Source organism: Pseudochelatococcus lubricantis (assembly GCF_042432495.1).
In the GTDB taxonomy this organism is placed as follows: Bacteria; Pseudomonadota; Alphaproteobacteria; order Rhizobiales; family Beijerinckiaceae; genus Pseudochelatococcus; species Pseudochelatococcus lubricantis.
The window spans coordinates 100,678-184,299 of sequence record NZ_JBHLXC010000015.1 but is presented as its reverse complement, the minus strand read 5'-3'; the positions used below and the strand labels follow the sequence as shown (position 1 = coordinate 184,299).

At 63.3% G+C, this 83,622-nt stretch carries 75 protein-coding genes, 3 pseudogenes, 1 CRISPR repeat array and 1 riboswitch (1 of these 80 only partly in view); of the genes and pseudogenes, 38 read left to right on the top strand and 40 right to left on the bottom strand.

Going from position 1 to position 83,622, the window contains the following annotated elements; genetic code table 11:
* Positions 1–67 precede the first annotated feature (67 nt).
* Positions 68–630: a CRISPR direct-repeat array (repeat unit 32 nt; unit sequence GTCGCTCCTCGCGTGGGAGCGTGGATAGAAAC).
* Between the two features lie 104 nt (positions 631–734).
* Together ACFFJ7_RS18850 and ACFFJ7_RS18845 are read right to left on the bottom strand one after the other, a co-directional pair.
* The gene (locus ACFFJ7_RS18850) at positions 735–1,991 is read right to left on the bottom strand and encodes an alpha/beta hydrolase (protein ID WP_377594409.1); all 1,257 of its coding nucleotides are present in this window, start codon (positions 1,989–1,991) and stop codon (positions 735–737) included.
* Between the two features lie 44 nt (positions 1,992–2,035).
* A complete protein-coding gene (locus ACFFJ7_RS18845) occupies positions 2,036–3,697 on the bottom strand; it encodes an alpha/beta hydrolase (protein WP_377594407.1) in 1,662 nt (553 codons plus the stop codon).
* 401 nt (positions 3,698–4,098) lie between these two features.
* Between ACFFJ7_RS18845 and ACFFJ7_RS18840 the strand changes: the two genes are divergently transcribed.
* Positions 4,099–4,638, top strand: coding sequence for a hypothetical protein (locus tag ACFFJ7_RS18840; RefSeq protein ID WP_166950087.1), 540 nt, complete (start codon positions 4,099–4,101; stop codon positions 4,636–4,638).
* 317 nt (positions 4,639–4,955) lie between these two features.
* Here ACFFJ7_RS18840 and ACFFJ7_RS18835 read toward each other — a convergent pair whose 3' ends face one another.
* The 6 genes from ACFFJ7_RS18835 to ACFFJ7_RS18810 all read right to left on the bottom strand — a co-directional run bounded on the left by ACFFJ7_RS18835 (position 4,956) and on the right by ACFFJ7_RS18810 (position 12,311).
* Entirely contained in the window at positions 4,956–5,669 is a 714-nt protein-coding gene (locus ACFFJ7_RS18835; RefSeq protein ID WP_166950089.1) for an MgtC/SapB family protein, read from the bottom strand.
* Positions 5,670–5,857: 188 nt separating this feature from the next.
* Entirely contained in the window at positions 5,858–7,303 is a 1,446-nt protein-coding gene (locus tag ACFFJ7_RS18830) for a Na+/H+ antiporter NhaC family protein (protein ID WP_377594404.1), read from the bottom strand.
* 117 nt (positions 7,304–7,420) lie between these two features.
* Positions 7,421–8,656, bottom strand: a complete 1,236-nt coding sequence (locus ACFFJ7_RS18825) for an arginine deiminase (RefSeq protein WP_166950092.1) — start codon at positions 8,654–8,656, stop codon at positions 7,421–7,423.
* 26 nt (positions 8,657–8,682) lie between these two features.
* Positions 8,683–10,116, bottom strand: a complete 1,434-nt coding sequence (locus ACFFJ7_RS18820; RefSeq protein WP_166950094.1) for a basic amino acid/polyamine antiporter — start codon at positions 10,114–10,116, stop codon at positions 8,683–8,685.
* A 382-nt stretch (positions 10,117–10,498) separates the two neighbouring features.
* On the bottom strand, positions 10,499–11,560 hold the full coding sequence (locus tag ACFFJ7_RS18815; RefSeq protein ID WP_377594401.1) for a helix-turn-helix domain-containing protein: 1,062 nt from the start codon (positions 11,558–11,560) through the stop codon (positions 10,499–10,501).
* A gap of 88 nt (positions 11,561–11,648) precedes the next feature.
* Positions 11,649–12,311: a Crp/Fnr family transcriptional regulator gene (locus ACFFJ7_RS18810; RefSeq protein ID WP_343042517.1), complete on the bottom strand. Its 663-nt coding sequence runs from the start codon at positions 12,309–12,311 to the stop codon at positions 11,649–11,651.
* A gap of 339 nt (positions 12,312–12,650) precedes the next feature.
* Here ACFFJ7_RS18810 and ACFFJ7_RS18805 point away from each other — a divergent pair, with 339 nt between their 5' ends.
* The 7 genes from ACFFJ7_RS18805 to ACFFJ7_RS18775 all read left to right on the top strand — a co-directional run bounded on the left by ACFFJ7_RS18805 (position 12,651) and on the right by ACFFJ7_RS18775 (position 21,079).
* Positions 12,651–14,183, top strand: a complete 1,533-nt coding sequence (locus ACFFJ7_RS18805) for an arylsulfatase (protein ID WP_377594426.1) — start codon at positions 12,651–12,653, stop codon at positions 14,181–14,183.
* Between the two features lie 87 nt (positions 14,184–14,270).
* A complete protein-coding gene (locus ACFFJ7_RS18800; protein WP_377594399.1) occupies positions 14,271–15,296 on the top strand; it encodes an HAD family hydrolase in 1,026 nt (341 codons plus the stop codon).
* A 58-nt stretch (positions 15,297–15,354) separates the two neighbouring features.
* Positions 15,355–16,374 (top strand): SphA family protein, encoded by a 1,020-nt coding sequence (locus ACFFJ7_RS18795; RefSeq protein WP_377594397.1) that lies wholly within the window; start codon positions 15,355–15,357, stop codon positions 16,372–16,374.
* Positions 16,375–16,460: 86 nt separating this feature from the next.
* Positions 16,461–17,384, top strand: a complete 924-nt coding sequence (locus tag ACFFJ7_RS18790; protein WP_377594423.1) for a formylglycine-generating enzyme family protein — start codon at positions 16,461–16,463, stop codon at positions 17,382–17,384.
* 275 nt (positions 17,385–17,659) lie between these two features.
* Complete coding sequence (locus ACFFJ7_RS18785; RefSeq protein WP_377594395.1) at positions 17,660–18,259, top strand: histidine phosphatase family protein; 600 nt, start codon at positions 17,660–17,662, stop codon at positions 18,257–18,259.
* Between the two features lie 145 nt (positions 18,260–18,404).
* On the top strand, positions 18,405–20,417 hold the full coding sequence (locus ACFFJ7_RS18780) for a BTAD domain-containing putative transcriptional regulator (protein ID WP_377594420.1): 2,013 nt from the start codon (positions 18,405–18,407) through the stop codon (positions 20,415–20,417).
* A 164-nt stretch (positions 20,418–20,581) separates the two neighbouring features.
* Complete coding sequence (locus ACFFJ7_RS18775; protein WP_166950111.1) at positions 20,582–21,079, top strand: cupin domain-containing protein; 498 nt, start codon at positions 20,582–20,584, stop codon at positions 21,077–21,079.
* 249 nt (positions 21,080–21,328) lie between these two features.
* Here ACFFJ7_RS18775 and ACFFJ7_RS18770 read toward each other — a convergent pair whose 3' ends face one another.
* From ACFFJ7_RS18770 to ACFFJ7_RS18705, 14 genes are all read right to left on the bottom strand, one after another.
* Complete coding sequence (locus ACFFJ7_RS18770; protein WP_166950113.1) at positions 21,329–21,667, bottom strand: P-II family nitrogen regulator; 339 nt, start codon at positions 21,665–21,667, stop codon at positions 21,329–21,331.
* 195 nt (positions 21,668–21,862) lie between these two features.
* The gene (locus ACFFJ7_RS18765; protein ID WP_377594417.1) at positions 21,863–23,170 is read right to left on the bottom strand and encodes an ammonium transporter; all 1,308 of its coding nucleotides are present in this window, start codon (positions 23,168–23,170) and stop codon (positions 21,863–21,865) included.
* Between the two features lie 274 nt (positions 23,171–23,444).
* Entirely contained in the window at positions 23,445–24,485 is a 1,041-nt protein-coding gene (locus tag ACFFJ7_RS18760) for a heme-dependent oxidative N-demethylase family protein (RefSeq protein ID WP_377594393.1), read from the bottom strand.
* 22 nt (positions 24,486–24,507) lie between these two features.
* Positions 24,508–25,473, bottom strand: a complete 966-nt coding sequence (locus tag ACFFJ7_RS18755) for a PDR/VanB family oxidoreductase (protein WP_377594391.1) — start codon at positions 25,471–25,473, stop codon at positions 24,508–24,510.
* Positions 25,470–26,078 (bottom strand): dimethylamine monooxygenase subunit DmmA family protein, encoded by a 609-nt coding sequence (locus ACFFJ7_RS18750; protein WP_377594390.1) that lies wholly within the window; start codon positions 26,076–26,078, stop codon positions 25,470–25,472. Before ACFFJ7_RS18750 ends, ACFFJ7_RS18755 begins: the two co-directional genes overlap by 4 nt.
* Positions 26,079–26,089: 11 nt before the next feature.
* Complete coding sequence (locus ACFFJ7_RS18745; protein WP_377594388.1) at positions 26,090–27,223, bottom strand: aminomethyl transferase family protein; 1,134 nt, start codon at positions 27,221–27,223, stop codon at positions 26,090–26,092.
* A gap of 99 nt (positions 27,224–27,322) precedes the next feature.
* Positions 27,323–28,222, bottom strand: a complete 900-nt coding sequence (gene folD, locus ACFFJ7_RS18740; protein ID WP_377594387.1) for a bifunctional methylenetetrahydrofolate dehydrogenase/methenyltetrahydrofolate cyclohydrolase FolD — start codon at positions 28,220–28,222, stop codon at positions 27,323–27,325.
* A 3-nt stretch (positions 28,223–28,225) separates the two neighbouring features.
* Positions 28,226–29,110: a formyltetrahydrofolate deformylase gene (purU, locus tag ACFFJ7_RS18735; RefSeq protein WP_166950126.1), complete on the bottom strand. Its 885-nt coding sequence runs from the start codon at positions 29,108–29,110 to the stop codon at positions 28,226–28,228.
* A gap of 168 nt (positions 29,111–29,278) precedes the next feature.
* Positions 29,279–30,643, bottom strand: coding sequence for a type III glutamate--ammonia ligase (gene glnT / locus ACFFJ7_RS18730; protein ID WP_377594384.1), 1,365 nt, complete (start codon positions 30,641–30,643; stop codon positions 29,279–29,281).
* A 62-nt stretch (positions 30,644–30,705) separates the two neighbouring features.
* Complete coding sequence (locus ACFFJ7_RS18725; protein WP_166950130.1) at positions 30,706–32,034, bottom strand: FMN-binding glutamate synthase family protein; 1,329 nt, start codon at positions 32,032–32,034, stop codon at positions 30,706–30,708.
* A 113-nt stretch (positions 32,035–32,147) separates the two neighbouring features.
* Positions 32,148–32,834 carry a GltB/FmdC/FwdC-like GXGXG domain-containing protein gene (locus ACFFJ7_RS18720; protein WP_166950133.1) on the bottom strand — a complete coding sequence of 229 codons (687 nt, stop codon included), beginning with the start codon at positions 32,832–32,834 and terminating at the stop codon, positions 32,148–32,150.
* A gap of 56 nt (positions 32,835–32,890) precedes the next feature.
* A complete protein-coding gene (locus tag ACFFJ7_RS18715) occupies positions 32,891–33,793 on the bottom strand; it encodes a class II glutamine amidotransferase (protein WP_377594381.1) in 903 nt (300 codons plus the stop codon).
* Between the two features lie 96 nt (positions 33,794–33,889).
* A complete protein-coding gene (locus tag ACFFJ7_RS18710) occupies positions 33,890–34,465 on the bottom strand; it encodes a helix-turn-helix domain-containing protein (RefSeq protein ID WP_246225162.1) in 576 nt (191 codons plus the stop codon).
* A 194-nt stretch (positions 34,466–34,659) separates the two neighbouring features.
* Positions 34,660–35,619, bottom strand: coding sequence for a GlxA family transcriptional regulator (locus tag ACFFJ7_RS18705; RefSeq protein WP_377594380.1), 960 nt, complete (start codon positions 35,617–35,619; stop codon positions 34,660–34,662).
* Positions 35,620–35,706: 87 nt separating this feature from the next.
* On the opposite strand from ACFFJ7_RS18705, the gene ACFFJ7_RS18700 reads away from it, so the two are divergent.
* From ACFFJ7_RS18700 to soxG, 4 genes are read left to right on the top strand one after another with little or no spacing between them, the layout of a single operon-like run.
* Positions 35,707–36,957, top strand: a complete 1,251-nt coding sequence (locus tag ACFFJ7_RS18700; RefSeq protein ID WP_377594379.1) for a sarcosine oxidase subunit beta family protein — start codon at positions 35,707–35,709, stop codon at positions 36,955–36,957.
* A 42-nt stretch (positions 36,958–36,999) separates the two neighbouring features.
* Complete coding sequence (locus tag ACFFJ7_RS18695) at positions 37,000–37,272, top strand: sarcosine oxidase subunit delta (protein WP_377594378.1); 273 nt, start codon at positions 37,000–37,002, stop codon at positions 37,270–37,272.
* Positions 37,269–40,229, top strand: a complete 2,961-nt coding sequence (locus ACFFJ7_RS18690; protein WP_377594376.1) for a sarcosine oxidase subunit alpha family protein — start codon at positions 37,269–37,271, stop codon at positions 40,227–40,229. Before ACFFJ7_RS18695 ends, ACFFJ7_RS18690 begins: the two co-directional genes overlap by 4 nt.
* A complete protein-coding gene (gene soxG, locus ACFFJ7_RS18685) occupies positions 40,222–40,791 on the top strand; it encodes a sarcosine oxidase subunit gamma family protein (RefSeq protein WP_377594375.1) in 570 nt (189 codons plus the stop codon). Before ACFFJ7_RS18690 ends, soxG begins: the two co-directional genes overlap by 8 nt.
* 73 nt (positions 40,792–40,864) lie before the next feature.
* On the opposite strand, the gene ACFFJ7_RS18680 is transcribed toward soxG, so the two are convergent.
* Positions 40,865–41,746, bottom strand: a complete 882-nt coding sequence (locus ACFFJ7_RS18680) for an SDR family oxidoreductase (protein WP_377594373.1) — start codon at positions 41,744–41,746, stop codon at positions 40,865–40,867.
* Positions 41,747–41,872: 126 nt separating this feature from the next.
* On the opposite strand from ACFFJ7_RS18680, the gene ACFFJ7_RS18675 reads away from it, so the two are divergent.
* The 6 genes from ACFFJ7_RS18675 to ACFFJ7_RS18650 all read left to right on the top strand — a co-directional run bounded on the left by ACFFJ7_RS18675 (position 41,873) and on the right by ACFFJ7_RS18650 (position 48,868).
* Positions 41,873–42,328: a winged helix-turn-helix transcriptional regulator gene (locus tag ACFFJ7_RS18675; protein ID WP_377594372.1), complete on the top strand. Its 456-nt coding sequence runs from the start codon at positions 41,873–41,875 to the stop codon at positions 42,326–42,328.
* Positions 42,329–42,549: 221 nt separating this feature from the next.
* Complete coding sequence (locus ACFFJ7_RS18670; RefSeq protein ID WP_377594371.1) at positions 42,550–43,113, top strand: TetR/AcrR family transcriptional regulator; 564 nt, start codon at positions 42,550–42,552, stop codon at positions 43,111–43,113.
* A gap of 498 nt (positions 43,114–43,611) precedes the next feature.
* Positions 43,612–43,797: a hypothetical protein gene (locus tag ACFFJ7_RS18665; RefSeq protein ID WP_377594370.1), complete on the top strand. Its 186-nt coding sequence runs from the start codon at positions 43,612–43,614 to the stop codon at positions 43,795–43,797.
* Positions 43,798–43,814: 17 nt separating this feature from the next.
* Positions 43,815–45,002, top strand: a complete 1,188-nt coding sequence (locus tag ACFFJ7_RS18660; protein WP_377594369.1) for an efflux RND transporter periplasmic adaptor subunit — start codon at positions 43,815–43,817, stop codon at positions 45,000–45,002.
* A complete protein-coding gene (locus ACFFJ7_RS18655) occupies positions 45,002–48,157 on the top strand; it encodes a multidrug efflux RND transporter permease subunit (protein ID WP_377594367.1) in 3,156 nt (1,051 codons plus the stop codon). The genes ACFFJ7_RS18660 and ACFFJ7_RS18655 overlap by 1 nt, the downstream gene beginning before the upstream one ends.
* A 153-nt stretch (positions 48,158–48,310) precedes the next feature.
* Positions 48,311–48,868 carry a TetR/AcrR family transcriptional regulator gene (locus ACFFJ7_RS18650; RefSeq protein ID WP_377594366.1) on the top strand — a complete coding sequence of 186 codons (558 nt, stop codon included), beginning with the start codon at positions 48,311–48,313 and terminating at the stop codon, positions 48,866–48,868.
* A 438-nt stretch (positions 48,869–49,306) separates the two neighbouring features.
* Here ACFFJ7_RS18650 and ACFFJ7_RS18645 read toward each other — a convergent pair whose 3' ends face one another.
* Positions 49,307–50,416, bottom strand: a complete 1,110-nt coding sequence (locus ACFFJ7_RS18645; protein ID WP_377594364.1) for a YncE family protein — start codon at positions 50,414–50,416, stop codon at positions 49,307–49,309.
* Positions 50,417–51,142: 726 nt separating this feature from the next.
* Here ACFFJ7_RS18645 and ACFFJ7_RS18640 point away from each other — a divergent pair.
* A complete protein-coding gene (locus tag ACFFJ7_RS18640) occupies positions 51,143–51,709 on the top strand; it encodes a TetR/AcrR family transcriptional regulator (protein ID WP_377594363.1) in 567 nt (188 codons plus the stop codon).
* A 240-nt stretch (positions 51,710–51,949) separates the two neighbouring features.
* Positions 51,950–53,230 (top strand): MFS transporter, encoded by a 1,281-nt coding sequence (locus ACFFJ7_RS18635; protein ID WP_377594362.1) that lies wholly within the window; start codon positions 51,950–51,952, stop codon positions 53,228–53,230.
* A gap of 12 nt (positions 53,231–53,242) precedes the next feature.
* Here ACFFJ7_RS18635 and ACFFJ7_RS18630 read toward each other — a convergent pair.
* A pseudogene (locus ACFFJ7_RS18630) lies at positions 53,243–53,425 on the bottom strand (IS3 family transposase); the annotation flags it as partial.
* 112 nt (positions 53,426–53,537) lie between these two features.
* On the opposite strand from ACFFJ7_RS18630, the gene ACFFJ7_RS18625 reads away from it, so the two are divergent.
* The gene (locus ACFFJ7_RS18625; RefSeq protein ID WP_377594361.1) at positions 53,538–54,557 is read left to right on the top strand and encodes an alpha/beta hydrolase family protein; all 1,020 of its coding nucleotides are present in this window, start codon (positions 53,538–53,540) and stop codon (positions 54,555–54,557) included.
* On the opposite strand, the gene ACFFJ7_RS18620 is transcribed toward ACFFJ7_RS18625, so the two are convergent.
* From ACFFJ7_RS18620 to ACFFJ7_RS18610, 3 genes are all read right to left on the bottom strand, one after another.
* Positions 54,520–55,596, bottom strand: coding sequence for a helix-turn-helix domain-containing protein (locus tag ACFFJ7_RS18620; protein ID WP_377594360.1), 1,077 nt, complete (start codon positions 55,594–55,596; stop codon positions 54,520–54,522). The genes ACFFJ7_RS18625 and ACFFJ7_RS18620 overlap by 38 nt on opposite strands.
* A 144-nt stretch (positions 55,597–55,740) precedes the next feature.
* A complete protein-coding gene (locus tag ACFFJ7_RS18615) occupies positions 55,741–56,760 on the bottom strand; it encodes a nucleotidyltransferase family protein (protein ID WP_377594359.1) in 1,020 nt (339 codons plus the stop codon).
* A 415-nt stretch (positions 56,761–57,175) separates the two neighbouring features.
* Positions 57,176–57,901, bottom strand: coding sequence for an SDR family oxidoreductase (locus ACFFJ7_RS18610; RefSeq protein WP_377594358.1), 726 nt, complete (start codon positions 57,899–57,901; stop codon positions 57,176–57,178).
* A 148-nt stretch (positions 57,902–58,049) separates the two neighbouring features.
* Between ACFFJ7_RS18610 and ACFFJ7_RS18605 the strand changes: the two genes are divergently transcribed.
* Positions 58,050–58,946 (top strand): AraC family transcriptional regulator, encoded by an 897-nt coding sequence (locus tag ACFFJ7_RS18605; protein WP_377594357.1) that lies wholly within the window; start codon positions 58,050–58,052, stop codon positions 58,944–58,946.
* A gap of 176 nt (positions 58,947–59,122) precedes the next feature.
* Here the strand turns inward: ACFFJ7_RS18605 and ACFFJ7_RS18600 are convergent, their stop codons facing one another.
* The 4 genes from ACFFJ7_RS18600 to ACFFJ7_RS18585 form a co-directional block, all read right to left on the bottom strand.
* Entirely contained in the window at positions 59,123–59,722 is a 600-nt protein-coding gene (locus tag ACFFJ7_RS18600; RefSeq protein ID WP_377594356.1) for a hypothetical protein, read from the bottom strand.
* Between the two features lie 252 nt (positions 59,723–59,974).
* On the bottom strand, positions 59,975–60,358 hold the full coding sequence (locus ACFFJ7_RS18595) for a hypothetical protein (RefSeq protein ID WP_377594355.1): 384 nt from the start codon (positions 60,356–60,358) through the stop codon (positions 59,975–59,977).
* A gap of 152 nt (positions 60,359–60,510) precedes the next feature.
* Positions 60,511–62,079 (bottom strand): amidohydrolase, encoded by a 1,569-nt coding sequence (locus tag ACFFJ7_RS18590; RefSeq protein ID WP_377594354.1) that lies wholly within the window; start codon positions 62,077–62,079, stop codon positions 60,511–60,513.
* Positions 62,080–62,224: 145 nt separating this feature from the next.
* Positions 62,225–62,461, bottom strand: a complete 237-nt coding sequence (locus ACFFJ7_RS18585) for a DUF1127 domain-containing protein (protein ID WP_166956513.1) — start codon at positions 62,459–62,461, stop codon at positions 62,225–62,227.
* Positions 62,462–62,558: 97 nt separating this feature from the next.
* Between ACFFJ7_RS18585 and ACFFJ7_RS18580 the strand changes: the two genes are divergently transcribed.
* On the top strand, positions 62,559–63,437 hold the full coding sequence (locus ACFFJ7_RS18580) for a LysR family transcriptional regulator (protein ID WP_166956510.1): 879 nt from the start codon (positions 62,559–62,561) through the stop codon (positions 63,435–63,437).
* Positions 63,438–63,698: 261 nt separating this feature from the next.
* Positions 63,699–64,853: an AAA family ATPase gene (locus tag ACFFJ7_RS18575; RefSeq protein WP_377594351.1), complete on the top strand. Its 1,155-nt coding sequence runs from the start codon at positions 63,699–63,701 to the stop codon at positions 64,851–64,853.
* Between the two features lie 89 nt (positions 64,854–64,942).
* On the opposite strand, the pseudogene ACFFJ7_RS18570 reads toward ACFFJ7_RS18575, so the two are convergent.
* The 4 genes and pseudogenes from ACFFJ7_RS18570 to ACFFJ7_RS18555 form a co-directional block, all read right to left on the bottom strand.
* A pseudogene (locus ACFFJ7_RS18570) lies at positions 64,943–65,044 on the bottom strand (flavin reductase family protein); the annotation flags it as partial.
* A 186-nt stretch (positions 65,045–65,230) separates the two neighbouring features.
* On the bottom strand, positions 65,231–66,259 hold the full coding sequence (locus tag ACFFJ7_RS18565) for a methionine synthase (RefSeq protein ID WP_377594350.1): 1,029 nt from the start codon (positions 66,257–66,259) through the stop codon (positions 65,231–65,233).
* Between the two features lie 27 nt (positions 66,260–66,286).
* Entirely contained in the window at positions 66,287–67,270 is a 984-nt protein-coding gene (locus tag ACFFJ7_RS18560) for a DUF1852 domain-containing protein (RefSeq protein ID WP_377594413.1), read from the bottom strand.
* A gap of 254 nt (positions 67,271–67,524) precedes the next feature.
* Positions 67,525–67,740, bottom strand: a riboswitch (cobalamin riboswitch).
* A gap of 531 nt (positions 67,741–68,271) precedes the next feature.
* The gene (locus ACFFJ7_RS18555; protein WP_377594349.1) at positions 68,272–69,231 is read right to left on the bottom strand and encodes a LysR family transcriptional regulator; all 960 of its coding nucleotides are present in this window, start codon (positions 69,229–69,231) and stop codon (positions 68,272–68,274) included.
* A 102-nt stretch (positions 69,232–69,333) separates the two neighbouring features.
* Here ACFFJ7_RS18555 and ACFFJ7_RS18550 point away from each other — a divergent pair, with 102 nt between their 5' ends.
* The 4 genes from ACFFJ7_RS18550 (at position 69,334) to ACFFJ7_RS18535 (ending at position 72,148) form a co-directional block, all read left to right on the top strand.
* The gene (locus tag ACFFJ7_RS18550) at positions 69,334–70,308 is read left to right on the top strand and encodes an MBL fold metallo-hydrolase (protein ID WP_377594348.1); all 975 of its coding nucleotides are present in this window, start codon (positions 69,334–69,336) and stop codon (positions 70,306–70,308) included.
* Between the two features lie 158 nt (positions 70,309–70,466).
* Positions 70,467–70,781 carry an ankyrin repeat domain-containing protein gene (locus ACFFJ7_RS18545; protein ID WP_377594347.1) on the top strand — a complete coding sequence of 105 codons (315 nt, stop codon included), beginning with the start codon at positions 70,467–70,469 and terminating at the stop codon, positions 70,779–70,781.
* A gap of 351 nt (positions 70,782–71,132) precedes the next feature.
* Positions 71,133–71,537: a hypothetical protein gene (locus ACFFJ7_RS18540; protein WP_377594345.1), complete on the top strand. Its 405-nt coding sequence runs from the start codon at positions 71,133–71,135 to the stop codon at positions 71,535–71,537.
* Between the two features lie 356 nt (positions 71,538–71,893).
* Positions 71,894–72,148: a type II toxin-antitoxin system Phd/YefM family antitoxin gene (locus ACFFJ7_RS18535; protein WP_166955640.1), complete on the top strand. Its 255-nt coding sequence runs from the start codon at positions 71,894–71,896 to the stop codon at positions 72,146–72,148.
* A gap of 416 nt (positions 72,149–72,564) precedes the next feature.
* Here ACFFJ7_RS18535 and ACFFJ7_RS18530 read toward each other — a convergent pair whose 3' ends face one another.
* On the bottom strand, positions 72,565–73,176 hold the full coding sequence (locus tag ACFFJ7_RS18530) for a TetR/AcrR family transcriptional regulator (protein ID WP_208394332.1): 612 nt from the start codon (positions 73,174–73,176) through the stop codon (positions 72,565–72,567).
* 82 nt (positions 73,177–73,258) lie between these two features.
* On the opposite strand from ACFFJ7_RS18530, the gene ACFFJ7_RS18525 reads away from it, so the two are divergent.
* The 6 genes and pseudogenes from ACFFJ7_RS18525 (at position 73,259) to ACFFJ7_RS18500 (ending at position 77,985) form a co-directional block, all read left to right on the top strand.
* Positions 73,259–73,729: a cupin domain-containing protein gene (locus tag ACFFJ7_RS18525; RefSeq protein WP_377594343.1), complete on the top strand. Its 471-nt coding sequence runs from the start codon at positions 73,259–73,261 to the stop codon at positions 73,727–73,729.
* An 86-nt stretch (positions 73,730–73,815) separates the two neighbouring features.
* Positions 73,816–73,977, top strand: coding sequence for a hypothetical protein (locus tag ACFFJ7_RS18520; protein WP_166955644.1), 162 nt, complete (start codon positions 73,816–73,818; stop codon positions 73,975–73,977).
* Positions 73,978–74,012: 35 nt separating this feature from the next.
* Positions 74,013–74,679: pseudogene (locus tag ACFFJ7_RS18515) on the top strand (zinc-binding dehydrogenase); the annotation flags it as partial.
* A gap of 499 nt (positions 74,680–75,178) precedes the next feature.
* Entirely contained in the window at positions 75,179–75,805 is a 627-nt protein-coding gene (locus ACFFJ7_RS18510) for an ankyrin repeat domain-containing protein (protein WP_377594412.1), read from the top strand.
* A 221-nt stretch (positions 75,806–76,026) separates the two neighbouring features.
* Complete coding sequence (locus ACFFJ7_RS18505; RefSeq protein ID WP_377594342.1) at positions 76,027–76,683, top strand: response regulator; 657 nt, start codon at positions 76,027–76,029, stop codon at positions 76,681–76,683.
* Between the two features lie 3 nt (positions 76,684–76,686).
* Entirely contained in the window at positions 76,687–77,985 is a 1,299-nt protein-coding gene (locus tag ACFFJ7_RS18500) for an ATP-binding protein (RefSeq protein ID WP_166955652.1), read from the top strand.
* Between the two features lie 139 nt (positions 77,986–78,124).
* Here ACFFJ7_RS18500 and ACFFJ7_RS18495 read toward each other — a convergent pair whose 3' ends face one another.
* From ACFFJ7_RS18495 to ACFFJ7_RS18485, 3 genes are read right to left on the bottom strand one after another with little or no spacing between them, the layout of a single operon-like run.
* Entirely contained in the window at positions 78,125–79,495 is a 1,371-nt protein-coding gene (locus ACFFJ7_RS18495) for a sensor histidine kinase (RefSeq protein WP_377594341.1), read from the bottom strand.
* Between the two features lie 9 nt (positions 79,496–79,504).
* A complete protein-coding gene (locus tag ACFFJ7_RS18490; protein ID WP_377594340.1) occupies positions 79,505–80,161 on the bottom strand; it encodes a response regulator transcription factor in 657 nt (218 codons plus the stop codon).
* Between the two features lie 2 nt (positions 80,162–80,163).
* The gene (locus ACFFJ7_RS18485; protein WP_166955658.1) at positions 80,164–80,454 is read right to left on the bottom strand and encodes a PepSY domain-containing protein; all 291 of its coding nucleotides are present in this window, start codon (positions 80,452–80,454) and stop codon (positions 80,164–80,166) included.
* 122 nt (positions 80,455–80,576) lie between these two features.
* Between ACFFJ7_RS18485 and ACFFJ7_RS18480 the strand changes: the two genes are divergently transcribed.
* The 4 genes from ACFFJ7_RS18480 to ACFFJ7_RS18465 form a co-directional block, all read left to right on the top strand.
* Positions 80,577–80,924 carry a PepSY domain-containing protein gene (locus tag ACFFJ7_RS18480; RefSeq protein ID WP_166955660.1) on the top strand — a complete coding sequence of 116 codons (348 nt, stop codon included), beginning with the start codon at positions 80,577–80,579 and terminating at the stop codon, positions 80,922–80,924.
* A 357-nt stretch (positions 80,925–81,281) separates the two neighbouring features.
* Positions 81,282–81,545, top strand: coding sequence for a hypothetical protein (locus ACFFJ7_RS18475; RefSeq protein ID WP_166955662.1), 264 nt, complete (start codon positions 81,282–81,284; stop codon positions 81,543–81,545).
* A 10-nt stretch (positions 81,546–81,555) separates the two neighbouring features.
* Positions 81,556–82,365, top strand: coding sequence for a COG4705 family protein (locus ACFFJ7_RS18470; protein ID WP_343042622.1), 810 nt, complete (start codon positions 81,556–81,558; stop codon positions 82,363–82,365).
* Between the two features lie 288 nt (positions 82,366–82,653).
* A protein-coding gene (locus ACFFJ7_RS18465) for an HAD-IC family P-type ATPase (protein ID WP_377594338.1) crosses the window boundary here: on the top strand, positions 82,654–83,622 show its beginning. 2,454 nt of this gene lie beyond the right edge of the window; the window shows 969 of its 3,423 coding nt (coding positions 1–969); it begins with the start codon at positions 82,654–82,656; the stop codon falls past the right edge of the window.

Below are 83,622 nucleotides of genomic sequence, written 5' to 3'. Positions count from 1 at the left end.
CACTATCGATGGTGGACACTATCCCGCACTCTCAGCACGCGGCAGTGCGGTCAGCCCGGACGCTTACGTCGCTCCTCGCGTGGGAGCGTGGATAGAAACCGGCGTGAGGATCGTGATTGCCCGGCACGTTGCGGTCGCTCCTCGCGTGGGAGCGTGGATAGAAACCCGAGTATCGCAACGCTCTCTAGGAAGCCAAGCGCGTCGCTCCTCGCGTGGGAGCGTGGATAGAAACAGCAGCTTCGGCGCGCACCTCGGCAATCAACGCTCGTCGCTCCTCGCGTGGGAGCGTGGATAGAAACGCAATCTTCGTATTCGACCCAGGCCTCCGCCTCCGTCGCTCCTCGCGTGGGAGCGTGGATAGAAACACCGGCACCACAGCCACCGTGCCATCCATCAGGGTCGCTCCTCGCGTGGGAGCGTGGATAGAAACCCGTCCATCCCGAGCACGCCGGCTGCGGTTGGTGGTCGCTCCTCGCGTGCGAGCGTGGATAGAAACGGCGGCGATCCGGGATATGCCCGCCTCACCGGCAGGTCGCTCCTCGCGTGGGAGCGTGGATAGAAACATCAGGAACGCCTCGGCGCTCATGAGCGAGGCGTAGTCGCTCCTCGCGTGGGAGCGTGGATAGAAACCTCGTGACGATCGCGGCCTTCGTCGCGCGGCTCGTCGCTCCTCGCGTGGGAGTCTTATCGCACCGCATCGGAAACCTCGTAACGTATCCCGGTGCCGGGAGCGATCATCTCGCGGGATCGGCGGTCCCGATTGCGTTCTTGCGGATAATCTGCCCGAACAGCTCCGCCTGTTCCCTGGATGCCGTGTCGGCATCGGCGACGACGGCGGAAAACTGCAGGAAGCTGTGGCCAAGCGAGGGGTAGTTCGTGTACCTGACAGGCACACCCTCCGCCTCCAGCCGTCCGGCGAAAGCGCGGCCTGAATCGCGCAGGATATCGAAGCCCGCGGTGGAGATGATCGTCGGCGGCATGCCCCTGAGGCTTTGCGCCCGCAGCGGGTCCATGAGGTCATCCACCCTGAGATCGCCCGTTCTTTTTTGGTCCAGATAAATGGGGAACACGCGCGGCAGGATGAAGTCGATGAAGGTGCTATCGAGCCCGTAGCCCTTTCCGAACAGCTTGAAGGACCTGTCCTCGACGGGCATGCCGGTGCCGGGATAAAAGAGCAGCATGGCTGCCGGCCCCGGCCTGCCGGCGATCAACTGTCGCTGGGCGATGTTGATGGCGATGTGCCCGCCGGCGCTGTCGCCGCCGACACCGATGCGGGCCGGATCGCCGCCCAGGGAGGGCGCGTTGGCTCTCACCCACAAGAACGCATCCTCGCCGTCATCGCTTGCCGCGGGATACGGATGCTCGGGCGCAAGCCGGTAGCCGACCGATACGACGATGACCTTCGCCTGACTGGCGATGAGCCGGCAGACCCGATCAGTTGCCGCGATGCTGGAGAATATCCATCCCCCGCCGTGATGGAAGACAAGCAACGGAAGCGGATCATCCGCCTCGACTTCAGGATGATAGATGCGGATCGGGGTCGGACCGCCGCGACCGGCGATCTCGCGGTCCGCCACGAGGCGCATCGGTTCCGTCGCCTTCGTATACAACAGCCATACACGGTCGATCTTGTTGCGCACCCAGGCACGGCCCAGCGAGGTTGCATAGACCGCCTGCATGGCGGGCATAGCCAGTCCGGATACGGGGCGCGTCTGCTCCATCATGTACTGGAGCTTGGGATCGAGTCTCTGCCCGTCCACGATTTCCTGCTGGCCCCGGAGCCGGGCGGCGAACCAGTGATCGGGCTTCGAATAGAGGGCGAGTTGTTCAGCCTCCTTGCGTGTGGGCCGGAACGGCTCGGCCGGGACGATATCGTACCTGAACCATGCAAGTGCGGCGGCAACCGCGAGCGCCGACAGGCCCGCGACAGACAGCAGAGCGACCCAGACGAGGCCCGGAAGCAAACCCGCGATGCCTTCAATAGCACTCATGACGACACTCTCCGGCTACACGTACTGGGCAAAACGGGTTGCGATCATCGATGGGACGGCGTTGCCACCGCCAGATGCTTCTTGAGACGATCGATCCCATCGGGGGACCAGCCCCTGTCGCCGATGAGGGCGATCCATGCGTCGAGATAATGCGCCGGCGCATAGAGGTGGCCGAAGCCGACGGGCGTCGTCGGGGTCAACGCCATGTCGAGTGCCAGCTGCAGCATGGTGATGACCGGATACCACCTCAACTCGGGCGAGACATCGGGCCCGCGTGGCGCGTCCATCCAGGCCGGACGGCGATACAAATCGTGATAGTCGAAAAAGGTGATCGGGTCGCTCGCGTATTGCAGATAGACTATCCGGATCGGTCCCCAGTCCCTCCCGGTGCCCGGCGCCGCTCCCTTCTGGTTCATGAAACGCACGAACGACCCGTCGCGGAACACGGGTAGCCATGAGGCGGAGCCCGCGTTGCGGTCATCCGTGATCCGGCGCCATACCTGGCTCTCGAATGGTGGGCCGCTCCAGAGCGCGCCATTAATGGGATCGCCGATCATCTCGAAGAGTGCGGCTGACCGTTCCGAGTTCATCGCGCCAAGGCTGAGACCCTGCAGGTAGAGAAGCGGGCGGCTGTCGCGGGGCAGGGTGCGCCAGTGTTCATAAACGGCGGCGAACAGGGCACGCGCGCTGTCGAGGCCGTATTCAGGCTGGATCAGAAGAGACAGGGGACTGTGAAGATAGGAATACTGCATGGCGATGCTGGCAACGTCGCCGTGCAGCAGATATTCGAGGCTGTCGATAGCGGCCGAGTCCACCGAGCCGGCGCCGGTCGGTGTGATCACGACCAGCACGGAGCGGTCGAAGGCGCCCACCCGTTTCATTTCGGCCAGCGCGATCTGGGCGCGCTCCCTCGGGGTCTCCGCCGCACGCAAGCCCACATAGACACGAATTGGATCCTGCGCATCCCCGCCCGCCAGAGCGCTGATGTCGGCGGCCCGCGGCCCTGATCCGATATAGTTCCGGCCTGTCCGCCCGAGCGCGTCCCACCGCAGCAGGGATTCGGCGCTGCCTGTGCGCAGGGGCGACGATGGCGGCGGAATCGTCGGCTCGATGAAAGCGTCGAGTTGCTCGAACGACCTGTCAAGTCCATTGAGCACGCCCCTCAGGAGCACATTATTGCCCAGGGACCATACCAGAAGCGCAGCGAAGGCCATGCTGATGACATTCGATACGCGGCGCGGCACGACACGCTCGACACGCGCCGACACGAACCGGAATATCAGCTGGAACAGGCGTGCCAGCATCAGCAGGAACAGAAACGTGACGATGGCGATGGCGCTTACAAGGAAGGGATGACCAGTCGTCAGCGGGGGAAGTTCCATCAGTTCGCGGATGGAGTTCTGCCAGTCCGCGGTACGCCCCAGAAAAACGAGGGCCACGGCGATGCAGCCAGCAATCACGAGCGCGGTGCAAACCGACGCTGCCCGCCCCCGCAGTTCGGGCAACTCCATGTATCGCCGGAGCCAGCTCAGGAACGCGCCTATGCCGTAACCCACCGCGAAGCCGCTGCCCGAGAGCACGCCCTGCGTGGCAAAGGTGCGCGGGATAAGCGATGGCGTCAGCGCCATGGCGAAGAACAGGGTTCCCAGAACGAGGCCGGGAACGGACAATGAGTGCCAGAGCCTGACAAAGGGGGAGGGTTTCATGCCGCCTTCTCTCGCGCGAGACCGAAGCACCGTGCGTAGCACGATCCTTCATGGTGGAATCTCATTATCTGTCTTCCTGCAACGCCGGCGCGAAAAACCGGACTCGCAACGCAATGGCACGATTGTCATCGCCAGTGCGAGCTGGAAGAGATTCCATTGGGGCCGGCGTGAACCTCACCGCCTCTCGCCGGGGTACTGCCGCCGGGACGCGAGCCGGCTCCGCTGAAACTGCGTCAGCTTGTTAATACTATATAATGGCTTGCTGTGAATATTTATTTTATGTAGTTATTCCAATGATAGCCAATATATAGGCTGACATACGTGGATGCCGAGTTGAGGTTGAGATTACCGAAAAATGCAATCTAACATATCTCAAATCAACGACAGCGCGATTTAAAATCATGTCTGATGCCGCAAACGCAGGTCTCATCGAGATTCGCATCGACAAGGTGTCGCAACTCTTCGACACGAAGGACCTTCACCCGTTCCATCAATGGTCCCTCGCGGACGAGGCCGACGCCTACATCACCGGGCATGCCCAGGAACTGCCGCCGCGGAAACCGCTGACGATCGTCATTCACCTGCCGGAAGCGGAATACCCGCATGCGCTTGGTCTCGGCAACGCCATAGCCTCCTATTACACGAAGCGCGCCGATGCCGGGACGCGGGAACTGCGCACCTTGTTCCGGAACGGGCGCGTGGCACTCCTGACCGGGATTGCGGTGTTCATCCTCTGCTTTTCGCTGGCGCAACTCCCCACTGGATGGCTTGGCGGCGGCTACGTGTCGCAATACTTCAGGGAAGGGCTGGTCATTGTCGGCTGGGTCGCTAACTGGCGGCCGATGGAAATTTTCCTCTATGACTGGTGGCCTATCGTGAGCAAGCGAAGGCTCTATCGGCGGCTCGCACGCGCGCAGGTGGTGCTGAAGCGCCAATCATGACGCTTCGTTTTCGTCCTGCCTGCCGTTATGGCTGCTTCTTCGCGAACAGCGCTGTTGCGCCGTCGAAGGATCGGCCGACCGGTCGCACTTGCGCCCTGCTCAGGCGCTGCGCGGGCTTGACCACGGGCTATAGCATTTCGACATTTCATTGAAACGCCGAAATGCTATAAGTTTTTGATATTACGCGCTTTCTTCACGCAAACCGGTACCCGCTTTGCTTGAAAACACTTTAGAGCGCATTCCGATCAGAATTCGCTCAAAATAAGGAACCTGGAATCTGTCCTGTTTCAACGTAAACAGGACAGATTCCAGTGATGTTACTCCTGCGGCGCGGCTGACGTCCATCGCGTGGAGAAGATGAGGGGAGAGAGGCTGAGATCGCCCACCAGCTGCTCCACCAGGCTGTCGACCTGTTGCGGGCTGTAGACCGTGGCCTCGACCTCGACATCGCCCGTATTCGGCAAGACATGGCTTTCCAGGCTCTGAAGCCGCAGCTTGTGCACGCTCATCGCCTGCAACAGTTTGGTGCGGACGACAGCCTCGTCTTGCGCCTCGCATTTCAGTTCGATGATGTAATAGCGCTCCGTCAGTTCTTCTTCCGGAGAGAAGTAGTCGATAATTCCGCGCAGCCGCGGCAGCCCGACATTGATCAGGAGAATGAAGACTGTCACCTCGAACGCCTCAAGGACGAAGCCATAACCGGCCAGCGTGCCTACCGCCCCGGTCGCCCACAGCGTCGCCGCGCTGCTGAGCCCGCGGACGCTGAGTCCGTCGCGCATGATGAGACCCGCCCCGAGGAAGCCGATGCCCGTCACCACCTGGCCACCCATGCGAACCTCGATCCTGCCTTCACCCTCGATCAGGATGGCGAGCGACGTGAATGCGGCAGCTCCCAACGACACGAGCGCGTGCGTCGTCAGGCCGGAATGTCTCTGCCGCCATTGCCGCTCGATCCCTACTAAACTGCCGAGGAACAGCGCCACCAGCAGATCGGGGGCGATCGAGAGTGCGTTGTAGTAGTTGCCGGCCATCGGAGCCCTCATTCCGGGAAGTTTATCGAGATGCTTAGGCCGAAAGGCCCTAACGTTCGATGACGCGACATATAAATGTATACATGCGGACCGCTGGCAGGTGAGCTTGGCTCAATGTGCGTTTTTCAAGTATCATTAAATAATGACATCGTCCGCACCGTCGCGGCATGTCGGCCGCCCTTTACGGGTCAGGCAGCTTCCCCCGTCCGTTGCGCGATTGAAAACCTGGCGACAAGGATGGCGAGCAGCGGGCTGGCAATGCCGAACACCGCATAGGGAGCATAGCTCAGCGTCGCGACACCCAGCGTCGCCGCCATGTAGGCGCCGCAACTGTTCCACGGCACCAGCGCGGACGTCGGGGTCGCGGCCGCTCCGACCGCGCGCGACAGCAACACCGGCGCGAGGCCCCGGCGCTCGAATTCCGGGCGGAACATGCGCGCGGGCAGCACGATCGACAGATATTGGTCGGCGGTGATGATGTTGCTGGCCAACACGGCAGCAACCATGGCGGCGACGAGGCTGCCGAGCGAGCTGGCAAGCGAGACGATCGGCGTCACGATCCGATCGAGCACCCCCGTCTTTTCGACGACACCGCCGAAGGCGAAGGCGACCACGACGAGCCAGATGGTTGGCAGCATGCTCTCCATGCCGCCGCGACTGGCGAGCGTATCGATGGCCGCATCGCCGGAGCTGGAGACGTAGCCGCTGGCGAGCGCCAGCCACACGCCCTTGACCAGTGCAAGCCAGCCGGGAATCTCGGGACCGGCTGCGGCGAAAGCAAGCACCCGGTCGGGCGACATGACGACAGCCAGAACGCCGCCGGCCAGCGCCCCGGCGAAAATCGTCGTGAACGGCGGCAGCTTCAGCAGAGCGAGCACGATGATCAGCGCGAGCGGCAGGAACATGTACCAGCCCGTCGGGGTCACAGCCTCGATCGCTGCCAGCTTGCCCGAGATGTCGGCCGTTCCCGGCGTGCCGAGCAGCCAGAAGATGATGAGCGACAGGCCAAGTGCCCCGAACGATGTCGGCAGCGTGTGCCGCATGTGCTCGTAGAGCCCGGCGCCGGCAGAAGCCGCGGCGAGATTGACCGAATCCGACAGCGGCGACGTCGTGTCGCCGAAATAGGCGCCGGAGATGATCGCCGCCGCCGTGATCGCCGGATCGAGCCCCATGTTGGCGGAAATGCCCATCAGCCCGACACCGATCGTCCCGACCACCGTCCACGAACTGCCTATCGAGAACGAGATGAGTGCGGCAAGCGCCGTCGCGGTGACATAGAAAGAGCCGGGGTCGAGCAGCTTCAATCCGTAATAGACCATCGCGAGCAGCGTGCCGCTCAGGGCCCATGCCCCGATCAGCGCGCCGACCGCGAACAGGATGAAGATGGCGCCGATGCCGCTGGCGACGCTGGCCGTCGCCGCTTCGGTCATCGCTTCCAAGCGATGGCCGCGCCCGACCGCCATCAGCGCGGCGACGAGCGCGGCGAGCGTCAGCGCAACCTGGTTCGGCCCCTCCACACCCGCATCGCCGAACAGGAAGAAGGAGAGGCCGACAAGCACGACCAGCGCGGCTACGGGGACCAGCGCTTCGAACAGAGTTGGAGATCGCGGCACGGCGGATATATTTTCGTCCATATCAATCGCCCGCTCTGAAAGCACAGGTCCCGCAATCAGGGAGGTTCATAAGCAATGGCTCCCGACGCGCTTTCCAGTTCAGCGAAACCGGAAAGCGCTCCGAAGAGCCCTGTCCGCTCAGTAATCGACGGGATCGCGGATAATCGGGCAGGTCATGCAATGGCCGCCGCCACGACCACGGCCAAGCTCGGAACCATCGATGGTGATGACCTCAATCCCCGCGCGGCGCAGCAGCGTGTTGGTGTAGGTGTTGCGGTCGTAGGCGAACACGACCCCCGGGGAGGCGCAGACGAGGTTTGCGCCCGAGTCCCACTGGGTGCGCTCGCGCATGTAGTCGTTGCCGCCGGTCTCGACGACACGCAGTTCCTTGAGGCCCAGCGCCTCGCGCACGGTCTCGATGAGCCCCTTGTCGCGGGAAAGCTCAAGCCCGCCGTTGCCATCCGGACGGTAGGAGAAGCACTGGATGCTGTTCACGATGTCGGGGTAGATCAGCACGCAGTCACGGTCGGCGAAGGTGAACACCGTGTCGAGATGCATGGCCGCGCGCAGCTTCGGCATCGCGGCGATGATGACGCGCTCCGCCGCGCCTTGCTCGAAGAGCGCCTGTGCCGCCTGGCTGATCGCCTGACGCGAGGTGCGCTCGCTCATGCCGATCAGCACGTTGCCCTTGCCGATCGGCATCACGTCGCCGCCTTCAAGCGTGGCGAGGCCCCAGTCCCTGGTCGGGTCGCCCCACCAGACCTTCACCTTGCCGGCGAAGTCGGGATGGAACTTGTAGATCGCCGTCGTGAGGATGGTTTCCTCATGCCGCGCAGGCCAGAAGAGCGGGTTCAACGTCACGCCGCCATAGATCCAGCAGGTGGTGTCGCGGGTGTAGATCGTGTTCGGCAGCGGCGGCAACAGGTATTCGTTCACGCCGGCCGCGTCGCGGATCAGTGCCAGCGTGGCGCCGCCGATCGTGTCGGGAAACTCGTAGGTCGAGAGGCCGCCGATCAGCGTCTCCGCGAGCTGGCGATCCGGCAGTCCCTCAAGATAGGAGCGTACCTCGTCCACGAAACCGAGGCCGATCTGGTTGGGCACGACCTGATTGTCGAGGATCCACTGCTTGGCTTCCGGAATCGCGAGGATCTCGGTCAGCAGGTTGTGCTTTTCCACTACCTCGATACCGCGATCCCGCATCTTGGTGATGAAATCGAAATGGTCTCGCTTGGCGACATCGACCCACAACACGTCGTCGAACAGCAAGGCGTCGCAATTGCTGGGGGTCAGTCGCTGGTGAGCGCGGCCGGGCGCGCAGACCAGAACCTTGCGCAGCTGGCCAACCTCGGAATGAACGCCGAAATTCGTTTCCATAGCTAAGCTCCGATTTCTTATTCTGTTCAGGGAGATATGGTGCCGGTGAGAAGGCCGTAGGCGCCCACGAGGCCCGCGGTGACCGTGACGCCGAAGATGACGAGTTCCACAGGGGTGAACAGCGACACGTTCTGCTCGCGCCGCGCCCAGACATAGAGGATGGTGCTGGGCACGAAGAGCACGGCCACGAGCAGCACGTATTTCAGGCCAGCGGCCACGAACATGAACAGCGTATAGATGACGGCGATCCAGGCGAATATCTGGTCGCGTCCGCGCTCTCGCGGCGTGGCCTCGTAGCCGTCTCCGCGCCGGGCGACCAGCACGCCGTATCCCGCCACCAGCAGATAGGGCAGCAGCGCCGTCACGCTCGTCATGTTGAGCATGAAATTGAACGCATCGCTGGACCAATAGGTCGAGATCACGAACAGCGAGACGACGATGTTCGTCAACCACAGCGCATTGGCGGGCACGCGGTTGGGGTTCTGCGCCGCGAAGAGCCTGGGCATGTCCTTGGACTTCGCGGCTGCGAACAGGACTTCGGCGCAGATCAGCGACCAGGCGAGGTAGGCGCCGAGCACCGAGATCAGCACGCCGACCGAGACGAAGATCGCGCCCCATCGCCCGACGATGACCTCAAGAGCACCGGCGAGCGACGGATTCGCCACGCCCGCGAGCGTTGCGCGCGGCATTGCGCCAAAGGGCAGCAGCGTGACGGCCACCATGAGGCCCAGGACAGCGGCAAAGCCGAGAATCGTCGCGGTTCCGACGTCGGCGCGGGTCTTGGCGAAGCGCGAGTAGACGCTCGCGCCCTCGATGCCGAGGAAGACGAAGATCGTGATCAGCATCGTGTCGCGCACCTGCAACAGCAGCGACTTCTCGGGCATGCCGACACCACCGAAGAAATTCTCGGAGAACTGGGCGTAGTTGAACGCGAAGATCATCAAGAGGATCGCGACGATGATCGGCACGATCTTCGCTATCGTCACGACGGTGTTGACGAAGGCCGCCTGTTCGACGCCCCGCAAGATCATGAAGTGGAATGTCCATATGCCGGCAAGCGACACGAGGATCGCGATCGGGCTGCTGCCGTCGCCGAAGATGTAGGGAAAGAAGTTTCCGAGCGTGGAGCCGATCAAGACCCAGTAGAAGACGTTGCCGAAGCAACTGCCGAGCCAGTAACCGAAGGCCGACAAAAAGCCCGCATAATCGCCGAAACCGGACTTGGCATAGGCGAAGACACCCGAGTCGATGTCCGGCCGCTTTTCAGCGAGAAACTGGAAAACACGAGCCAGCATGTACATGCCCGTTCCGGCGACGATCCAGGCGATGATCGCGCCGAAAGGCCCCGTCGCAACGCCGAAACGACCGGGCAGGTTAAAGATGCCGGCCCCGACCATCGAACCGACAACCATGGCTGTCAGCGCCGGTAACGACATTTTCCCTGTTGTTTTGGACGCCATTCCTACCCCCGAATATTGTTGTATCTTTTCGTATTATCTGCACCTTAGCCAGAAAACGGCCAAGCGTCTCATTAATTCGCGCCACGCCTTTCGGCTTGTCCCATCTTCGACGGACGGGAGCCCCTGTCCCGCCCCGTCGAACCAGTCGCGCCTGACCGCTACGCCTGATCGGGGCCAAATGCACACGCCGATCGCACCCCATGTTTCAATCTCCGGTTCTGCGCCGCGTAAGCAACTGTAATGCGGCATCCGTAGCCGGTTTAAGGACGATTCCCGCCTGCGGAACAGGTGCTCGGGTGGCTGGTGCAAAGCTGCCGAACGCTGTGCAAAGCCTCATACGGAACAAGAGGGGCGATCTGCCGAAATGAGGCCCGGCCGCCTGCTATCCGCGGGGCTCCCTGGTCCGGCCCAGCAGCGCGGAGATGTCGTTCTCGGAGCCTGTGACTTCCGGGTGCGAGGGCTGCACCATACGGATGCCCATGCGTGTCGCCGTGCGCACGTCTCCGGGCGAGCAGTTGAACTGCCGTCGAAATGCGCGGTTGAATGCGGATGTATTGTGGAAGCCGCGCTTTTCCGCCAGCTCGGCTATCGGGATATGGTTGAGACCCGGGTCCGTCAGATCGGCATATATTTTGTTCAGCCGGAGTGTCTGGATGTATTTCGCGACGCCGCCGCTTTCCTCGAAGATGCCGTAGAGGACTGACCGCGACACTCCGGAAAGTTGAGACAGCCGTTCAGGGGTCAGGCGCGCCGACCACAGATTCGAGCGAATGATCTGGCGCACCTGATCGCGCAGGAGCGCTGGATCGAACTCACGCAGAACGTCGCCGGGCGCCGCTTCCACCTGAAGGCAGGCGACGATCATCCCGTGAAGCGCGCGCGCAAAACGGTCGCGATCCCGTTCGTCGGCATGAGGGAGGCGATTGGCCAGCGAAATCAGGAAGTCGGCCAGCAGGTCGGCTGCGCCTGCACGAACGGGACCGCTGCCGTAACGCGAGAAGTATTGCCACAGCTCCGGAATTTCGCCGCGGGGGATGACGACGCTGACCCAGCCCGCGGGTGACCAGTGGTCGACAAACGCTTCCGCGAGGGTATCGAAAACGAGGGTGCCGTCGGAAGCAACATAGTGCTGTTCATCCGTTCGCGACGCCATCTGCCCGTTTCGCGTCACACGAAGCATCCAGTCGTCGAGATCATCCCTTGCAATATGACCACGATGCCTGACGATATTCACCTCACTGGATTTGCCGTCCATGACGATCATGTTGCCGAGGGTCCAGTGTTCCACCCGCAGAGAGCAGAACCGGCGCTTCTCCGGAGCAACAAAGACGTCGGCGGCGCTCGCATAGAAGTCGAACAGGGCGTCATAACGGTCGTCGGGCTCCAGTTCGTCCAGCTCGAAGCAGTATGATGACAGGGGCAGCGGCTCATCAGGAGCATTCATGGGTTCGCTCGCGTTGGCTTTCGGTCAGGGTAGTTTGTCCATTAGAATATGCCCTGTTTACGTTGAAACAGGATAGATTCCAGCGCTCTCAGCCGCCGTCGCCCTGCGCTGCGAAACGGCGCAACCGTTCCGCGTCGATGATGGTGATGGAACGGTACGTGTTGCTGATCCAGCCCGCGGCGGCGAAACGTTGCAGGGCGGCGTTCACCTGTTTGCGCGAGGCGTTGGCCATCGCGCCGATTTCCGCCTGCGTCAGCGGAACGGGAACCTCGCCGATCCAGGTCGCGCGCTGCAGCACCGCCGCGATGCGGCGCGCCGCCTCGGGGATCTGCAAATCATGAATGACACGCACGAGGACGTCCACGCCCATCATGACGCTTTGCGCGACATACCGGACGACTTCGGCGTCCTGCGCCGCCATCCGGTCGAGGGTGTCGAGGGGGACATGCATCATGGATGTTTCGACGAGCGCGCGCAGTTCGAGCCGTCGCGGCTGACGGGTGAGGAAGCAGCCCTCTCCGGTCCACGCGCCGATGGCACCCAGATGGATCAGCTGCGGTGTGTGATCGGAGGGGGCGATGTTGACGGTCACCGTGCCCGAAACCAGACCGTAGATGCCGCCGAGCGCATCGCCGAGCCTGTAGATGACATGGCCCGGCGCGAAATGTTGCAGCACGCCCTGACTCAGGATCGCGGCCCTGAATTTTTCAGGCTGCATCGAAAGCCAGCCACGTGTGGAGAGAATACTCACGGCCTGTTCTCTTGATACATGCGTCATGAGGCGATTTTCCGGCTGGTCCGCCCGAGAAGGCGGACGGTGAGAGGGACATGGTCGTGCCATTGCGGCGAGGCGATACGGCTGAGTATTGCTTTTCCCGCCCACATGCGAACAATGGCGATAATAAGGCATAATAATTTTCCGGTTTGTCCGTTTCCGGACAGAGTCAAAAGGGCGAAGATGCAATTATGCCATCCGGTTCCGGCCAGTCTCGTGGGCCCGGAGCGATAGTCCAGCCTTATCGCCGTTTGCGACATATGTACGCGAAGGAGGAAATCCGTGAAGCTGACCCACTTGCTGGCGACGGCAGCCATGATCAGCGTCGGCGCCGGGGGCGTTGCGCAAGCGCAGCAGCCGCAACAGGCGCCTCGGCCGAACATCCTCGTCATTTTTGGCGACGATATTGGTCAATCAAACCTCAGCACCTACACTTTCGGCCTCGTCGGCTATCGCACACCCAACATCGACCGGCTGGCCGCCGAAGGGCTGAAGTTCACGGATTACTATGCCGAGCAGAGCTGCACGGCGGGGCGCTCCACCTTCATCACCGGCCAGACGACGCTGCGCACGGGACTGTCCAAGGTCGGCGTGCCCGGGGCCCCGGTGGGCTTGCAGGCGAAGGATATCACCATCGCCCAGGCGTTGAAGCCGCTGGGCTACGCCACCGGCCAGTTCGGCAAGAACCACCTCGGCGACAAAGACGAATTCCTGCCGACGAACCACGGCTTCGACGAGTTCTACGGCAATCTCTACCACCTGAACGCGGAGGAGGAGCCCGAGCAGCGCACCTATCCGCGCGATGAACGCTTCCGCGACCTGTTCAGGCCGCGCGGCGTCATCCGGGCGACGGCCGGCGGCAAGATCGAGGATACCGGCCCGCTGACGAAGAAGCGCATGGAGACCATCGACGACGAGACCACGAGCGCCGCCGCCGACTTCATCGAGCGGCAGGTCGCCGCCGGCAAGCCGTTCTTCACCTGGATGAATACGACGCGCATGCACTTCCGCACCCATGTGCGCGATGACCGGCGCAGCGAGCCCGGCCTGACCGCGCGCACGGAGTACGCCGACGGCATGGTCGAGCACGATGGGCACGTCGGCCAACTGCTGAAGAAGCTCGACGATCTCGGTGTCGCCGACAACACCATCGTCATCTATACGACGGACAACGGCCCGCACCTGAATTCGTGGCCGGATGCCGCGACCACGCCCTTCCGCAGCGAGAAGAACACCAACTGGGAAGGCGCCTTCCGCGTGCCCGCCATCGTCCGCTGGCCCGGCAAGATCGAGCCGGGATCAGTATCGAACGAGATATTCTCCGGTCTCGACTGGTTCCCGACGCTGTTGGCTGCCGCCGGAGACGCCGAGGTGAAGGACCGCCTGAGCGAGGGCTGGGATGTGGATGGCCGGACGTACAAGGTGCATCTGGACGGCTACAACCAGCTTCCCTACCTCACCGGCGAGCAGGAACGCGGCGCCCGCAAGGAGTTCCTGTACTTCAACGACGACGGCGAGTTCGTCGGCATGCGCTACGAGAACTGGAAGATCGTGCTCGCCGAACAGCGCGCCACCGGAACGCTGCAGGTGTGGAGCGAACCTTTCACGCACCTGCGTATTCCCAAGCTGTTCGATCTTCGCGCCGACCCCTTCGAGCGGGCGGATATCACCTCCAACACCTATTGGGATTGGGTGTTGTCGCAGGTCTATGTCCTGAACATCGCCCAGATCGCCGCGCAGCAGTATTTCGCGACGTTCAAGGATTTCCCGCCGAGCCAGCGGGCGGCCTCGTTCAATGTCGACCAGATCGTCGAGCAGATGAACCGTCAGATCGAGACGGCCAACTGATCGTCTCCGTCGCGGCGGGCGGCGCTTCTGCGCCCCCGCCGTGTCATATGCCCTGTTCGTGTCCGCAGCTTTTATGAGGGAGGCGTCATGCCGGACCGGTTTGCTTTTCCTTCCCGCCGCCTGTTGTTGTCCGGTCTTGCCAGGACGGCGCTCTTGCTCGGCATCGCCACCGCCCCGCAAGTCGCTGCGGCCGGGACCGATCCGCTTCCATCGTGGAATGCCGGTGCGGTCAAAAGCGCCATCGTATCTTTCGTCGAACGTGTCGCGGAGGAGGGAAGCCCGCACTTCGTCGCTCCTGAGGATCGGATTGCGACGTTCGACAACGACGGCACCCTGTGGTCCGAGCAGCCGTTCTACTTCCAGCTCGCATTCGCGCTCGACCGCATACGGGAGCAGGCAAAGGCCGATCCGGCGCTGGCGGAAAAAGAACCTTACAAAAGCGTGCTTTCCGGCGATCCGGAAAACCTCGCCGCGCTCGGCGAAAAAGGGCTGGCGCAGATCCTGGGGCTCACCCACGCCGGCCTGACTGTCGAGGCGTTCGATGCGCAGGTGCGCGCGTGGCTGGCCAGCGCGCGGCATCCGCGCTTCGACCGCCCATATACCGATCTCGTGTTTCAGCCGATGCTCGAACTGCTGGCCTATCTGCGCGCCAACGGCTTCAAGACCTATGTCGTATCCGGCGGCGGCATCGACTTCATGCGCCCGTGGATGCTGGACGTCTACGGTATTCCACCGGAGCAGATCATCGGGTCGAGCGGCAAGACGGCATTCAGGATAGACGGCGACAAGCCCGTGATCGAGAAGCTGCCGGAGGTCGAGTTCGTGGACGACGGTCCCGGCAAGCCTGTCGGCATCAACCGCTTCATCGGCCGCCGGCCGATCTTCGCAGCTGGCAACTCCGACGGCGACCTGCAGATGCTGCAATGGGCGACGCTGGGGGAGGGGGAACGCCTTGCCCTGATCGTCCATCATACCGATGCGGAAAGGGAGTGGGCCTACGATCGTGCATCGCACGTCGGCAGGCTCGACAAGGCGCTGGACGAGGCGGGGAAGCGCGACTGGCAGGTCGTGGACATGAAGAACGACTGGAAGACTGTCTTTTCATTCGAGTAATCGGCCTGATTTCAGGCATCAATCTGCTACGATCCCGTAACAACCGCGAGATATACGCATGGGCGAGGATGACGTGCCGCACGACCGATATCGCAGAATCAAGGTGAGGCTGTCGCGTATTGCCGTGCCGTGCGTCGGTGCGGCCGCCCTGTTCGCCGTTTGCGGCCCGGCCCCCGTTCGCGCGGCGGAAAACGGGGTGGGCATGTATCTGCTCGGCAGCCGGGGGCCGATGGCGGGTTTCCTGCCTCCTCCGGGCTTCTATGTCCAGAACGATTTCTATTTCTATGACGGCGACCTGAGTGCCGGCAAATCGTTTCCCGCTGGCGGGCGCGTGGTGTCCGACGTCAAGGCCCAGGCCCGCACCAACCTGCTGAGCGGTACCTGGGTCCTGCCCCATGAAGTGCTTGGCGGAAACGTCGCGATCGGCGCCATCCTGCCTTTCGGGCGGACCGGCGTGACGGCCGGGCTTGATGTCGATGCGCCCCGTCTGGGCATCGACGCCTATCGCTCGCTGCGGGATAAGGCGACCGTGTTCGGCGACCCGGTGGCGACGGCCTCGCTCGGCTGGCATGCCGGCAAGTTCCACTGGAACATCGCCGGCATGCTGAACGTGCCCGTGGGCGATTACCGCGACGGGCAACTGGCCAACCTCGCCTTTCATCGCTGGGCTGGCGACATTTCGGCTGCGGTGACGTGGCTCGATCCCGAAAAGGGGCTCGATCTTTCGGTCGCGGCGGGGTTCACTTTCAATGGCGAAAACCCCAAGACCGACTATCGCACCGGCACCGAATTCCATATCGAGTGGGCCGTCACCCAGTTTCTGAGCAAGGATTTTTCCATCGGCGTCGTCGGCTATCACTACGAGCAGTTGACAGGTGATGGTGGGCGCGGCGCGCGGCTTGGTTCCTACAAGGGGCGGGTGACGGCGGTGGGCGGCTCGGTCGGCTACAACTTCACGGTTGGCGAAGTTCCGGTCTCAACGCGCCTCAAGGTGTTCCGCGAGTTCAACACCAGGAACCGCATGGAGGGCACCGCCGGCATCGTCACGGTGGCGCTGCCGCTGGCGACCGGGCAATAAGGGACGAGGAGCCGTCGGGCATGAGAAAGCCTCTCGCGAAGCCGCGCAATCGCAACGCGCCAGCCGATCCGGCTCTGCTCGGCGAGATGGCCTGGATCGCTGGCGGCACCTTCCGCATGGGGTCTGACGATCATTACGCGGAGGAGAAGCCCACGCACCGGGTCACCGTCGAGGGATTTTTCATCGACGTGACGCCGGTCACCAATCGCCAGTTCCGCGCTTTCGTCGAGGCGACAGGCCATGTCACCTTCGCCGAGAAAGCTCCGGACCCAAAAGATTATCCCGGCGCGCTGCCCGAAATGCTGAAGGCGGGCTCGCTGGTGTTCAGCCCGCCCGATCATCCGGTCGATCTGCGCGACTGGAGCCAGTGGTGGCAGTTCCGTTTCCGCGCCAACTGGCGCCGGCCGTATGGGCCGGGCAGTTCCATCAAGGGGTTGGACGATCATCCGGTTGTGCACGTCGCCTATCATGACGCTGTCGCCTATGCCGCGTGGGCGGGTAAGGAACTCGCGACCGAGGCCGAATGGGAGTACGCCGCGCGCGGTGGGCTCGATGACGCCGAGTTCGCATGGGGCGCTGAACTCTGTCCCGGCGGCCGGCAGATGGCCAATACATGGCAGGGACAGTTCCCGTTCGAGAACCTCGCGCTCGACGGCTACGAACGCACCTCGCCGGTGAAGACGTTTCCGCCAAACGGTTACGGGCTCCACGATATGATCGGCAATGTCTGGGAATGGACGGCGGATTTCTGGTCGACGCACCATCCGGAGGACGCGCCGAAAGCCTGCTGCATACCCGTCAATCCGCGCGGCGGGCCGGAAGAAGCGAGCTACGATCCCGCCCAGCCGCAAATCCTCATTCCTCGCAAAGTGCTGAAGGGCGGTTCGCATCTATGTGCGCCCAATTATTGCCGCCGTTACCGGCCTGCCGCCCGCCATGCCGAACCCGTTGACACGTCTACGAGCCATGTCGGCTTTCGCTGTGTGCGCCGCGTGCCGCTGACGGATTGAGCCCATCCGGGACGGGTCCTCGCCGGCGGCTTTTGCCTTGAGTGCCGGACCATGGTTTCGGCGCGGTCGTCTCCCCATGCGCATCACGTCGCCTGCGGCATGGCGCTGTCGTTGAGCAGGAAATCCAAGCATTCCCGTTGCTCAGCTTCCCGCAGCGGCCTCTATGGGCGAGGTATGGAATAGCGTTGCGAAGGGGGGTGTTTCAGGATAAAGCGGCCCTCGGCCGACTGCCTTGGAATGTCTCGGCAGCCGGTATCGTTCGTCGGTGGTCAGCCATGTCTCGAATTGCCCGGTACCTTACCCATCCGCAGGTCTTGATCGATCCCGCCAGGGAGGTTCCCCGCTGGTCCCTGAGCGACGTTGGACGTGCCCGTGTCTCGGCTCTGGCATCGCGCCCGGGCTTGCTTTCGGAAACGAGGCGCGTGATCAGCAGCGATGAAACCAAGGCGCTGGAAACAGCCTGCCCCCTGGCTCGGGCTTTGGGAGTCGAGGTGGAGGTGCGCCCCCGGATGCACGAGAACGATCGTAGCGCAACCGGCTTCCTGCCGCCTCACGAGTTCGAGAAAGTGGCAGACGAGTTCTTTGCGAACCCGTCCCGAAGTGTTCGTGGATGGGAAGCCGCCGAAGACGCGCAAAAGCGGATTGTTGATGAGGTCGATACCTGCCTGAGGGGCGGCACGGACGGCGATGTGCTGTTCGTCGGGCATGGCGGCGTCGGCACGCTTCTGTTCTGTGCCTTGTCGGGTAACAGAATAGATCGTCGTTTCGATCAGGGGCCGGGAGGTGGCGGCTGCTGGTTTGCGTTCGGTATCGAACACCGCAAGCCGACACACGGCTGGCAGCCTATGGAAATGCTGACATCCGCTTTCGCATGATCGCCCGCTCTTCCGCCCGCATCCGGGTCTGCAGTCGCGGTGTTCGCAGTGAGACTCAACCGTGAGCCTTCCACCGCACGACCGGGTTCTCGCGGAGGGCCGCTCGTCGGTATGGTGAGCGGGGAGGAAACCCGGGGTGGGAACCATGCAAAACGCCCGTGACGACAGCGGATCGACGATGCCGGTGTTGCTGCTTTTGGGAAACGCGCGCATTCGTACGGCCGCGGATGAGGGCGTGCCGCTGACCGAAAAGCTTGCGCTACTCGCGGGCTATCTGGCGACATCGACGACGCGCGGTCGCCGGCGCGGGCAGATAGCCGAGCAGCTCTGGCCGGACCGGGGCGAGGAACAGGCGCGCGGCAGCCTGCGCAACGCCTTGTCCCGGCTGCGGGCGATCGGTATCGGTGTCTCGACGGATGGCGACGTCGTGGCGCTTGCGCACCTGCCCACCGATATCGCCCAACTCGCCGAGGCGGCGCTTGCGCCGGTGGATGTCGACACGGCTATGGCCCTGTCGTCGCCCTTCCTCGACGGGATAGAAGCACCGGGGTCGGAGATACACGACTGGCTGGTTTTTGAACGGGCGCGCCACCGCACGCTGGCGCAGCGTGCGCTTGCGCTCGCCAGCCAGGCCGCGTCGGAGCGAGGAGAAAAGGCTGAGGCGCTGGCGGCCGCATCGCTGCTGCTCACCCTCGACCCCTGCCGCGAGCGCAGTCACCGGCTCCTCATGCGGCTCCATGCCGCCGCCGGCGACCGCGCGGCGGCGCTCACCCAGTTTCGCGCATGTTGCGAGATCCTGAAGGTGGAGCTGGGCGTCACGCCCTCGGAGGGGACGCTGGCGCTGGCGAGGGAGCTGTCGGGTGACGGAAGCATCCCGTCATCGTCTGCCCCGCGCGGCGGGAGCGCCGCGCCGGTGCCGGCGGCGCGGCCTTCGGGAGCGGCAAGGCCCGCGTGGGAGTTTCGGCTGTCCGTCGCCGTCCTGCCTTTCGTCCATGACGAGGGCGATCCGGATCAGCGCTTTCTCGCTGAAGGCATCGCCGACGACATCACCACGGAACTGACCCGCCACCGCGACTTTCTGGTGATCGCGCGCCCGTCGAGCCTGCGGTTCACGCTACCCGCCGAGGCGGCACGCGATCTCGGGGTGCGCTACGTCGTGACCGGCACCCTGAGGGTTGGTGCCGGCAAGGTCAGTCTTTCCGCCGGGCTGGTGGACGAGGTGTCCGGCCGCCACCTGTGGGCGGTGCGCCACGAAGGGGTGATGGACGATTTCTTCGTCCTGCGGGATCGGATCGTGGCGGAACTCACGACCGGCCTCGACGCGGAAATCCGGCTGGCCGAACGGGAGCGCGCGGCGAGCGGGCCGCCGGCCGATCTCGGCGTCTGGGAACTGTTCCATCGCGGGATGTGGCATGCCTATCACTTCGAAGCAGGCGAGATCGCCCGTGCGGAGGCCTGCTTTTCCCGTGCCAGCGCGCTGGCACCGGAATTTGCCTTGCCCCATGCGGGGCTCGCCTATGCGGCTGTTCTGCGCATCGCGCTGCTGATGGAGCTGGATACCCAGGCCGGCGTGACCCGTGGTATCGCCCACGCCAGCCGGGCGTTCGAGCTTGATCCGTCGTCGCCTTTCGTCCTGGTGATGCTCGGGCGGCTTCGCGTTCTTGCCGGGGATATCGGCGGCGGGCTCGACCTGCTGAGCCGCGCGCGCGACCGCCATCCGTCCTACGCCCACGTGCATTATTGTCTCGCGCTCTCCCATCATGCCGCCGGCGAACCGGCCCTGGCGCTGGAGGCCGCGGACATGGCGCTGAGGCTATCCCCCCGCGATCCCTTGCTGCCGATGTTCCTGACCGCGAGAGCGGCCAGCTGCTACTTCATGAATCGCCTGGAGGAGGCCGAGCGCGGCGCGCGCGAGGCGCTGGCGGTCAAGCGGGGCGAAGCGTGGGCGTTGATGGTTCTGGCGCTCGTGCTGGCGGAGACGGGCCGCTGCGACGAGGCGCGAGACTTGCTCTCCGGTTCCGGCGGGGCGACGCCCGGCCTCCAGCCGGCGACCATCTGGCCGATGATCGCAAGGGCGCTGCCCGCCGGCGGGCGCGCCCGGGCCACCCGTGCACTTGCCCTGATCGGGCTGCCCCCGCCGGATGATCAGCCGGCGTGAAATTGCGCATCGCTGCATTTTTAACGGTCGTGAGACGCCACAGTGACGCCGGTCTCGCGCCGCGCTGACGGCCATCGGCGAGAAGGAGCCCATGCCACGGCCGCCGGATGTCGGTCGGGCTCCACCTCCCGGCCCGGCGCCGGCTCACGACAGGGACAGCCACCATGCAACTCATCAGGAACAACACGCGCTTGGACAACACGACCGGTGCGGACTACTCCGCCTGGTTCCTCAACACCCGCATCACCATCCGCCTGTCGGCGGCCGATGGCGACGACGGCATCAGCATCATCGATCACTTCATGCCTTATGGCGAAAGCCCGCCGCTCCACATCCACCACAACGAGGACGAGATCTTCCATGTCCTGGAAGGCACCATGCGCGTCCGGATCGCGGGGGAGGATAGTATCCTGCGCGCCGGCGACATCGCGATCGCCCCCAAGGGCGTGCCCCACAGCTTCCGCGTCGAGAGCCTGTCGGGCGCGCGCTGCCTGACGATCTGCCGGGGGCACGATTTCGAGACGCTCGTGGCGCGGGCGAGCCGCCCCGCGACGACTGCGGGACTGCCGCCGGTCACGGCGCTGTCCGACGAACAGATCGTCGCATTTGCTACGCTGTGCGCCGCCAATCACATCGATCTGATCGGCGGTCCGCTCGATTGATCCTCCGGGTGCCCCGATCCGCTGGGCATCGGCGGTACCCTTGTCCCTGCCTCGTCTGCGGTCGGCGAGGCAGGGTTCGGAGAGCACCTGCGCGGTCCGTCCGGCACAGAACGGCGTCCTGCCCCGGAGCGCCTGCATGATCTTGAGCCCGACCTGCGGTTCGATCGCCCGGATCAGCGCGGCTTCTCCCGGACGCCCGACCACGTTGAGGCAGAGATGGACGCCGCGGGATATGGACTTCCGCTTGGTTCAGAGCGCGTCGACGCCGGTTTCGCCTGTACGTATGCGGACGGCTTGCTCGACGGCGCAGACGAAGAGCTTGCCGTCGCCGACCTTGCCCGTGCCGGCGGAGTGCCGGATCGCCGCCAGCACCTGATCCACGAGTTCGTCGGCGACCACGGTTTCCAGACGGATCTTGGGCAGGAAGTTCACGACATATTCGGCGCCCCGATACACTTCCGTGTGCCCTTTCTGGCGACCGAAACCCTTGACCTCCGTCACGGTGATGCCGGTCACGCCGGCCTCCGTCAAAGCTTCTCGCACAGCGTCGATCTTGAATGGTCGTATGATGGCGGTGATCAGTTTCATGTTGCGTTCCCCAATAGTTGTGAGATACGGCGCGCTTAGCTTAGTCGGGGGCGATCTGGCTGGAGTGCTTTTGTCAAAGACAGAAACACTCCAGCATTTGCCTGTGGCAGAAAAAGCTTCGCTTTTTCAACGTTCAAACGTCGCGCGGGCTCAAGAGTTCTTCAGCTCCTTGCTTCAAACAAAATGAGAAAAACTCTATGCGTTATAAGCGCTTTCATGGTGGCTCGTGATGTCGAGTCCCTCTTCCTCGTCTTCCTGCACGACGCGGAGACCGATTGCCCAATCGATCAATTTTAGGATGACCCAGCTCAAGGCCAGGCAGTAGACGATGGTGAATACGACGCTTGCGGTCTGCACCAGCAACTGCCGCCCGATGTCGAGACCCTCGACGGTGCCGCCCAGCGACGGCGCCGCGAACAAGCCGGTCAGGATCGCGCCGACGATGCCGCCGACACCGTGCAGTCCGAACACGTCAAGGGTGTCGTCATAGCCGAAACGGTGCTTGAGATCGGTGATGGCATAGAAGCAGGCAACGCTGGTGAGAAGCCCGATGACGATGGCGCCACCGGCGCCGACGAAGGCGCAGGCGGGCGTGATGCCGACGAGGCCCGCCAGCGCGCCGGAGGCAACCCCGAGCGCGCTCGGCTTGCCTCTTGTAAGCGTCTCCATCAGCGCCCAGCCGAGGATGCCGGCACAGGCCCCCAGCTGTGTGTTCAGCATGACGAGACCGACCTGGCCGTTGACGGCAAGCCCCGAACCGATGTTGAAGCCGAACCAGCCCACCCAGAGCATGCTGGCGCCCGTCAGCGTAAGCACGAGATTATGAGGGGGCATCGGGATCCTCGGATAGTTCGTGCGCTTGCCGAGCACGAGGCAGGCCGCGAGCCCCGCGACGCCCGAGTTGATATGGACGGCGGTCCCGCCCGCGAAGTCGAGCGCTCCCCAATTCACCATCAGCGCGCCCGGCCCGCCCCAGACCATGTGCGCGACCGGCGCGTAGCAGAAGGTGAACCACAGGGCCAGAAAGAGGACGGAGGCGGAAAACTTCATGCGTTCGGCGAACGCGCCGGCGACGATCGCCGGGGTGATGATGGCGAAGGCCATCAGGAAGACGATCAGCACGCCTTCGGGAACGCCGGAGGCGGCCGCCTGCGGGTCGACACCGGCGAGCAACGCCTTGTTCAGCCCGCCGACGAAGCTGTTGAACGAATACTCGCCCTCGACCATGCCTGCCGTGTCCACGACCAGGCTGTAGCCGTAGATCACCCAGAGAACGCCGATGACGCCCGCCGAAACATACATCTGCACGAAGATCGAGAGCACGTTCTTGGCGCGCACGACGCCGCCGTAGAACAGGGCGAGCCCGGGCAGGCACATCATCAACACGAACAGCGTCGCAGTCAGCAGCCAGGCTGTCGTTCCGGTATCGATCTCGCCGGTTGCGGCGTGGGCGGTGGAGGAAACGCCGAGGAAGGCGGCAGCGATGAGCGCCCGCGAGATCATCGACGGCCTCTGCCGTGACGGATGCGGGACGGCACGGCAATCATCCACCGTGGCCCGTTTCTTCATTGCAGGCTCGCGTTCAATGTCGTTGCCGGAGCAGGCACCGGCGCTTTCAGCATCAACCATTCGTATGTTCCCCTGTTTATCTTGAACGTGTCATGTATTCCTCCGCACGTATCCTCCCAGTGCCGCCAGGCGTTCTGCCTTTCCGGCTTTTTATTGTATTATTATTTGTCGAGCCCGTTATGGCGCCGGTCCTGCCCGCGGCGCCGTCTCAGTCCGGCCAGATTCCCGGTGAGGTCGGAGCGCCGTCGTCATGGCGGGAAAGCCATTCGACGGTGGTGTCGCGGTAGCGCGTCATGCCCTTGTAGTCGACCAGTTCCTGCGGCAGCGTCTTGAGCACCCTGTGAAAACGCCGTGCCCATTTTGGAACGGTGACGAGTTCCTCCATGCTCATCAGGTAGCAGCGGATCACGAACAGCATCGCGTTCGAGCGCGGCAGCCGCCATAGAGTTTGCAGCTCGACGCGCAGGTGCACCTTCCGGCCGACATTGACGGGCGTCACAGTCGTCCGGTCGCGCCCCCACTTGTGGTAGTTTTCGGGGCTGGTATCCAGGCGCGGATTGACGGTCATTGTCCAGTTGAACCGGCGCACGGGCTGGCCGAGCTGGAGGTTCAGGAGAAACTTCAGTGCCCGGTCGAAAATGCCCATCCCGTGAGCGAGGGGAACGGGGCCGTGCCATTCCATGAAATTCATGCCGACGTCGAAATCCAGCGACCAGTCCGCCTGTGTGGTGACGAGCCCGGCGTCCATCCAGAGATTGTTGTCCCGCTGGTCGACGATGCACAGGTCGCCTTGCGTCTGCCGGCCGATATACTCCAGCGGCTCATACGGGAGTGTCTCGCGGGCGCCGAATGTGAAAGTGTCGTCGATGCCGAGTGGCCGGTTGATCCATCGCCACCGGTCACCGTTCCTCGTCAGCGAGAAGTGTTCGGGATATCCGGCAGCCTGCTGCTCCATGAGGAGTTCGAGAACGTCCCACTGCGCCTGCATCATATGCGGCAGGGCCTGGTAGCGCAGCGGATCTTCCTTGAGCACGAGTGCCCGGTCGGCCATTTCCGCGACGTAGTGCTCGTCCACGTCGATCAGGCTTTCGCAGATGGTGCCCTTCCGTCCCGGTACGTGAGGCTCGATGTTCACCGAGTACGCATATTCGTCCCGATCGAACGGAAACGGGAAACGGTGAATATTGGCGGGACTGTTCCGGTAGGTGAAATCGTCGCGGAAGGTTTCCTGCCTGAACATGATGGCCATGGCTTGGCTCCCTCTGTCGTTATCAAAGATCAAGGGACAGTCTCGTGCCTTCGAAGCGCGAGACGCAGATCATGATCTTGCGTCCTCCCGCTTTCTCGTCGTCGGACAGGTAGACGTCATGGTGAAGAAGTTGGCCGTCGCAGGCGATGACGGACGTCTCGCATTGGCCGCATGCGCCTCCCCGGCACAGGCAGGGGGCATCGATGCCGGCGGCCTCGACAGCCTCCAGAATGCTCTCATGCTCGCCCACATGCACTGTAATGCCCGAGCGGATGAGTTCGACATCGAAGGGCTTGCCGCCCGCCGGCGCGAGGAAGCGTTCCGTATGCACGTTGGCCGCCGGCCAGCCGGTGTTCCGTGCGGCGTCGAGCACGCAGTCGGTCAGCCTGTCCGGGCCGCAAACATAGACATGCGTGCCGAGCGGCTGATTTTCGAGCAGTGTCGCGACGGGCAGAACCTGATATTCGGCGCTGAAATATGGCTTGATACGATGTGCGCCGTAGTTTGCGACGAGATCCCGCCAATAGGCGCCGTGAGCACGGGAGCGCATGGCGTAGTGGAGTTCGAAGGGCACATTGTCGTGGGCGAACCCGGCCATCATCGCGATGAACGGTGTGATCCCGATGCCGCCCGCGATGAGGATATGCTTGCGTCCGCGCTTGTCGGCCGGGAAGAGGTTGACGGGATGGCTTATGGTGAGTTCGTCTCCCGCCTTCAACACGTCGTGTATGAAGGCGGAGCCGCCGCGCGATTTCTCGGCGCGCAGCACGGAGATGGCGTAGTATCCCCTGTCGTCGGGCTCCGACATCAGCGAATAGGGATTGCGGCGAATGCGTCCGCCATCGTTCATGGAAACGACGACATGCGCGCCCGGCGAAAACGGCGGTAGCGGCCGGCCGTCGGGACGTTCCAGCCGGACCCGCTTGATACTCTCGGCGACGGGTTCTATCTCGCTGACGCGCACAGGTATCGTGGATGTAGCGCTCATTGGAACACCTCCTCAGGCGTCCGGCTGGCCGACACGGGCTCCTCCGCGTCGATGCAGACTCCCTGAAACGCCCCGAGGCGCTTCGAGTAATGATCCCTGACGAGAAGGTTCAGCCCGCAGTGGCTGCATGCGAAGGGGCTTTCGCTCACGTCCTCGGTGATGCCCTTGCAATGCACGCACTGGACGCGCCGGGCGGCCGATCCGCGATGCTCCGTGAGAACTGTGCCGGCATCCATGCCGAAGCCGGCGGCGACGTTCATGCACCGACCGATGAAACCCTCGCCACCCGCCACGTAGAGCCTCGTGCCCATCGTCGCCCTGGAAAGGCACCCTCGCAGCCGGAAAAGCAGCGTCTCGACAGTCGGCGTTTGCCGGTACAGATCCGGCTTCAGTCTTGCCAGCGCTTCGTCGTAGCCCCGGGCGGCGGCGTTCGCAGCCGCGTACAACACCTCGCAGCGATCGAAGAACGCCTCGTCGAGCGCCGGAGCCTGCGCCAGAAGCGCGAGCGCGCCTTCTCCCTCCAGGGCGAAAAGATGCCGGCGCGCGAACAGGTCCACTTGTATCCCGCCATGGACCGGGCGGCTCGTGATGCCTTCCACCAGCATGGCAAGTCCCCTCAGCCGACGGCGGTTCGCTTCTTCTTGTCGGGATCGTCGAAGGTGATCGTGTGGGCGATAGCCTTGGCGGCGAGCGACTTGCCGCGGACTTCCAGCGGCGTGCCCTGCACGGCCTTGTCCACGTCGAGACGGGCGATGGCCATCGAACGGCCCGTGAGCTTCGAATAGCAGGGGCAGGTAATCACGCCGACCTTCCGGTCGTCGGCCCAGACCTCGTCCCCGGCGCCGGCGGGACCGTCGGCGTCGATCAGCAGCCCGAATATCCTGAAGCGCTCCCTGCCCTTGAGGCGCCAATGCTCCTCCGCACCGCGGAAACCGGTCTTGCCAGGGCTCACCGTGAAGGCAAGGCCAAGCTCCCAAAGGCTGTCGCCGGGAGGTTCGTCCGCGAAGGGATACATCTGCGAATTGTCGTAAGGATAGAACAGCAGGTAGCTTTCGACCCGCAGCATGTCGAGGACGCTGAACGAGACGGGGATGATGCCGAGTTCCGCGCCTTCCCCGACGATGTGATCCCATACGGCGGGCGCGTCCTGCCCGCGCACGAAGATCTCGTAGCCGCGCTCGCCGGTGTAGCCGGTACGCGAGATCATCGCGGGCAGGCCGAACAGCGTGGTCTGGATGTGATGGAAGTATCGCAGGTCGCGGATGCCCGGCACGTGCCTTTGCAGGTACTCGACGGCGAGGGGGCCCTGAAGCGAGAGATTGTGCAGATCGTCGTCGAAAAGAACGGCGCAGTTTCGCCCTGCGGCCTGCTTGACGACCTCCTCATGGCCGGAGCCCGATCCGTGCACCAGCATCCAGGCGTTCGGCCCCGTGCGATACACGACGCAGTCCTCCGTGAAATGCCCGCGATCGTTGAGCATGCAGGCGTAGACGGATTTTCCCGGATATACCTTGTTCAGGTCCCGCGTCGTTATCGCATCCAGCACGGCGATGGCGTGCGGGCCGACGAGGTGAACCTTCCTGAGACCCGACACGTCCATGAGGCCGGCCCGCGTGCGGACGGCGGCATGTTCCTCGTAGATGTCCTTGTCGTATGTCCAGGCGGTACCCATGCCGTTCCAGTCCTCAAGCCTGGAACCCAGGGCCCGGTGCCGGTCCGCAAGGGCGGAAAAGCGCCATGTTGCAGTCATGATGTCCGTCTCTCTGGTTTATTATTGAGAATATTTATTTCTTCACTATATGCGCGATTTGCTGCGGCGCAAGCGGAATTTCCCCGCGACGCAGCATCGTCAGAAGGTCGGCGGCGTCAGCCCGCTGGCGCGGTGGGCGGCGATCACCGTATTCGCCATCAGCATGGCGATGGTCATGGGACCCACGCCGCCGGGCACCGGCGTGATGGCGGCGGCGAGGTCGGCGCATTCCGCGAAGGCGACGTCGCCGACGAGGCGGGTCTTGCCCTCGCCCCGTTCGGGTGCGGGAATGCGGTTGATACCGACATCGATCACGGTCGCTCCGGGCTTCACCCAATCGGCCTTTACCATCTCGGGACGGCCCACGGCCGCAACGAGGATGTCCGCGTTGCGGCAGAGGGACGGGAGGTCACGGGTGCGCGAGTGCGTAACCGTCACCGTGGCGTTGGCGTGCAGCAGCAACTGCGCCATGGGCTTCCCGAACAGGTTCGAGCGTCCGATCACGACGGCGTTGAGGCCCGACAGGTCCGCCCCGTGTACCTGGCGGACGAAGACCATGGCGCCCGCTGGCGTGCAGGAGACGAGGCCGGTGGCAAGATCGCCCGTCGCCAGCTTGCCGGCATTGATGACGTGGAGGCCGTCGACGTCCTTTTCCGGCCGGATCGCCTGGATGAGCGGCTCCGGGTCGAGATGCCCCGGCAGCGGCAGCTGGACGAGTATGCCATGGATGGCGTCGTCGTCATTGAGCATCCGGACGAGAGCGGCGAGTTCTTCTTGCGTTGTCTGCGCGGGCAGCGTGTGTTGGACGGAGTTGAAGCCGCATTCCTTCGCCATGCGGCTTTTCGCGGCCACGTAGGTGTGGCTTGCCGGATCGTCGCCGACGATGACGACCGCCAGGCCTGTCGTCACTCCGCGTTGCTGTTGCAGCGCGAGGGCTGCCGTTTTTACCGCCGCGGTCACGGATGCGGCGACCTGCTTGCCATCGATGATGTCAGCCATGGCTTAGCCCATCCGCTCGGACGCATAGCTGCCGGGGCTCGCCGGGAAAACGACGGTGCGGTTGCCGTTGATGAACGTCCGGTGGTGGATGTGCGCATGAATGGCGCGCGCCAGCACCTGGCTTTCGACATCGCGACCGATGGAGACATAGTCATCGGGGCTCTGCGCATGGGTGATGCGGGCCGTGCCCTGTTCGATGATCGGACCCTCGTCGAGGTCCGCGGTCACGTAGTGGGCTGTCGCGCCGATCAGCTTCACGCCGCGCTGGTAGGCCTGTTTGTAGGGATTGGCGCCCTTGAAGCTCGGCAGGAAGGAGTGATGGATGTTGATGATGCGGCCCGACATCTCCTCGCAGAGTCTGTCCGACAGCACCTGCATATAGCGGGCGAGCACGACGAGTTCCGTTTCCGTCTGCCGGATGACGTCGAGCAGTTGCGCCTCGGCTTGCGGCTTGTTCTCCTTCGTCACCTTGATGTAGTGGAAGGGAATATCGTGATTCACGACCAGCTTCTGGTAATCGAAGTGATTGGACACGACGCCGACGATATCGATCGGCAGCGCGCCGATCTTCCAACGGTAGAGCAGGTCGTTCAGGCAATGGCCGAAGCGCGAGACCATCAGCATGACTTTCATGCGGTCCCTGGCGTTGTGGATGTTCCATGTCATGCCGAATGTTTCGGCGATCGGACCGAAGTCCTCGATCAGCGCCGGACGGCCGACACCTTCCTCGGAAATGAAGGAGATACGGATGAAGAACCGCCCCGTATCGAGGTCGTCGAACTGCGACGAGTCGATGATGTTGCAGCCCTTGCCGGCAAGATAGGTCGATATTGCCGCCACGATTCCGCGTGTGGACTTGCAGGTGACAGTGAGAATGAATGTTGTCATGGCTCTCTCTCAAGGCGGCGGGAAGAGCTTTTCGCGCCTGCCGCCGGATCGGGGGAAGCGGCCTCCGAAAGGGGTTCCGTGCGCTCAAGCGTACGGGGTGGGATGACAATCGGGGAAAGTCATCCCGTTCAGGCGCGGGGAAGGCGATCCGTGACGCAGCGAGGACTCTCAGATATCGAGGGTGGTCGCGTGTTCCCAGCTCGTGAACTGCGAGCAGTACATGTTCCACTCGTTGTGCTTGAGCTTGAGGTAGGCGGACGAGAACGCATTGCCCAGCGCCTTCCGCAGGACCTCGTCCTTCTCGTATTCGCGCAGCGCGTCGAGCAGGTTGAGCGGCAGCCGCGGGGCATCGGTGACAGTATGCCCCGCAGCGTACATGTCGATGTCGTGATGCTGCCCCGGATCGGCTTTCGAGCGAATGCCGGACAGGCCGGCGGCGATGACGATCGCCTGTAGCAGGTACGGGTTGACGGCGCCGTCCGGCAGGCGCAGCTCGAAGCGGCCGGGGCCGGGCACGCGCACCATGTGGGTGCGGTTGTTGCCGGTCCAGGTCACCGCGTTCGGCGCCCAGGTGGCGCCCGAGGTGGTCCGCGGCGCATTGATGCGTTTGTAGGAATTGACCGTCGGATTGGTGACGGCCGCAAGCGCCGAGGCGTGTTTCATGATGCCGCCGAGGAAGTGCTTGCCCTGCGCCGAGAGCCCGAAGGGCATCGACTTGTCGGCGAAGGCGTTGACCTCTCCGTCGAGGTCCCAGACCGAGATATGCGCGTGGCAGCCGTTCCCGGTCAGGCCCTTGAAGGGCTTGGGCATGAATGTCGCGCGTAGCCCGTGCTTTTCCGCGATCGACTTCACCATGAACTTGAAGAACGAATGCTTGTCGGCGGTGCGCAGCGCGTCGTCGTATTCCCAGTTCATCTCGAACTGGCCGTTCGCGTCCTCGTGGTCGTTCTGGTACGGCTTCCAGCCGAGTTCGAGCATGCTGTCGCAGATCTCGGCGATGACATCGTAGCGGCGCATCACCGCCTGCTGGTCGTAGCAGGGCTTCTGGGCGGTATCGAACTCGTCGGAAATCTTTGAGCCGTCAGGCGAAATGAGGAAGAACTCCGCCTCGACGCCGGTTTTTACGCGCAGCCCCTCCCGGGCGGCCTCGGCGATCAGCCGCTTGAGCAGGACGCGCGGCGCCTGTTCCACCGGCGCATCGTCCATGATGCAGTCGGCGGCGACCCAGGCGACATCCTTGTTCCAGGGTAGCCGGATCACGGACGATGGGTCGGGGACGGCAAACAGGTCGGGATGGGCGGGGGTGAGATCGAGCCACGTCGCAAAGCCGGCGAAGCTCGCGCCATCCCTCTGCATGTCGGCGATCGCCGCAGCCGGGACCAGTTTCGCGCGCTGACCGCCGAAAAGGTCCGTGTAGCTGATCATGAAATATTTTATTCCGTTTTCAGCAGCGTATTTGGAAAGCTCCTGCGTCACTTCAGTTCCCCTTGTCGGATATCCGCCGCTTGTTCCGCGGTTTGTCTGGATATCCATCGTTTATTTAAGCTGATGCGGACCATGCCCTCCCGTTGCAGGCCGCAGGTGTAGATGCCCTCTCAAAAGCCGTTCTTGCCCGGATACCAGCCGGTACCGGCGAGCGGCACCTGCGCCATCGCCGCCGCTTCGAGCGTCAGGGCGCAGAGATCTTCCGGCTCCAGGTTGTGCAGGTGGTTCTTGCCGCAGGCGCGGGCGATGGTCTGGGCTTCCAGCGTCATGACCTTGAGGTAGTTGGCAAGCTTCCGGCCGGCGGTGACGGGATCGAGACGGCTCGCCAGCTCCGGATCCTGCGTGGTGATGCCGGCCGGGTCCTTGCCCTCGTGCCAGTCGTCGTAGGCACCCGCCGTGCTGCCGAGCGCCCGATACTCGTCCTCCCAGCGCGGATCGTTGTCACCGATGGCGACGAGCGCGGCGGTACCGATCGACACCGCGTCTGCCCCCAGCGCCAGCGCCTTGGCGACATCGGCGCCCGACCGGATGCCGCCGGAGACGACAAGCTGCACCTTGCGATGCATGCCCAGATCCTGCAGCGCCTGAACGGCGGGGCGGATGCAGGCGAGCGTCGGCATGCCGACATGCTCGATGAAGACGTCCTGTGTCGCCGCCGTGCCGCCCTGCATGCCGTCGAGCACCACCACGTCCGCTCCCGCCTTGACCGCGAGCGCTGTGTCGTAATACGGCCGCGCGCCGCCAATCTTGATGTAGATCGGCTTCTCCCAGTCCGTGATCTCCCGCAGCTCCAGGATCTTGATTTCCAGATCGTCGGGGCCGGTCCAGTCCGGATGGCGGCAGGCGGAGCGCTGGTCGATGCCTTTGGGAAGCGTGCGCATCTCGGCCACGCGGTCGGAAATCTTCTGGCCGAGCAGCATGCCGCCGCCGCCGGGCTTCGCGCCCTGGCCGACCACGACCTCGATCGCATCCGCGCGGCGCAGGTCGCGCGGGTTCATCCCGTAGCGGGAGGGGAGATACTGGTAAACGAGGATCTCGCTGTGCCCGCGTTCTTCGTCCGTCATGCCGCCATCGCCCGTCGTCGTCGAAGTTCCGGCCAGCGTCGCGCCGCGCCCGAGGGCCTCCTTCGCGGGCGCGGACAATGCGCCGAAGCTCATGCCCGCGATCGTGATCGGAATCTTCAACTGAATGGGCTTCCTCGCAAAACGTGTTCCAAGGGTGACTGAGGTCTCGCATTTCTCGCGGTAGCCTTCGAGCGGGTAGCGCGACATCGAGGCACCAAGGAAGAGCAGGTCGTCGAAATGCGGCACCTTGCGCTTCGTTCCGCCGCCGCGGATGTCGTAGATGCCGGTCGCGGCGGCGCGGCGGATTTCCGCCAGCGTGTAATCGTCGAAGGTCGCGGACTTGCGCGGCGGGGTATGGGGGTTGTGATAGCTCATGGCATATCCCTGAAGCATGATCCCGGAAAACGGGCACCGTTCTGGACAAAAACTGTGCGTCGACGGCTGCGGCGCGGGATGGGCGTTCGCCGGTAGCTCATCCCGTCGCGGCGTCAGTAGGCGTCCGCGTTGTCGATGTTGAAGTTGTAGAGTTTGCGGGCCGAGCCGTAGCGCTTGAACTCCTCCGGCCTCACGCCGCTGACGCCGGCCTTTTCGAGCAGTTCGGCGAGCTTCGCGAGATGCTCCGGGCGCATATCCTTCTCGACGCAGTCGGCGCCGAGGCTTTTTACCTTCCCGCGAACGAAGAGCTTCGCCTCGTAGAGGGAATCGCCCAGCGCCTCTCCGGCATCGCCGAGGACGACAAGGTGCCCCGACTGCCCCATGAACGCAGACATATGTCCGATGTTGCCGAGGACGACGATGTCGATGCCCTTCATCGAGATGCCGCAGCGCGAAGAGGCGTTGCCCCTGATGACGAGAAGGCCGCCCCGGCCGGTCGCACCGGCGTACTGGCTCGCGTCGCCCTCGACGACGACTGTGCCCGACATCATGTTCTCGGCCACGCCCGGCCCGGCGGAACCGTGAACCGTGACGATACCGCCGTCGTTCATGCCGGCGCAGTAATAGCCGACGGACCCTTGAACATCGACGGTGACGGGCGTGTCGATGCCGGCGGCGACGGCGTGGCTGCCGCGCGGATTGAGCACCTCGAACGAGAAATCGTTGCTCCCTTCCGGGATATTGCGCAGCGCGCTGTTGAACTCGCGCAGCGGCGTCGTGGAGAGATCAAAGACAGGCATGTATTGTACTTCCCTCTGACTACAATTTCCTGATGAACACTTGCCCCGGCAGGAAATCAGGCTGCCTTCTCGTGATCCCAGAAATAGACGGTGGCCGGTTCCGGCTCCCACACGCGGGCGTTCTCGATGCCGGGCAGGTTAACGAGCGCGCGATATTCGGAGCCGAAAGCGACGTACCGGTCGGTTTCAGCCATGACGGCGGGCTTGCAGGCGATCGGGTCGCGCACCACGCCGAAGCCGGATTGCGTGCCGACGACGAAGGTGAAGAAACCGTCCAGATCGTCCAGCGCGCTGTTCAGCGCCTCGCCCAGATCCTTGCCCCTTGCCATCTCCGCCGTCAGATAAGCGGCCGCGACTTCGGAATCGTTCTGGCTTTCGAGCTTGATGCCTTCATGCGCCAGCGTGCGGCGCAGATTGCTGTGGTTGGAGAGCGACCCGTTGTGGACCAGGCACTGGTCGGCGCCGGTCGAGAAGGGGTGCGCGCCGAGTGTCGTCACGGCGGATTCCGTCGCCATGCGGGTGTGGCCGACGCCGTGGGTGCCGCCCATGCCGCGGACACCGAACCGCTCGACGACGTCTTTCGGCAGGCCGGTCTCCTTGTAGAGTTCGATGCTGCGGCCCGTGCCCGTGACGCGGACGGCCGGCCTGCGGGCGGCGAGGAAGGCGCGCACCTTTTCCGCCGTCGCGTCGGTCTCCAGAACCGCGTGGGTGCTTCTGACCGTGACCGACGCCGCGATGCCGGCCTCAAGCAGCTCGCCGCGCAGGTCGGCGAAGTCCGTTTCCGGCGACGCGGATTGCAGCGTGAGCTTGGTCTTTCCTTCCGGCGACGGGCGGTAGATCGCGATGCCGGCGGAATCCGGACCGCGATCCGTCATCGCGATCAACATGTCGGACAGCATGTCGCCGAGTCTCGGCTCCAGCGTCCGGTCCTTCAAGAATAGTCCGACAATGCCGCACATGGTCCCTGCAACCTCCGTTCGTTGATGAACAAGAGCTAGCACGCGGCAATGGCCGGGTCAATTACAGAGAATAAATTTTTCTTCTAAGGCAATTTATCAATCCCCGGTCGTGCGCCTGTGGGGATAGGAGATGATCGACAGGTAGCGCGCCGGCAGCCTGACAAGCACCTCCGGCCCGTGCGGCGCATCGGCGTCGAAGAACAGGCTGTCGCCCGGGTTCATCGGATAGAGCTTGTCCGCGTGGCGGTAGATGACCTCGCCCTCCAGCATGTAGAGGAACTCCATGCCTTCATGCTGGAAGGTCGGGAACACGTCGGATTCCGTGGTCAGCGTGATGAGATAGGGCTCGACCGTGACGCCGCTCGAATTGTTGTCGATGTGGCCGAGCAAGCTATACTGGTGGCCGGCGCGCGTCCCCCGGCGCTCGATGTTGAGCCCTTCGCCGGCCTTGACGAAGGTCGCGTTGCGCGGTTCCTCGAAGCGCCTGAAGAATGCCGTCAGCGGCACGCCGAGTGCTTTCGACAGCACCTGCAGCGTCGTCAGCGACGGCGAGATGTTGCCATTCTCGATCTTGGACAGCATGCCGACGGACATGCCCGTCGCCGCCGCGAGGTCTGTAACCGTGAGGCCGAGCTTCTTGCGATAGGCGCGCACCTCATGCCCGATCGCCATCTCCAGATTGTTGACCTGCGGCTCGCGCACCGCATGCGGATCTTGGCCGAAACCGGCATGCGGCTCGATGGCCGGCAATTTATCCTTCGTGGCATCCTTCGCGCCCTGCCGCCTTGCTGTGGTCTGTGTCATGATCGCTCCGGCAAAAAGATCATTTTATCTTTATAGTGAAAAGAATTCAACTGACAGGAAAATTAACTGCGTTCCTGGCCTGGTGGATGCGCGAACAGCCGCCGGTAGGCCGTCGAGAAATGCGCCGCGCTTGAAAAGCCTGTCGCAAAGGCGATTTCCGAGATCGACAGGGGGCTTTGCTGCAGCAGCCTGCGTGCGTGCTGCAGGCGGATCGTGCGGTAGGTCTCCAGAAAACCCCGGCCGAGGTGATCGGCGAACAGCCGGTCGAGGTGCCGCGGGCTGATGCCCGCGAAAACCGCCATCGAGTCCCGGCCCAGCGGCTGCTCGATCGTCGCCTCCATCTTCGCGAGGACATTGAGCAGGGCAGGGTGATGCACACCGAAGCGCTCCGCCGCCGAGGCCCGCTGGGGTGCCGCCGGCTCCGCGACCGCCGTGTGGAGGTACCAGTCGCTGACACGCCGCGCGAAGTCCGCTCCCATCCGCTCGGCGATGAGCGCATGCATCATGTCGAGGGGCGCGACGCCGCCGCCGCAGGTGATGCGGTTGCCGTCGAGCACGAATCGCGCCTGGCGGGGAACCAGATGCGGAAACGCCTCGATCAGCGCCGGGGCATGCTCCCAATGGATGGTGAAATCCCGGCCGTCTAGCAGGCCGGCGGCGGCGAGCAGATACGGCCCGCCGGAAATTCCGCCGATTCGTACGCCGCTGCGCGCCAGAGTCCGCAAGGTCGCATGCACCTGCGGATAGCGCCATTCTCCCGGTTGGCCGCCAGCGCAGACGAAGACCGTATGCAACGCATCGTGGGCATCCTGGCCAAGCGGCCGGCTGGGAACGGTCGCGCCGGACGAGGACGGGACGGGCGCGCCGTCAGGCGAGAGCGCCACGATTTCGTAAAGCGCACTGCCGGCGAGCATGTTGGCCGCCCGCAACGGTTCAGTCGCGGACGCATAGGACATCAGCGCGAACCCCGGCAGCAGAATGAAGCCGATCGGCTGCGTCAGGTGGAAAGGATTCTGCTTCATGTCTCTTTTATATAATTTTTCGTCCCTTGTGTGTAACGAAAAATGTTTCTGCCGTCCTATCAAAGGATATCAACCGGGATCTTGCAGATGCGCTATTCGGCACTTTCGATTCTTCTGAACGGCCTGCGGGGCAATGCGGGCTGGAGGCCGGCATGGCGCCAGCCGCAGCCGAGGCCGCATTACGACGTCGTCATCGTCGGCGGCGGCGGGCACGGGCTCGCGACGGCCTACTACCTCGCGAAGGAGTTCGGCATCACCAACGTGGCGGTGCTGGAGAAGAACTACATCGGCTCGGGTAATGTCGGCCGCAACACGACCATCATCCGCTCCAACTATCTCCTGTCCGGCAACAATCCGTTCTACGAGCTGTCCATGAAGCTCTGGGAGGGATTGGAGCAGGATTTCAACTTCAATGCGATGGTTTCCCAGCGGGGCGTCGTCAACCTGTACCATTCCGACGCCCAGCGCGATGCCTATGTGCGGCGCGGCAACGCCATGCGGCTCCACGGTGTCGATGCCGAGCTGCTGGACCGCGATGCCATCAGGGCCGTGTTGCCGTTCCTCGATTTCGACAATGCCCGCTTCCCCATTCAGGGCGGGCTGATCCAGCGGCGCGGCGGCACGGTGCGGCACGACGCGGTCGCGTGGGGCTATGCGCGCGGCGCCGATAGCCGCGGTGTTGACATCGTCCAGAACTGCGAGGTCACCGGCGTCCGCCAGGACGGCAACCGGGTCACCGGCGTCGAAACCACGCAGGGCTTTATCGGCTGCGACAGGCTGGCGCTCGCCGCGGCCGGCAATTCCTCGCAGGTGGCGCAGATGGCCGGGCTCAGGCTGCCCGTCGAGAGCCATGTGCTGCAGGCATTCGTCTCCGAGGCCCTGAAGCCGTTCATCGACTGCGTCGTCACCTTCGGCGCGGGGCATTTCTACGTCTCGCAGTCGGACAAGGGAGGCCTCGTCTTCGGCGGCGACATCGACGGCTACAATTCATATGCCCAGCGTGGCAACCTCGCGACCGTCGAGCACGTCGCCGAGGCCGGCAAGGCCCTGATCCCGGCGCTGTCGCGCGTGCGGGTGCTGCGATCCTGGGGAGGCGTCATGGACATGTCGATGGACGGTTCGCCGATCATCGACCGTGTCCACCGCGACAATCTCTATCTCAACGCCGGCTGGTGCTACGGCGGCTTCAAGGCGACGCCCGCCTCCGGCTATTGCTTCGCGCATCTCATCGCGAAAGGGGAGCCGCACGAGACCACGCGGCAGATGCGGCTCGACCGCTTCGAGCGCGGCTACCTGATCGACGAAAAAGGGCAGGGCGCGCAGCCGAATTTGCATTGATGTCTGCGATGCATCTCTGGAACGAGACAAGGAATATCGTCCATGGCGAGCCTCATCCCCTGTCCCCATTGCGGACGGCGACCGAAGGAAGAATTCACCATCAAGGGCGCGGCGCTTGAGCGCCCCGGCCCGGACGCGGGGCAGGCGGCCTGGATGGACTATGTCTACCTGCGCGACAACCCGCGCGGCGCCTACCGCGAGTACTGGCACCATACATCCGGCTGCCGGCGCTGGCTCGTCGTCAGCCGCAACACGGCGACGCACGACGTGACCGGCGCAGAGGACGCCGCCGCAGGAAAGGGAGGAAAGGCATGAACCGGTTCCGCTTGTCCACGGGCGGCCTCATCGATCGCTCCCGGCCCCTGTCCTTCACCTTCGACGGCAGGAAAATGCAGGGCTTCGCGGGCGACACGCTGGCCTCGGCCCTGCTCGCCAACGGCCAGCGCCTTGTCGGCCGCAGCTTCAAGTATCACCGCCCGCGCGGCATCCTGACGGCGGGCGCGGCCGAGCCGAACGCGCTCGTCACCATCGGCCGCGACGGGCGCACCGAGCCGAACACCCGCGCAACGGTGCAGGAGCTGTACGACGGCCTCGTCGCGCGCAGCCAGAACCGGTGGCCGTCGCTCGATTTCGATATCGGCGCGGTCAACGGCATGCTGTCGCCGTTTCTGGGCGCGGGTTTCTACTACAAGACCTTCATGTGGCCGGCCGGCTTCTGGGAGAAGGTCTACGAACCCGTCATCCGCAAGGCGGCCGGTCTTGGCCGGGCGACCCGGGAGGCCGATCCCGACGGCTATGAAAAATGCTGGGCGCATTGCGACCTGCTGATCATCGGCGCGGGACCGGCGGGCCTCGCCGCCGCCCTTACCGCAGGACGCGCCGGACTGCGCGTCATCCTCGCCGACGAAGGGGCGCTGCCCGGCGGATCGCTGCTGTCCGAGACCGCCACGATCGGCGACCGGCCCGCGCCGCAGCTCGCGGCGGACATCGCGGCGGAGCTTCACAGCCTGCCCAACGTGCGGGTTCTGGCGCGCACCACCGTTTTCGGCTGGTACGACGGCAATGTCTTCGGCGCCGTCGAGCGGGTGCAGAAGCATGTCGCGGAACTGTGCGCCGGTCCTCCGGTCGAGCGGCTGTGGCGCATCGCGGCAACGCAGGCCATCCTCGCCACGGGCAGCGAGGAGCGGCCCATCGTCTTCGGCGGCAACGACATTCCCGGCGTGATGATGGCGGGCGCGATGCGCACCTACCTGAACCGCCATGCCGTCGCCCCCGGCAAGAGCGTTGCTGTCTTCACAACCAACGACAGCGGCTATCGGCTCGCGACCGATCTGGAGGCCGCCGGCGTCGGCGTGGCGGCCATCGTCGACAGCCGCCGGGAAGGAAGCCCGGTCGGCGGCGGCTCCGCGCGCGTTATCAAGGGCGGCCTTGTCCGCGATGCGAAGGGCGGCAAGGCGCTTGCCGGCGTGACGATCGCCGTCGACGGACGCAACGAGACGCTCGACGTCGATGCGCTCGCCATGTCGGGTGGGTTCAGCCCGGTCATCCATCTTGCCTGCCACCGTGGCGGCAGGCCCATCTGGTCGGACGCGCACGGGGCGTTTCTCGCGCCTCAAGACACCGAGGGGCTGACGCTTGCGGGTTCCGCTGCCGGCGTCGGATCATTGTCCGCCTGCCTTGCCGACGGCGCCGGGCACGCCGCCCGGCTGGCCGGACTTCTCGGGCGCGCCGCGCAGCCCGCGGTCTTCGGTCCGGTTGCCGGCGAGGGTACGGGCGATGCCGGCAAACCGCTGTGGTCCGTGCCCGGCATCCGGGGCAAGGCGTTCGTGGACTTCCAGAACGACGTCGGCCTCAAGGACCTGAAGCTGGCCGTCCGGGAAGGATATGGCCATGTGGAGCTTGCCAAGCGCTATACCACCAACGGCATGGCCACCGACCAGGGAAAGCTCTCCAACATCAACGCCATCGGGTTGCTGGCCGAGGCGCGCGGCGTGTCGCCGGCCGAGGTCGGCACCACGACATTCCGGCCCTTCTACACGCCGGTTTCCTTCGGCGCGCTGACCGGCGCCTCGCACGGAAAGCACTTCCAGCCGGTGCGCAAGTCACCCCTGCACGACTGGGCGGCGAAGCACGGCGCGACGTTCGTGGAGACGGGCCTGTGGTATCGTTCCGCCTGGTTCCCGCGCGCGGGAGAAAAGACCTGGCGCGAGAGCGTTGACCGGGAAGTGCGTAACGTCCGCCTCAACGCCGGGCTCTGCGACGTCTCCATGCTCGGCAAGATCGAGATCCACGGCCGGGACGCAGCCGAGTTCCTCAACCGCGTCTACGCCAACGCCTTCCTCAAGCTGCCTGTGGGCCGCGCGCGCTACGGACTGATGCTGCGCGAGGACGGCATGATCTATGACGACGGCACCACGAGCCGGCTGGGAGATAATCACTTCTTCATGACCACCACGACGGCCTATGCGGCCGGCGTCATGAACCATCTGGAATTCTGCGCGCAGGCCTTGTGGCCGGACCTCGACGTGCGCCTCGCCTCGGTGACGGATCAATGGGCGCAGATGGCGATCGCCGGGCCGAAGGCGCGGACCATCCTGCAAGCGATCGTCGACGAGGACATCTCCGGCGAAGCCTTTCCGTTCCTCGCCGCAAGGGAGGTGTCCCTGTTCGGCGGGGCGCTGCGCGGGCGGCTGTTCCGCATCTCCTTCTCGGGCGAACTCGCCTACGAGATCGCCGTTCCGGCGGGCTTCGGCGAAAGCGTCGCCGACGCACTGATGGAAGCGGGGGAGGCGCACATCTGTGCCTATGGCATCGAGGCGCTCGGCGTGCTGCGCATCGAGAAGGGCCATGTCACCCATAACGAGATCAACGGCACGGTGGTGCCGGCCGATCTCGGCTTCGGGAAAATGGTCTCCCCGACGAAGGCTGACTTCATCGGCAAGGCGATGGTCCACCGCGAAGGCCTGACGGCCCCCGACCGGCTGCGTCTTGTGGGTGTGAAGCCGCTCGATCCCGCCGCCACGTTTCGCACGGGGGCGCATATCCTCGCGAAAGGCACCGAGGCGACGCTGGAGAACGATCAGGGCTACGTCAGCTCCAGCGCCTTCTCGCCGCATGTCGGGTCCACGATCGGCCTCGCGCTCGTCAGGAACGGGCCGGAGCGCCACGGCGAGGAAATTGTCGTCTGGAACGGCCTGATGGGCGAGACCACGCCCGCCGTCCTGTGCGATCCGGTGTTCGTCGATCCAGCCAACGAGAAGCTCCATGCCTGAAATTCAGATCCCCGCATTTCGCGTCGCCAGTCGCGCTGCCCTTGGATCGAAAACCGCTTTGCGGTCGGCGGGCATCAGTATCGCCGCGCTTCCCGAGGGGCATGTCATTCATGTTCTCGGCGAGGCCGGCGGCCCGGACCTTGCCCCCCTGCTTCGGGAGGTGACCGGCGGCAGGCCGCACGCGGTGCGCACCGCCGGCCCGGCGCAGTGGTTCCTCGTGGGCGACGAGGCGCTTTCCGCCGCCGGAGTCGCCGCTATTCTCGCAGCGCTGCCGCCCGGTGCCGCAGGCGTCGACCAGAGCCATGGCCGCGTGCGCATCCGCATCGAGGGGCCGATGGTGGAACGTGTCCTCGCAAAGGGAACCGCCGCCGATCTCGCTCCGGCAGCCTTTCCCGTCGGGCACTCGACGACGACGCTGACGGGACACATCGCCGCCCACCTCACGCGCGTTGCGGAAGATGTCTTCGAACTGATGGTGCTCAGAACCTTCGCCGAAAGTCTTTGGGACGATCTCGCGACGATGAGCGGCGAATATGTCTTGCAGGCGGCGGACCGTGCCTGAAGACGGCGATAGCGGCACCGATCTCCTTCAAAAACGACGGAAGGCCGGAATGCGGGTCGGCGGCGCTGTCCGGTCAGCCCGCCAGCGCGGCCTTGTTCGCCGCCAGCCAATCCTCGAACGGCCGCGGTTCCAGCCCGGTCAGCGCCTTGTAATCGCCCGTGATTGCCGCATGGCGGCCGGCGGCGACGTTCACGTCACCTGAAGCAATGATCCCGGCCAGATGCGCGGGCACCCCGTGCGCCTCGGCGCCTTTCGCCAGATCGTCGGCGCTGACCTGCACCACGGCGATCTCCCTGCCGATCGCCTTGCCGATCAGCTCGGCGAGTTCGGCCGTGGTATAGGCCTTCGATCCGCCGAGCGTCAGCGTCGTCCGGCCGGTGCTGTCGCTGGCCAGCACCGTCGCCGCCGCGCGCGCCAGATCGTCACGCGAGATATAGGCCGTCGCGCCGTCCCCGGTGGCCGTGAACCATTTTCCCGATTTCGCGATATCCGGGACGGTCCAGAGCAGGTTCTCGAAATACCAGTTGTTGCGCAGCACCGTCCAGCCGGGCAGGTCGCTCTCGGCCAGCGCCTTCTCGGTCGCGGCATGATCGCGCACGATCGCCAGCGACGGATCGACCGGTTCCGGCAGCGAGGTGTAGATCACATGCGTCGCTCCGGCCTTTTGGGCAGCGGCGATGGCGGTTTTGTGCTGCACGCTCCGGTCCGAGAACGATGCCGTGCTGATCAGCAGCACCCGGCTGACGCCGGCGAAGGCGGCGTCGAGCGAAGCCGGATCGTCGAAATCGGCTGCGCGAACCTCAATGCCTCGGGCAGCGAACTCGGCCAGCGCATCCGGGGTGCGGGTGGTGGCGATGATCCGGCCCGCCGGCACCTTCAGGCTGTCGAGCAGATGGTGCAGAACCAGTTTGCCGAGCTGGCCGGAGGCACCGGTTACGACGAGTTTGTCAGACATGCGAAATCATCCCGTGCTGCTGTATCCATTAATCTCATTTCGAGACCAACATTCATTATGAGGATTGAAACCCGTGCGTAAAGTAGGCATGTTGCGGGCAGATAGGCACATCGGAGTTCGTATGTCATGACCATCAGTTTCGGATCTGGCAGGTCACGGCTCGTACAGATGAAGCAACGCATCGACGAATGCCGGGAGCAGCCGGATGACGACGAAAACTGTCCCGTCCGTGGGATCATGGACCGCATCGGCAGCAAATGGAGCGTGATGCTGATCATGGTGCTGGCTGAACGACCGCATCGCTATGGCGAAATCCGCCGCGCGGTGCCGGATATTTCCCAGCGGATGCTGACCCAGACCCTGCGCGAACTGCAACAGGACGGGCTGATCAGCCGGCACGTCCACCCGACGACGCCACCGACGGTCGAATACCGGCTGACCCAGCTGGGGCTGACCTTGCTCGATCCGCTCTCGGGACTTCTGAACTGGGCGGAGACGCACAGCGAAGCCATCGTCGCCGCGCGTCTGGCCTATGGAGCCGCTGACGGGCGTGTTGATCCCGGGCTACAGTCCGCCGTTTGATCCCCCAAATGCGACGCCGCCTCCCGGCGCTTGCGGGAGCGCAACTCAGGCAAAGGCGTCGTCAGGATCACAATAGCGCTCGAACAGGGCTGGCCGGGGTAGCCGGGGAGCATGCGGCGCGGGACGCCGGTTGAAATCCGGAGGCCTTGGCTTCCAAGATGAAATAACAATAATTCATATGATCCCCGTCAGGGCTTCCCAGGCAGAAAAAGTTTCAGGGCATGGCACGTATCGGCATTCAAACGAAGGATAACGGTATCCTGGCCGCTCTGGCGTCGGCGATCGTCCGGCAGCCTGCGGCTTCGCTGCAGGAGCTGGCCAGCGCCGTCGGCATCAGCAAAGCCACCCTTTACCGCTTCTGCCGTACCCGTGAACAGCTGATTGAACGGCTGACGACCCATGGCGTGCAACTGATCGGCGAAGCGATTGCGGCCTCCGGCCTGGATACCGCCTCGCCGCGCGAGGCGCTGAGGCGGCTGATCGTGAACAATCTGGAGCAGCGGGAACTCACCACGTTCCTGATCTATTGCCGCAATCAGGGTGCGTCGGAAGACTTCGGCGACGAAGCCGGCTGGGATATCGCACTGGATGCCTTCTTCCTGCGCGGCCAGCGGGAGGGCGTGTTCAGGATCGACATGCCGGCGGCTATGTTGACCGAGTTGTTCGTCGCCATGCTGCTGGGGCTTGTCGAGGCGGAGCGTCGTGGCAGGGTGGCCCGGGCGGGGCTTGCGGCGACGATGGAAAGCGCGTTCCTCAAGGGTGTCGCCGCCGACGAAGCGACATGATATTCCCCGCCTCTCCATGAAGAAACAGCGCCCCGCCGGCTTTGGCGGCGCCTTGGTCCGGATGGGGGAGGGCGCCTTTGCGTCGAGTTCTTCCGGGCATTTCGAGGGGCCGATTTCCCTGTCGTCGCCGCGCCACGGCCGGGCGACGAGGCCGCGCCGTAATTGTTGCTGCTTCTTGGCGACAGCCCGCGGCGTAATCTTGAAAGGCAACCGACGCGGATAGAACCGCCGGCAGAAGCCCCAATTTTTTGCTTGATTAAAATACGAACGTTCGCATATATATTGCTCGAATTTTTGGAATGAGGACGACTGGGATCCTTATCGAAGGGATCAGGGACAAAGACGCGCTCGACGCGGCAGAAAGGGTTGTCATGCGGCTCGGCGGAGGCGGCCCTGTTCATCGAGGCGGTTGCGAGAGAGGCGGGGGAGAACTGTACGGCCGTTTCCATGAGTGGCCCGGGAGTATCCGGATACCGTGGTTACCCGTGGCGCCCGGTCGTGGCCGTGCTGCTGGCTGACCCCGCTCTTCCCGGCTTCTGTTGCATGGGGCTTCTCGACTTTAATCGCCGGGATCGGACGAAGCGGCTGCGCATTCCCGATGAAATCCAGATGGTCTTCGTATCATTTCCGGCGCTGAAGTGGCGCTCCGGAACGACCCCGGCCCGACTGACCGGACAAAAATAGTTTTGAGGCGTAACTTCATGAATAGCAGACAGAGAATCCGGGCGCGTGCCGGGATAGTGTTCCTCGCGGCGTCGATCGGGCTGATTCCGGTATCTTCGGCGCTTGCGCAGGCGGAGGGCGGTATGCCGCCTCCCGCCGTCGGCGTCCTGACCTTGCAGACGCGCGCCGTTCCGGTAGTCAGCGAACTGCCCGGCCGCATCGCCGCGACGCGCGTTTCGGAAGTGCGGGCGCGCGTCTCGGGCATCTTGCAGGATCGTGTGTTCGAGCAGGGAACGCTCGTCCGCGAAGGGGATATCCTCTACCATATCGATCCGAAACTGTTCCAGGCACGGGTCGCCAGCGCCGAGGCGATGTTGCAGAAGGCGAGGGCGGGGCAGTTGCACGCCCGCCAGCAGCTGGAGCGGCAGAAGACGCTCCGGGACCGCGAGGCGACGAGCGGCGTGCAGTACGACGCAGCGGCGGTCACGCTCGCCCAGGCCGATGCCGATGTGGCGCTTGCCCAGGCGGCGCTCGACGAGGCGCGCATCAACCTCGGCTATACCGACGTGAAGGCGCCGATCACCGGCATCATCGGTGGGGCGCTCGTCGCAGAGGGCGCGCTGGTGACGGCGGACGGCACGCAGAACCTCGCGCTGATCCAGCAGATTGATCCGGTCTACGCCGATTTCACGCAATCCTCCTCGCAACTGCTGGCGCTCAAGCGCGCTGTGGACGAGGGCAAACTCGACAGCCCCGCGCCGGCGCAGGCCCGCGTCGAACTCGTGTTCGACGACGGCAGGGTCTATGCGCAGCCGGGCCGGCTGCTCTTCTCCAGCGCGAGTGTGGACACGACCACCGGCCAGGTGACGCTGCGCGCCGAATTTCCGAACCCGAAGGGCGATCTGCTTCCGGGTCTCTATGTCCGTGTCCGCGCCGAACAGGCGGTGCGGCAGGACGCCATCGTCATCCCCCAGCGCGCCGTGATCCGCACCCCGGACGGAAAGGCACAAGTCTACGTGGTGACGGACGACGCCACCGCGCAGGTCCGGGACGTCGAGCTGGGCCTCTCCGTCGGCAATGAATGGATCGTGGAGCACGGCCTGAAGAGCGGCGAGCGGGTGATTGTGGACGGCGTACAGAAGGCGCAGCCGGGCGGCAAGGTGTCGCCCGAAGCGCAACACGTCAAGACGGACGCGGCCACCGCTTCCGGCGGGCAGGTGCAGTGATGGCGAGGTTCTTCATCTATCGGCCGATCCTGGCCTGGGTTTTCGCGATCTTCATCTCTCTCGCCGGGGTCATCGCGCTGCCGCTGCTCCCGGTGGCGCAGTATCCCAAGGTCGCGCCGCCGCAGCTCACCATCTCGACGAGCTATCCCGGGGCGTCGCCGCAGGAGATCTATCAGGGCGTGACCCGCCAGATCGAGGAGGAGCTGAACGGCGTCGACGGCCTGATGTATTTCGAATCCACGTCCGATGCGACAGGCTCCATCAGCATCACCGCGACCTTCAAGGCAGGGACCGACATCGATCAGGCTTCGGTCGATGTCCAGAACGCCATTCGCCGCGTCGAGCCGCGCCTGCCGCAGACCGTGAAATCGCAGGGCATCAATGTCGAGGAAGCGGGCGCCGGCTTCCTGATGCTCGTCTCGCTCAGCTCGACGGACGGCAGGCTGGACGATGTCGGCCTCGGCGACTACCTGACGCGCAACGTGCTCGGCGAACTGCGGCGCATTGACGGTGTCGGCCGCGCGCAGCTCTTCGCCGCGCAACGCGCCATGCGCATCTGGATCGATCCCGACAAGATGGTCGGCTACAACATCACGACGGCCGATATCGGCGCCGCGATCGCCGCGCAGAATGCGCAGGTCGCCGCCGGCCAGATCGGGGCGGCGCCCAATCCCGTCAGCCAGGATCTGACCGCGACCGTTCTCGTCGAGGGTCAGCTGACCGATCCCGAAGAGTTCTCCGCCATCATCCTGCGCGCCAACCCGGACGGCTCCACCGTCCGCTTGCGGGATGTGGCGCGGATCGACATCGGCGCGGAAGTCTACAACTTCTCCAGCCGACTGAACGGCAAGCCCTCAGCGGCGGCCGCCATCCAGCTTTCGTCGACCGGCAACGCGGTCGCCACCGCAAACGCCGTGAAGGCCAAGATGGCGGAGCTGTCGCGCTTCTTCCCCGCCGGCATCGCGTATTCCATTCCCTACGACACCAGCCCGTTCGTCACGGCCTCGATCGAGAAGGTCATCCATACGCTTCTTGAGGCCGTGGCACTCGTCTTCGTCGTGATGTTCGTGTTCCTGCAGAACTTCCGCTACACCATCATTCCGACGCTCGTCGTGCCCGTGGCGCTGCTCGGCACCTGCGCCGTCATGCTGGCGACGGGCTTCTCCATCAACGTGCTGACGATGTTCGCCATGGTGCTGGCCATCGGCATCCTCGTCGACGATGCGATCGTCGTCGTCGAGAACGTCGAGCGCATCATGGCGGAGGAGGGGCTGTCGCCCAGGGCGGCGACGCTGAAGGCCATGAGCCAGATCACCGGCGCCATTCTCGGCATCACGCTGGTCCTGTCCTGCGTGTTCATGCCGATGGCCTTCTTTCCCGGGTCGACGGGCATCATCTATCGCCAGTTCAGCCTGACCATGGTCGTTTCGATCCTGTTCTCGGCCTTCCTGGCACTGTCGCTGACGCCGGCGCTCTGCGCCACCTTCCTGAAGCCGATCGCCCACGGGCATCACGAGAAAGGCGGCCTCGGCGGCTGGTTCAACCGCAAGTTCGACAGGCTCACGCACGGCTATTCCGGCATCATCACCGGCATGGCGCGCCGCGCCGGGCGGATGATGGTGGTCTATCTCGCGCTCGTCGTCGGACTCGGCTACCTGTTCGTCAAGCTGCCGGGCGGCTTCGTGCCGAACGAGGATCAGGGCTTCCTGATCGTCGACGTGCAGGGGCCGCCGGAGGCGAGCCGCAATCGCACGCTCGCCTCGCTGGAGCAGATCGAAAAAATCTTCGCGGCGGAGCCTGCGGTCGAGAACGTCGTCGCCATCCAGGGCTTCAGCTTTTCCGGCACCGGGCCCAACGCGGCGCTCGTGTTCGTCACCCTCAAGGACTGGGCCGAACGCGGCGAGGGAAGCAGCGTCCAGGAGATCGCCGACCGGGCCAACATGCAGCTCTTCGGGCTGAAGGATGCGACAAGCTTCGCCCTGTCCCCGCCGCCGATCGAGGGCTTCGGCACATCGAACGGCTTCACCTTCCGCCTGCAGGATCGCGGCGGCAAAGGGCAGGCCGCACTCAACGCTGCCGCCGGAGAACTGATGGCCAAGGCCACGCAGTCGGGCCTTATCGTCGGCGTCAGGCCAGAGGGCATGCCGGATGCGGCGCAGCTCATGCTCGTCATCGACCGCGAGAAGGCCAACACCTTCGGCGTGACCTTCGCCGACATCAACGACACCATCACCGCCAACCTCGGCTCGTCGTACATCAACGACTTTCCGAACACGGGCCGCATGCAGCGCGTGATCGTGCAGGCGCAGGACAAGGACCGCCTGCAGGCGGAGGACCTGCTGAAGCTCAACGTCCGCAATGTGCATGGGGGGATGGTGCCGCTGTCGTCCTTCGCCATCGGCGAATGGCGCAAGGGCGCGGCGCAGATCGTCGGCTACAACGGCTATCCGACCGTGCGCATCACCGGCGAGCCGGCTGCCGGCGTCTCCTCCGGCGCCGCCATCGCCGAAATGGAGCGCCTCGCGGCCGCGCTGCCGGAAGGTTTCGGCTTCGAATGGACGGGCCAGTCGCTGGAGGAGATCACCTCCGGCAACCAGGCGCCGATGCTCTTCGGCCTCAGCATCCTGTTCGTCTTCCTGCTGCTGGCGGGGCTCTACGAAAGCTGGTCCATCCCGCTGTCGGTCATGCTGGTCGTGCCGCTCGGGGTTATCGGCTGCGTTCTCGCCGTCGTGATGCGCGGGATGCCGAACGACATCTACTTCAAGGTCGGCCTCATCGCCATCATCGGCTTGTCGGCCAAGAACGCGATCCTGATCGTGGAGTTCGCCAAGGACTACTATGCCGAGGGCAGATCGCTCGTCGACTCGGCCGTCGACGCTGCCCGTGTACGCTTCCGTCCGATCGTCATGACGTCGCTCGCCTTCACGCTCGGCGTGGTGCCGCTCGCCATCGCCACCGGCCCGAGCGCGGCGAGCCAGAACGCCATCGGCACCGGTGTGCTCGGCGGCATGATCTCGGCCACGGTCCTGGCGGTCTTCTTCGTCCCCGCCTTTTTCGTATTCGTGCTGAAGCTGTTCCGCACCAGGCCGAAGAAGCTCGATTCCGATGCGGAAAGCTTGCCCCCGCAGTCCGCATCGCTTCCCCACTCGGTCTGAGTGAGCGGAGGGCCCCCCACCCGCCCCACCCCCGGGTGGGGGGCGAACATTCCATCCGCTCCCGTCCGGAAAGGTTGCCGGCGGGGCCTTGCCGTCATGTCCGGGTGAATGCGATAGACGTCATGGAGCTTGATCGTCTCGGAGGGTGCCAGGTTGGCTCGAAGCAGGAAAATCGAAGAGGATGACGTGCTCGATGCGGCGGAGCGGGTCATCGTGCGGCTGGGCGCGGCCGGCCTGTCGATCGATGCCGTCGCCCGGGAAGCAGGCATCAGCAAGGCGCGCGTCGTATACACCCACAAGTCCAAGAGAGCGCTCCTTGAGGCGCTGATCGACCGCCGATTGAAGGCGGAGAAGCTGCGCACGCGCGAGATCGTCGAGGTCAGCCGGGACACGCCGCATCCGGAACTCTTCGGCCGGATCGCTGCGGCCGCGGAACTCCCCCGCCATGAAGACCGCGCCATCATGCTGGCCATCAGCGCCTCCCTGTCGAGCGAGGAGAAGCTGCAGAATCTGATGCGGGAGTGGACCATGGAAGACCTGGAGACGATGGAAAGCGGCAGCCGCCCGCGTGCCGCGCTGATGGCCTACCTCGCCCTGACGGGCTTTTATTGTATCGAACACTTCGATTTCAACCGCTGGGATGCAGCGGAGCGGCTTCGCATTCTCGAAGACATACGGACAATCTTCATGTCGTTTCGTGAGCCGGGCTGACAGATGTTCATAGCGTTTTCAGGCAAGATAGATGCCGGCATCTAGAGCGAAAGACGTTCTGACGGAACCAGACCGTGTGATCTAAATTTTATATTTTACCGCAACTTGTATTTAACTCGATGGACTGAATTGAATGCAAACTGCTCTAGTTGAGCGAGGGGCCTGCCAGACGCGAAGTCAGATGCCGGGTCCGCATTCCGCAGTTGACCGACAGCGGCAGAAATGCGTGCGAATTGATCAGGACCCGACGCGACGAGATCGTCAGCAGACGACTGGCGAATGTTCCGGAGGCCGAACAGGAGAGATTCAGGGCCTTGCTCTGGCAGATTTGCGATACGTCCTCCGGCGCACGGTAGTCGTTGTCGCCCCTCACGCGGATTTTCCCGCAATCGCCGCCCGGCAGGAACTGGCCGGGCGGCTATGACGGATGCGGCCCTGCTACGGGCGGATCACGGTGACAGTGTCGCCGTCAGGATCGTAGGGGGTCGGCGCATCCTCGGAAGCGTCGCGGGGCAGGCCGTGGGGCTTGTTGGTGACGAAGACGCGGCCGGCGGCATGGTCGATGGCGATGGATTGCGGAAAGCTTCCCGTCTTCAGGTTGGCGAGCACCTTGTAGTCCGTGCTGTCGATAACCGTCACCGTACCGGCTTTCCTGTTGGTGACGTAAATCTGCCGGACCGCCGGGTTGAACGCGACGGCGAGCGCGCTTTCGCCGGTCGGAATCCTGGTCAGGATCGCGCCGGTCCGGGCATCGAGGACGGCAAGGTCGCCCGTCTTCTGGCCGGTGACGAACAGGCGCTGGCCGTCCTTGTCGAAAGCGATGTTGGTGGGCCATTCGCTGCCGGTCGGCCAGCGTGCGGTCACCTGTCCGCTCCGCAGGTCGACGGCGACGACCTCGTCGGCTTCGAGCCCGGTGGCGAAGATGCGGTTGCCGGCGGCATCGAGGGCCAGTCCCGTCAGGGTCTTCGTATCGACGTCGATGACGCGCTCTATGGTGTTGGTGGCGCCGTCGATGACCCAGATCTGGCTCGGCGTGGTCGTGCCGTCGCGCGTGAAGCCGACGACGGAGACGTAGATCTTGTTGGCCTCCTCATCGACGACAACGGCGCGCACATGCGCCTCCTCGCCGTCGCGGCGGATCGTGGCGGCGAGTTTGCCGGTGCGCAGGTCGAACGCCTGCACCAGCCCGCCGCCGCGCGTGTTGGTGCCGTAGAGGGTCTGCGTCCGCGTGTTGATGCCGAGCCCGAAGACGGGATAACCGCCGACGTCGAGTTCCGCCTTGGGCTGCAACGTCTTCCCGTCGAGGCGCACCACGCGGGCTTCGCGCCCGCTCGGCCGATGTCCGTAGGCCGCTACATACAGGTCGCTGTCGGCTGGGTTGAAGACGATCTCGTACGGCTCTCCCGGCGCCACCCTCGCTGAAGTCTCGATGCGCGGCCCCGTGGACGCGGCTGCCACGTCAGCTGCAGATGCAACAATGCCCAAGGATAGCCCCGCGAGCATCAGTAGTATCAGGTTCTTCGCCAGGGCGGCCATGTGCGACGTCATCGTATTCTCCTCGTTGAACAGCGGTTGAAAAGCCTGAAAGGGGGAGCCCGGTTGCCAGTGTTCCCGCGCGCCAGCACCGCGACGGCGGAGAGCGGGAGGCTCGACGTATTCGTGAAACGTCCGTTGGAGCAGTTCAGGTTCGGGGGGTGGATCACTAGCTTCGTATCCCGTGGCGCATGTCGTGGCAGGCACTGCGGCTGATCGTTCATCACCCGTCTCCGGCCTTTCCAGTCAACGCCTGGCGCCAGCTTCCTGTCTTCATGACGGAAGCGTTCAATCCCTTTTCACACTCAAATGAGATACTATAAATTTATATGATCTATATCAACATAAATTGATACTAAAAAGTTTCATAACGCAGTAACGGACCGTATCCCGATCACGCCGGCGCCGGACCCGCGAACAGTCGGTCGGACAGCAGATGATTTTTGCGTTCGACCCACATGCCGATCTTGAAACTATACATTCTAGATTGTATAGTTATGGCTGCTTTCAACGGAATCGCTACCCATGATCATTTCTCATTCGAACAGGTGGATGCTGCCTGCGACCGTCGCCGCCGGCGGATGCTCCTCACCGGACTGGCGCTGTTCGGCATCGCCCCGCGCGGATCGCGGCGCGGGCATTTCTGGCCATGGGCGCAGCCGCAGCTGCAGCACTGCTTCGCAATGACCGCTCCGGTTCGCAATCCTCGGCCTATCGCTCGCATTGACAGGGAGCATCCTCATGAGAACCAGCAAGCGCGAGCGCATCCTCGACGCGGTCTTCGACATCATCCAGCGTGACGGCGTTACCGCCGTCACCTTCGATGCCGTAGCCGCGGAGACCAGGCTGACGCGCGGGGGACTGCTCTACCATTTTCCCTCGCGCGAAGAGTTGATCCTTGCGACCCACAAGCATCTCGCCGAGCGCTGGGAGAAGGAGATGGCAAACGTGGCCGGCAAGGATGCGGAGTCCGCCACGCCGGATGAGCGCCTTGCCGCCTATGTGCAGACCTGCGCGAAAGCCGCCAATCGGGCCGAGCTTCTCCTGATGTTGGAAAGCGCCGGCGAGCCGGGCTTCGGGAGCATCTGGCAGGAGGTAATCGACCGCTGGGCACCGCCGGTTCCCGAGCCGGACGACGCGGCCGCCTTGTCGCGTTTCATCGCTCGCATCGCGGCGGATGGCCTCTGGATTCATGAAGCGCTGTCGGCGCGCCCCCTCCCGGAAAAGCTCAAGGAACGCATCTGCCGCCGCATCGTGGCAACGACGGATCATGACCATCCCTCCATCGAGAAGGACTGCCCCACATGATGGATGCCAGCCAAGACCCTCATGAACCACCTGCGGCGGTCGATGCCTTTCAGTTCCATGGCATGGACGTCGTCACGATCGCCTGTGGCCGTTGTCCTGCGTGTTCCCGGCCTCCGGGGCAGGGGCTTTATACCGAGGCGGGAGACCCGAACCATTCCCGCGTCGCCGGTTCCGTTCGGAACCTTCCTCAATGAGCTGATGCTGAAACGCAGATTGCCTACGCGGCAGGAGTTCGTGCGTATGGACTTGCCAATTCCCCAAACTGCACCTGCCGCTACCGACGCGCCCACGATCGATCCGGGTCTTGGCTGGCAGGTTCGCTTCTGGTCTATCTTCGTCGGTCAGGCGCTGTCGCTGATCGGCTCGGCGCTGACCCAGTTCGTGCTTCTGTGGTGGATTACCGACACGACGGGAAGCGTGTCCGCACTGGCGACGGCTGGCCTTGTGGCGCTACTGCCGCAGGCGTTGCTCGGCCCGTTCGGCGGCACCTTCGCCGATCGCTACAGCCGCCGCCTCATCATGATCGTGGCCGATCTGGTCAGCGCGCTCTGCATGGTTGTGCTGATCGCCTTGTTCCTGACGGAGAGCGTCGAACTCTGGCACGTCTTCACCATGATGTTCGTGCGTAGCGCGATGCAGGCATTCCAGCAGCCGGCTGCGGCAGCGAGCACCGCGATGCTGGTGCCGGCGAGCTTCCTGCCGCGCGCGGCCGGGCTCAACCAGAGTCTGATGGGGATCATGACGATCGCCGCTGCGCCGCTTGGTGCGCTGGCAATCAGCCTCATGCCGATGGGTTGGGCACTCGGCATCGACGTGGCAACCGCCGTTCTCGGCATCGTCCCGCTGACGATCTTTGCGATCCCGCAGCAAAGACAACCCTCGCAGGAACGCTCGGGGATCTGGCGGGAGTTCCGCGAAGGCGTATTGACCGTGTGGGACGATCCGTTTCTGCGGCGGCTCTATGCGCTGATGACGGCGGTGATCGTGGTGATCATGCCATCGTTCACCTTGGTCCCGCTACTGGTGAAGGAGCACTTTGGCGGCGGGTCGACGGAGGTTGCGATCATCGAGAGCCTTTCCGGGCTGGGCATGATCGCGGGCGGCGCGGTGGTCGCCGTCCTCGCCCCGAAGCGGCTTATCCTCTGGGTGCTGCTCGGATTCGCCGCTTCCTGCTTCACCATGGCGTTGGGGGCGCTTACGCCGGGCCATATATTCTGGCTGGCGGTCGTTTGGTGGGGCTTGAGCTCTCTCACCTTCATCATGGGCAACGCGCCGCTGACAATAATCCTGCAGACGACGGTGCCGAACCATCTGCAGGGCCGGGTGCTGTCGCTGATGGCGATGCTGATGGGACTTGCCGCGCCGATGGGTCTCGCTATCACCACCCCGGTCGGCGAGGCGATCGGCGTCCGTTGGCTCTTCGTCGTGCTCGGTGTCGCCGGCGGCTCGGTGGCACTGTTCGGCTTCCTGTCGCCGGTAATCCGCGATGCAGACAAGAGGCACTCTTCGAAGGAGCCATAATCACCTTTCCGATTACGTCGACTGTCCAGTCGAAGGGGGCAGTTCGACGATGGGTTCGAGCAGACGACGGTTGTTGAATCGCTCCACCTTTTCAAGGGTCGCATATTCCACGGCCTCGAAACTGCGCCACGGACCATGACGGTGGATGAATTCGGCCTTGAACAGCCCATTGACCGTTTCGGCCCGAGCGTTGTCACGGAACATGCTGCCCTTCCGGCGTTTTGCCCGGTCCTGAATCGTGTTCAAGGTCTCGGCGCTCGCCATTCCGGCGCATGACATGCGGGTTCATTTCGTAGCGAGACCTGCAATGCTCAGATTTCTTTCCACTCTTGGTGCACTCCTGCTTCTGGCAGCCGCCGCGCAAGCAGGCGAGATCGGATTCCGCCGGATTGTCATCGATGCCGATGGCCCGCGTCCGCTGAATGTCAGCCTATGGTACCCGACCCGCGACACGACTCCGTCCGGCCCCGTTGGCGAGAACAGGGTGTTCGTCGGAGTTCCGGCCGTCACCGACGCCGCGCCGGATCACGGGAGCCATCCTCTGGTCGTCCTGTCCCACGGCTACGGCGGCAGCTGGCGCAATCTCAACTGGCTGGCCGGGGAGCTGGCCGGTGAAGGCTATGCCGTCGCCGCCCCGGATCACCCCGGCACGACCACCTTCGACCGTGACCCGACGCGAGCCGCAACGCTCTGGGAGCGTCCGCGCGATCTGAGCCGCACCATCGATGCCGTTCTGAGGGATCCCGCATTGGCCGGCGAGATCGACCCCGGCCGGATCGCCGCCATCGGCCATTCGCTGGGCGGATGGACGGTAGCCGCTCTCGCCGGGGCGCGGTTCGATCCCTTGCTGTTCGCACGGGATTGCGAAGACCATCCTAGCCCCCGCACTTGCGGTCTCTCGGACGAACTCGGGCTGACCGATCCCGCCATCGGTCGGGATATGCGCGATCCACGCATCAAGGCCTTCGTCACGCTGGACCTCGGGCTCGCGCGCGGCTTCACGACGGAAAGCCTCGCGAGCGTCAAGCTCCCGGCGCTCGTGTTCGGCGCGGGGGTCGATATCGGCGACCTGCCTGCGGCGCTGGAATCCGGCTGGCTGGCCGGTCATCTGCCCCCCGAAACCGCGCGCCTCGTGATGATTCCGGACGCGATGCACTTCAGCTTCATGCAGCTGTGCAAGCCGGGAGCCGCGGCGTTGATCGAGGCGGAAGACCCCGGCGACGGGATCGTCTGCCGCGACGGCGGCCGCCGCGACCGCGCGGCGATCCACGGCGAGATCGCCGGGACGATCATCCGCTTTCTGACGCAATCCCTGCCGCCCCGCTGAGCGGCTCGTCGGCCTTCGATCGGGCGTCGCGGCGCAATGCGCTGGGCGTGGTGCCGGCGATGCGCAGGAACTCCCGGTTGAAGTTCGACTTTGTCTGGAAACCGCACTCGAACATGATCGCCGTCACCGGGCGGTCGGTCTGCGCGAGAAGGTCCATCGCCTCGCGGATGCGCCATTCATTGACGGCTTGCGACACGTTCTGGCCGAGCTTGCGGTTGATCGCACCGGAAACCTGCCGGGCCGGAATGCCCAGGCGGCGCGAGAGGCGGTCCAGCGTCAGATCCGGATCGCGATAGAGCTTGCGTTCGGCCATGAGGCGGTCGACCTCGGCCAAAACATGGTCGTCGTCCGTAATGGGTGCACCCCGTCCGGCCTTGGTGTCCAAGGCGATGACTGGCGGCGCGGATTCGGCTTGGGGCGCGCTATGCGCCATCACCATCGTGGCCCAGGCGATCAGCGGCAGCGCCATCATGTTCCCCGCGCTGACGATCCGGGTGACATGGCTGCCGTCGCCAAGGCCGAAATCCAGCGCGATGGCCAGATCGACAAACCCTGAAAACAGAAGCAGCGCGCCCGCAAGCACGGTCGCCTTGCCCGCTTGCGGCGCTTCGCTCAGCCGCGCGCCGGCAAGGCTGTCCGGCCCGGCAAGGCCGCGCCGCAGGAGCAGCGCGCCGTAGCCGAAGAACAGAATGGCGAGCAGCGCGTCGATCGGCGGATGCAGCCGGGGCCAGAGCGCCGAGAGCGCGAGAACAGCTACGGCAGGCAGGAAATGAGGCCAGCTCCGGCCGCGCGCCATCCCGCGCAGCCCGGAGAAGCAAAGCCACGCCGCAGGCGGCAGCAGCGCCGCGATCACGGGCTGCAGGAAGCGGAAGATCTTGGCCTCGAACGTCCAACGCAGGCCGACGATGACCGTCAGCGCCATGCAGGCGCAGAGAAAGATGACGACTGGTCGTCTGTCGCTTTCGTTCCGCGCCACGACAAGGCAGAGCAGGAAGGCCAGCAGCAGCGCAATCACGAAGGGCAGCGGGACCGAAATCATGCGATAGCCTTATCGCCGTTTACGAAACGCCGCAAAGGCCAGCGCTATCATACGGCTGGGCCGCGCCCTCTCAACCCAAATGTTCGTCGGTATCGGCCCCAATCTGGTCACCCGTTCAACCAAGAGGCATCGTTGCACGGCACTTCAACTGAGGCCGTGGAGGATCTCAGCGGTCACTGGCAATCGCGCCAGACTCGCCTCAAGGCGTGCGCGCCAGCGCGGGCCGCGTGAAAGCGCGTCCTCGAAAGCCTCGCGCAGGTCGTCAGGCCGGTCCTCGGCGAGGATCGAGATCAGGAAAGCGGCCTGGCCACGGTCTTTGCGTGCTTTCGCCTGATCCTGGCCGCCATGGCGGCGATCGGCAATGATCAGCTTGTGGATCGCAAAACGCTCGGGCCGCGGAATTTGCACCAGCACGCCCGAACGATAGAGCGCGATGGCCGGAATGGGCTCGGCAATCAGGAAATTCAGATAGTTGAGGGCCTGCGCACTAACCCCCAGCGCAGGCAGGGGCTTGACGCGCTCGTCGCCGCAGGCGGGCGTCAGGAACTCGACCATCGCCTCGCCATGGTTCTGCCTCCATTTCCAGATCTGCCGATCCTGAATGCCCGGCACCGGGTCGAACTTCAGAGCCTGCAGAATTTCCCCGGGATTTTCCTCGACCTTGTCCCCCAAAGCGACGGAGAGCCGCTCGAAACTGGCGAAATCCATATCGCCTGTCTGCGCCAGCTCTTCCGAGTCGAAGCGCACGCCCAACTCCCCTTGATAAAGGCCGTAGGCCGCCGTGCCCACGAGCGTCCCGCCCAAGCGAAAGACCCCCGCGCGGAAAAATGCCAGCAGCAACGAGCCGGTATCGCGATCAACGCCGATGAACCCCTCGGCACGCAGCACGCGGGCGAGCCGCGCCATCGTTTTCCGGCGCTCCCCGGACCCGGCTTTCAATTCGGCGGTGCGCGCGAGGCGGGCGCGCAACTCTGGCGTGCCTTCGCCCAGGTAGCGGCTCTTCATCTCGGTGCCAATCCGGAACTTGTCGTAGAGATAGATGCGCCCGTTGCGCGACCGTTCCTCGACGCTGCCGATCAACTCCGAAGCGGTCTCATCGAGATGAAGCCGGAGCAGATCTTGATAAGCTACCTGTGCAGCACGGGAGTGGGAGGCGCCGGTCAACGGATTTCCTTACGCATGTATGCATCAAATATGTCTTTGCTGCACGCAAACGCAAGTGTGCATCAATAATTTTTTTGATACCCACGGCCACTGCCATAATTGGAACGTCTCGCGGCAATCATCGGCGATGCGGACAGGGGGACGTCCTTAAATGTGCCGGAACGGCCGTTCGGGAAAATGTTTACTCGTTCATAAGAAGTCGTCCCCTCACTCTTCCGATCACAGGCGTTCCAGCGAAGTTCCTCCTGAATCGATGACCGCAAAGGAGGCCACCGGCCGATCCCCGCGCGACTGCGAATTTTTGAGAGTGGCAGAAGTCAGTGGCCGCCGCACGTCGACAGCAACGCACCGCCATAGCGACTTTCGGGGAACCCGCTGGTTCACCCGAAAGCCGCATGATCACTTCGTCGCAGGCCTACATGTTAGCGGCAGTGGGCCGCACGATGACCTCGTTCACATCGACGCCGTCCGGCTGCTCAAGCGCATAGCGGATGGCGCGGGCGATCGCGTCCGGGGTGAGCGACTTCTGCCGCCAGTCCTTGAGCGCTGCAGCGACCTGCGGATCGCTGATGTCGTCGCCGAGTTCGGTCGCGGTCACGCCCGGTGAGATGATCGTGGAGCGGATATTCTCATGCTCCTGCCGCAGCCCCTCGGTGATTGCCCACACCGCATATTTCGTTCCGCAATAGACCGCGGCCGTCGGCAGGACGAGATGCGCACCGACGGAGGCGACGTTGACCACGTGACCGTTTCCTTTCGCCACGAAGCGCGGCAGCACCGCGGCGATGCCGTTGAGCACGCCGTGGATGTTGACGTCGATCATCCGCTTCCACTCGTCCCGCTTGAGCGCAGCCAGCGGCGACAGCGGCATCACGCCGGCATTGTTGACCAACACGTCGATACCTCCGAACCGCGCCTCGGCGGCGTCGACGAACGCCTCGAAGCTCGCCGCGTCGGTGACGTCGAGCTCGCGCCATGCGACGCGCTCGCCCAGCTCTTCGGCGAGAGCCTTCAGCCGCTCGGCCCGGCGCGCGCCGATGAACAGCCTGGCCCCGGCTCCGGCCAGTTCGCACACCGTCGCTTCGCCTATGCCGCTGGAGGCGCCGGTGATGAGCACGGTCTTCTCGCTGATTCCCGTCATGGTGGTTCCTTTCGCTCGGGATGACGGTCATCATTCTGGCGCGGGCGGAGCGCATGGCGGTAGCGCGATTGCCCGGACTTCTTGCACGATCCTCCAGCCATGACGGATGAGGCTTGCGGCCTTATCGGTAATGGCCGATTAATGTCCGATGAGGACGATCGCCAAACTCGCACAGCTCATCATGCGCCATGCTCCGGAGACGGGCATGTGCGGCACCCCGATGCGGCGGCTGTCGCTGATACGAACCAACGAGCCGAGCGCACCCGTGCCGGCGGTCTACGAAGCCTCGCTTTGTCTGATCGCCCAAGGCGCAAAGTGCGTATCGCTGGGCGAGCAAAGCGTGGTCTACGACGCCTCGCGCTATCTGCTCGTCTCGGTCGACCTGCCGCTGGTCGGCCACGTGCTCGAGGCAAGCCCGGACATGCCGTATCTGTGCTGCAAGATCGATCTCGACCTGGCGGCGCTTGCCGACCTCCTGGTCGACGAACGCGGTACGGCGCCTCGGCGCGATCTTCCGGTTCTGGCGGTCTATCCGGGCGATCCTGACCTGATCGATGCCGCCTGCCGGCTGGTCGGGCTGCTTGATCGCCCCCAGGACATCGCCGTGCTGGCGCCGCTGATCGAGCGCGAGATCCTCTATCGGTTGCTCACCGGCCCGCACGGGGCTCTGCTGCGCCAGATGGCCTCCGTCGACAGCCATTTGAACCAGGTCAACCGCGCCATCGCTACGATCCGCAAGGGTTTCCAGACCCAGCTGCGGATAGACGAGATAGCCGCTTCAGCAGGCATGAGCCCCTCGTCGCTTCACCAGCATTTCAAGGCGATCACGCGGATGACTCCGCTGGAGTATCAGAAACAGTTGCGTCTGCAGGAGGCCCGGCGCCTGATGCTGGCAGGCGGCGTGAGCGCCGGATCGGCCGGCTTCGCCGTGGGCTATGACAGCCCGTCGCAATTCAGCCGCGAGTATCGCCGCCTGTTCGGCGCGCCGCCGCGCCAGGATATCGCCCGGCTCCAGACCGCCCAAGACTATGTCGGAGCGGTCTGAGGTTTGTGTCGAGCCGACAGGTTGGCGCCCCCATTTTGGCCGTTAACATGGATCCAGCCCGAAATCCCAAAAACTGCCACTGCATCAGGCGCCTCCAATGGGGTGGGAAGCGGACTGTCCGGTTTCAAGAGGTACTCCCCCGAAGCGGCCATCGGTGAATGCGCTGTGATTGTTAGCTAGGTGGGCCATTCAATCGTTTCTAAGGCATGGAGACTTCGCTGCATTGCTTCACGCTGCGCACTATCCTGATGGCGGAATGCCCAACCCGTTCGGAGAATATCCCCGATGATACGTGCGACCAGCTTCGCGATCTCGGGGATTCCTGACACGTCGATCGACCAGCCCATCGGCTCGAAATGTGCAAATTGGTTCCGGATTTCCTTGTGAAAACGAAGCAACCAATTCAGCTCAGATTCGCTGATTGCAATACCGACAGTGTTGCTGCAATCCCCTGCCGAATAAGGGTTTCGCACTGCTTTAAGTAAGCCCGGAAGCTCCATCAAATAGGTCTCAGGCGGTTTCGCATTCGAATCGGTGCGCGAATCCTCAAAATAGCTCAACCATTCGCCGGCGTTGCGCTCAGTGACAGCACCCACCGGTGCCGCAGTGGTAGTGAGATGGCATACGCACGCCCCCTGCAGCGCCGAATGCAACGCCATTACAACCCACTTCCATGCTAGGTAATCCTCGCCCACAAACTGAGCAGAGCGTATAACGTGGCGGATCGATCCCGCCACATCCTCGGCCTCATCCGTTTGAATCCAATTCTCCGCCATCGGCTCCTCGCCTTCATTCCAATTGAGGCGAGCATAAACCTGTCGGTGGTGATGTGAACATACTGTCGCTTTCAGGCGGCGGGCTTGCGGGTTCTGATGACTGACGTGGGGTCGGCAGCGGAAGGGCGGCTTATCGCCAGTTCGAACCGAAAGCTGCCAGTCCGTTCTCGGCCCCTTTCCAGCCATTCGGCCACGCTCCAACGAGCAGTCGCCCTCCGCCCATAATGACCAGAGCCGAAGCATGAGTATCCGCTATGCCTTGTTCGTCGCCGGTAGTTCGCCACGCTTTCTTGCCCGTGATTGGGACTGGCGTGCGATCCGGGCAACGATGGCTTCGACCTCACCCGGCTGCAATCCCGCCTCGATCGCTTTTTTCACGGCCCGTCCCAATGCCAGCTCCGCCGCGTCGAGATCGATCTGCAGTTCGGCCCAGGTTCGCAGAACCTTCAGGCGGCTGATCTGCGGCCCACCTTCCGTGGACGAAAGCTCGCGTATCGATTTTTCGACCTCGGCGAGCAGCTCGCGCGGATTGAAGGGGCGGGAGTGAACGACGGCGAACATCGCCGAATCCTTTCCCGCATACCAGGCATCGCAGGTATCGCGGATATCGGCGGGAATGTCGGTGCCCGGGCGCATGTCTTACTCCCATGCCTCAGATCGCAAGACCATGCTTATAGACCGAGTCGGCGGCGGCCCGGCACCCCGTCGTTCGCCGAGACGACATCACCCGTTCTGCCGCGCTTCCGGCAATCGTCGGGGGCGTGCGTTCCGTCAGCCGGCCGCCGATGCTATTCCTTCCGGAGAAATCCGGTGGGCAGTTCGTCATGTCCGTCGCGCAGGAGAAGGTGCTCGGGAATGCCGTCCGGCCGCACCCTACCCTCGGGAAGCGGCGAGACATAGGTTCTGCCTGCCTTGCGGCGGCTGAAATCCTCACGGGCGGAGGCGCGCAGGTTTGCGTCCGTCATCAGGTCGTAGCCGACACCGGCCATGACAGCGGCCGACCAGAGCGAACCCTTGTCGCCGATACTCGTGCCCCCGCAGGCGGTCACCGGCCAGGTGTGCAGTCCGACGCCGATCGGCATCGTCGCCAGCGCGAAGATGGCCGTGGGCGTGTTGTGGCTGACGTCGCCCACATCGGTCGAGCCGCCTGTGGTGATCTCGGGCAGCACAGGGAGAACCGCCGACGCCAGCCCGGCTTCGGGAAGGTTCGTTTCACGCTGGCAGGCTCTGGCGAATGCCTGCTCCTCCTCGCTCCAGACCAGCGGCAGCGCCGCCAGATGCACCTGGATGCGACTGACCAGCGTTTCGTTCGGCAGCAGGTCGTGCAGCCCGAAGAAGTGGTTGACGTCGACGCTCGTCTGGGTCGCGAGCGCGGCGCCCTTCGCCACGTCCCCGACCCATCCCGTGACTTCATCGACCTCGGCACGATCCTGATCGCGGATCACGATAAGGACCTCCGCGCGGTCGGGCACGACATTCGGGGCTTCGCCCGCCGAGGTGTAGACGTAATGCAGGCGGGTCGTGGGCCGCAGGTGCTCGCGCATGAACTGGATGCCGGTTCCGAAAAGCTCCGCTCCCTTCAGCGCGCTGCGTCCTTCCCACGGATCCACGCCGGCGTGGGCGCTGCGTCCTGTATAGCGGATGCGCAGCATATTCATCGCCGCCGTACGCAAGAGCCCGGTCGCGTTCAGGGGTCCCGGATGCCAGGCGAGGCACGCGTCGAGGTCATTGAACAGACCGTCGCGTGCCATGTACACCTTCGCGCCTTCGGTCTCTTCCGCGGCGCAGCCATAGACACGGATCGTGCCCGGGACGTCGTTATTGATCATCATCTTCCGGAGCGCGAAAGCCGCGCCGGTGCAGCCCGCTCCCAGCATGTTGTGGCCGCAGCCATGGCCTGTTTCCACGCCCGCGGGGCCGGGTGTGCGGCGCGGCTCGGCCGCATTGCCGAGACCGGGCAGCGCGTCGTATTCGGGCAGGAAGCCGATCTTCGGGCCGCCGGCGCCTTGCGACCATTCGGCGATAAAGGCGGTCGGAATCCCGGACGTTCCCCGGCTGGTGATGGTGAAACCGGCCGCCTCCAGTTCCCGGATATGAATCTGCGAGGAGATTTCCTCGTGGTGGGAAAGCTCCGGATTGTTCCAGACCTCGCGCGAGATTCTCAGGATGGCGTCACGGACGGCCTCGACGGCATCCTGGGCATTGCGCGCCGAAGCCGGGACATCGCCTGCGGCTGCGTGTTCCTGCGCGAAAGAGCGTGACGCGCCGCCAGTTCCGATCGCCGCCAGCGCCACGGTTCCGAGCATCAGGCTGCGCCGGGAAACTCCCTGAATGCGATCGTCCGTTATTCCGGTCATCTCAACCTCCACGTCAATTCAGGGATCTGCGGGCGATGCGATGATCAGACTCCATCGACGGCGTCGCATCATACACCATCAGGCGGGAATAGGGATTCAATGCGTGCGCCGGCTGGATGATAAGGCGACGGCAACGCCCGTCCGTTCACGCATGCCAGATCGGCTTGCCGGCCTCCTTCCGGGCAGCGTCGCGGGTCCAGCCGGCATCGGCGAGCACGCTGTCGGGCTGCGTCAGCAGGTCCCGGCGCAGCATATGCCGGTGCGCGAGCCGCGAGTACCACCGGCTCAGCAGTGTCGTTGCGACCCGCTGCTTGAGTTCGCCCACCGCCGGCGGGTCCACCGACCGCAATCCCCGAAGGGGAAAATCAATGACATTCGACATGACAAGCACCTCTGTTCCTGGTGCGATTGAATAGCAGTCATCTGTCCCCGCAAAAATTGAGTTGTTCTCCCCTGTCCGTGAGCATATGGAACAGATCATGCGCCGACTGCCGCCTCTTTCCGCCCTGCCCGCCTTCGAGGCCACGGCCCGTCTGGGCTCCGTCACCGCTGCCGCGGCGGAGCTCGGACGGACGCACAGCGCCGTCAGCAAGCAGATCAGCCATCTTGCGGAGGATCTGGGCGGCGGGCTGTTCGAGAAAGCCGGCAACGGCCTGAAGCTGACGCCGCGAGGCGAGCGGCTGCGCAAGGCCGTGACGCCGATGCTCGACGAACTCGCGGCCATCGCGCAGGCACTGCGGGCGGAACTGGACGACCGCCACATCGACATCGTCACCAGCGCGACCTTCGCGACGCGGTGGCTGATCCCGCGATTGCCGCGTTTCTATGCCGGACATCCCGAGGTCGAGATCGGGCTGCGCATGTCGGGACGGGAGAAGGTCCCGGATCACGAGATCGACGTCGTGCTGAGTTACGACCGGCTCCGAAGCCCGTCACCGGATTTTCAGAGCTTTTCGCTGGGCAATACAGCCTACGGCCCGGTCTGCGCACCGGATTATCCGCTGCGCAAGATCGGTGAGGAATGGATTGCCCCTGTGCGCCTGCTGCAGGCAGGCGTGCCGCAGAGCTGGCGCGAATGGATGCTGCGTGCTGGCGAGACCCTCCACGCGGAGCACGATGTCGAATATGCACACCACTTCCTGGCGCTTGAGGCGGCAGCGGCGGGCCTGGGCGTTGCGCTGGCCGAACGCCGTCTCGTCGAGCAGGATCTTGCCACCCGCCGTCTGATCGCACCTCTCGGTTTTGTTTCCGTGGAAGGCGGTCTACAAGCGGCTGTCATGCCGCGGGCGCGCAGCCGCAAGGCCATTACGGCACTGCTGGAATGGTTGGCGGAAGAGGCCCGGGATGGCGCGGCATAAGTCCGCTCATTACGCGCGCTCTTCAGGCAGCCGATCCGTCATGTTCCATCTACAAGTACCAACACTGACGTTGCAGTCCGAAACCGGCATTCCCGACCCCAATCCGCTCTCCGGATAGCTCTGATCGCGTCCCGGAGCGGAAGATGAACCTGCAAGCATCGGCCACTCGATCAAGCAAGGTGATATCGGTCTCACTCTACAGTTGAAATGGTGATATTTGACCGATCCTGGGACAGATCATAGCCGAGATGGAGGCGTCAATTGATCACGACATTGGCCGTATCGGGCTACCGCTCGTTGCGCGACCTCGTGGTTCCGCTGGGCAGCCTGACGGTCGTTACCGGCGCGAATGGCACCGGGAAGACCACTCTCTACCGCGCGCTTCATCTGTTGGCCGAGACGGCGCAGGGGCGGCTCGTGGGGAGACTGGCTTCAGAGGGTGGGCTGCGCTCGACACTTTGGGCGGGACCGGAGGCGATAAGCCGAAGCGTACGTGCGGGTATCAATCCCGTTCAGGGAACGGTACGCAAGGGACCAGTCTCCCTCAAGCTCGGCTTCGGTGGCGAGGACTTCGGCTACGCGATAGACTTGGGAATGCCCAGTCCCGAGAATCCGTTCCCGCTCGACCCCGCGATCAAGATCGAGGCGATGTGGACGGGAGAGACGCTTCGCCCCGTAGCGGTGTTCGCCGAGCGCCGTGGGGCACTCGTTCGGCTGCGGACCGCCCACAGCCACGTGTGGCGCGAGATTACGCATGACCTGTCGCCATTCGACTCGATGGTGACTCACTGCGCCGATCCGGCGGACGGGGCCGAGCTGCTTGCCATGCGAGAGCGCATGCGGGACTGGCGCTTCTACGATGCCCTGCGCACCGATCCCGCGGCGCCTGCGCGCCGTCGCCAGGTCATGACCTATACCCCGGTGCTGGCGGGCGATGGGGCAGACCTGGCTGCTGCGATTGCAACCATTAGAGCGATCGGCGACCGCGATGCGCTGGATGCGGCGATCGAGCACGCGTTTCCGGGCTCCAGCCTCGCCACCGAGGCTGACGACCATTACGGTGGCGTACTTTTGCACCAGCCGGGTCTCCTGCGACCACTTGGGGCTGCCGAACTTTCGGACGGGACGCTGCGCTTCCTTTTGCTCGTTGCAGCGCTTCTGTCGCCACGTCCGCCCGAGCTGATGGTTCTGAACGAACCGGAGGCGAGCCTCCACCCCTCGCTGATGCCCGCGCTGGCACGCCTTGTCGTGGCGGCATCCCGTGTTGGTCAGATCGTCCTCGTCAGCCACAGCGATGCGCTGATCCGCGCCATCGGACATGAGGGGGAGGTGAGCGAAATTCGCTTGGAGAAGAGTTTCGGGGAGACCCACGCGCCCCACCTGGATGCACCGAGCTGGGTCTGGCCCAAACGGTGACAAAATGATCGCCCGATGGTGTCACCTTTCGGTCGTATCGATTAGCCGTTGAGATAGCGGCGCATGCAGTAAAGCAGCGTTGCCTTTTCGTCGTTCTCAAACGCCGGAAAACTCGAACTTGCACGATTGATACAGACGAGAAGTGTAGCCGGCATGTCGCTGACGCTGCAGACGGCCGAGGCGGTAAAGCCGTAGCCGCGTGCGGCCACCGTCATATTGCATGCGCACGAACCAATGTCCGCGCGCCGGGTCCTTTCGAGCGCGCAATGCCCGATACTAGAATCTGTCCTGTTTACATTGAAACAGGACAGATTCTAGATTCCTTGTTCGGAGCGAATTCTCATCGATCAGATGATTCCATCTGATCGGAACGCGCACTAGGCTGAGAGTTCCTTCCGGACGATTTCAGCGCCCGCACTCAAGGCCTTGAGTTTTCCTGTCGCCACTTTCCGAGATAGCGGGGCCATGCCGCAGTTCGTGCAGGGATAGAGCTTGTCGGCATCCACAAACCGAAGTGCTTTACGCAGGGTCTCAGCGACTTCTTCAGGTGTTTCAACATTATTGGTGGCCACGTCGATGGCCCCGACCATCACCTTCTTGCCGCGAATGAGCTCAATCAGATCCATCGGAACGTGAGAATTGTGACATTCCAGCGAGATAAGGTCGATGTTGGATTGTTGCAGCTTGGGGAAAGACTCTTCATACTGCCGCCATTCCGACCCCAGAGTATTTTTCCAATCCGTGTTGGCCTTGATGCCGTAGCCGTAGCAAATGTGCACGGCGGTCTCACAGTTGAGCCCTTCAATAGCCCTTTCGAGGGTGGCAACGCCCCAGTCATTCACGTCGTCGAAGAAAACGTTGAATGCGGGCTCGTCAAACTGGATGATATCGACACCAGCCGCTTCCAGTTCCCTGGCCTCCTCATTGAGGATTTTGGCAAATTCCCAGGCCAGCTTCTCACGGCTCTTATAGTGGGCGTCATAAAGCGTATCGATCATGGTCATGGGGCCTGGCAGCGCCCATTTGATCGGTTGCGTGGTCTGCCGACGCAGAAACTTGGCGTCCTCCACAAAAACCGGCTTTGGCCGTGACACGGCGCCAACGACGGTGGGTACGCTCGCATCGTAGCGGTTGCGAATTCTGACGGTCTCGCGCTTTTCGAAATCAACGCCATCGAGATGCTCGATAAACGTCGTGACGAAGTGCTGGCGCGTCTGTTCGCCATCGCTGACGATATCGATGCCGGCCTGCTGCTGATCGGCGAGGGACAAGCGCAAGGCATCCTGTTTGCCCTCGACCAGTTCATCGTCCTGCAACTTCCAGGGCGACCAGAGTTTTTCGGGTTGGGCAAGCCAGGACGGCTTGGGCAGACTGCCAGCGGTCGATGTGGGAAGGAGTGTTTTCATGATTGGCGACCCTATATTCCGTGTCGATCAGGCGGCGTAGTTGGCAGACCATTGATCGAGAACGGTCTTGTACGGCTTGATGAAGTGTTCTTCGGTGAACTTGCCCTGCTCCACGGCCAGCCGATTGCGTTCGTCTCGATCATAGACGATGCGGGTCAGTGAATAGTCCTGGTGCTTCAGATTTGGCCGGTAGCATGCTCCTGCGACAGCGTTCGCATTGTAGATTTCGGGGCGGTAAATTCTCTGAAACGTCTCCATCGTGCTGATGGTGCCGATCAGCTCCAGATTGGTGTAGTCGCCAAGCAGGTCGCCGATAAAATAGAAAGCCAAGGGTGCAACGCTACCCGACGGCATGAAATAACGAACCTGCATCCCCATCTTTTCGAAGTACTTATCGGTCGACGAGCACTCGTTCTGCCGGTATTCGGCGCCCATAATGGGGTGATGATTTTCAGTCCGGTGATATGTCTTGCTGGTCGAAGCACTTATGCAGATGACGGGCGGCTTGCTGAAATGCGACTTGTACGTCTCCGAACCCAGGAAATTCTTGAACAGGTTTCCATGCAGATCGCCAAAGTCAACAGGAATGCTGAATTTGAGCTGGTCTTTGTTGTGCGCTGGCAGCACCACGCTGAAGTCGTAGTCCCGCACATAGGACGAGAAGTTATTCCCGACAATACCGTCAATGCGTTCACCGGACTTTCGATCAACAATGGTCGTTTTGAGTATCTCAATCAGAGGGAAGGCGTCGCCGGCGGCCTCACCAACGATACTCATCTCGACGGAAATGATTTCAAGTTCGACGGAATAGCGATCGCTTTGGGGGTTATCCCAATGCGCCAGAGCATTAAAGCGATTGTCGATCATCCTCAGGGCGTTACGCAGGTTCTCCTGCCGGTTCTCGCCTCTGGCCAGGTTGGCAAAGTTGGTCGTTATGCGCGTGTTGTCCGAGGGGCGATAGTCCTCGTTAAACGGAACGCTCTTAATTGCAAATTTGAAGTCGTTAGTCATCGTGTTCTGGCGTCCCAATTACCGGTCCGGTTGTCTCGGTCTTTCGTCTTGGCATTGACCCAAACAACCAATGCGTGCCCTTCGCCGACGCACTTGTTGTGCCGACAAGCGGCAGGTGACACGCCAGGGATGGCGACTGGAATTGCGTTTGAGACATGAAGTGCCCCAGTGAGTTGGGGGCATGGGTCAGCGGACACATAGCAAGGCCGCAATGGTGCTGCCTCCGCTACGGCACACCGGGACACCCCGCCCGTGGACGTTATTTCGCCAAGGCAGGTCTCCTGGCTCACGGGTCGTTGCTTCTGTCCGTCTTCCCGGGTTTTACCCCAGTGACATGCTGGACATCAGCTCACCGCTTACAGTTGCGGGGGCAGCGCCGGCTTTTCCGAAATGACACGGAGCACCGACTTCCCTCTTAGCCCCGGCGCGTTGCAGGCAACGACCGGGGAACCTAGGCACGCACACAATCCTGCAATCGCCACACAAAGTCAATAGCATATAAAGATGTCTTTATATATCCTGATCGCGCGACAAATTTTACGACATTCGCCGTTCGTGACCGTTTTCTCGTGATGCCTCGTCGTCGTCTTTACGCCATCTGGTGATCTGAGCGGGGTCGCGCCTCAGCCTGTCGATTTCACGACTGAAAAAATTCGCAGTGTAAATCGCCGCTCAGTACGGTTCGATGAGAGATGGCCGGACGCCGGCAAGCGTCCGTCCTTGCTCCAGCGTCTGCGCTCTTTGGCCGAAATGCCAAGGAGTTCATCGACATGCTTGGCATGCATCCTCGATCTCTCTCGACCGATCCGATGTGAATAGGGCCTTGAGCGCGCCGTAAGGGGGACGTGCGGTCAGCGGCCGCATTTTCTCCATTGACCGGATGAAAAGCCGACGCGCAAGCCGCAATCGATCCGGGATAGAGCGCACCGGATCGTCAGGGAAAGCATTCGATCGTACAGCAGCGAACATCCGCTCTCCATCCTTTTTCGTCGCGCCGATGGTCAAGCAACTTCGCACATTTTCTGCTCATCGATGGTTTCTGCGCCGGTCATGCTGATGCGCACCTGCTGTCTCAACCACGCGTTTGCCGGGTCGTTATCGGTGTGGCTGGCCCAGACCATGTTCACGGGCGGCAGCGTCAGCGGAACCGGCACCGGGCTGACTTCGAGCCCAAGCAGGGAGCCGTAGCGGTCGGCAATGCGCCGCGGCACCGTGGCGATCACCGGGCTCACCTGTGCTGCCGCAAGCACCGACATGAACCCGGATGCGGCCGTCACCACGTTCAGCTCGACGCCTGCGATCTCCAGCGCCTCCTTGATGCAGCCCTGCAGGCTCTCGCTCTGGGAAATCACAGCGTGATCGGCCGAAAGATAGGTCTCCAGCGCAACGGGATGATGGAGCGGGAGCAGCGCCGGATTGTAACAGCAGGCGAGATCGACGTCGTAGAGCGTCTCGAACAGGCGCCGGCTCGTCCTCGAATAGGTGCATCCGATGGCGAGGTCGATGCTGCCGTCGTCCATCGGCGGGTCGATCGAGTCGTAAGGAAAGATCCGCGCCAGCACGCTGATGCCCGGCGCCAGCCGCCGCAGGCGGGCTGTTAGATCCGGGATCAGCAGCAATTCGACTTCCGGGGTCATGGCGATCCGGAAGGTCCGCTCTTCCGTCGCGGGATCGAAGACGTCCCCGCCCGTCAGCGCCAGTTGCGCCTGCCTCAGCGCCTGCCGCACCGGAACAGCGAGGCTGAGCGCCCTGGCCGTCGGCTGCATGACCTGTCCGACGCGGATGAACAGCTCATCCTGTAGCAGGGCGCGCAGTGTCGACAGCGAATGGCTCATCGCCGGCTGTCCGATTTTCAGACGCTGCGCCGCCTTCGTCACGCTCCTCTCCGCCATCAGCGCATCGAAGGCGACGAGCAGGTTGAGATCGAACGAGCGCAGATTGAAATGGCCGATAGTGGTCATGATCCGTATCGATTTGATTGCTGGTACCGGGGCACATATGTCTGTGCCGGGTCAGATCAAGGCCCGGTCCGGGATCGTCCCGCAGAAACCTCCGGAGACACCATGCAAACCCGTCGTTCCCTTCTGAAAATGTCCGCCGGTATGGCACTCGCCGCCGGCACCGTCGCCAGCCTGCCGCTCGCCGCCGTCGCGAGGGCGCCGGTCGTCGGCACGCAGGCCCCCGGCTATTATCGGATAAAGCTCGGCGACTATGAAATCACCGCGCTCTCAGACGGCACCGTCGAACTGCCGCTGGCACGGCTTTACGAGAACATCGAGGAGAGCGAGGCGGAGGCGATCCTTGCCGGCTATTTCCAGCCGAACCCGACCGAAGTTTCCGTCAACGCTTATCTGGTCAACACCGGCGACAGGCTCGCGCTCATCGACGCGGGGACCGGAACCCTGCTCGGCCCGTCCCTTGGCAAACTTGTGGCCAACATCGAGGCGGCGGGCTACACGGCGGCGCAGATCGATGATGTCATCCTGACGCACATCCATTCGGACCATTCCGGCGGCCTGACCGTGGACGGAAAACGTGTGTTCGAGAATGCGGTCGCCCATGTGAACCGTCGCGAGGTGGAGTTCTGGCTGCAGGCGGATGCCGCCGCCAAGGCCGATCCCGTGCTGGGTCCGCATATCGCGCAGGCGGAGCAGAGCGTCAGCCCCTATGTCGCGGCCGGGCGGCTTGAGACCTTCGGTGACAACGAAGCCCCGATCCCGGGCTTCGCTTCCGTGCTGCGCGCGGGTCACACGCCGGGTCACAGCTCCATCGTGGTGGAGAGCAAGGGCGAGAAGATTGTGTTCTGGGGCGACATCGTTCATGGCGACGTGCTGCAGTTCGACCGGCCGGACGTCAGCATCGAGTTCGATGTCGACCAGAAGCAGGCCGCAGCGAGCCGCGCCGTTGCGCTCGCCGAAGCGGCGGACCAGAAATATCGCGTCGCGGGGGCTCATCACGCATTCCCCGGCATCGGGCACGTGCGCCGGGACGAGACCAATTACGCATGGGTACCGCTGTCCTATAGCGCGACCTACTGAGGCGCGTCCGGCCCGGGTATCGCCGTTGCCGGGATACCCGGGTAGCCATCGGCTTTGCAGACACGCCGTCCCCTCGATACGCTCCGGGCGGCGATGCGGTAGTCACCAGTCAGGGCACGCCGCCGGTATCATACGCGATATGATGAGGCGCCAGGACCATGCTTCGCCGTGCAGTCATCCTTGGCGCCGCCTTGCTGGCGCTGACATCCGCTTCTTTCATGGCGTTGGGGGAAACGATGAGCGGCACACCCTTGCACACGGCAGCGAAACGGGACGATGTTGCGCGGATCGCGGCGCTTCTGGCTGAGGGTGCTGCGATTGATGCGCGAGACGACAGCGGCGCCACGGCGCTACTCGTCGCAACCCATGAAAACAACCTCGCCGACCGCGAGGGCGTCACGCCGCTGCAACACGCGCGCGGCCGCGGCCATGGCGAGATCGGGCAACTGCTTGTTGCCGCAGGGGCGCGATGAAGGCGGCATCGCCACCTGGCTGGATTTTACTTCGCCGTTGACACCATCTCCGTCCGCCTCCCAGGCACCAGCGGCGAGATCGCTACGGACTCTGCCCTGGCCTTCGCCCACGGCCGAGCTGCCTCTGGACAGAAAAACTCTGCGCTCGCATGAACCTTTTTGGCAGTCGACACGACAAACGGTTGAGAGGGGGCAGTTCGTCAGTTCGCCAAAGGGGTCAAATCTGCAGTTCGCTTGACAGGATCCGCGCTTCAGGCCTATGTCGCGAGCATCTCGTTGGGCACATCGGACAGCGATATCCGTGCGAAAGTTACTCGCTGCCTATCGGTATTTCGAACACGGGCGGGGGCCATGCGCCGACTTACGCTCTGGCGCGCAGCTCTCGAACGCTGGGATGCTTGGAATTTCGCGGCAACCAGTGAACGGAAAATGCTTTCCACCGTTTCCCGGAGTGCGTTAGGTTATGGTGTGGTGGGCTGGTTGTCAAGCGAACTGCAGATGTCCCTCAGCGATTTGGAGCAGTGCTTCCAGAAGGAGCTGCGTGCGTTGGATATGCGATGGCACACTTCGTTAGGTTCGGCCATATCCGACTTCTACCGCTTGATCTCTCGGCATCAGGTGTTGGCTCATGCGGCGGGTTGCTCGACAAGCGATGAGGACTGGCTGCCCGGTCCCAACGTCCACCTTCCAGCCGCGGCGACCGACGTGTATCTCCAGCGGCGATTTCACTGGAGCGAAGGGCAGCTTTCTGCGTGATACGTCTGGAAGCTGCCACACCGTTTCCGGCTCCAAGTCTTCCGTCCGGCGGGAGCAAAACGAATTGCAGGTTTCCGGCGGCGACGGAAGTACTCCGATTGGCGGCAATGGGGTCCTAAGCTATCGGTCGAGAAACACCTATTGTCCGCACAGTGCGCCCCCTGGCCGCTCTCAGTCGGCCGCAGGTGGCGAAGAAATATGCGGAGATGTACGTTGGATTGATTTATTGCGCGGCAATACGCGATTCGGGTTTTCCGTAGTAGCTTGGCCGGCATGAGTTCTCGCCGCTGCACTGTCTAGTCCGGTGTTGACTATTGAATTTTTGCGTAAATTGCGCAAAATGATAGGGGGCGTTCATGCCACAGGCCCGGGCTGTTCCGGAGAGCGATTTTTCGCGGAATTTCGGAAAGTATCAAGACGAGGCAATCAAGGCCGGCGTCATCAACATCACCAGCCACGGCCGCGTCGTCGGGGCCTATCTCTCGGTCGTGGAGCTGGAGCACTTCGAGCGTCTCAAGCGTCGGGAGCGCGAGGTTTTGAAGCTCGGCGAGCTCGATCACGAAACGCTCGCAGCAATCGAGGCTGCCGAGTATGGCGCCGAGCCCAGGTGAGTATCCCGACACCAAAGCCTGGTCTCGTCATTCGTTACAGCTTCCTCTGGAGTTCGGAGCACGATCAGGGTGCTGTCGAAGGGGTGAAGGACCGCCCTTGTGCAATTGTCATTGTCGAGGCGCAGAAAGCTCGGCGCGGGCGCGTCGTCCAACGAAACGACTGACAAGGGGGAAAGATAGATTAATCAATTAAATCAAATCGCTAAATTCCACAAGATGCCTTGAGAGACTCGACGTATGGCAGGTGGTCATCCTTCCCGGCAATCACGATGTAGCTTACAAGAAGGTGCTGGCAAGCACCTCTATCCACGCGACACCCGTAAGATGGCGTTCGACGCTCACGATCGGGTTTGCCTCCTTCAAGAGCCCCCTCACTCGCGGCATCTACGGCGACATGAACCGTAGACATGGGCCGGTTATTCCGCCGAGATGATGGCGCATCGGAGGAGCCTCGTGGCAAGGAGTCGTCGCTCCGAGTCATCGCACTTTATTCGTTGCATCGAACCCCAAACCGGGAAATCCGTCAGCGCAAGCACAAGCTGAAGCGCAGTGCCCGACATGGCCTCGTCCTTCAACGCCTCGCGGACCAGGGCCGCAACGCCCGCTTCCACGGCTCGCAGAAATTGGTCCAGTTCCGGGATGAGATGCCGATCGGCATACGCCTTTTTGAGGCGGAGCGCACCGCGCCGATAAAACCCGTCCAGTTCATCGACAAGGCGTTGCAGGCGATCCTCCAAACGATCGAGACCCTCGAATATCACCGGCGCCCGTTCGGGTATCGGCGGTGCCATCTCCTGCCAGACATGGGCGCCGCAGGCCGCGACCAATGACCCCAAATTGGGAAAATGCCTATAGACCGTGGCCGCACCGATGCCAGCCCGCTTGGCGACGTCGACGAAAGACGTTGCGGCAACGCCCTGTTCGTCGTGCAGCAGCATCGTCGCGGCAATGATGCGCTCGCGGGTTTCATCCTGGGTCTTTGCGCGCTCCTTCATGCGATAAGCGCGGCGGTTTGTTCGATCTTCCATATTGACGATAACACTATTCCGTGGAATTTATATTCCGGTAAATTGCCTCATATCGAGGCAATTGTCCATCGAGGATCGCGCCATGAACCTGACTGCACCCATTGCCACGAACATGCCATCGCGTGTCGAGGAACGCCGGTTTCTCGGCCTGCCGACCTGGATCAAGGCTGGCCGGGAACTGACCGGCGGTCAATTCAGCCTGATCGAGCAGATCATCCCGGCTGGCTTCGAGTCACCGTGGCATATGCATCATTCCGAAGACGAGTCGTTCTACGTCATCGAGGGACAGATGTCGGTGATCATGGAGGGTGGCAGAACCTTGCTTCAGGCCGGGGACTTCGCCTTCGGTCCGCGCGGTATTCCGCACGGATTCCGTATAGAAGGAGAGGGTCCGGCGAGAATCCTGCTGATGACGACGGGAAGCGATTTTGCTGACTTCATCGCCGAGACGAGCGTGCCTGGCGACACTCCGCCGGCCGCCCCCGATATGGCGTTCCTGGTGGCGGCGGCCGAACGGCACAACCTGGCTATCCTTGGGCCACTACCGAAATAGGGCGGCGGATTTGGTGTTGGCAGCAGAACGCCGCCAACACAACAGCGCGGGATCACTGGTCTGATGTGCTGCACACGGAGGCTGAAATGCGCGACATTCTGGAAAGATCGGTTCTGCCCGCTGATCGTCTTCGCATCGGCTCAACTCTGGTGGCGTTGAGCCGCGAGGCTGGGTTGACCAATGCCGATTTTGAGGCGCTGGAGCAGATCAGTGACCAGCAATCCACCACGCCCATGGACTTTGAATGAAAATAGCCAGCCAGCAGGAGGACAACCCTCAGACTGCCCGCAAGCCGCACAACATCAACCACTTGGAGGCCGCCAGCCTGACGCTGGTTGGGGGGACGGTCTGGGAAGCTTTGGTGAGCCGCGCCCAGCTTGCCGTTCACGAGACCATTCTGATCCATGGTGGTGCCGGCGGTGTGGGCACGGTGGCGATCCAGCTTGCCAAGGCAATAGGTGCGCGGGTCATCACGACGGCGCGCCGTAGCAATCATGAAGTCGTGCGTTCGCTCGGAGCGGACGAGGTAATCGACCACACTTCCGAAGACTACGTCTCAGCCGTGGCGGAACTGACGCATGGGCAAGGGGGTGAACGTCGTATTCGACACCATTGGCGGCGACACTCTGACGAAAAGCGCGTTTGCCCTCGCAGATGCCGGACGGCTGGTCAGCATCATCGACATTGCGCAGCCGCAGAACCTGATCGAGGCTTGGGGAAAGAACGCCGCCTGCCATTTCGTGTTCACCCGTCAGAATCGAGGCAAGCTCAACGCGCTGACAAACCTTGTCGAACGTGGCCTGATCAAGCCTGTCATCGGCGCAGTGCTTCCTCTGGTTCGCACAGGCGAAGCGCATGAACTGCTCGAAGGCGGAAGCTCCCGTGGGCTTCGGGGTAAGGTGGCGATCGATGTCGTGGGCCAGACTGTCGAGCTTCCCGCGCTGCTATAGATACATCGATAAGACAGCAATATATTCCCACAATACCATCCTTTTTGAGAAGCCCGAACGCACTGCGCGACGGCGGCTATCGCCTCGCGCTTTCCGAAAGCGGCCAGTCGCCTAGAATCTGTCCTGTTTACGTTGAAACAGGACAGATTCTAGTTTCTTTATTTTGAGCGAACTCTGATCGGAACGCGCTCTAACAGCCCCCACTCGGTCATTCGCTCGCATAGCAGCGAAAGGCCGCTCTCCGTCCTGCGCGTCGCGCCGATGGTCAGGCAACTTCGTGCATTTTCTGCTCGTCGGTGGTTTCTGCGCCGGTGCGGCATCGGCGTGATGTCGGCTTTGCAATCAGGGCGTCCGATCGGTACTCTCCCGGGAGAGGTGCCGTCGGCGCCCGTCAGCATGCGTTGCCGGCCAGATGCGCGATATGAGGAGGAACAAGACCATGCTTCGCCGTGCGTTCGTCCTTGGCGCTGCGCTGTTGGCGCTGACGTCCGCTCCTTTCATGGCTGCGGGGGAAACGATGAGCGAGACGCCCTTGCACGCGACACCCTTGCACACGGCGGCGAAACGAAACGATGTCGCGCGGATCGAAGCACTTCTGGCTGATGGCGCGGATATCGAGGCGCGCGACGACAGCGGCGCCACCGCCTTGCTGGTAGCAACCCATGAAAACAACGTCGCCGCCGCACGGTTGCTGATAGCAGCCGGCGCGGACGTCAATGCGAAGGATAAGATCAGCGACAGCCCGTATCTCTATGCCGGCGCGCGGGGCCACCTGGACATTCTGAAGCTGACGCTGACGCATGGCGCCGACCTGAAAAGCACCAACCGCTTCGGCGGCACGGCCCTCATCCCCGCGTCGGAACGCGGTCATGTCGAGACCGTGCGTACGCTGATCGCGGCCGGAGTCGACGTCGATCATGTCAACAACCTCGGTTGGACGGCGCTCCTGGAGGCCGTCATCCTCGGCAACGGCGGCGAACGCCACCGACAGATCGTCGACGCGCTCATCAAGGCAGGCGCGGACATCAACCTTGCTGACCGCGAGGGCGTCACGCCGCTTCAACACGCACGCGGCCATGGTTACGACGAGATCGAACAACTGCTCGTTGCCGCAGGGGCGCGATGAAGATGGATCTTATTCGATTGCGGGCTCGTCCATGCCGCTGCCGCGCTTCAGCACCTGACAGACAAGCCGGCGCTGGCGGGGTTCGGGGAAGCGCTTGTCGCTCGTCGCTTGAAGGTGATAGGTTGGCGGGTGAGGGCGGCATCCACGCGGGACCTCCTTAACTTTGATCCAGGCAGAATGCATGTGATGTTGGCGCTGTCGGGCGTCGGGGAAGTCTTCCTATGCGCATCCTACTCGTCGAGGACGACGACATGATCGCCAGAGCGCTTACGACGGCTCTTGGCAGCGAGGGCTTTTCCGTTGATCATGTTGCCTCCGGCGAACTTGCTCTCGAAGCGCTGCAGAGTGGCGGCCATGGTGTGGCGCTGCTTGACCTCGGCTTGCCAGAGATTGACGGGTTCGATGTGCTCGCGCGGGCGCGCCGCAGCGGGGTCGAAACGCCGATCATCGTCGTGACCGCCAGAGATGCTCTCGAAAGCCGCATTCACGGCCTTGACATCGGTGCGGACGATTACATCGTGAAGCCCTTCGAGGTTTCGGAGCTTTCCGCGCGAATTCGCGCTGTTTTGCGCCGCCACGCCGGCAAGGCAGTTTCCCGGCTGGATGCCGGGGAGGTCTCGCTCGATCTTGCCAGCCACACAGTTTTCTACCGGGGTTTGGAAGCGATGCTGCCGAGCCGCGAGTTCGCGCTCGTTCAGGCGCTGGTCGAACGGCCGGGCATGATTTTCTCGCGCGACGTCCTTGAAGAGAAACTCTATGGATGGGGAGAGGAGGTCGAGAGCAACGCCATCGACGTGTTGATCTACTATGTCCGTAAAAAATTCGACAAGGACATTATCCGCAACGTCCGGGGAGCCGGCTGGATGATCCCGCGGTAAGCCATGCCCCTGCGCGTATCTTTGATCATCGCTTTCTCCGTCGTCTTCACGATTCTCGGCGTCGCTTCCGCTGTCTACGGCCACGTCAGCGCGCGCCGTGAGGTCTGGGACGTTCTCGATCTCCAGCAACGCCAGATTGCCCAGTTGATTGGTGACGGGAGCGGGGTCTTCTCAGATCATTCCGGCAGCACAGACCTTTCCAATGAGGACGGCTATGCCGTCGAAGTTCGATTTGCCGACGGACGTGCCTCCCGCGTGTCGCGGGCGGACGTCGATTTTCCGGAGACGATCGTTCCGGGGTTCTCGACGTTCGACACGCCCTCCGGGGAATGGCGCGTATTCACCCTGATCGGCGAACAGCGCGTTGTGCGCGTTGCGCAAATGCTCGCGGAGCGTCAGGAACTGGCCGAGAACGCTGCCTGGAATGCGGCGCTCCCCATCCTTGTCGCGATACCGCTGTCGTGGGGCGTCGTCTGGGCGCTGGTCGGCGCCATTCTCGGCCGGCTGCGCCCTCTGATCGAGCAGGTCGAACGGAGGACCGCCGAGGAAACCGAGCCGGTCGAGCTCGGCGACGGGCCTGCGGAGCTGCGCCCGCTCGTCGACGCCATGAACCTGGCTTTCGCCCGCCAGCGCGCTGCAGCCGAACAACAGAAGCAATTCGTTTCAGATGCCGCGCACGAGCTTCGGACCCCGCTGACCGCGCTGTCTCTTCAAATCGAGAACCTGCGTCATGCGAACCGGGATCCGGCACTTGATGGCCCGCTAACGGATGCCACTTCGGGAATCCGTCGGGCGTCGGCGCTGACCTCGCGTTTGCTGCAGCTCGCCCGGCAAGAGGCACGCGCGACCGTAGCCGCCCCGGCCGAGGTTCGGCTTGACGATATCGCTGTGCGGGTGATCGGCAGTTTCTTTGCCTCGGCCCAAGCGAAGAATATCGACCTCGGGACGAAAGCGAGCGAACCGACAATCGTGCGCGGAGATGAGGCCGATCTCGTCGCGCTCGTGGAGATTCTTGTCGACAACGCGGTGCGCTATACACCTGCGGGTGGAACGATAGACTTGACGATTCGGAAGGAGAGGGAGCTTCCACTTCTGATTGTTGAAGACACAGGCCCGGGAATTCCTGAGGATGCCATCGAGCTGGTTTTCGAACGCTTCTATCGGGTCGACGAGGCGCAGGGCGAGGGCGCCGGTCTCGGGCTGGCGATAGCGCGCGTGATCTCCGCCCGTCATGGTGCGACCATCGCGCTTGAGAACAGACGGGACCAGACCGGGCTCAGGGCCACCGTCCACTTTCCGTGACTGACGGCCGATGCGGGAAAGTTCCGTCAGGCTCCCCGGGTATTGCTGAAGGAAGCTGTGCCGCCTTGCGCGACAGCGGCCGACATTCGCTCCCGCTCCGGCAAATCATGGAGTGTCGGGAGCCGCGAATGGCGACCGGTTATCGGCGTGCGGCGTGCGTCAGCGGGATCCATATTTCGGCCGCAAGCCCTCCCGGTTCAGCCGAACCAAGTTTCAGTTCGGCGTTGTAGGCATTGGCAATGTCTTGAACGATAGCCAGTCCGAGGCCGGCGCCCGGACCGTTGATATCGAGCTTGACGCCCCGCAGTGCCGCTGTGGCTCTTTCAGGATCCTGAAGGCCGGGGCCGTCGTCCTCGACGGAGATCGACTGTGCGTCCTTCCCTGTCGCTGCCGAGATGCGTACCCGCGATTGCGCGTGCCGGGCGGCGTTCTCCATCAGATTGCCCAGCATCTCGTTGAGATCCTGCGGGTCGATGGTCACCTTCATCTCGGTAGGCACGGTGTTTTCGAACCGCACCCGCTCACCATCAGGCGTGCGTTCCAGCGTACGGATGAGATCATCTACCGTCCGTGCAAGCGGTGTCGCGGCGCCGGGCCCGCCATGGCGGATACGCGCGCGGGCGAGTTCACGGTCTACATGGCGGCTCATGCTTTGTACGATTTCGCTGATATCGCGCGCTATGCTGACTTCGCCCCGGTCGTGCAGGCGTCGCACATCGCCCGCCAGCGCCGTCAACGGCGTGCGCAAGCCGTGAGCCAGATCGGCGGCGCGGTCGCGGGCGCGGCCTAGTTCTCGCTCTTGCGCGGCAAGCAGCGCATTGATTTCCTCAACAAGAGGCGCGACCTCCTCCGGCACGTCGGTTGCGAGGCGGGTCGCCGCGCCGGATCGGATATCGCCGAGGGCGTTGCGCACGGTGTATAGCGGCTTCAGCCCGGCCCTGATCTGAATGGCAAAGCCGGCTAACAGAACCGTGCTGAGAATGCCAAGCGCCACCACGAGATCGCGCGCGAAGCCGGCGAGGAGCGGCTCGATTTCCGCTCGATCGATCGCCACGCTGACGCGGATAAGCCGGTCGACGCCTTGCACGGCTATGACGATGGCGCGCTCGTGGACGATGAGTATCGAGTTGCGGGGGCCGGTGATACGGCTTACTTCCACACCACCCTGCGGACTGGGTTCGACGGGGAGGGCGAGCATCTCGTTCCAGAGCGATCGCGAGGCGATGAACTGGTTGTCGGTGCGGTCCTCAACCTGCCAGTAGAGCCCGCCCAGAACGCGCATGAAACGAGGGTCGGCGGGCTCCCGCATAAGCGACATCCGTCCCTCGGCGTCGAAGCGCACCGCGCCGATGAGCTGCCGCAGATGGGTGTCAAGCTCCTGACCGACGCGCCGTTCGAGGTGGCGGGTGAAGAGCGCGGTGAGGCCAAGTCCGGTCAAGACCATGGTGGCGGCCAAGACGACGACCGCGAAGGCGAGAAGACGCAGACGGAGGGATCGGGCTATCTGCATGGGTGGCCGTCACTCGGCGATCATGTAGCCGAAGCCGCGCCGGGTCTCGATCAGTGCATCCGGAAGCTTGCGTCGGACTCTGCCTACCAGTACCTCGATCGCGTTCGAAGCGCGCTCGAAATGCACCGACTGCAGATGCTCTGCAAGCTCCTGCTGAGGCACGACGCGGCCCTTGTTCAGCATCAGATAGGCGATCAGTCTGTACTCCTGTGGCGAAAGCGGCACCGGCACGCCGCGCACCGTCACCCGCATCTGCCGTGTGTCGAGAACGGTGTCGCCCACGGCGATGGTCGCCGCCGCATGCCCGGCCGAGCGGCGGATGATGGCACGCAGCCTCGCAATCAGTTCGTCCATCTGGAAGGGCTTGGGCAGATAGTCATCAGCGCCGGCGTTGATGCCTTCGACGCGCTCGGTCCACGAGCCGCGCGCGGTCAGTATTAGAACCGGCAGGTCGCGGCCTGCGTTGCGCCAACGCTTGATTACCGCAAGGCCGTCCATATGAGGCAGGCCGAGATCCAGTATGGCGGCGGCGTAAGTCTCGTTCTCGCCCATGTACCAACCCACTTCGCCGTCGGTTTCCGTATCGACGACGAAGCCGGCGGCTTCCAGGGCGGTGCCCACGTCACGGCGAATGCGAGGATCGTCTTCGATCAGCAGTACCCGCAAGATCAGTCGTCCGTTTCACGTTTCAGCACGCGGCCGGTCCTTGCATCGACCTTAAGCTCGGTGCGCCGGCCGGAGGCATCGACATGATAGACCTCGTAGGCTGGCCGCCCCGACTTGTCTCTGCCATCGAACTGGATTTCCACGATCTCTCCACCAAGTTGCGCTTCAAGCAGTCCAATCAACTCGCTGGCCGACATGATCCCCGGGGGCAACCGCTCGCGTTCCCCCGCCTGGGGCGCCGCAACGACCGCCACCATCACGGTAAAAAGGAGGAAGAAGGCCAGAATGCGCATGGGTTCTTATCTGCCTCTCCAGATGACAGGAAGCTGACAGGAGCGGACGGCTGGCTGTCACTCCAGGGCCAGCATAGTGACGGCGATCGAATCACGATCAGCAAGCAAGAGGATATTATTTCATGCACAAGCTTCTTGGAACCACTGCTGCCACCGGGCTCGTTGCCGCTCTTCTCTACGCAGCTTCCGCGCAGGCGCAGACTGTGCCGACCGTGCAGGCGGAGCATGTAGAGAAGACGGAGTCGACGGAGAACGAGCGTTCCAAGTGCGGCTCTCACCCCAGGGATCAGTGGCTGAGCGTCATCGCGATTACAGAGAAGGCCACTGCGCTGGGCTACAACGTGCAGGGTGTTGATGCTGACGACGGTTGCTATGACGTGAGTTCGCGTGACTCCTCCGGCAACAAGATCGACGTCAAGTTCAATCCCGTGACCGGCGAAGTCGTCAAGGTCGAAACCGAGTCGGATTGATCCGGGAACGAAAATCTCTATGGAGACTGTGAAGAAAAGTCGTGCGTAGTCACAGTCTCCACCATCTCCGCCGGCGGGCGGCTGAAGAAGCGGGCCAATTGGCCCGCTTTTTTTGTTCCAGCGGGGTGATGGCTGTGCGTCATGTCCCGCGCGGCGGCAACTTCCGTCTCCCGCCGCGTTTCCTCTTCCTGGCGATGCAGCGAGCATGGATTGTGATCGGTGCATTGCAGGATGACCGGTGTTTCCGGCCATGATCAATCGAGAGCGATAATTGGGGTGTTCTAAGTCGCCGCTCATTTTAAGCAGGCAATGTCTTCCGGCCGCAGGATGATGCGGCTTCCAATAAAGGAAGACAAGATGAACATTCGTATCTCCACTGCCATCGCGGCTGCTGTGCTTGCCTGCGGCATCGCCTCCACCGGTCCCGTTTTCGCTGCCGCCCGTCCTTGCGAGGACGTACTCAAGGAATTCAGGGACGCCAAGGCGACGGCCAAGCCCGACGCGGCCACCTTGAAAAAGGTCGAAGACCTTGAGGCCAAGGGCGTCGAGCGCTGCAATGCCGATGACGACAAGCGCGCGGACGCTTTTTTCGCCGATGCCATGAAGCTTCTTGGGAAGTGAGGTAACGACCGTGACTTCCGCCACACTTCACGTCGCAAACGAGCCGACCGGAAATGCCAAGCTGCGGCCAAACCGCGTGCCGGAGGTCACGGTGGACTTCTGGTTGATCAAGCTCATGGCGGTGACCATGGGCGAGACTGCCGCGGATTATCTCGCCGTCAATCTCGGCCTCGGTCTGACGGCGACCTCGCTCATCATGAGCGCCGTTTTCGCCGCCATACTTGCTTATCAGTTCAGGCAGCAGCGCTACGTACCATGGGTGTATTGGGCGACGGTGGTGCTCATCAGCATTGTGGGCACCCTCGTCACCGATAACCTGGTCGATAACTTTGGCGTCAGCCTGCCAACCACCACCATCGCATTCTCCGCGGCACTCGCCGCCACGTTCGCAATCTGGTACGCGATCGAGGGCACGCTCTCGATTCACACGATCTATAGTTTCCGTCGAGAGGCTTTTTACTGGCTGGCAATTCTCTTCACTTTCGCACTTGGAACATCGGTTGGCGATCTGGTTGCCGAGCAATTCGCCATCGGATATCTCACGACGGGCCTGCTGTTTGGCGCGATCATCGCGGCGATTGCCGTGATCTGGTATGTTCTGCGGACGAACAGCATTCTTGCGTTCTGGCTTGCCTATATCCTGACACGTCCACTCGGAGCATCCTTCGGAGACCTGCTTTCGCAGCCGATCGAGTACGGAGGTCTTGGCTTCGGCACGGTTATCACGAGCCTGATCTTCCTCATCTGCATTGTCGCAATCGTCGCCTACGCAACACTCCGGCAATCCCGTAGCGAGGCGAGAACAAGGGCAGCGGCCTGATCGCTCCCGACTCTGGCGTGCAATTCAGGCAGGCCGCACAGGCCTGCCTGTTTGTCGACGATCAGTGTCCGATGGAAGCCGTGGGGAGTTCGTCCCGATACATTCGCCCGGACGGACGAGGTGTCTGCCGGTCCGATCTCGTTGAGCAGCTCGTTGCAGATGGCTTCCTGACATTGTCATAATTCCATCGGAGAAAGTGTAATATTTCTCTAAAATAGACACCGAGCCGATAGCGGTCACGAACAAAGGCGACTATGTTAAATAGTTCCGACAGCACGGACATAGACATTGAATCCAGCAAATCAAAATCCGTCGATCCTGTCACAGATCGAAAAATGGTTCTTCGTGGAAATTGAAGAACCCTATAGCACTATCGAAACAAATCTGATTTTGATTTGTGTCGCGGTTATCCTTTTCATTATTGTTGCAGTTTTTAATTGGATGGCGACGCATCAGGATCGGGTTCGGCGTTTCGCGGTCGGGCTTCGGCAGCGTTCGCGCGTCCGGCAGGCCGAGCGGAATCTGCGGGCGGGCCTCGCGTTTCTGTTGCGCCGTTTCGATGTCGCTGGTGCTTATGGATTGTCCTTTTCCATCACGCTCAGCGCCTTGTTCCTTGGCATCTGGTTCTTCGGCAATGTCCTTGAGCACCTGTTGTCATATGATCAGGTAGCTTTTTTCGACATGCCTGTCGCCGGCTTCATTGCCGGTCATCGGATCCCTTGGCTGACAAGCCTGATGCAGGCGGCAGTCCTGCCGGCAACGGTCATCGGCATGGTGATCGCGGCGCTCGGCATGGTCGTTTTCCTGCGCCGTCGCCGCGGCAGTCCGCGTGTGCAATTCTTCCTGCTTGCGGTTCTGGCGGGCGCGGCGATGTTGGATATGGTCGCCGAGCGGTTGACCGGCATGCCGCCGCCGCCGGAGTCGGCAATGGCTGTTCCGGCGGTCCTGAACAACCTGCTTCTCGGCCACACCCTGGTCTGCGTCTTCTACGGCGCTGTCGCGTACCTGATTACCCGGACGCAGAGTGCCTGGGAAGACAAGGTGCTGGTATGGTCGGCCGCCGGCCTCGTCGCGGTTCTGACCGGTGTCGCGCGCGTCTACCTCGGTGCCGACTGGCCAACCGAGATCATCAGTCGCTGGGCGCTGGCGCTCACGTGGCTTTCGGCCGCGCTCGTCGTCGCGGCAATCATCGAGCAGTCCGTAGCTGACAGGGACGCGCCGGAAAAAGTACTCGATCTCGACGGCCAGGGTGCCGAT

Coding starts and splice junctions, on each gene's coding strand:
- ACFFJ7_RS18755 (WP_377594391.1), bottom strand. CDS start 25,473: ATGAGCGCTACATCCACGATACCTGTGCGCGTCAGCGAGATAGAACCC.
- soxG (WP_377594375.1), top strand. CDS start 40,222: ATGCCTGAAATTCAGATCCCCGCATTTCGCGTCGCCAGTCGCGCTGCC.
- ACFFJ7_RS18480 (WP_166955660.1), top strand. CDS start 80,577: ATGCACAAGCTTCTTGGAACCACTGCTGCCACCGGGCTCGTTGCCGCT.
- ACFFJ7_RS18540 (WP_377594345.1), top strand. CDS start 71,133: ATGCGCCGACTTACGCTCTGGCGCGCAGCTCTCGAACGCTGGGATGCT.
- ACFFJ7_RS18545 (WP_377594347.1), top strand. CDS start 70,467: ATGCTTCGCCGTGCAGTCATCCTTGGCGCCGCCTTGCTGGCGCTGACA.
- ACFFJ7_RS18520 (WP_166955644.1), top strand. CDS start 73,816: ATGCGCGACATTCTGGAAAGATCGGTTCTGCCCGCTGATCGTCTTCGC.
- ACFFJ7_RS18815 (WP_377594401.1), bottom strand. CDS start 11,560: ATGAATGCTCCTGATGAGCCGCTGCCCCTGTCATCATACTGCTTCGAG.
- ACFFJ7_RS18710 (WP_246225162.1), bottom strand. CDS start 34,465: ATGGCGATCGGGCATGAGGTGCGCGCCTATCGCAAGAAGCTCGGCCTC.
- ACFFJ7_RS18530 (WP_208394332.1), bottom strand. CDS start 73,176: ATGGAAGATCGAACAAACCGCCGCGCTTATCGCATGAAGGAGCGCGCA.
- ACFFJ7_RS18775 (WP_166950111.1), top strand. CDS start 20,582: ATGCAACTCATCAGGAACAACACGCGCTTGGACAACACGACCGGTGCG.
- ACFFJ7_RS18550 (WP_377594348.1), top strand. CDS start 69,334: ATGCAAACCCGTCGTTCCCTTCTGAAAATGTCCGCCGGTATGGCACTC.
- ACFFJ7_RS18820 (WP_166950094.1), bottom strand. CDS start 10,116: ATGGCGTCCAAAACAACAGGGAAAATGTCGTTACCGGCGCTGACAGCC.
- ACFFJ7_RS18640 (WP_377594363.1), top strand. CDS start 51,143: ATGAGAACCAGCAAGCGCGAGCGCATCCTCGACGCGGTCTTCGACATC.
- ACFFJ7_RS18715 (WP_377594381.1), bottom strand. CDS start 33,793: ATGTGCGGCATTGTCGGACTATTCTTGAAGGACCGGACGCTGGAGCCG.
- ACFFJ7_RS18835 (WP_166950089.1), bottom strand. CDS start 5,669: ATGGCCGGCAACTACTACAACGCACTCTCGATCGCCCCCGATCTGCTG.
- ACFFJ7_RS18800 (WP_377594399.1), top strand. CDS start 14,271: ATGCCGGACCGGTTTGCTTTTCCTTCCCGCCGCCTGTTGTTGTCCGGT.
- ACFFJ7_RS18675 (WP_377594372.1), top strand. CDS start 41,873: ATGACCATCAGTTTCGGATCTGGCAGGTCACGGCTCGTACAGATGAAG.
- ACFFJ7_RS18805 (WP_377594426.1), top strand. CDS start 12,651: ATGATCAGCGTCGGCGCCGGGGGCGTTGCGCAAGCGCAGCAGCCGCAA.
- ACFFJ7_RS18655 (WP_377594367.1), top strand. CDS start 45,002: ATGGCGAGGTTCTTCATCTATCGGCCGATCCTGGCCTGGGTTTTCGCG.
- glnT (WP_377594384.1), bottom strand. CDS start 30,643: ATGGATATCCAGACAAACCGCGGAACAAGCGGCGGATATCCGACAAGG.
- ACFFJ7_RS18660 (WP_377594369.1), top strand. CDS start 43,815: ATGAATAGCAGACAGAGAATCCGGGCGCGTGCCGGGATAGTGTTCCTC.
- ACFFJ7_RS18670 (WP_377594371.1), top strand. CDS start 42,550: ATGGCACGTATCGGCATTCAAACGAAGGATAACGGTATCCTGGCCGCT.
- ACFFJ7_RS18500 (WP_166955652.1), top strand. CDS start 76,687: ATGCCCCTGCGCGTATCTTTGATCATCGCTTTCTCCGTCGTCTTCACG.
- ACFFJ7_RS18845 (WP_377594407.1), bottom strand. CDS start 3,697: ATGAAACCCTCCCCCTTTGTCAGGCTCTGGCACTCATTGTCCGTTCCC.
- ACFFJ7_RS18760 (WP_377594393.1), bottom strand. CDS start 24,485: ATGGCCATCATGTTCAGGCAGGAAACCTTCCGCGACGATTTCACCTAC.
- ACFFJ7_RS18585 (WP_166956513.1), bottom strand. CDS start 62,461: ATGTCGAATGTCATTGATTTTCCCCTTCGGGGATTGCGGTCGGTGGAC.
- ACFFJ7_RS18795 (WP_377594397.1), top strand. CDS start 15,355: ATGGGCGAGGATGACGTGCCGCACGACCGATATCGCAGAATCAAGGTG.
- ACFFJ7_RS18600 (WP_377594356.1), bottom strand. CDS start 59,722: ATGGCGGAGAATTGGATTCAAACGGATGAGGCCGAGGATGTGGCGGGA.
- ACFFJ7_RS18590 (WP_377594354.1), bottom strand. CDS start 62,079: ATGACCGGAATAACGGACGATCGCATTCAGGGAGTTTCCCGGCGCAGC.
- ACFFJ7_RS18705 (WP_377594380.1), bottom strand. CDS start 35,619: ATGAAGCAGAATCCTTTCCACCTGACGCAGCCGATCGGCTTCATTCTG.
- ACFFJ7_RS18495 (WP_377594341.1), bottom strand. CDS start 79,495: ATGCAGATAGCCCGATCCCTCCGTCTGCGTCTTCTCGCCTTCGCGGTC.
- ACFFJ7_RS18830 (WP_377594404.1), bottom strand. CDS start 7,303: ATGGACGAAAATATATCCGCCGTGCCGCGATCTCCAACTCTGTTCGAA.
- ACFFJ7_RS18620 (WP_377594360.1), bottom strand. CDS start 55,596: ATGATTTCGGTCCCGCTGCCCTTCGTGATTGCGCTGCTGCTGGCCTTC.
- ACFFJ7_RS18580 (WP_166956510.1), top strand. CDS start 62,559: ATGCGCCGACTGCCGCCTCTTTCCGCCCTGCCCGCCTTCGAGGCCACG.
- ACFFJ7_RS18505 (WP_377594342.1), top strand. CDS start 76,027: ATGCGCATCCTACTCGTCGAGGACGACGACATGATCGCCAGAGCGCTT.
- ACFFJ7_RS18595 (WP_377594355.1), bottom strand. CDS start 60,358: ATGCGCCCGGGCACCGACATTCCCGCCGATATCCGCGATACCTGCGAT.
- folD (WP_377594387.1), bottom strand. CDS start 28,222: ATGGCTGACATCATCGATGGCAAGCAGGTCGCCGCATCCGTGACCGCG.
- ACFFJ7_RS18770 (WP_166950113.1), bottom strand. CDS start 21,667: ATGAAACTGATCACCGCCATCATACGACCATTCAAGATCGACGCTGTG.
- ACFFJ7_RS18555 (WP_377594349.1), bottom strand. CDS start 69,231: ATGACCACTATCGGCCATTTCAATCTGCGCTCGTTCGATCTCAACCTG.
- ACFFJ7_RS18605 (WP_377594357.1), top strand. CDS start 58,050: ATGAGGACGATCGCCAAACTCGCACAGCTCATCATGCGCCATGCTCCG.
- ACFFJ7_RS18535 (WP_166955640.1), top strand. CDS start 71,894: ATGCCACAGGCCCGGGCTGTTCCGGAGAGCGATTTTTCGCGGAATTTC.
- ACFFJ7_RS18700 (WP_377594379.1), top strand. CDS start 35,707: ATGCGCTATTCGGCACTTTCGATTCTTCTGAACGGCCTGCGGGGCAAT.
- ACFFJ7_RS18485 (WP_166955658.1), bottom strand. CDS start 80,454: ATGCGCATTCTGGCCTTCTTCCTCCTTTTTACCGTGATGGTGGCGGTC.
- ACFFJ7_RS18785 (WP_377594395.1), top strand. CDS start 17,660: ATGTCTCGAATTGCCCGGTACCTTACCCATCCGCAGGTCTTGATCGAT.
- purU (WP_166950126.1), bottom strand. CDS start 29,110: ATGACAACATTCATTCTCACTGTCACCTGCAAGTCCACACGCGGAATC.
- ACFFJ7_RS18745 (WP_377594388.1), bottom strand. CDS start 27,223: ATGACTGCAACATGGCGCTTTTCCGCCCTTGCGGACCGGCACCGGGCC.
- ACFFJ7_RS18725 (WP_166950130.1), bottom strand. CDS start 32,034: ATGAGCTATCACAACCCCCATACCCCGCCGCGCAAGTCCGCGACCTTC.
- ACFFJ7_RS18690 (WP_377594376.1), top strand. CDS start 37,269: ATGAACCGGTTCCGCTTGTCCACGGGCGGCCTCATCGATCGCTCCCGG.
- ACFFJ7_RS18825 (WP_166950092.1), bottom strand. CDS start 8,656: ATGGAAACGAATTTCGGCGTTCATTCCGAGGTTGGCCAGCTGCGCAAG.
- ACFFJ7_RS18565 (WP_377594350.1), bottom strand. CDS start 66,259: ATGAAAACACTCCTTCCCACATCGACCGCTGGCAGTCTGCCCAAGCCG.
- ACFFJ7_RS18680 (WP_377594373.1), bottom strand. CDS start 41,746: ATGTCTGACAAACTCGTCGTAACCGGTGCCTCCGGCCAGCTCGGCAAA.
- ACFFJ7_RS18780 (WP_377594420.1), top strand. CDS start 18,405: ATGCAAAACGCCCGTGACGACAGCGGATCGACGATGCCGGTGTTGCTG.
- ACFFJ7_RS18840 (WP_166950087.1), top strand. CDS start 4,099: ATGTCTGATGCCGCAAACGCAGGTCTCATCGAGATTCGCATCGACAAG.
- ACFFJ7_RS18720 (WP_166950133.1), bottom strand. CDS start 32,834: ATGCCTGTCTTTGATCTCTCCACGACGCCGCTGCGCGAGTTCAACAGC.
- ACFFJ7_RS18695 (WP_377594378.1), top strand. CDS start 37,000: ATGGCGAGCCTCATCCCCTGTCCCCATTGCGGACGGCGACCGAAGGAA.
- ACFFJ7_RS18645 (WP_377594364.1), bottom strand. CDS start 50,416: ATGACGTCGCACATGGCCGCCCTGGCGAAGAACCTGATACTACTGATG.
- ACFFJ7_RS18475 (WP_166955662.1), top strand. CDS start 81,282: ATGAACATTCGTATCTCCACTGCCATCGCGGCTGCTGTGCTTGCCTGC.
- ACFFJ7_RS18525 (WP_377594343.1), top strand. CDS start 73,259: ATGAACCTGACTGCACCCATTGCCACGAACATGCCATCGCGTGTCGAG.
- ACFFJ7_RS18610 (WP_377594358.1), bottom strand. CDS start 57,901: ATGACGGGAATCAGCGAGAAGACCGTGCTCATCACCGGCGCCTCCAGC.
- ACFFJ7_RS18635 (WP_377594362.1), top strand. CDS start 51,950: ATGGACTTGCCAATTCCCCAAACTGCACCTGCCGCTACCGACGCGCCC.
- ACFFJ7_RS18790 (WP_377594423.1), top strand. CDS start 16,461: ATGGCCTGGATCGCTGGCGGCACCTTCCGCATGGGGTCTGACGATCAT.
- ACFFJ7_RS18625 (WP_377594361.1), top strand. CDS start 53,538: ATGCTCAGATTTCTTTCCACTCTTGGTGCACTCCTGCTTCTGGCAGCC.
- ACFFJ7_RS18765 (WP_377594417.1), bottom strand. CDS start 23,170: ATGATCTCGCGGGCGCTCATCGCTGCCGCCTTCCTCGGCGTTTCCTCC.
- ACFFJ7_RS18510 (WP_377594412.1), top strand. CDS start 75,179: ATGGCTGCGGGGGAAACGATGAGCGAGACGCCCTTGCACGCGACACCC.
- ACFFJ7_RS18850 (WP_377594409.1), bottom strand. CDS start 1,991: ATGAGTGCTATTGAAGGCATCGCGGGTTTGCTTCCGGGCCTCGTCTGG.
- ACFFJ7_RS18750 (WP_377594390.1), bottom strand. CDS start 26,078: ATGCTGGTGGAAGGCATCACGAGCCGCCCGGTCCATGGCGGGATACAA.
- ACFFJ7_RS18560 (WP_377594413.1), bottom strand. CDS start 67,270: ATGACTAACGACTTCAAATTTGCAATTAAGAGCGTTCCGTTTAACGAG.